At 65.0% G+C, this 113,078-nt stretch carries 106 protein-coding genes and 1 pseudogene (2 of these 107 cut by a window edge); 53 read left to right on the plus strand and 54 right to left on the minus strand.

The genetic code is table 11. The features are described from left to right. The 6 genes from hemW to ACWCIA_RS03020 form a co-directional block, all read right to left on the minus strand. On the minus strand, positions 1 to 454 hold the start of the coding sequence (gene hemW, locus ACWCIA_RS02995; RefSeq protein ID WP_454160837.1) for a radical SAM family heme chaperone HemW. 782 nt of this gene lie to the left of the window's left edge; 454 of the gene's 1,236 nt are visible here — the first part of the coding sequence; the start codon lies at positions 452 to 454; its stop codon lies beyond the left edge, outside the window. Next, on the minus strand, positions 451 to 1,035 hold the full coding sequence (gene rdgB, locus ACWCIA_RS03000; RefSeq protein WP_454160838.1) for an RdgB/HAM1 family non-canonical purine NTP pyrophosphatase: 585 nt from the start codon (positions 1,033 to 1,035) through the stop codon (positions 451 to 453). The genes hemW and rdgB overlap by 4 nt, the downstream gene beginning before the upstream one ends. Positions 1,036 to 1,221: 186 nt before the next feature. Continuing rightward, a complete protein-coding gene (locus tag ACWCIA_RS03005) occupies positions 1,222 to 2,082 on the minus strand; it encodes a hypothetical protein (RefSeq protein ID WP_454160840.1) in 861 nt (286 codons plus the stop codon). 123 nt (positions 2,083 to 2,205) lie between these two features. Then, complete coding sequence (gene rph, locus ACWCIA_RS03010) at positions 2,206 to 2,940, minus strand: ribonuclease PH (protein ID WP_454160841.1); 735 nt, start codon at positions 2,938 to 2,940, stop codon at positions 2,206 to 2,208. 18 nt (positions 2,941 to 2,958) lie between these two features. Next, the gene (locus tag ACWCIA_RS03015; protein ID WP_454160843.1) at positions 2,959 to 3,882 is read right to left on the minus strand and encodes a PP2C family protein-serine/threonine phosphatase; all 924 of its coding nucleotides are present in this window, start codon (positions 3,880 to 3,882) and stop codon (positions 2,959 to 2,961) included. A gap of 9 nt (positions 3,883 to 3,891) precedes the next feature. Continuing rightward, positions 3,892 to 4,923 (minus strand): serine/threonine-protein kinase, encoded by a 1,032-nt coding sequence (locus tag ACWCIA_RS03020; protein WP_454160845.1) that lies wholly within the window; start codon positions 4,921 to 4,923, stop codon positions 3,892 to 3,894. 198 nt (positions 4,924 to 5,121) lie between these two features. On the opposite strand from ACWCIA_RS03020, the gene ACWCIA_RS03025 reads away from it, so the two are divergent. The 4 genes from ACWCIA_RS03025 to ACWCIA_RS03040 all read left to right on the plus strand — a co-directional run bounded on the left by ACWCIA_RS03025 (position 5,122) and on the right by ACWCIA_RS03040 (position 9,449). After that, the gene (locus tag ACWCIA_RS03025; protein ID WP_454160847.1) at positions 5,122 to 6,009 is read left to right on the plus strand and encodes a YicC/YloC family endoribonuclease; all 888 of its coding nucleotides are present in this window, start codon (positions 5,122 to 5,124) and stop codon (positions 6,007 to 6,009) included. 220 nt (positions 6,010 to 6,229) lie between these two features. Then, the gene (gene gmk / locus ACWCIA_RS03030; protein ID WP_454160849.1) at positions 6,230 to 6,874 is read left to right on the plus strand and encodes a guanylate kinase; all 645 of its coding nucleotides are present in this window, start codon (positions 6,230 to 6,232) and stop codon (positions 6,872 to 6,874) included. 53 nt (positions 6,875 to 6,927) lie between these two features. Then, positions 6,928 to 7,131, plus strand: a complete 204-nt coding sequence (gene rpoZ / locus ACWCIA_RS03035) for a DNA-directed RNA polymerase subunit omega (protein ID WP_005665923.1) — start codon at positions 6,928 to 6,930, stop codon at positions 7,129 to 7,131. 77 nt (positions 7,132 to 7,208) lie between these two features. Then, the gene (locus ACWCIA_RS03040) at positions 7,209 to 9,449 is read left to right on the plus strand and encodes a RelA/SpoT family protein (protein WP_454160852.1); all 2,241 of its coding nucleotides are present in this window, start codon (positions 7,209 to 7,211) and stop codon (positions 9,447 to 9,449) included. A gap of 156 nt (positions 9,450 to 9,605) precedes the next feature. Here the strand turns inward: ACWCIA_RS03040 and ACWCIA_RS03045 are convergent, their stop codons facing one another. The 3 genes from ACWCIA_RS03045 to greB all read right to left on the minus strand — a co-directional run bounded on the left by ACWCIA_RS03045 (position 9,606) and on the right by greB (position 11,498). After that, the gene (locus ACWCIA_RS03045) at positions 9,606 to 10,049 is read right to left on the minus strand and encodes a hypothetical protein (protein WP_454160854.1); all 444 of its coding nucleotides are present in this window, start codon (positions 10,047 to 10,049) and stop codon (positions 9,606 to 9,608) included. 235 nt (positions 10,050 to 10,284) lie between these two features. Next, entirely contained in the window at positions 10,285 to 10,884 is a 600-nt protein-coding gene (locus ACWCIA_RS03050) for a biliverdin-producing heme oxygenase (RefSeq protein ID WP_454160856.1), read from the minus strand. Between the two features lie 47 nt (positions 10,885 to 10,931). After that, positions 10,932 to 11,498, minus strand: coding sequence for a transcription elongation factor GreB (greB, locus tag ACWCIA_RS03055; protein WP_454160858.1), 567 nt, complete (start codon positions 11,496 to 11,498; stop codon positions 10,932 to 10,934). Between the two features lie 71 nt (positions 11,499 to 11,569). Between greB and ACWCIA_RS03060 the strand changes: the two genes are divergently transcribed. The 5 genes from ACWCIA_RS03060 (at position 11,570) to ACWCIA_RS03080 (ending at position 17,581) form a co-directional block, all read left to right on the plus strand. Further along, positions 11,570 to 12,187, plus strand: coding sequence for a hypothetical protein (locus tag ACWCIA_RS03060; RefSeq protein WP_454160860.1), 618 nt, complete (start codon positions 11,570 to 11,572; stop codon positions 12,185 to 12,187). Then, complete coding sequence (locus ACWCIA_RS03065; protein WP_454160862.1) at positions 12,184 to 13,665, plus strand: ATP-binding protein; 1,482 nt, start codon at positions 12,184 to 12,186, stop codon at positions 13,663 to 13,665. Before ACWCIA_RS03060 ends, ACWCIA_RS03065 begins: the two co-directional genes overlap by 4 nt. 2 nt (positions 13,666 to 13,667) lie before the next feature. Continuing rightward, positions 13,668 to 14,315 carry a response regulator gene (locus ACWCIA_RS03070; RefSeq protein ID WP_454160864.1) on the plus strand — a complete coding sequence of 216 codons (648 nt, stop codon included), beginning with the start codon at positions 13,668 to 13,670 and terminating at the stop codon, positions 14,313 to 14,315. A gap of 114 nt (positions 14,316 to 14,429) precedes the next feature. Next, positions 14,430 to 15,992, plus strand: coding sequence for a GGDEF domain-containing protein (locus ACWCIA_RS03075; RefSeq protein WP_454160866.1), 1,563 nt, complete (start codon positions 14,430 to 14,432; stop codon positions 15,990 to 15,992). An 83-nt stretch (positions 15,993 to 16,075) separates the two neighbouring features. After that, on the plus strand, positions 16,076 to 17,581 hold the full coding sequence (locus ACWCIA_RS03080; protein WP_454160868.1) for a methyltransferase domain-containing protein: 1,506 nt from the start codon (positions 16,076 to 16,078) through the stop codon (positions 17,579 to 17,581). Between the two features lie 29 nt (positions 17,582 to 17,610). Here ACWCIA_RS03080 and ACWCIA_RS03085 read toward each other — a convergent pair whose 3' ends face one another. Next, positions 17,611 to 18,660, minus strand: coding sequence for a glycosyltransferase (locus ACWCIA_RS03085; RefSeq protein WP_454160870.1), 1,050 nt, complete (start codon positions 18,658 to 18,660; stop codon positions 17,611 to 17,613). Positions 18,661 to 19,067: 407 nt separating this feature from the next. On the opposite strand from ACWCIA_RS03085, the gene ACWCIA_RS03090 reads away from it, so the two are divergent. The 10 genes from ACWCIA_RS03090 to ACWCIA_RS03135 all read left to right on the plus strand — a co-directional run bounded on the left by ACWCIA_RS03090 (position 19,068) and on the right by ACWCIA_RS03135 (position 28,156). Then, positions 19,068 to 19,889: a flagellin N-terminal helical domain-containing protein gene (locus ACWCIA_RS03090; RefSeq protein ID WP_454160872.1), complete on the plus strand. Its 822-nt coding sequence runs from the start codon at positions 19,068 to 19,070 to the stop codon at positions 19,887 to 19,889. 77 nt (positions 19,890 to 19,966) lie between these two features. After that, a complete protein-coding gene (locus ACWCIA_RS03095) occupies positions 19,967 to 20,332 on the plus strand; it encodes a flagellar protein FlaG (protein ID WP_454160874.1) in 366 nt (121 codons plus the stop codon). A gap of 92 nt (positions 20,333 to 20,424) precedes the next feature. Next, on the plus strand, positions 20,425 to 22,428 hold the full coding sequence (fliD, locus tag ACWCIA_RS03100; protein WP_454160875.1) for a flagellar filament capping protein FliD: 2,004 nt from the start codon (positions 20,425 to 20,427) through the stop codon (positions 22,426 to 22,428). 218 nt (positions 22,429 to 22,646) lie between these two features. After that, a complete protein-coding gene (locus ACWCIA_RS03105; RefSeq protein ID WP_454160877.1) occupies positions 22,647 to 24,563 on the plus strand; it encodes a putative bifunctional diguanylate cyclase/phosphodiesterase in 1,917 nt (638 codons plus the stop codon). Positions 24,564 to 24,714: 151 nt separating this feature from the next. Beyond that, positions 24,715 to 24,912 (plus strand): hypothetical protein, encoded by a 198-nt coding sequence (locus tag ACWCIA_RS03110; RefSeq protein ID WP_454160879.1) that lies wholly within the window; start codon positions 24,715 to 24,717, stop codon positions 24,910 to 24,912. Between the two features lie 294 nt (positions 24,913 to 25,206). Further along, the gene (fliS, locus tag ACWCIA_RS03115; RefSeq protein ID WP_454160881.1) at positions 25,207 to 25,644 is read left to right on the plus strand and encodes a flagellar export chaperone FliS; all 438 of its coding nucleotides are present in this window, start codon (positions 25,207 to 25,209) and stop codon (positions 25,642 to 25,644) included. Further along, positions 25,644 to 25,973 (plus strand): flagellar protein FliT, encoded by a 330-nt coding sequence (locus ACWCIA_RS03120; protein ID WP_454160883.1) that lies wholly within the window; start codon positions 25,644 to 25,646, stop codon positions 25,971 to 25,973. Before fliS ends, ACWCIA_RS03120 begins: the two co-directional genes overlap by 1 nt. A gap of 32 nt (positions 25,974 to 26,005) precedes the next feature. After that, entirely contained in the window at positions 26,006 to 27,046 is a 1,041-nt protein-coding gene (gene fliK / locus ACWCIA_RS03125; protein WP_454160885.1) for a flagellar hook-length control protein FliK, read from the plus strand. Beyond that, positions 27,043 to 27,414, plus strand: coding sequence for an EscU/YscU/HrcU family type III secretion system export apparatus switch protein (locus tag ACWCIA_RS03130; RefSeq protein WP_454160886.1), 372 nt, complete (start codon positions 27,043 to 27,045; stop codon positions 27,412 to 27,414). Before fliK ends, ACWCIA_RS03130 begins: the two co-directional genes overlap by 4 nt. After that, entirely contained in the window at positions 27,407 to 28,156 is a 750-nt protein-coding gene (locus ACWCIA_RS03135) for a flagellar brake protein (RefSeq protein WP_454160888.1), read from the plus strand. Before ACWCIA_RS03130 ends, ACWCIA_RS03135 begins: the two co-directional genes overlap by 8 nt. 72 nt (positions 28,157 to 28,228) lie before the next feature. Here the strand turns inward: ACWCIA_RS03135 and fliE are convergent, their stop codons facing one another. Beyond that, the gene (gene fliE / locus ACWCIA_RS03140; protein WP_454160890.1) at positions 28,229 to 28,591 is read right to left on the minus strand and encodes a flagellar hook-basal body complex protein FliE; all 363 of its coding nucleotides are present in this window, start codon (positions 28,589 to 28,591) and stop codon (positions 28,229 to 28,231) included. A 190-nt stretch (positions 28,592 to 28,781) separates the two neighbouring features. Between fliE and fliF the strand changes: the two genes are divergently transcribed. The 19 genes from fliF (at position 28,782) to ACWCIA_RS03235 (ending at position 51,973) form a co-directional block, all read left to right on the plus strand. Then, positions 28,782 to 30,464: a flagellar basal-body MS-ring/collar protein FliF gene (gene fliF / locus ACWCIA_RS03145; protein WP_454160892.1), complete on the plus strand. Its 1,683-nt coding sequence runs from the start codon at positions 28,782 to 28,784 to the stop codon at positions 30,462 to 30,464. Beyond that, positions 30,461 to 31,465 carry a flagellar motor switch protein FliG gene (gene fliG / locus ACWCIA_RS03150; RefSeq protein WP_454160894.1) on the plus strand — a complete coding sequence of 335 codons (1,005 nt, stop codon included), beginning with the start codon at positions 30,461 to 30,463 and terminating at the stop codon, positions 31,463 to 31,465. The genes fliF and fliG overlap by 4 nt, the downstream gene beginning before the upstream one ends. Positions 31,466 to 31,484: 19 nt before the next feature. Beyond that, positions 31,485 to 32,210 carry a flagellar assembly protein FliH gene (gene fliH, locus ACWCIA_RS03155; RefSeq protein ID WP_454160896.1) on the plus strand — a complete coding sequence of 242 codons (726 nt, stop codon included), beginning with the start codon at positions 31,485 to 31,487 and terminating at the stop codon, positions 32,208 to 32,210. Continuing rightward, a complete protein-coding gene (gene fliI / locus ACWCIA_RS03160; RefSeq protein WP_454160898.1) occupies positions 32,210 to 33,622 on the plus strand; it encodes a flagellar protein export ATPase FliI in 1,413 nt (470 codons plus the stop codon). The genes fliH and fliI overlap by 1 nt, the downstream gene beginning before the upstream one ends. 50 nt (positions 33,623 to 33,672) lie before the next feature. Continuing rightward, the gene (gene fliJ / locus ACWCIA_RS03165; protein ID WP_454160900.1) at positions 33,673 to 34,110 is read left to right on the plus strand and encodes a flagellar export protein FliJ; all 438 of its coding nucleotides are present in this window, start codon (positions 33,673 to 33,675) and stop codon (positions 34,108 to 34,110) included. Positions 34,111 to 34,138: 28 nt separating this feature from the next. Continuing rightward, positions 34,139 to 35,428, plus strand: a complete 1,290-nt coding sequence (locus tag ACWCIA_RS03170; protein WP_454160902.1) for a flagellar hook-length control protein FliK — start codon at positions 34,139 to 34,141, stop codon at positions 35,426 to 35,428. Positions 35,429 to 35,726: 298 nt separating this feature from the next. Then, positions 35,727 to 36,239, plus strand: a complete 513-nt coding sequence (gene fliL / locus ACWCIA_RS03175; RefSeq protein WP_454161249.1) for a flagellar basal body-associated protein FliL — start codon at positions 35,727 to 35,729, stop codon at positions 36,237 to 36,239. 9 nt (positions 36,240 to 36,248) lie between these two features. Further along, on the plus strand, positions 36,249 to 37,229 hold the full coding sequence (fliM, locus tag ACWCIA_RS03180) for a flagellar motor switch protein FliM (protein ID WP_454160904.1): 981 nt from the start codon (positions 36,249 to 36,251) through the stop codon (positions 37,227 to 37,229). A 15-nt stretch (positions 37,230 to 37,244) separates the two neighbouring features. Next, positions 37,245 to 37,664 (plus strand): flagellar motor switch protein FliN, encoded by a 420-nt coding sequence (gene fliN, locus ACWCIA_RS03185; RefSeq protein WP_379741604.1) that lies wholly within the window; start codon positions 37,245 to 37,247, stop codon positions 37,662 to 37,664. Beyond that, on the plus strand, positions 37,661 to 38,479 hold the full coding sequence (fliO, locus tag ACWCIA_RS03190; RefSeq protein ID WP_454160906.1) for a flagellar biosynthetic protein FliO: 819 nt from the start codon (positions 37,661 to 37,663) through the stop codon (positions 38,477 to 38,479). Before fliN ends, fliO begins: the two co-directional genes overlap by 4 nt. A gap of 25 nt (positions 38,480 to 38,504) precedes the next feature. Further along, entirely contained in the window at positions 38,505 to 39,257 is a 753-nt protein-coding gene (gene fliP / locus ACWCIA_RS03195) for a flagellar type III secretion system pore protein FliP (protein ID WP_454160907.1), read from the plus strand. A 10-nt stretch (positions 39,258 to 39,267) separates the two neighbouring features. After that, the gene (fliQ, locus tag ACWCIA_RS03200; protein WP_454160908.1) at positions 39,268 to 39,537 is read left to right on the plus strand and encodes a flagellar biosynthesis protein FliQ; all 270 of its coding nucleotides are present in this window, start codon (positions 39,268 to 39,270) and stop codon (positions 39,535 to 39,537) included. Between the two features lie 27 nt (positions 39,538 to 39,564). Then, positions 39,565 to 40,407, plus strand: a complete 843-nt coding sequence (gene fliR, locus ACWCIA_RS03205) for a flagellar biosynthetic protein FliR (protein WP_454160910.1) — start codon at positions 39,565 to 39,567, stop codon at positions 40,405 to 40,407. Between the two features lie 121 nt (positions 40,408 to 40,528). Next, on the plus strand, positions 40,529 to 42,928 hold the full coding sequence (locus ACWCIA_RS03210) for a sensor domain-containing protein (protein WP_454161251.1): 2,400 nt from the start codon (positions 40,529 to 40,531) through the stop codon (positions 42,926 to 42,928). Positions 42,929 to 43,166: 238 nt separating this feature from the next. Beyond that, entirely contained in the window at positions 43,167 to 45,698 is a 2,532-nt protein-coding gene (locus tag ACWCIA_RS03215; protein ID WP_454160912.1) for a diguanylate cyclase domain-containing protein, read from the plus strand. 16 nt (positions 45,699 to 45,714) lie between these two features. Beyond that, the gene (locus tag ACWCIA_RS03220; RefSeq protein WP_454160913.1) at positions 45,715 to 47,124 is read left to right on the plus strand and encodes an aminotransferase class I/II-fold pyridoxal phosphate-dependent enzyme; all 1,410 of its coding nucleotides are present in this window, start codon (positions 45,715 to 45,717) and stop codon (positions 47,122 to 47,124) included. Positions 47,125 to 47,172: 48 nt separating this feature from the next. Next, entirely contained in the window at positions 47,173 to 51,030 is a 3,858-nt protein-coding gene (locus ACWCIA_RS03225) for an AMP-binding protein (RefSeq protein WP_454160915.1), read from the plus strand. Between the two features lie 94 nt (positions 51,031 to 51,124). Continuing rightward, positions 51,125 to 51,694, plus strand: coding sequence for a hypothetical protein (locus tag ACWCIA_RS03230; protein ID WP_454160917.1), 570 nt, complete (start codon positions 51,125 to 51,127; stop codon positions 51,692 to 51,694). An 18-nt stretch (positions 51,695 to 51,712) separates the two neighbouring features. Beyond that, a complete protein-coding gene (locus ACWCIA_RS03235; protein WP_454160919.1) occupies positions 51,713 to 51,973 on the plus strand; it encodes a DUF504 domain-containing protein in 261 nt (86 codons plus the stop codon). Between the two features lie 2 nt (positions 51,974 to 51,975). On the opposite strand, the gene ACWCIA_RS03240 is transcribed toward ACWCIA_RS03235, so the two are convergent. Next, positions 51,976 to 52,401: a hypothetical protein gene (locus ACWCIA_RS03240; RefSeq protein WP_454160921.1), complete on the minus strand. Its 426-nt coding sequence runs from the start codon at positions 52,399 to 52,401 to the stop codon at positions 51,976 to 51,978. Between the two features lie 78 nt (positions 52,402 to 52,479). Here ACWCIA_RS03240 and ACWCIA_RS03245 point away from each other — a divergent pair, with 78 nt between their 5' ends. Next, positions 52,480 to 52,869, plus strand: a complete 390-nt coding sequence (locus ACWCIA_RS03245) for a MerR family transcriptional regulator (protein WP_454160923.1) — start codon at positions 52,480 to 52,482, stop codon at positions 52,867 to 52,869. Here ACWCIA_RS03245 and ACWCIA_RS03250 read toward each other — a convergent pair. The 15 genes from ACWCIA_RS03250 to flgB form a co-directional block, all read right to left on the minus strand. Further along, positions 52,841 to 53,551, minus strand: coding sequence for a hypothetical protein (locus tag ACWCIA_RS03250; protein WP_454160925.1), 711 nt, complete (start codon positions 53,549 to 53,551; stop codon positions 52,841 to 52,843). The two genes, ACWCIA_RS03245 and ACWCIA_RS03250, sit on opposite strands and share 29 nt — an antisense overlap. Before the next feature lie 110 nt (positions 53,552 to 53,661). Next, positions 53,662 to 54,942: a sensor histidine kinase gene (locus tag ACWCIA_RS03255; RefSeq protein ID WP_454160926.1), complete on the minus strand. Its 1,281-nt coding sequence runs from the start codon at positions 54,940 to 54,942 to the stop codon at positions 53,662 to 53,664. After that, positions 54,939 to 55,619 (minus strand): response regulator transcription factor, encoded by a 681-nt coding sequence (locus ACWCIA_RS03260; protein ID WP_454160927.1) that lies wholly within the window; start codon positions 55,617 to 55,619, stop codon positions 54,939 to 54,941. Before ACWCIA_RS03260 ends, ACWCIA_RS03255 begins: the two co-directional genes overlap by 4 nt. Before the next feature lie 8 nt (positions 55,620 to 55,627). Further along, positions 55,628 to 56,680, minus strand: a complete 1,053-nt coding sequence (locus tag ACWCIA_RS03265; RefSeq protein ID WP_454160929.1) for a type 1 glutamine amidotransferase domain-containing protein — start codon at positions 56,678 to 56,680, stop codon at positions 55,628 to 55,630. A 129-nt stretch (positions 56,681 to 56,809) separates the two neighbouring features. Continuing rightward, on the minus strand, positions 56,810 to 58,027 hold the full coding sequence (flgL, locus tag ACWCIA_RS03270; RefSeq protein ID WP_454160931.1) for a flagellar hook-associated protein FlgL: 1,218 nt from the start codon (positions 58,025 to 58,027) through the stop codon (positions 56,810 to 56,812). 18 nt (positions 58,028 to 58,045) lie between these two features. Next, the gene (gene flgK / locus ACWCIA_RS03275; RefSeq protein ID WP_454160933.1) at positions 58,046 to 60,001 is read right to left on the minus strand and encodes a flagellar hook-associated protein FlgK; all 1,956 of its coding nucleotides are present in this window, start codon (positions 59,999 to 60,001) and stop codon (positions 58,046 to 58,048) included. A gap of 79 nt (positions 60,002 to 60,080) precedes the next feature. Further along, a complete protein-coding gene (gene flgJ, locus ACWCIA_RS03280; RefSeq protein WP_454160935.1) occupies positions 60,081 to 61,010 on the minus strand; it encodes a flagellar assembly peptidoglycan hydrolase FlgJ in 930 nt (309 codons plus the stop codon). Positions 61,011 to 61,020: 10 nt separating this feature from the next. Then, entirely contained in the window at positions 61,021 to 62,142 is a 1,122-nt protein-coding gene (locus tag ACWCIA_RS03285; RefSeq protein WP_454160937.1) for a flagellar basal body P-ring protein FlgI, read from the minus strand. Positions 62,143 to 62,151: 9 nt separating this feature from the next. Then, a complete protein-coding gene (locus ACWCIA_RS03290) occupies positions 62,152 to 62,796 on the minus strand; it encodes a flagellar basal body L-ring protein FlgH (RefSeq protein ID WP_454160939.1) in 645 nt (214 codons plus the stop codon). Positions 62,797 to 62,804: 8 nt separating this feature from the next. Beyond that, a complete protein-coding gene (flgG, locus tag ACWCIA_RS03295; RefSeq protein ID WP_379741667.1) occupies positions 62,805 to 63,587 on the minus strand; it encodes a flagellar basal-body rod protein FlgG in 783 nt (260 codons plus the stop codon). 67 nt (positions 63,588 to 63,654) lie between these two features. After that, positions 63,655 to 64,395 carry a flagellar basal-body rod protein FlgF gene (gene flgF / locus ACWCIA_RS03300; protein ID WP_454160941.1) on the minus strand — a complete coding sequence of 247 codons (741 nt, stop codon included), beginning with the start codon at positions 64,393 to 64,395 and terminating at the stop codon, positions 63,655 to 63,657. Between the two features lie 150 nt (positions 64,396 to 64,545). Next, positions 64,546 to 66,081 carry a flagellar hook protein FlgE gene (locus ACWCIA_RS03305; protein ID WP_454160943.1) on the minus strand — a complete coding sequence of 512 codons (1,536 nt, stop codon included), beginning with the start codon at positions 66,079 to 66,081 and terminating at the stop codon, positions 64,546 to 64,548. A 41-nt stretch (positions 66,082 to 66,122) separates the two neighbouring features. Then, positions 66,123 to 66,812 carry a flagellar hook assembly protein FlgD gene (locus ACWCIA_RS03310; protein ID WP_454160945.1) on the minus strand — a complete coding sequence of 230 codons (690 nt, stop codon included), beginning with the start codon at positions 66,810 to 66,812 and terminating at the stop codon, positions 66,123 to 66,125. A 10-nt stretch (positions 66,813 to 66,822) separates the two neighbouring features. Continuing rightward, on the minus strand, positions 66,823 to 67,224 hold the full coding sequence (gene flgC / locus ACWCIA_RS03315; RefSeq protein ID WP_454160947.1) for a flagellar basal body rod protein FlgC: 402 nt from the start codon (positions 67,222 to 67,224) through the stop codon (positions 66,823 to 66,825). Between the two features lie 14 nt (positions 67,225 to 67,238). Beyond that, positions 67,239 to 67,655: a flagellar basal body rod protein FlgB gene (gene flgB, locus ACWCIA_RS03320; protein ID WP_454160949.1), complete on the minus strand. Its 417-nt coding sequence runs from the start codon at positions 67,653 to 67,655 to the stop codon at positions 67,239 to 67,241. A gap of 159 nt (positions 67,656 to 67,814) precedes the next feature. On the opposite strand from flgB, the gene flgA reads away from it, so the two are divergent. The 4 genes from flgA (at position 67,815) to ACWCIA_RS03340 (ending at position 70,756) form a co-directional block, all read left to right on the plus strand. Next, entirely contained in the window at positions 67,815 to 68,519 is a 705-nt protein-coding gene (gene flgA, locus ACWCIA_RS03325) for a flagellar basal body P-ring formation chaperone FlgA (RefSeq protein ID WP_454160951.1), read from the plus strand. 127 nt (positions 68,520 to 68,646) lie between these two features. Then, positions 68,647 to 68,946, plus strand: a complete 300-nt coding sequence (flgM, locus tag ACWCIA_RS03330) for a flagellar biosynthesis anti-sigma factor FlgM (RefSeq protein ID WP_454161253.1) — start codon at positions 68,647 to 68,649, stop codon at positions 68,944 to 68,946. Between the two features lie 6 nt (positions 68,947 to 68,952). Further along, positions 68,953 to 69,420 carry a flagella synthesis protein FlgN gene (locus ACWCIA_RS03335; RefSeq protein ID WP_454160953.1) on the plus strand — a complete coding sequence of 156 codons (468 nt, stop codon included), beginning with the start codon at positions 68,953 to 68,955 and terminating at the stop codon, positions 69,418 to 69,420. Between the two features lie 292 nt (positions 69,421 to 69,712). Continuing rightward, positions 69,713 to 70,756, plus strand: coding sequence for a M35 family metallo-endopeptidase (locus ACWCIA_RS03340; protein WP_454160954.1), 1,044 nt, complete (start codon positions 69,713 to 69,715; stop codon positions 70,754 to 70,756). A gap of 108 nt (positions 70,757 to 70,864) precedes the next feature. Here the strand turns inward: ACWCIA_RS03340 and ACWCIA_RS03345 are convergent, their stop codons facing one another. Beyond that, positions 70,865 to 71,101: a hypothetical protein gene (locus tag ACWCIA_RS03345; protein ID WP_454160956.1), complete on the minus strand. Its 237-nt coding sequence runs from the start codon at positions 71,099 to 71,101 to the stop codon at positions 70,865 to 70,867. 386 nt (positions 71,102 to 71,487) lie between these two features. Between ACWCIA_RS03345 and ACWCIA_RS03350 the strand changes: the two genes are divergently transcribed. Continuing rightward, positions 71,488 to 72,600 (plus strand): M35 family metallo-endopeptidase, encoded by a 1,113-nt coding sequence (locus ACWCIA_RS03350; RefSeq protein ID WP_454160958.1) that lies wholly within the window; start codon positions 71,488 to 71,490, stop codon positions 72,598 to 72,600. 71 nt (positions 72,601 to 72,671) lie between these two features. Here the strand turns inward: ACWCIA_RS03350 and ACWCIA_RS03355 are convergent, their stop codons facing one another. The 12 genes from ACWCIA_RS03355 to flhB all read right to left on the minus strand — a co-directional run bounded on the left by ACWCIA_RS03355 (position 72,672) and on the right by flhB (position 85,026). Beyond that, entirely contained in the window at positions 72,672 to 73,163 is a 492-nt protein-coding gene (locus ACWCIA_RS03355) for a hypothetical protein (protein WP_454160960.1), read from the minus strand. A 167-nt stretch (positions 73,164 to 73,330) separates the two neighbouring features. Continuing rightward, entirely contained in the window at positions 73,331 to 74,071 is a 741-nt protein-coding gene (motD, locus tag ACWCIA_RS03360) for a flagellar motor protein MotD (protein ID WP_454160961.1), read from the minus strand. 1 nt (position 74,072) lies between these two features. Then, the gene (locus ACWCIA_RS03365; protein ID WP_454160962.1) at positions 74,073 to 74,816 is read right to left on the minus strand and encodes a flagellar motor protein; all 744 of its coding nucleotides are present in this window, start codon (positions 74,814 to 74,816) and stop codon (positions 74,073 to 74,075) included. Next, positions 74,798 to 75,526, minus strand: coding sequence for an RNA polymerase sigma factor FliA (locus ACWCIA_RS03370; protein WP_454160963.1), 729 nt, complete (start codon positions 75,524 to 75,526; stop codon positions 74,798 to 74,800). Before ACWCIA_RS03370 ends, ACWCIA_RS03365 begins: the two co-directional genes overlap by 19 nt. Positions 75,527 to 75,542: 16 nt before the next feature. Continuing rightward, entirely contained in the window at positions 75,543 to 76,382 is an 840-nt protein-coding gene (locus tag ACWCIA_RS03375; protein ID WP_454160964.1) for a MinD/ParA family ATP-binding protein, read from the minus strand. Beyond that, positions 76,375 to 77,781: a flagellar biosynthesis protein FlhF gene (gene flhF / locus ACWCIA_RS03380; RefSeq protein WP_454160965.1), complete on the minus strand. Its 1,407-nt coding sequence runs from the start codon at positions 77,779 to 77,781 to the stop codon at positions 76,375 to 76,377. The genes ACWCIA_RS03375 and flhF overlap by 8 nt, the downstream gene beginning before the upstream one ends. Positions 77,782 to 77,997: 216 nt before the next feature. Next, on the minus strand, positions 77,998 to 78,582 hold the full coding sequence (locus tag ACWCIA_RS03385) for a hypothetical protein (RefSeq protein WP_454160967.1): 585 nt from the start codon (positions 78,580 to 78,582) through the stop codon (positions 77,998 to 78,000). A gap of 307 nt (positions 78,583 to 78,889) precedes the next feature. Further along, entirely contained in the window at positions 78,890 to 79,660 is a 771-nt protein-coding gene (locus ACWCIA_RS03390; RefSeq protein WP_454160969.1) for a hypothetical protein, read from the minus strand. Continuing rightward, complete coding sequence (locus tag ACWCIA_RS03395; protein ID WP_454160971.1) at positions 79,644 to 80,657, minus strand: acyltransferase family protein; 1,014 nt, start codon at positions 80,655 to 80,657, stop codon at positions 79,644 to 79,646. The genes ACWCIA_RS03390 and ACWCIA_RS03395 overlap by 17 nt, the downstream gene beginning before the upstream one ends. A gap of 13 nt (positions 80,658 to 80,670) precedes the next feature. Next, on the minus strand, positions 80,671 to 81,489 hold the full coding sequence (locus ACWCIA_RS03400; protein ID WP_454160973.1) for a sialate O-acetylesterase: 819 nt from the start codon (positions 81,487 to 81,489) through the stop codon (positions 80,671 to 80,673). Between the two features lie 253 nt (positions 81,490 to 81,742). Beyond that, on the minus strand, positions 81,743 to 83,851 hold the full coding sequence (flhA, locus tag ACWCIA_RS03405; protein ID WP_454160975.1) for a flagellar biosynthesis protein FlhA: 2,109 nt from the start codon (positions 83,849 to 83,851) through the stop codon (positions 81,743 to 81,745). Beyond that, positions 83,851 to 85,026, minus strand: coding sequence for a flagellar biosynthesis protein FlhB (gene flhB / locus ACWCIA_RS03410; protein WP_454160977.1), 1,176 nt, complete (start codon positions 85,024 to 85,026; stop codon positions 83,851 to 83,853). Before flhB ends, flhA begins: the two co-directional genes overlap by 1 nt. A gap of 343 nt (positions 85,027 to 85,369) precedes the next feature. Between flhB and ACWCIA_RS03415 the strand changes: the two genes are divergently transcribed. Then, positions 85,370 to 85,645: a hypothetical protein gene (locus tag ACWCIA_RS03415; RefSeq protein ID WP_454160979.1), complete on the plus strand. Its 276-nt coding sequence runs from the start codon at positions 85,370 to 85,372 to the stop codon at positions 85,643 to 85,645. A 130-nt stretch (positions 85,646 to 85,775) separates the two neighbouring features. Here ACWCIA_RS03415 and ACWCIA_RS03420 read toward each other — a convergent pair whose 3' ends face one another. Then, positions 85,776 to 88,622: a YjbH domain-containing protein gene (locus tag ACWCIA_RS03420; protein WP_454160981.1), complete on the minus strand. Its 2,847-nt coding sequence runs from the start codon at positions 88,620 to 88,622 to the stop codon at positions 85,776 to 85,778. A 509-nt stretch (positions 88,623 to 89,131) separates the two neighbouring features. Between ACWCIA_RS03420 and wbaP the strand changes: the two genes are divergently transcribed. From wbaP to ACWCIA_RS03455, 7 genes are all read left to right on the plus strand, one after another. Further along, entirely contained in the window at positions 89,132 to 90,610 is a 1,479-nt protein-coding gene (gene wbaP / locus ACWCIA_RS03425) for an undecaprenyl-phosphate galactose phosphotransferase WbaP (RefSeq protein WP_454160982.1), read from the plus strand. Positions 90,611 to 90,692: 82 nt separating this feature from the next. Then, a complete protein-coding gene (rfbB, locus tag ACWCIA_RS03430) occupies positions 90,693 to 91,778 on the plus strand; it encodes a dTDP-glucose 4,6-dehydratase (RefSeq protein ID WP_454160984.1) in 1,086 nt (361 codons plus the stop codon). Then, positions 91,775 to 92,662, plus strand: coding sequence for a glucose-1-phosphate thymidylyltransferase RfbA (rfbA, locus tag ACWCIA_RS03435; RefSeq protein WP_454160986.1), 888 nt, complete (start codon positions 91,775 to 91,777; stop codon positions 92,660 to 92,662). Before rfbB ends, rfbA begins: the two co-directional genes overlap by 4 nt. Before the next feature lie 17 nt (positions 92,663 to 92,679). Beyond that, positions 92,680 to 93,225, plus strand: a complete 546-nt coding sequence (rfbC, locus tag ACWCIA_RS03440; RefSeq protein WP_454160988.1) for a dTDP-4-dehydrorhamnose 3,5-epimerase — start codon at positions 92,680 to 92,682, stop codon at positions 93,223 to 93,225. Between the two features lie 35 nt (positions 93,226 to 93,260). Then, entirely contained in the window at positions 93,261 to 94,127 is an 867-nt protein-coding gene (gene rfbD / locus ACWCIA_RS03445) for a dTDP-4-dehydrorhamnose reductase (RefSeq protein ID WP_454160990.1), read from the plus strand. A gap of 103 nt (positions 94,128 to 94,230) precedes the next feature. Beyond that, entirely contained in the window at positions 94,231 to 94,392 is a 162-nt protein-coding gene (locus tag ACWCIA_RS03450; RefSeq protein ID WP_454160992.1) for a hypothetical protein, read from the plus strand. 9 nt (positions 94,393 to 94,401) lie between these two features. Next, positions 94,402 to 95,346, plus strand: a complete 945-nt coding sequence (locus ACWCIA_RS03455) for an acyltransferase family protein (protein ID WP_454161254.1) — start codon at positions 94,402 to 94,404, stop codon at positions 95,344 to 95,346. 147 nt (positions 95,347 to 95,493) lie between these two features. Here the strand turns inward: ACWCIA_RS03455 and ACWCIA_RS03460 are convergent. The 12 genes and pseudogenes from ACWCIA_RS03460 to ACWCIA_RS03515 form a co-directional block, all read right to left on the minus strand. After that, a pseudogene (locus ACWCIA_RS03460) lies at positions 95,494 to 96,570 on the minus strand (glycosyltransferase family 4 protein); the annotation flags it as partial. Between the two features lie 61 nt (positions 96,571 to 96,631). Further along, positions 96,632 to 98,077, minus strand: coding sequence for a mannose-1-phosphate guanylyltransferase/mannose-6-phosphate isomerase (locus ACWCIA_RS03465; protein ID WP_454160994.1), 1,446 nt, complete (start codon positions 98,075 to 98,077; stop codon positions 96,632 to 96,634). Positions 98,078 to 98,126: 49 nt separating this feature from the next. Continuing rightward, entirely contained in the window at positions 98,127 to 99,242 is a 1,116-nt protein-coding gene (locus ACWCIA_RS03470; RefSeq protein WP_454160995.1) for a glycosyltransferase family 4 protein, read from the minus strand. After that, positions 99,239 to 100,468, minus strand: coding sequence for an O-antigen ligase family protein (locus ACWCIA_RS03475; protein ID WP_454160997.1), 1,230 nt, complete (start codon positions 100,466 to 100,468; stop codon positions 99,239 to 99,241). The genes ACWCIA_RS03470 and ACWCIA_RS03475 overlap by 4 nt, the downstream gene beginning before the upstream one ends. 40 nt (positions 100,469 to 100,508) lie before the next feature. Then, positions 100,509 to 101,450 (minus strand): glycosyltransferase family 2 protein, encoded by a 942-nt coding sequence (locus ACWCIA_RS03480; RefSeq protein ID WP_454160999.1) that lies wholly within the window; start codon positions 101,448 to 101,450, stop codon positions 100,509 to 100,511. Between the two features lie 55 nt (positions 101,451 to 101,505). Then, the gene (locus ACWCIA_RS03485) at positions 101,506 to 102,639 is read right to left on the minus strand and encodes an NAD-dependent epimerase/dehydratase family protein (protein WP_454161001.1); all 1,134 of its coding nucleotides are present in this window, start codon (positions 102,637 to 102,639) and stop codon (positions 101,506 to 101,508) included. Continuing rightward, positions 102,636 to 103,202, minus strand: coding sequence for an acyltransferase (locus ACWCIA_RS03490; protein ID WP_454161003.1), 567 nt, complete (start codon positions 103,200 to 103,202; stop codon positions 102,636 to 102,638). The genes ACWCIA_RS03485 and ACWCIA_RS03490 overlap by 4 nt, the downstream gene beginning before the upstream one ends. A gap of 11 nt (positions 103,203 to 103,213) precedes the next feature. After that, positions 103,214 to 104,515 carry a hypothetical protein gene (locus ACWCIA_RS03495; RefSeq protein WP_454161005.1) on the minus strand — a complete coding sequence of 434 codons (1,302 nt, stop codon included), beginning with the start codon at positions 104,513 to 104,515 and terminating at the stop codon, positions 103,214 to 103,216. A gap of 235 nt (positions 104,516 to 104,750) precedes the next feature. After that, entirely contained in the window at positions 104,751 to 105,938 is a 1,188-nt protein-coding gene (locus ACWCIA_RS03500; RefSeq protein WP_454161007.1) for a GumC family protein, read from the minus strand. A 35-nt stretch (positions 105,939 to 105,973) separates the two neighbouring features. After that, positions 105,974 to 108,319, minus strand: a complete 2,346-nt coding sequence (locus ACWCIA_RS03505; RefSeq protein ID WP_454161008.1) for an SLBB domain-containing protein — start codon at positions 108,317 to 108,319, stop codon at positions 105,974 to 105,976. A 235-nt stretch (positions 108,320 to 108,554) separates the two neighbouring features. Then, a complete protein-coding gene (galU, locus tag ACWCIA_RS03510) occupies positions 108,555 to 109,460 on the minus strand; it encodes a UTP--glucose-1-phosphate uridylyltransferase GalU (RefSeq protein ID WP_454161010.1) in 906 nt (301 codons plus the stop codon). 465 nt (positions 109,461 to 109,925) lie between these two features. Beyond that, positions 109,926 to 111,050, minus strand: a complete 1,125-nt coding sequence (locus ACWCIA_RS03515; protein WP_454161012.1) for an MraY family glycosyltransferase — start codon at positions 111,048 to 111,050, stop codon at positions 109,926 to 109,928. Between the two features lie 373 nt (positions 111,051 to 111,423). Between ACWCIA_RS03515 and ACWCIA_RS03520 the strand changes: the two genes are divergently transcribed. Beyond that, positions 111,424 to 112,611 (plus strand): hypothetical protein, encoded by a 1,188-nt coding sequence (locus ACWCIA_RS03520; RefSeq protein WP_454161014.1) that lies wholly within the window; start codon positions 111,424 to 111,426, stop codon positions 112,609 to 112,611. Positions 112,612 to 112,613: 2 nt separating this feature from the next. Here ACWCIA_RS03520 and ACWCIA_RS03525 read toward each other — a convergent pair whose 3' ends face one another. Next, positions 112,614 to 113,078 carry the 3' end of a fumarylacetoacetate hydrolase family protein gene (locus tag ACWCIA_RS03525; RefSeq protein WP_454161016.1) on the minus strand. Its footprint extends 516 nt past the window's final position, so 465 of the gene's 981 nt are visible here — the last part of the coding sequence; the start codon falls outside the window, past its right edge; the stop codon is at positions 112,614 to 112,616.

Genomic DNA, 113,078 nt, shown 5'->3' on the forward strand with positions numbered 1-113,078 from the left:
GGCGGTTCACGCCGCTGTCGCGGTACTGGCGGAACTTCTCGACCTCGAAGGTGCCGGGATTGGCCTCCATCGTGATCTCGGCGTCGATTTCCAGCGGCAGCAGCGTGCGCACGTCCGACAGCAGGCGGTCGAGGCCGGCGGCCGACATCAGGCTGGGCGTGCCGCCGCCGATGAAGACCGTGTGGATCTTGCGGCCCCAGATCAGCGGCAGCGACTGCTCGAGGTCGAGGCGCACCGCATCCAGGTACTCCTTTTCCGGCAGCTCGCCCTTGGCCTCGTGCGAATTGAAGTCGCAGTAGGGGCACTTGCGCACGCACCAGGGGAAGTGGATGTACAGGGACAGCGGCGGCAAGGCGGTAAGGTTGAGCGCGCCGGGCTGCAGGTATTGCAGGGCCGCTTGTGCCGGGGAACGGGCTTCGCCGAGGTTCACGCCGGCGACTTTGATCGGGATCATTTCAGTTTCTCTACCAGTGCGCGCAGGGCCTGGCCGCGGTGCGAGCGTGCGTTTTTCTCGGCGGGCGTGAGTTCGGCCGTGGTCTTGCCGAGCGAAGGAATCAGGAAATACGGGTCGTAGCCGAAGCCGTTTTCGCCGCGCGGCGTGTCGATGATTTCGCCGTCCCAGCGGCCGTCGGCGATGACCGGCTGCGGGTCGTCGGCGTGGCGCACGTAGACCAGCACGCAGTAGTAATACGCCGATTTATCGGCTTTATCGGCCAGGTCGGCCACCAGTTTCTGGTTGTTGCGGGCGTCCGATTTCGGCTCGCCGGCAAAGCGCGCCGAGTACACGCCGGGCGCGCCGCCGAGCGCGTTGACGCACACGCCCGAGTCGTCCGCCAGCGCCGGCAGGCCGGTCAGGCGCGACGCGTGGCGCGCCTTTTCCAATGCGTTCTCGACAAAGGTCGCGTGCGGCTCCTCGGCTTCGGGCACGTCGAATTCGCCCTGCGGGTGCAGGGTGAACCCGATCGGGCCGAGGATTTGCTGGAATTCCTTGAGCTTGCCGGCGTTGTTCGAGGCGAGGATGAGGCGTTGGGTCATGGGTAAGAAACAGACGGGGAACAAAAGCAGGTATTTTACATGCTGTTGTTCGCACGCGCCCGATTCACCCTAATGAGGGACATTGAGGTGAGCACGATTCGTTGACATTTAATACTTGCCGCCATCGCTTAAGGCGATAGCTTTACCGACAACATTCGTTACGATGTATGAACCGAGCTCATCCAATTAAGTGTCGGCCTTAAGCTTAACCTTACTTAAGAGTTGTTTTACCTCTGTTATCTCCGCCCCAAGACTATCCACAAATCTATCAATATTATCCTTTATTAATTCAACTGAGGTACGATTAAGTTCCCGCTCCGTGTCAACAAACCATTTATTCAACGTTCTTTTCATCCGCGATAAGGTAACTCGGGCGGAAGCCATATCGTTTCCAGCGCGATCAGCAAGCAATCCCTGAATTTGCGTCATAAGGATCGCCTCCGGTATTTCTTTAATTTCCCAAATATTTTCTTCGACAGCGCGCAGTTCAGATCGAGCCAAATAGCTTTGCCGCTTGCTTTCGTTAACCTGTTCCTGAAGTGCATCGCATTTTTTCTTGATATCGGAAAATTCTGATCGTAACGTTGCCAGGTCACTATGGGCACGTGACAGATTGGCCTCGACTTTCGCATCAATAGAACGTTCTAAGTTAAGGGCCGTTGACTGCAGACGAACCTCTAACTGGGCAATTTGCTGTGCCAAATTGGAGTCGACTTCCTCTTGCAGCCGTTTTTTGTCATTCTCGTAAATTTTAAAATTTGACCACCATCCAAAACCGGCAACCAGAACCGCAATCGTTGATATACCGGTTAACGACCAAAGGACAATGTCTATCATTGTCCCTTGATAATCCTGCATTAACTGATTCTGAGCTCTCAGGACAATAATTTCTTCGCTCTTTTTTTCCAATTGAGATGTTACAAGTCTCTGATTTTCTGCGGCAATCGGTGGCGCTATTACTTTAGCATTTTCGAAGGAATTCGCCCTCCCGATCGACAATAAAATAACAAACAAAGCAAAGCCAAGCACCATCAGAGTACTACGCATTAGCAAATCCTATTCATTTATAAATTAGTTATTCAAGCCCAACAAGACACAAAAAATTTCATGCCATAGCCAAATAAAGGTTTTCGAGCAGGATCAATTTATGTGCAGCACCGCTACCATAAATTAATTGACGATGCCCAATGCCTGCTTCTGCATGCCGATCAGTTCCGCGATCCCGCCCTGCGCCAGGTCGAGCAGGCGGTTCATGCCGGCGCGATCGAAGGCCGCGCCTTCGGCTGTACCCTGCACTTCGATGAAGTGCCCTGCTTCGGTCATGACCACGTTCATGTCAGTGTCGCAGCCCGAGTCCTCGACGTAATCGAGGTCGAGCACCGGCGTTCCCTGGTACACGCCGACCGAGATCGCGGCGACGAAGTGCCTGACCGGCACGGCGGCCAGCACGCCCTGGGCGACCAGTGCGTCGAAGGCGTCGTAGGCGGCGACCATGGCGCCGGTGATGGACGCGGTGCGGGTGCCGCCGTCGGCCTGGATCACGTCGCAGTCGAGGTGCAGGGTGCGTTCGCCGAAGGCTTCCAGGTCGAAGGCGGCGCGCAGCGAGCGGCCGATCAGGCGCTGGATTTCCTGGGTGCGGCCGGACTGCTTGCCGCGTGCGGCTTCGCGGTCCATGCGCGTGTGGGTCGAGCGCGGCAGCATGCCGTATTCGGCCGTCAGCCAGCCCTGCCCTTTGCCCTTCAGGAAGCCGGGCACCTTGTCTTCGATGCTGGCGGTGCAGATCACCTTGGTGTCGCCGCATTCGATGAGCACCGAGCCTTCGGCGTGCTTGGTGTACTGGCGCGTGATGCGGATGGTGCGCAGCTGGTCGACTGCGCGGCCGCTCGGGCGGGTTGCTAACGTCATGGTGAACCTTTTATTGGATTATTTAAGTAATTGGGAAGACTTCTCGATCGCCTGGTTGATCTCGGCAATCGCCTTTTCGATTTCGTCTTCGTCGAAGGGGTCGGCGTCCAGTGCGGCAGGGGCGTGGCCGATCGTGCTGCTGACTTGGTTTTCCGGCAGCAGTTCGGTCGAGATCACGTTCGGGGCGTGGGCGGCGGGATTGTCCGCGCCCTGCCAGCTGATCGCCAGCGCCGTCGTGTTGTCGGCGCGCGGGCCGCCGATGGCAGTCGCCTGGGCGACCAGGGCGGGCACCGCCTGCACCACGGTTTGGGTGGCGAGTTTTTGCACGATCTCGGCGTCCGGCACCATCGACCACAGGCCGTCCGAGCACAGCAGCAGCACGTCGCCCGCTTCCAGGCTGGCCTGGCGCGACAGCTCGATGCGCGGCGGCGTGGACGCGCCCAGGCAGTTGTAGAGCTTGTTGCGGTCGGGGTGGGTCGCTCGTTCGGCCGGGCTGGCCAGGCCCTTGGCGATCAGGTATTCGAGGTGCGAATGGTCGCGCGTCTGCGCCAGCACCTGGTTGCCGCGCACCCAGTACAGGCGCGAGTCGCCGCAGTGGGCCCATACGGCGCAGTTGTGCTGCACCAGGCAGGCGACCACCGTGGTGCGCGGACTCTCGGGCAGCTTGTGGCGCGCGGTGTAGGCGAGGATGTCGCGGTGCGCCTGGACCAGCGCTTCCTCGAGGAAGCGCTCGGGTTTTTTAATATACGGCCTCGCCTGCATCTGGAACATCATCGACAGCGTCTGCATGGCGATGGTGGCGGCGATCTCGCCATGCTGGTGGCCGCCCATGCCGTCGGCCAGCACCAGCAGCAGCGCGTCGCGCGTGAAGCAGTAGCCCATGCGGTCCTGGTTGACGCGGCGCCCGCCGATGTGGCTTTGCTGGTAGACGGAAAACTGCATGGTGCCTCCTTAATCGCGTGTGCCGCCGCTGCGGCCGAATGCACCGAGCTTGCCCAGCAGGCCGCGCAGGCCTCCGGGCGGCGGTGCCGGTTCTGTCTGTGCTTCCTGCGCATCGCTGGGCTGCGGCTCGGCGGCGATCGGCCTGGCGGGCGCCGCCTGCAGCACCTTCTGCACGGCGAACACGCTTTGCGGCCGCGCCATCGGATCGAGCGACAGGCAGGCGCGCACCACGGCCAGCAGTTCCGGCGAATAGCCGGCGGCCAGCTGCTCGAACTGCGCCGGCAGCCTGTCCTCGAGCTTGCGGGCGTCGGCGGCCTGCGGCGGCGAGCCGGTCAGGCAGGCGAACATCGACGCGCCCAGGCTGTAGATGTCGGACCAGGGGCCGAGCGGCAGCCCCTTGGCATACAGCTCGGGCGGCGCGAAGCCCGGCGTGTACATCGGCGCGAGCATCGGCGCGTCGTCCTTGATCGCCTGGCGCGCGGCGCCGAAGTCGAGCAGGATCGGCGAGCCGTCGGTGCGCAGGTAGATGTTGGCCGGTTTCAGGTCCAGGTGCAGCAGCTTGTTGGCGTGGGTTTCGCGCAGGCCGCGGCAGACGCCGTCGAACACGCGGCGAACGAACGCTTCGCCCGGACGGCTGGCCTTGCCGGCGGCCCTGGTATGGCTGCGGGCGATGTGTTCCTGCAGCGAGTGGCCCGATTCGTAGGCCATCACCATGTACACGGTATCGTTGGCGCGGAAGAAGTTCAGGATGCGCACCACGTTCGGGTGGATGATGCGCGCCAGCGCCCGCCCCTCTTCGAAAAAGCACTTCAGGCCGATGCGGAACAGCGGGACGTTGGGCTTGGCGATCACGGGCGACAGCTCGCCCGGCTGGCGCAGCGCGAGCGCGCTCGGCAGGTATTCCTTGATGGCCACCGCGTTGCCTTCGGCGTCATATGCAAGATAGACAATACTGAACCCGCCGGATGCGATTTTCTTTACAATGCGATATCCGGCAATCTCCAGCCCTTCCGGCAAGGGTGCGTTATTTTGTGCGGCCATACTGATGAGTCCCTTGCATAACACGGCGATTGTGTGGATAAATGTGGGCTTTGTAAAGAATAAAGAGCGTCGATCAAAGCGCCTATGGCCAGGCGCGTCGTCGAAGACAGTACGCTAGTACGGCGAGACGATGCAACGCCGCCATAGGTGTTTTGTTCGGCGCTCTAAAAACCGGGGACACAATTGGGCATTTCAAGCATGACAGGCTATGCGGTGGCCACCAGCGAAGGCGCTGCGGGCACCCTCACGATCGAGATCAAGAGCGTCAATTCGCGCTTCCTCGATCTTCAATTCCGCATTAACGACGAATTGCGCGCGCTGGAACCGGACCTGCGCGCCGCCATCATGGCCGCCATCACCCGCGGCAAGGTCGAAGCCCGCCTGTCGTTCGGGCGCAAGGTCGCCGGCGGCGCCCAGGCCCTGAATCATGCCCTGCTGGCCGACCTGGCGCGCCTGCAGGCCGAAGTCACCCGCCACTTCGTCTCGGCGCCCCTGATGTCGGTGGCCGAGCTGCTGCGCTGGCCCGGCGTGGTCGAGGAGTCGCAGATCGGCCAGGAGTCGCTGCAGGCCGATGTGGCCGCCCTCACCGCGAAGACCATCGCCGCCTTCGTCGACAGCCGCAAGCGCGAAGGCGCGGCGCTGGAGGCGATGCTGCAATCGCGTATCGATGCAATGGAAGCGATCGTCAAGCGCATTACGCCGCTGATCCCGCAGGTGATCGCGCAATTCCAGCAAAAGGCGGTCGAGCGCATGCAGGACGCCCTGGGACTGGCCGGCCACGGCAACCCGTCGACGCTGACGCGCCAGGAAGTCTTCGAGCGGATTCGCCAGGAAGTCACCCTGTACGGCATCCGGATCGACGTTTCCGAGGAATTGTCGCGCCTGTCGGCCCACCTGAACGAAACCCGCCACATCCTGAAAAAAGGCGGCCAGGTCGGCAAGCGCCTCGATTTCATGATGCAGGAACTCAACCGCGAAGCGAATACGCTGGGCGCCAAGGCGTCGGTGAAGGAGCTGGCGGATGCGTCGATGGAATTGAAACTCCTGATCGAGCAGATGCGGGAGCAGGTGCAGAACCTGGAGTAACACCAATTTGAATACGCGGTGCGGGTACGCCCGGGCCGCTTGAACGCGTGGACGGGGGACCCGTCCACCCTACGGGTATATCGGTGAGGTTACTGGCATACACGCAGGGTGGAGCGGGGCTTTTTAGTTTGGGGAACTAAAAAGCCGTCCACGCGTTCAGCTATATGATGAACAATCGCGGGGTAAAACCCGCCGCATTACGAATAAAAGGAATACAACCATGCTCACCACCGCTTTCTCCGGCAGCCTGTTCGTCGTCGCCGCCCCGTCGGGCGCCGGCAAATCGACCCTGGTCAACGCGCTGCTGGCCCGGGAGCCGGGCATCCAGCTGTCGATCTCGACGACCACGCGCCAGCCGCGTCCGGGCGAGCAGGACGGCCGCGAATACCACTTCACCACCGCCGAAGATTTCGTCGCGCGCGCCGAGGCCGGCGAGTTCCTGGAATGGGCCGAGGTGCACGGCAACTACTACGGCACCAGCCGCCTGACTGTCGAAGAAAAGATGAAGACCGGTACCGATATCCTGCTGGAGATCGACTGGCAGGGTGCGCGCCAGGTGAAGAAGCAGTTCCCGGACGCGGCCGGCATCTTCATCCTGCCGCCGTCGATCGAGGCGCTGGAAGAGCGCCTGCACAAGCGCGGCACGGACGAACCGCACATCATCACGCGCCGTTTGCTGGCGGCCGGGGGCGAGATCGCTCACGCTCCCGAGTTCGAATATGCTATCATCAACGAAGAGTTCAACGTCGCCTTGGCCCAGCTGCAGGCGATTGTCCAGGCGACACGTTGCCGCTTCGCCCAACAGGCTGCCCGCAACGCCTCCCTGTTTGCCCAACTGGGAATCCACGCGCAACAACCAACGTAAAATCGGCGGCATGCCTCATGCCGCCGCACTTATTGTCCAATTAGGAGTCCGTTATGGCCCGTATCACGATCGAAGATTGCCTGAAAAACGTCCCGAACCGCTTCCAGCTGACCCTGGCCGCGACCTATCGCGCACGCCAGCTGCTGCAGGGCCATACCCCGAAGGTCGAAGCAAAAGACAAGCCGACCGTCGTTGCCCTGCGCGAAATCGCTGCCGGCAAGGTTGGCCTGGAGATGCTGAAAAAAGTGCCGATGTAAGCACGCCGTTTGCCTGACCTGTGCCAGCCCTCACTTCTGTTATTCTGTCACCACACTGCGGCTGATCGACATAACGTATGAACCTGTTCCCCCCGGACTCGACACATTCAGGCAACACCCCCACCCGGGCCAAGCGCCCGGGCAAGCCGCAAGAAATCACGGAAATGCCGGCTCCCGGCGTTGCCTCGGTCACCCAGCTGATCAACCAGCTGTCGGAATACCTCACCCCTGCCGAACTGAAAAAGGTCAAGGAAGCCTACCGCTTCTCCGACGAGATGCACCTCGGCCAGGTGCGCAAGTCCGGCGAACCCTATATTTCGCACCCGATCGCCGTCGCCGAGATCTGCGCCGAGTGGAAGCTCGACGCCCAGGCCATCATGGCCGCCCTGCTGCACGACGTGATCGAAGACCAGGACGTCAAGAAGGAAGAACTGCTCGAGCGCTTCGGCCCGCAGGTGGCGAACCTCGTCGACGGCCTGTCCAAGCTCGAGAAGATCGAGTTCCAGAGCCTGGTCGAGGCGCAGGCGGAGAATTTCCGCAAGATGCTGCTGGCCATGGCGTCCGACGTGCGCGTCATCCTGATCAAGCTGGCCGACCGCCTGCACAACATGCGCACGCTCGGCGTGATGGTGCCAGCCAAGAAGCGGCGCATCGCCGGCGAGACGATGGAAGTCTACGTCCCGATCGCGCACCGCCTCGGCCTGAACAACATCTACCGCGAGCTGCAGGACCTGGCCTTCTCGCACCTGTACCCGCTGCGCTACCGCACCCTGGCCAAGGCCGTGAAGGCGGCGCGCGGCAACCGCCGCGAGGTCGTCAAGAAGATCCTCGAGTCGGTCAAGCACACGCTGAAAATGGCCGGCATCCATGCCGAGGTCTACGGCCGCGAGAAAACCCTGTACGGCATCTATAAAAAGATGCGCAACAAGCACCTGTCGTTCTCGCAGGTGCTCGACGTCTACGGCTTCCGCGTCGTCGTCGACAACATCCCGAACTGTTACGTCGCGCTCGGCTCGCTGCACGGCCTGTACAAGCCGATGCCCGGCAAGTTCAAGGATTACATCGCGATCCGCAAGATCAACGGCTACCAGTCGCTGCACACGACCCTGATCGGCCCCTACGGCACCCCGGTCGAGTTCCAGATCCGCACCCAGGACATGCACCGCACCGCGGAGAGCGGCGTGGCGGCGCACTGGCTGTACAAGACGGGCGACCAGAACATGTCGGACCTGCAGCAGCGCACCCATGCCTGGCTGCAGTCGCTGCTCGACATCCAGCAGCAGACCGGCGACTCGGCCGAATTCCTCGAGCACGTGAAGGTCGACCTGTTCCCCGATTCAGTCTATGTCTTCACGCCGAAATCGAAGATCATCGCCCTGCCCCGTGGCGCCACCGCGCTCGACTTCGCGTATTCGATCCACACCGGCATCGGCGACCATACGGTGGCGGTCAAGATCAACAACGAAACCCAGCCGCTGCGCACCGAACTGCACAACGGCGACATCGTCGAAATCGTCACCGACCCGGATTCGCGCCCGAGCCCGACCTGGCTCAGCTATGTCCGCACGGGCAAGGCGCGCTCGGCGATCCGCCACTACCTGCGCACCGTCAACGTCAACGAATCGGTCGAACTCGGCCAGGAACTGCTGGCCGGGGCCCTGGCTGCGCGCAACATCGACCCCGAGCTGCCGCCGGCCGCCATCGACCGCCTGCTGGCCGAATCCTCGGCCAAGTCGATGGACGAGCTGTACGCCGACATCGGCATCGGCAAGCGCATGCCGGCGCTCGTCGCCCGCCATATCTTCGGCCTGATGGATGGCGAGGCGGACAGCGCCCTGCCGTCGAACCAGCCGCTGGGCGGCGACATCGACCCGGTCACGATCTACGGCAGCGAAGGCGTGTCGGTCCAGCTGGCGCCATGCTGCCTGCCGATCCCGGGCGACCAGATCAGCGGCCAGCTGCGGCGCGACCAGGGCCTGGTGGTCCACACCTGCGACTGCCTGCCGGCCAAGCGCCTGCGCGCCAAGGAACCGGACCGCTGGATCGCCGTGCAATGGGGCGAGGAACTGAACCGCCGCTTCGACTGCCGCATCCGCCTCCTGATCAACAACGAAAAAGGCATCCTCGCGCGCGTGGCGGCCGAGATCGGCGAGTCCGACGGCAACATCACCTATGTCGGCATGGACGAGGACGACGAGAACATGATGACGCAGCTGCGCTTCACCATCCAGGTGAAGGACCGCGTGCACCTGGCGCACCTGATCCGCAATTTGCGGCGGGTGGCGGGGGTCAATCGCGTGGAGCGCGAGCGGGCCTGATTTCTGCCCTTGGAAAAGAACAGCCCACTTCGGTGGGCTTTTTTACGTGCACGCAACGTGGCCTCCGTGTCGCATCTGGATACCTACGCGCTGCACCGCGCGGGCTCAAGAGCCCATCCTGCTAACTTGCGAGGTCCCGTCGTGTCGAGTGCGGCATCACACCGCTTCCTGCAGCCGATGAACGAAAGTATCGAGGTCGATACGCAGCGTCCCCTCGGGCCAGAAATTGATGACATCCACCAGGATGGCAATGCGCTCAGGATAAAGAATCTCGACATCGAAAATATTGAATGCGAAGGTATCCCTGACCCGGACCGGGTTAGTCTTCTGCGCGCGGACGGCCTCCAATATTTTCTGGCACGCCCACGTGCCTTCGTTGGCGATGAACTCCTCCAGCAGGGATATCACGTCGGCTCTCCCGCTCGAAAGCGCCAGCAGCGCATGCTCAGCATCGGCGACTGTTCGAGAAAGCGCCGGCCGCTGTCCAGCTCCAGCAGCGTCAGGTGCGGCGAGGTGGCGCAGGTCCGGAGCGCTGCGGGAGACGCCGCGAGCTGGGATTCGAACGTCAATCGGCGTGTCGGCATCAGAGGCGTGGTCCATGGGAATCGGGCAACCGCGAGTATCGTTCTCGCGGGGCGCAGCGTCAATGTGCGGCGCATCACCAAGCCCTCGGCCGGCATCGTAGGGTGGACGGGTCTCCCGTCCACGCGTTCAACTGGCGTGTGAGATGTCGCGACGTATCGCATGGTGCTTGAACACGTGGACGGCATAGGCGCCGCGTTCGGGTGGAGCCGTCCGGTGAATCCGTGGGCGTGGCCAGGGGCCACGCCCACCCCTACGGGGCGTCGAACGCCAGCGCCAGGATCCGGTCGAACGCGTCGCAGGCGCCGGCGCAGGCGTCGGCCACCTGCTCCTCGCCTTGCACCTGGGCGCGCAGCGCCTCCATGAAGGCGCGCCAGCGCGGGCCGGGGCCGGCTTCTCCCGCGCCGCGCAGGTAGCGCAGCGGGTGCGGCGCGAGCTGGCCGGCGAGGCGCTTGTAGAGGACGGCGCCGCCCAGTTGCGAGCCTTCGACGACGTAGGCCACGCCCCAGCGGTAGGCGGGGCTGGAGCCGGCCGGCCAGGATGCGGTCGTGCGTCGGGTGCATGCCGGGGCCGGCAGCGAGGGTTCGGCGAGGTCGGCCTCGATCAGGGACAGGTGCGGGGCGGCGGCGATGCCGGCTGCTCCCTGCGGGCCGTCTTCATAGGCATCCTGCCAGGCCTCGAGCGGCGCGAGCCAGTCGCGCAGCAGGCACAGGTGGTGGGCGTAGTCGGCGAGCGTGGCGTCGGGACGGGAGAGCGGCAAGCCGCTGTCGAGCCGCTCGTGGCGCGAGCCCGTCGCCTGCCGCAGCGCGGCCAGGACATCGGACTCGCGTGCGGTATCAAGGGGACGATTCATGGGACAGTGAAAGCGGCGAATGGGGCATCTTACCAGCCCGGCTGCGATCAGTCTGTAACAGGCTCCGGATACTCGACCGATACGATCTCGAGCTCGTCGCTGCCTTGCGGCGTCTGCAGGGTGGCGACGTCGCCCTCGCGGCACTTGGTCAGCGCACGCGCCACCGGCGACACCCAGCTGATGCGTCCGCGCAGCGGGTCGAGCTCGTCGATGCCGACGATGGTGACCGTGTGCTCCTCGCCCGCCTTGTTCACATAGGTGACGGTGGCGCCGAAGAAGACCTGGTCGTTACCGTAATGCACGCTCGGATCGACCACGAAGGCCGAGTCCATGCGCTTGGTGAGGAAGCGGATGCGGCGGTCGATCTCGCGCAGGCGCCGCTTGCCGTAGATGTAGTCGCCGTTTTCCGAGCGGTCGCCGTTCGAGGCGGCCCAGTGCACCACGCGCACCACTTCCGGCCGGTCGACGTCGATCAGCTGCAGCAGCTCATCCTTGATGGCTTTATAGCCGGCAGGGGTGATGTAGTTCTTGGCGCCGGCGGGAATCGCCTGCGCCAGCGCGACGGCTTCGTCATCGTCGTCGTTGTCGGACTCTTTTACAAATGCCTTATTCATAATTCCTATTGTAGCCCCAGCCGATGGAAAGGCCGCGCAATTGCGGCATCGATTCCCTTATCATATGGACGATGACCCCGCCCACTCCTTCGCGCCATCCCCTGCTCGCGCCGCTCCTGTACACGGTGGCGCTGCTCCTGCTGCTCGAAGAATGGCTGTGGCGCCTCGGCAGCCGCTTCGCGGCCGGGCTGGCGACCTGGCCGCCGCTGCGCGCGCTGGAAGCCGGCGTGCGGCGCCTGCCGCCGTACTGGGCGCTGCTGGTCTTCGCACTGCCCGGGCTGATGCTGCTGCCCGTCAAGCTGCTGGCGCTGCTGGCGATCGCCCACGGCCATCCGTTGTGGGGCGTGGGCGTCTTCGTCCTGGCCAAGCTGGGCGGCGCGGTAGTCGTGGCCCGTATTTATGTGTTGACCCTGCCGTCCTTGCTGGCGCTCGCCTGGTTCGCGCGGTGGCACAATCGCTTCATCATGTTCAAGGACAATCTCATCGCCCGCCTGCGTACCAGCGCCGCGTTCAGCCGCGTGCGGCGCTCGATCGCGTCCGCCAGGCGCATGCTGCGCCGCCTGCGCTACCAGCTGCAGCCGTCGGTTCCCTTCGGCAGCCGCCATGCCACGCGCAGCGCGCGTGCCCTGCGCCGCTTCGTGTCGCTCTGGCGACGGCGCCGCAAGCCGGCCGGGAGCGAACGGCCATGACCCACATGGAACCGACCCTGGCCGCGACCATGCAGCCCGCGCCCGCCGAAATCTACCTGATCGACGCCGACACCCTGGCCCTGGTCGAGGTCAACGGCAGCGCGCGCACCAACCTCGGCTACGACGGCACCCCGCTCAAGGGCATGCCGGCAAGCACGATCTTCCCGGGCCTGGCCGACGGCGCGCTGGAGCAACTGCTGGCCGGGCTGGGCGAGGACATCGGCGCCCAGCACTGCCTGCGCACTCACCTGCGCCGTGCCGACGGCAGCACCTATCCGGCCCGCCTGACCTTCCTGCGCACCCAGCGCGACGGCCGTGCACTGCTGCTGGCGATCGGCGACGACCTGTCGCCGGAACAGGCGGCCGCGGCCGCCCTTGCGCACGCACTTGCCCAATCCGAGGCGCGCTTCAACGCCATCGTCAACCACACGCCGGGCCTGGTGTACCAGTTTTTACTGAAAGCCGACGGCACCCACGCCTTCCCCTACCTGAGCGAAGGCTGCGCACCCCTGCTCGGAGTGCAGCCGGCCGCGCTGCAGGCCGACCCCGACCTGTTCCTGCGCCTGATCCTGCCCGAGGACCGCAAGAGCTACCTGGAGGCGATGGCCGTGTCGAAGGTCGGCCTGTCGAGCTGGAACTGGGAAGGCCGCATCTGGATCGACGCCTGGAAGGACGTCAAATGGATCAACCTGCGCGCCACGCCCCATGCCGCCTTCGATGCCGCCGTGCAGTGGGACGGCATCATGACCAACATTACCGACAGCAAGAACGAGCAGCAGGACGCGCTGCGTTCGCGCGCGCGCCTGGCCGAGCTGACCGACCACATCGAGCAGGTGAAGGAGCAGGAACGGGCCCGCATCGCGCGCGAAATCCATGACGACCTGGGCGGCAACCTGACCGCCATCAAGATGGCCCTGTCGATGCTGGCCAGCCGCCTGCCGCCGGAGCAGCCGCAATTGCTGGAAAAGGCCGCCTACCTCGACGACCTGGTCGACCGCACGATCGAGGCGGTGCACCGCATCTCGCTCGACCTGCGGCCCTCGACGCTCGATCTCGGCATCGTCGCCGCGCTCGAGTGGCAGGCGCGCGAATTCGAAAAGCAGGCAGGCATCGCCTGCGTCTTCCGCAGCGCCGAGCGCGAGCTCGACCTCGATCCGGAGCTCGACCCCGACCATGCGGCGGCGCTGTTCCGCATCTTCCAGGAAGCGCTGACGAACGTCGCCAAGCATGCCGGCGCCACCCGCGTCACGGTCACCCTGCGCCGCGTGCGCCAGCACCTCCATCTGACGATCTGCGACAACGGCCGCGGCATCGCCCCGGCCGACCGCCTGAAACCCCACTCCTTCGGCCTGCGCGGCATGAGCGAGCGGGCGCGGGCGCTGGGCGGCACGTTGACCTTGTCGGCGGCGCCCGGAGGTGGCACGATGGTAACAATCAAGATCCGGCTTGCGCCACCCGCAGCCAGCACCCCCAGGTAACAATGTCAGACAAAGTCACCATCCGCGTTTTCATTGCCGACGACCATGCCATCGTACGCGAGGGCCTGAAACAGATCCTGGCCGAGCAGGGCGACATCGTCGTCGCCGGCGAAGCCGAAAACGGCCTCGATGCCGTCAAGCTGTTCCGCAAGTCGCGCTGCCACGTCGTCCTGCTCGACATCTCCATGCCCGACCGCAACGGCATCGAGGTGCTCAAGCAGATCAAGCAGGAAAAACCCGACCTGGCCGTGCTGATGCTGTCGATGCACCGCGAAGACCAGTACGCGATCCGCGCCCTGAAGGCCGGCGCCGCCGGCTACCTCACCAAGCAGAGCGCGCCGCGCGAGCTGGTCACTGCGATCCGCCAGGTGGCGGGCGGCCAGAAATACGTCAGCGCCACGCTGGCCCAGGCCCTGGCCAGCCAGGTCGGCCTCGACCATGAAGCGCCTGCCCACGACAGCCTCTCGGACCGCGAATTCCAGACGCTGACCATGATCGCTTCCGGCAAGACGGTGAGCGAAATCGCGCGCGAACTGTCGCTCTCGGTCAAGACGGTCAGCGAGTACCGTGCCCGCCTGCTGGCGAAGATGCAGCTCAAGACCAGCGCCGAGCTGACGCACTACGCCATCCGCAACGGCCTGGTCGAATAAGCAAGCCTTTATGCATTGCCGGTAAGTAAGATACTTTCCGGCCTCTTTTCGGGCAATGACGAATCGAAAAACTGCTTATCATCCCGATAATCAGTCAATACGTTGTGCTTCATCATGTCGAATCCGAACCCGCCGCCTCCCCAGAATCCCGTCGACATTGCCCGGGAAGCCTTCAGGCGCCTGGCGACGCGCCGGGTGGCCCCGACACCCGAGGCCTACCGCGACATCTACAACGAGATCGCCGGCATCGCGCCGCCGCTCGCGGCCCCGGCCGGCCCCGCCCCCGAGGAAGTGCTGGGCGGCTTCGCCACCCAGCTGACCGACACGCCTGGCGAGCTGGCCGACTATGGCCGCCGTCTGAACCGCGCCGTCCAGCAGCGCGACTGGAATGCCTATGCGCGCGCGCTGTCGCAACTGGTCGAAAAACACCTCAGCCGCGGCATTCCGCCGGGTGTGACCTATGGCATGGAGGGCAAGGACACCCGCCTGCTGCGCGACCTGCTCAGCCGCACGCTGGCGTTCGCGCTGGCCTCGCTGCTGCCGGCCAGTCCCCTGCTCGCCAAGGAAGCCGAATCGCTGGGCGCCGCCGTCAAGATCGCACACAGCGACGCGGCGCTGCAGGAAATCGCCGGCCGCCTGAAGGAATTGTGTTTCCAGATCGAGCTGCACAGCGGCGACGGCGCCGAGCAGCAGGAACTGCTGCTGCGCCTGTTTAAACTGCTGCTGGAAAACGTCAGCGAACTGCTCGACGAGGACAGCTGGATGCGCGGCCAGATCGCCGCCGTCCAGGAGCTGATCGCCGGCCCGATCGACCACCGCGCCCTGGAAGACGCGACGCGCAGCCTGAAGGACGTGATCTACAAGCAGGGCCAGCTCAAGCACGACCTGTCGGATATGAAGTCCACCGTCAAGAACATGATGATGACCTTCATCGAGCGCCTCGGCTCGGTGGCGGCCGCGACCGGCGACTTCCACGACAAGATCGGCGGCTTTTCCGAGCGCATCCGCCATGCCGGCGACATCGGCGAGCTCAACGAAGTGCTGGACGAAGTGCTGCGCGAGACGCGCCATGCCCAGGCCGAAGCGCTCGCCTCGCGCGACCGCATGCTCGAAGCCCACCGCGAAGTGCAGGAGGCGGAAAGCCGGATCAAGGCGCTGGAAGCCCAGCTCCAGCACATGAGCGAACTGGTGCGCGAGGACCAGCTCACCGGCACCCTCAACCGGCGCGGCCTGGACGACGTCTACGAGCGCGAAAGCGCCCGCTCGGACCGCCGCAACACGCCGCTGTGCGTGGCCCTGCTCGACCTCGACAACTTCAAGCGCCTGAACGATACCTACGGCCACCTGGCCGGCGACAACGCCCTGCGCCACCTGGCCAAGGTGGTCAAGGCGACGCTGCGCTCGATGGACGTGATTGCCCGCTTCGGCGGCGAGGAATTCATGATCGTGCTGCCCGAGACGCCGATCGAGGCGGCGGTGCAGACCATGGTGCGGCTGCAGCGCGAGCTGACCAGGCACTTCTTCCTGCACGATAACGAGAAGCTGTTGATTACCTTCTCGGCCGGCGTCGCCCTGCGCCTGCCGAACGAAGAACAGGCGGCGCTGCTGGCGCGGGTCGACCGGGCGATGTACCAGGCCAAGCAGAGCGGCAAGAACCGTGTTGTCGTCGCCGAGTGAGCACCGGCCCGTACGGCGGCAAGCAATCGATCCCCGCACCGGTGTCCGATCCGGTGTTCCCACATACAGCGAAAGAGCGAGCGATGCCTACCCTTCCCGAGATTCACATCTGTATCCAGCAACCTGCGGGCTATGTCCACTCACTGGGCTTTCTCGACCAGGCGCGCTACTTCCGCTACCAGTTCCGGCGCCTGGGCGCGCAGGTGACGATGTCAAAGAACCGGCTGCGCCACGGCGCGGTCAACTTCGTGTTCGGCGCCCATCTCGGCTTCGATCCGGCCCAGCGCGAGCGCTATGCCTGCATCTTTGTCAATCTCGAGCAGCTCGGCGATGGCGGAGCGAAGGTGTCGGCGGACTACCTGAAGCTGCTCTCTACCTCCTCGGTCACCGACTACGACGACCAGAACGTGGCGGCGTATGCGGCGGCCGAGGACGTTCCGGTGGTGCCGCTGCTGTTTGCGCCTTACCTGGCGCCTGCACATGGCATCCCCCTGCACGAGCGTCCGATCGACCTGCTGTTCATCGGCACCGTCAACGAACGCCGCAAGGCGTGGATCGCGCGCATCGAAGCCTGCGGCATCACGGTGTCGCTGTTCGACGGCCCCCTGTACGGCGCCGAACGCGACCACTTCATCGCCCAGGCCAAGGCCGTGCTGAATACCCCGTATTACGAAACCAGCCGATTCGAGCAGGCGCGCGCCTCGCACTGCCTGTCGCTCGGCACGCCGGTGATTTCCGAGCGCACGCCGGCGGTCCGGCCACACCCGGCCTTCGAAGACAGCGTGCAATGGATCACAGACGACAGCCTGGAGCGCTTCTTCACCGAAGAGTTCAGCAGCCCGGCCTTCTACCAGGCCGCGCAAGCAGGCGTCGAGCGCTTCCGGCAAACCGATCCGGTCGAGGCCTATGCCGAACTGCTGGCCTTTGCTGCCGGCTTTCGCAACGGCCATGAGTCGGTGCGCCCGCGGCAGCCCTGGCGGCCGACCCGGATCAACCTCGGCTCGGGCAAGGACTACAAGCAAGGCTGGCTCAACATCGACGTGCTGGCGCGGACCGAGCCCGACCTGGTACTCGACCTGTCCGCGCCGCTCGCCCTGCCCCTGCACGTGGCCACCCCCGGCGCCGGCCCGCTCGTCCTGGCCGAGGGCAGCATCGACCTCATCCACGCCAACAACGTCCTCGAACACGTGCCCGACCTGGCCAGCCTGATGGGCAACTGCCTGCGCCTGCTCAAGGAAGGCGGCATCTTCGAGATCGAAGTCCCCTATGAACGCGCCAAGTCCGCATGGCAGGACCCCACCCACGTGCGGGCGATGAACGAAAACTCGTGGATCTATTACACGGACTGGTTCTGGTATCTCGGCTGGTTCGAGCATCGCTTCGAGATGGCCCATTCTGCCTGGCTCGACAGCGGCTTGAAGGAATGCAGCGCCGAACAGGCCGCCTTCATGCGCGTCTTCCTGCGCAAGATTGCCACCTCGCCGCGCGAGCGCACCACGGCGCGCGTCATGCAGCCGGATCTGCGCCTGCCGGACGATCCGGTGGCGCCTGGCGCGTTTCGAACCCTGAACATGGGTGCTAACTCGTAACAGGCTTCGTCACGCCCGGCCAGGCGCTGCTAGCGTTTGGCCGCCAGCTCCCAGTACTGCGCGGCCTTTTCCTTGTCGCCCAGCGTCTCGTAAACCACCGCCAGGTTATGCGCGGCCAGGAAACTGCCGCGCCCCTTTACCGTGCCCGACAGCGATGGCTGGTCGCCGATCTCGAGGCACCGCAGCCATGCCGCCTCGATCATGGGCACCAAGCCATTGAAGTGCTCCGGGCCGTTCTGCTTGCCCCAGTTGTATAGCACGTCACCCAAGGCGAAAAAGAAATCGGGCGAGTGTTCCCAGTTTTTCATTTCCGATTCCGCAAACTGGATCGCGGCTTCGAATTGCCCTGTCTTGTTCAAGGCAAAAATGGTGCGCACGACCAAGTCATGGCGGAATGCATACTCCGGCTTCACGTATAGCATTGCCTGGGTGTAACGCAGCACTGCCGTGACGTAATCCTTGTCGACCGCATGGCTCACTCCTAATTGGAAGAGCAGATACGGGTCGGTGGGCGACTCTTCCAGCGCGTGCAGGAGCAGGCTGATGTTGCGTCCCTTTTTGCGTTGCAGCTCCTCCGGCCGGTAACCGTCATGCAGAATTGGCAACTCGATGCGGCGGCCTCTCAGGTCGGACACCGGCTGTTCGTGGATCCGGCCGGCGTAACGTACGCCACGCGGCAAAATCCTCGGTATCCACGAAACCGATTCTTCGATCCGGCCATCCAGGTTGAACTGGCTGGCGATCGGTAGATGACCGATAAAGGGCTTTTTCTGGGCGGCAAGGCCGGACGACAACTGCATCTTGTCAGGAACCTCGCCGATCCACTCGTCGGCATCCAGGATCAGGTTCCACTTCGCCGACGAATGGTCCAGCGCAGCATTGCGGGCGGCAGCAAAATCGTCGCACCAGCCGAAATGGTGGACGCGCGCACCGAAGCTTTTTGCAATCTGCACCGTGTTGTCGGTCGATCCGGTGTCGAGCACGATGATCTCGTCAACGACACCCCTGGCGGACTTCAGGCAGCGTGCAATGCAGCGCTCTTCATCCCGCACAATCATTACCAACGCCAGTGTTGTCATTTCCGAAGTCCTTTTGCCAGTGGGCGAATGTGTTGCTCCCCGAACCCAATTATACGGCCCGTCCGCAGCCCTCCCACAGGAAGCCTGCGGAATTTTTCGGCATGGCAAACAGATCATTGTTGATGGAAGAGCCTCTCTTTCGGCCCCATCCGGGCTGCCGATGCAGGTCTGCACGCCTGGAAAAATAAATTTTTTGCCCCTAAAGAATCAAAAAAACAGGTCGTATAGCAGGCCGCGCCAGCGCGCTCCCTGCAAAAAAATCGAAAATTTTCTGGTTCCCACCATCAACTTTTTTTGAAAGCCTCCGTTACCTGATTCAACTGCGGTGTGATTGTCTCGGAACGAAAAGAGAAGCAGGTCACACGCGGCACTTAGCCCAACCGAAATTACTAGTCAGGAGAAACATCATGGCCGCATACATCAACACCAATACCGCCTCCCTCAACTCGCAGCGCAACCTGAGCACCTCGCAAACCTCGCTGACCAACTCGCTGCAGCGCCTGTCGTCGGGCCTGCGCGTCAACAGCGCCAAGGATGACGCGGCCGGCCTGTCGATCGCAACCAAGATGGACACCCAGGTGCGCGGCATGTCGCAGGCCATCCGCAACGCCAACGACGGTATCTCGCTGGCCCAGACTGCAGACGGCGCACTGGCGACTGCAACCGAAGCAATGCAGCGCATGCGTGAGCTGGCTGTGCAGGGCGCCAACGGCACCAACGCGACCGAAGACTCGGCCAACCTGAAAAAGGAATTCGACGCACTGGCAGAGGAAGTGCTGCGCCTGGCGCAAGACACCAAGTTCAACGGCAAAAACATTCTGGCGGACGACGCGGTCGACATCGACATCCAGGTTGGCGCGGACAACGGCGACACGATCTCGATCAAGGCAACCGACTTGGAAACGATCGCCAGCGCCATCGGCGCCGCCGACCTGAGCGATGCAACCGGCTCGATCGCCGCGCTGGACACCCTCGACGAGGCACTGGCCAGCGTGACGGAACTGCGCGCCGACCTGGGCGCCACCCAGAACCGCCTGTCGTACTCGATCAGCAACCTGCAGTCGTCGGTCGAGAACCAGTCCGCTGCAAAGAGCCGCATCATGGACACCGACTTCGCCGCAGAAACCGCCAGCATGACCCGCGGCCAGATCCTGCAGCAGGCAGGTACCGCGATGCTGGCCCAGGCCAACTCGCTGCCGAACGGCGTGCTGGCCCTGCTGCGCGGCTAATCGCCCCTCTCGCCCAGCGTGGGAAGATAACCCGGTCCGATTCGTCGGCCGGGTTTTTCTGATTTCAAGGAGCTATCGTGGACATCCGTTCGACCAGCAACATGCATGCCGCCTTCCCACCGCCGCCGGCCGCCGAGCGCGGCGCCGCAAGCGCCCAGCCGGCCCCAGCCTCGACCCCGATCTGGATCGATGCGCCCAAGCCGGCCGGCGCCGCGCCCGACAAGGACGAGCTCAAGCAGGCGCTCGAGAGCATCAACACTGCGCTGCAGGACCGCTCGCCGGGACTGGAGTTTTCGATCGACCGTGACAGCGACCGCTCGGTGGTGAAGGTGGTCGACAAGGACACCCAGGAAGTCATCCGCCAGATGCCGTCGCGCGAAGCAATCGAGATTGCCAAGGCGCTGGACAAGCTGCACAGCCTGATGGTCAGGGCGACGGCGTAAGCGAAGCGGGAACAGACGGGTCTTTCCCCCTCTAAAGTACGGCTTCGCCGCGCCGTTATTAACGTATATTCCAGTTTTCCCCCGGAGGCAACATGGCTCTCACCTCAGCCGGCATCGGTTCCGGCCTGCCAATCGAAAACATCATCACCCAGCTGATGAGCTTCGAGAAAAGGCCGCTGACGCTGCTCGACCAGAAGGTTGCGGGGTTCCAGGCAAAGCTGTCGGCCATCGGCACGCTCAAGAGCGCGTTCTCCACTTTCCAGAACGCGGCCCAGGGCCTGGCGGACATCGGCAAGTTCCAGGCGCTGACCACGAGCGTCGGCGATGCCGCGGTCGCCACCGCCACTGCCGGCTCGTCCGCAGCCCCCGGCAACTATTCGCTCGAAGTGAGCTCGCTGGCGCAGGCCCAGAAGCTGGCATCGAAAGGCCAGGCCAGCGCCACGACCCAGCTCGGGGGCGGCACCATCAGTTTCGACCTGGGCACGATTAGCCTTGGTGAGACAGGCACGTTCGACAGCGCGACCGGCAAGTACACCGGCGCCACCTTCGCTTCCAGCGGCACCGGCGTCAAGACCGTCACTATCGACCCGACCAACAGTTCGCTGGCCGGCATCCGCGACGCCATCAACAAGGCCGGCATCGGCGTCACCGCATCGCTCGTCAACGACGGCAGCGCCACGCCCCACCGCCTGGTCCTGACCGAAACGGCCACCGGCAAGGCCAGCAGCATGAAGATCAGCGTGGATGGCGCGGCCGGGCTGCAAAATCTGCTGAGCCACGACCCGGCAGGCGCCCAGGCAATGACGGAAACGGTCAAGGCGCAAAACGCCGAGTTCAAGCTCGACGGCCTGGCGATCAGCAGCGCCACCAACAAGGTCACCAGCGCCATCGAGGGCGTGACCCTGACCCTGGCCAAGACCAACGCCGGCACGCCCACCACGGTCGGCGTGACGCGCGACACCAAGACGGTCACCGAGTCGGTCGGCAAGTTCGTCAGCGCCTTCAATGAAATCAACAAGAAGATGAACGACCTGACGGCCTACAACCCGGCCACCAAGAAGGCCGCCGTACTGAACGGCGACGCGACGGTCCGCAGCATGCAGACCCAGCTGCGCTCCCTGCTGGGCAGCCCGGTGGCCAACGGCGGCACCGGCTTTACCATGTTGTCCGACATCGGGGTGACGGTCAAGGCGGGCGTGATGGCGGTCGACGACGCCAAGCTGCAAAAAGCCATCGAGAACAATTTCAACGACATCGCCGGCCTGTTCGCTGCGACCGGCAAGCCGAGCGACAGCCTGGTGTCGTTCACAGGGGCGAGCGCCAAGACGGTGGCGGGCACCTATGCGGTGCAGGTCACGCAGCAGGCGACCCAGGGCAGCCTCGCCGGCGACGGCGCCGCCAACCTCGATCTCAGCACCGGCAACAATGTGCTCGACGTCACGCTCAACGGAGTAAAAGCAACCGTCACGCTCGAATCGCGTATCTATGGCACGCACGCCGAATTGGCTGCCGAGCTACAATCGAAGATCAACGGCGTGGCGGCGTTCTCGTCGGCCGGATCGAGCGTCACCGTCACCGAGAGCGGGGGCGTGCTCGGCATGACCTCGAGCCGCTACGGTTCCGCCTCGAACATCGTCATCGCCGGCAGCGGCGCCGCCGACCTGTTCGGTTCGGCCACCTCGACCGCCGGGCAAAATGTCGCCGGCACCATCGGCGGCAAGCCGGCCACCGGCTCCGGGCGCACCCTGACGGCCGATGCCGGCAGCCCGGCCGAAGGCCTGGCGCTGCGCATCGACGGCGACACCGGCGACCGCGGCACCGTCAGCTATGCCCGCGGCTATGCGGCCCAGTTCGACCAGCTGATGACCACCCTGCTCGACAGCTCGAAAGGGCCGCTGGCCTCGCGTACCGACGGGCTCAATTCCTCCATCAAGAGCCTGGCGGACAACCGGGTACGCATGGAAGACCGCCTCGCGGCCACCGAACAGCGCCTGCGCGCCCAGTACAGCGCGCTCGACGCCACGGTTGCCCGCATGAACTCGACCAGTTCCTACCTGTCCCAGCAGCTCACGGCGCTGAGCAACATGATCAGCTAAGCATCGGGCTTTTCGACACAGCAGGCCGGCCCCGTAGCCGGCCTTTTTTTATTTCCGAATGACCGTCTTGGTCACCCGCACCGGACGACCTGATATCACGTTTCCGCACATTAAAGCATGACACAATTCCTGTCGGGCCCGCATTCCTAAAAATAGCGGATTCCGGCATCGCGCCCCTATGTACAGGTACCGGATGGCACGCCGGTAAATTGTGAACTATGCAGAAACCAGAGATTCCGGTTGACGAGGCAAAACGCCTGGCCGCACTGTACGCGACCAACCTGTTCGGTACCGGCCCCGAGGAAGCCTTCGACCGCATCACGCGCATGGCCGCCAAGCTGCTGGATGTGCCGACCGCGCTGATTTCCCTGGTCGGCAGCGATGTCCAGTGGTTCAAGTCGCGCTGCGGCTTTGCCTCGCACTACACCTCGCGCGACGTGTCCTTCTGCGGCCACGCGATCCTCTCCGACGCCCCGCTGGTCGTCCCGGACGCCGCCGGCGACCCGCGCTTCGCAGACAACCCGATCGTGACCGGCGCGCCCTTCATCCGCTTTTATGCGGGCGTGCAGCTGTACTCGGTCGAGCGCGCCAAGCTCGGCACCCTGTGCATCATCGACACCCGGCCGCGCGAGATCGGCGAAGCCGAACTGGCCGAGCTGCACGAACTGGCGCGCATGGTCGAGGAGCTGATCTATCACCGCCAGCTGGCCTACGCGGCCCAGGAACTGCATGCGCAGTTGCACAACAACCTGCAGCACGACGCACCGAGCGCCCAGCTGGCCAGCGCCGCCGGCCAGGTCGAATTCCTGCTGACCCACGACACCCTCACCGGCCTGGCCAACCGCCAGGCGCTGCTGCGCGCGATCCGCGCCGGCATCGACGAGTGGCGCGGCCGCGGCGCCTCGGCCGTGGTGGCCTGCCTCAACATCGACCGCTTCAAGCGCATCAACAAGGCGCTGGGCCACGCCGCCGGCGACGAGGTGCTGGTGGCGGTGACCCGCAGCCTGAAGGCTCACCTGGCGCCGGGCGAAACGCTGGCGCGCACCGGCAACGACGAGTTCGTGCTGGTGCTCGACCAGGCCGGCGCGAACGTGGAACCGGCGGGGCTGACGGCGCGCCTGCGCCGGCTGATGGACACGGTCAACCACAGCGTGTTCTGGTCGGGCCACGAAATCGCCCTCACCTGCAGCATCGGCTTCACCTGCTTCCCGCATGACGGCGAGGATGCCGATGTGCTGCTCAACAACGCGGCCGCGGCCATGCGCCATGCCAAGGCCCTGGGCGGCGCCCGCATCGAACACTTCGCCCTGCACCAGCGCCACGAGCTCGGGCGCCGGATGGCGCTCGAAAGCCACCTGCGGCGCGCCCTCGAGCGTGCGGAGCTTTACCTGCAATACCAGCCCAAGATCGACCTGCGCGGCGGCACCCTGGCCGGCTTCGAAGCGCTGCTGCGCTGGCAGCATCCGGAATACGGCATCGTCTCGCCCGACGAATTCATCCCGATCGCCGAGGAAACCGGCCTGATCGTCCCGATCGGGGAATGGATCGTCGCCACCGCGATTCGGCAGATGGCCGCCTGGCGCGAGGAGGGCCTGCCGCAGGTGCCGGTCGCGGTCAACCTGTCGGCGCGCCAGTTCCTGCAGGGCGATGTGGTAGCGACCATCGAACACCTGCTGCAGGGCGCCGGGCTGGGCGCGGACGCCCTCGAGCTGGAACTGACGGAAAGCGTGTCGATGGCCGATCCGGAACGCAGCCTGGCGATCATGCACAGGCTCAAGAAGCTCGGCGTCACCCTCAGCATCGACGACTTCGGCACCGGCTACTCGAGCTTCAGCTACCTGAAACGCCTGCCGATCGACAAGCTCAAGATCGACAAGTCCTTCATCCACGACATGGTGCACAGCGCCGACTCGCGCGCGATCGTGGGGGCGATCGTGGCGATGGCGCACCGGCTCAACCTGCGCGTGGTGGCCGAGGGGGTGGAACTGGCGGCCCAGGCCGGCGCCCTGCGCGACAGCGGCTGCGACCAGGCGCAGGGTTTCCTGTATGCCCGCCCGCTCGATGCGCTCGACGCCGGGCGCTATCTGGCCGTGCGGCCAGAACAGGGACGGCCGCCGCGCAAAGCGTCGGCATGATGTGTATTTGCAACGGAAACAATTTCTCACAATTGGCTCCGGTGTGCGCCTCCGGCATGGATATCATTGTGTTAATGCGCAATGTGCGTGGAGTGCGGGCAGGCCTGGTGCGGTATCATGCCGCTCGCCCCTGATGAACGGTGAATGCATGATGACCCAACGAAGAACCGACGAGCAGACGGCGCTGACCGCCGAATATGCTCTCTACCTGGTCGATATCCGGGGCGTCGATTTCGCCCTGAATTATCTCGACACCTGTAACGTCCCGCGCACCATCCTCACCCGCGCGCTGCAATCGCCCGAGTCGCGGCGCCATCACGAACGCCGCAAGCAACCACGCAACGACTGATCTGCCGCACACCGCGCAGCTGGCTTTTTTGTTGCTGCGCAAGCCATTGATCCTTCCGTCTTCCCCTGCTTTTCGCGCCATCGCTCCCTTATCTGGATGACAAAGCCGTAAAAAGCCGGGTATTCCCTGCTCTCAAGTCCCGTTAGAAGCTGCCGTTAAGCCAGTAAACTACCCTCGCTGAACAATGGCAGGCCGGCGTCGATACCGTGGCCTTGCAGATGCGGCACACAATTTATCAGGGGCAGAGCGCGCAGGCATGCTCTCCCCCAGCCATGGAAGTATTGGAGGTTCACGATGTTTGGATCGATGCAGCGCGGCGTCAACGCTTACGCCAAAGTGGGACTGGAAACCTCGGTGATTTCCGCCTCGCCCCATAAACTGATCGTCCTGCTGTACGACGGCGCACTGGCCGCCATCAAGACCGCGGCCCGCCACATGGCGGCCGGCCAGATCGCCGAAAAAGGCGTGGCGATCGGCAAGGCCCTCGACATCATCAACAACGGCCTGCGCGCCAGCCTCGACAAGAAAGGCGGCGGCGACATCGCCGCCAACCTCGATTCGCTGTACGTCTACATGGCCCAGCGCCTGCTGACCGCCAGCCTGGAGAACAAGCCGGCCATGCTCGAGGAAGTGCAGGTGCTGCTGGCCGACCTGCGCGACGCCTGGACGCAAATCGGCGACAAGCCGGCCCAGGCAGACATGGCGCCATCCACCGTCCTCGCGAGCGCCTGATGATGACCAACCAGGAAGTGCTGTCCGAATACGCCGCGGTGGCCGAACTGACCGGGCAGATGCTGGCCGCCGCCGAAGCGGGCGACTGGGACCAGCTGGTGGTCCTCGAGCAGCGCTGCACCGAGCACGTCGACATCCTCAAGCGCTGCGAGGCGGCGGTCGAACTCAACCCGAGCGGGCGCCAGGCCAAGCTCGACTGCATTCGCCGCATCCTCGCCGACGACCGCCGCATCCGCGACCTGACCATGCCGTGGATGGCCCAGCTGTCGGCCCTGATCAGCAATTCCGGCACCCAGCGCCGCCTCGCCAACGCCTACGGCAGCGTCTGACCCACGGCAGACGCATCTCCCCTTCCTGACCCATGGTCGAGCGCATTCCCAGTCCCGGCGTCAGCGCCCCGCTGCCGGTCCGGCCGGGGGCGCCGCTCGAACGCAGCGCCGACCCGCGCCTCGAAGCCTTCCAGCGCACGCTGGCGGCCATGATCGGCAACAAGGTGCCGGTATCGGTGCTGGCGCGCATGCACGACGGCAGCTTCATGGTGCGCGTGGCGGAGACGCCGGTCCGCATGATGCTGCCGCCCGGCACGGCGCCAGGTAGCCAGCTCACGATGACCGTCCTCGCCGCCTCGCCGCAGCTGACCTTCGGCCTGGGCGATGCCACCCTGCAAGGCAAGCTGGTGCCGCTGACGGCGAACGCCGCCTCGTTCGCGGCCAGCGTCGCCGCCGCCACCGCTCCCCTGCTCCAGCCGGGCAGCCAGCACGAGGCCGCCGACCTGAGCCCGGCCGCGCGCCTGCTGTCCCAGGTGCTGCAGGGCGGCGCGCCGGGGCCGGCCGCGCCGCTTGCGGGCACGGCGCCGCTGGCGCCGCAGGGCGCACCCGACCCGGCCCAACTGGCCGGCCAGCTGCAGCAGGCGATCGCAAAAAGCGGCCTGTTCTACGAATCGCACCTGGCCCAATGGGCCGAAGGCAAGCGGCCGCTGGCCGAGCTGATGGCCGAGCCGCAAGCGCACAAGCCGCCCGGCACGCCGCCGACCGAGCCCGCCACCGCCCAGCTCATCAACCAGCAACTGGCCACGCACGAAAGCGGGCAGCTCGCCTGGCAGGGTCAGCTGGGGCCGGGCCAGCCCTTCCAGTGGGACATCACGCGCGAGGATGGCGGCGAGGCGCGCCCCGAACAGGGCGAGGCGCCCGGCTGGGAAAGCCGGCTGCGCCTGCGTTTTGCCTTGCTGGGCGAGGTCGAGGCGCGCGTCAGCCTGCGCGGCAACCGCTTGCATGTGGACCTGCAGGCAGCGGACGGCGCCACGGGACTCTTGCGCGAGGGCGCGCCGCGCCTGCAGGCTGCCCTGGAAGCGGCCGGCGCCGAACTGGCGGCGCTGCGCATCCAGGAACGGCAGGCGCCATGAACCCGGTGGTCCCGAAGCGCCAGCACGCCGTCGCCCTCGCCTACGCCGCCGGCTCGCAGGCGCCGACGGTGGTCGCCAAGGGCCATGGGCTGGTGGCGGAACAGATCATCGAGCGCGCCCGCGAGGCCGGCGTCTTCGTCCACGAATCGAAGGAACTGGTGTCGCTGCTGATGGACATCGACCTCGACGGCCAGATTCCACCCGCCCTTTACCGCGCAATTGCGGAACTGTTGGCATGGCTATATCATATTGAGTCAGCGCAACAATCTGGCCAGCCCCTCCCGGCCGCTCCCGACAGCGCGCTCCTCCTCGACTCATCTGTACTTTTACCTGGAACAGCGGCGGAACAAGATGCAAGCAATGTATGACGCAGAACTGGAAAACTGGCACGACTACGAAGTCACTTCGCGCCGGGAAATCGTCGCGCTGCTGCGCCAGATCGAAGAAAAGAAACAACTGATCCGCATGAAGATCAAAGGCGAGGCCGACGTCTGCGTGACCTCGATCCTCGACGTCGATCCCGATTCCGGCGAATTCGTCCTCGACCGCTCGATCAACCGCGAGCAGAACGAGCGCATCGTAAACGCCCGCAGCGTCACCTGCGAAACCTACCTCGACAAGATCCGCATCCTGTTCAGCCTGGACGGCGTGCGCGACACCGATTTCGAAGGCTCGGCCGCCCTCGCCACCGACATTCCCGCCTCGCTGATCCGCCTGCAGCGCCGCGAGTTCTACCGCATGCCGACCCCGGTCACCAACCCGGTGCCGGCGCTGGTGCCGATGCCCTTCGAGCTGGGCGGCGGCAACGCCACCTTCCCGCTGGCCGACATCAGCTGCGGCGGCGTCGCCCTGCTCGACAACAAGATGATGCTGAACTCGACGATCGGGCAGACGTTCACGAATTGCCGCATCGACCTGCCGGAGATCGGCACGGTGACGACCTCGCTGCAAGTGCGCAACGCGCTCGACGTGACCATGTTGAACAACAAGACGAGCCGCCGCATCGGCTGCATGTTCGTCGATATTTCGCGCGGCAACATGGCGGCGGTGCAGCGCTATATCACCCGGCTTGAGCGCGAGCGGAATGCGAAGCTGGCCGGGCTGGGGTAATACCCCGCGCAAATAAAAACGGGCCGCCTTCCGAATGGAACGCAGCCCGTTTTCACGTCATGCTGGAAGACTTCACACCTGCATGTTCATGATCTCGTGGTAGGCCGACACCAACTTGTTGCGCACCTGCACCGTCGCCTGGAAGGAGATGCTCGACTTCTGCATCGCGATCATCGCGTCCGACAGGCTGACGCTTTCGTCGCCCATCGTGAAACGCTGGCTCAGTTCCTGGGAATGCTTCTGGGTGTCGCTGACCTGCTGCAGCGAGTTCTTCAGCGCGTCCGAGAAGCTGACCTTGGAGGCGCCTTCGTTGACGCCCGTCACGCCGCTCAGGCCGCCTGGCGCCAATGCGGGCGCAGCGGGCTTGGTGGCCGCGGCCTTGAGCTGGGCCATCATGGCTTCGATCCGGCTGCTGTCGATTCCGCCTACGTTCATGGGTTCTCCTGTTCTATCGCTTGCGTGCTCCCGGAAGCTGGATGGGAGCGATGTCAGGCTTGCAGGTTACCAGCGTCCATGCAAGCGCCTGCCCCGAGCAGGAGGGGAAACCGGCCCCTATTCTCCCCTTTAAATGTTGCCGTATGGCTCCATAATGCGGCCTGATCTCCTTTTTCCCTTGGACAACAACATGGCCGCGACCGCCGACGACCTGCTCGACACCCCTGCCCAGCCGCAACCGTTCCTGAAGACCCCCATGGGTCGAAACGTGCTCATCGGTGGTGGCGTGGCGGCCGTGCTGGCGGTCGTGGTCGCGCTGTGGATGTGGAACTCGGCGCCGGACTACCGCGTGCTGTACGCCAATTACAGCGACAAGGACGGCGGCGCGATCACCGCCTCGCTCGACCAGATGGGCGTGCCCTACAAATTTTCCGAAGGCGGCAGCGCGATCCTGGTGCCAGCCGAGCAGGTGCCCGACCTGCGCCTGAAACTGGCCGCGCAAGGCCTGCCGAAAGGCGGCAACGTCGGCTTCGAGCTGATGGAAAACCAGAAGCTGGGCGTCTCGCAATTCCTCGAACAGGTGAACTACCAGCGCTCGCTGGAAGGCGAACTGGCGCGTTCGATCCAGTCGCTCGGCTCGGTCGCCGGTGCGCGCGTGCACCTGGCGCTGCCCAAGCCCTCGGTGTTCGTGCGCGACCAGCAAAAGCCGACCGCCTCGGTGCTGCTCAACCTGCAGGCCGGCCGCGCGCTCGACCCGGGCCAGGTCAGCGCCATCGTCCACCTGGTGGCCTCGAGCATCCCGGAACTCACGACCGGCAACGTCACCGTGGTCGACCAGAACGGCAACCTGCTGTCCGAGCAGCCGAAAAACACGGGCCTCGGCAAGCAGCTCGACGCGACCCAGCTGAAGTATGTCGAGCAGGTCCAGCAGAACATCATCAAGCAGGTCGAGTCCCTGATCACGCCGATCGTCGGCAAGGGCAACATCCGCGCCGAAGCGACCGCAGACATCGATTTCGCCCAGGTCGACACTGCCGCCGAAATGTACAAGCCGAATTCTCCGCCGGAGCCGCAGGCGATCCGCAGCCAGCAGACCTCGGAGCAGCTCGGACCGACCACGGGCCCGGCCAACGGCATCCCGGGCGCGCTGTCGAACCAGCCCCCGGGCGTGGCCACCGCGCCCCTGGACGGCACCGCTCCCGCCGGCGCAGCCCAGACGACCACGGGCCCGAGCCGGAAGGACGCCACGACGAATTACGAAGTGGACAAGACCATCCGCTACGAGCAGCGCCCGATGGGCGGCATCAAGCGCCTGACCGTGGGCGTGGTGGTGAACTACCGCCGCTCGGTCGACCCGAATACGGGCAAGGTCACCGTGAAGCCGCTGGCGGCCGCCGAAGTCGCCCAGATCAACGAACTGGTGAAGCAGGCGATGGGCTACTCGCAGGCGCGCGGCGACACGCTCAACGTTGCGAACGCCCCGTTCGACGGCGTCGACCGCCCCGACGAGAACGCGCCCGACTGGTACAAGGACCCGGCCAACCTGCCGCTGGCGAAGGAAATCGGCAAGTACCTGCTGATCGCTGCGGTCATCGCCTTCCTCTGGTTCCGCATCCTGCGCCCGCTGCTGCGCCCTGTGGTGCGCAAGTTCGACGAGGCGACCGCGGAGCCGGAAGAGGAAAAGATGATTGAGGAAGACGACGAGGATGCCGTCGTCACGCTGGGCGCCGACGGGCAGCCGATCGAGCCGGAGGGCGAAGAAGCGCCGCGCGAGCGCAGCTACCGCGCCAACCTGGCGCTGGCAAAGGAAATGGCACAGAACGATCCGCGGATCGTGGCTAACGTAATCAAGGCATGGGTGGGTTCGGAATGAGCGACAAGGACAAAGACGGTATCACCAAGGCAGCCATCCTGATGCTGGCCCTGGGCGAGTCGGAAGCGGCGGAAGTGATGAAATTCCTCGGCCCGCGCGAGGTGCTGAAACTGGGCGCGGCGATGGCGGCCATGAAGTCGGTGCAGCACGAGCAGGTGGTCAACGTGCTGGAAGCCTTCCGCGACGAAGCCGACGCCCACTCGACCGTCGGCCTCGATTCGGACGAGTACATCCGCGAAGTGCTGACCAAGGCGCTGGGCGACGACAAGGCCGCCGTGCTGCTGAATCGCATCCTGGGCGGCAAGGACGCCTCGGGCATCGAAAGCCTGAAGTGGATGGACGCGCAATCGGTGTCGGAACTGATCCGCAACGAGCACCCGCAGATCATCGCCACCATCCTCGTGCACCTCGAGCGCGACCAGGCCTGCGAGATCCTCTCCCACTTCACGGACCGCCTGCGCAACGACGTCGTGCTGCGCATCGCGACGCTCGACGGCGTGCAGCCTGCCGCCTTGCGCGAGCTGAACGACGTGCTGACCAAGCTCCTGTCGGGCAACGAACATATCAAGAAGTCGTCGCTGGGCGGCGTGCGCACCGCGGCCGAGATCCTGAACTTCATGGCGGGCGAGCAGGAAAGCGCGGTCATGGAAAACATCAAGAACTACGACAACGACATGGCGCAGAAGATCATGGACGAGATGTTCGTGTTCGACAACATCATCGACATCGACGACCGCGGCATCCAGCTGCTGCTGCGCGAAGTGCAGTCCGACATGCTGATCATCGCCCTGAAAGGCGCCTCGCAGGACCTGCGCGAGAAGATCTTCAAGAACATGAGCCAGCGCGCCAGCGAGATGATGCGCGAAGACCTCGAATCGAAGGGGCCTGTGCGCCTGTCCGAAGTCGAGGCGCAGCAAAAGCAGATCCTGCAGATCGTGCGCCGCCTGGCCGACGAAGGCCAGATCGTCCTCGGCGGCAAGGGCGAAGATTCCTTCGTGTGATCGGTAGAGTCGGATAAACATGAGCAAAGACACGCAAGGCGTCTTCAAGCGCTGGGAAATGACCTCCTTCGGCGACGAGCGCCCAAGCTCGCTCGCGGCGCGCATCCAGGCCGAGGAACGTGCTGCTGCGGCTGCGCGCCCTGCGTCCCCTGCTGCTTCGATTCCGGCTGCGCCAGCTATCCAGTTGCCGACCGCCGCCGAGCTGGAAGCGATCCGCGAGGCCGCCCGCGCGGAAGGCCATGCCGAGGGTTACGCGGAAGGCCTGGCCGAGGGCCGCACCGCCGGCCACAGCGAAGCCTTCGCCGCCGGCCAGCAGGAAACCGCCGACGAAATGGCCGCCCTGCGCGCGATCGCCACCACCTTCGGCGATGCCGTGGCCGCGGCCGACGAGACCATCGCCTCCGACGTGCTCGACCTCGCCCTGCACCTGGCGCGTTCGATGGTGCGCACGGCCTTTGAGGTGCGTCCCGAGCTGATCATCCCGGTCGTGCGCGAAGCGATCGACTACCTGCCGGTGCTGCAGGCCCCGGCCGTGCTGGCGCTGAACCCGGACGACATCGAGATCGTGCGCGCCGCCCTCTCCGATGAACTCGACAAGGGCGGCTGGCGCGTGGTGGCCGATCCGCAGATCGGCCGCGGCGGCTGCAAGGTCGACACCGCCAGCAACCAGATCGACGCCCAGGCGGCGGCGCGCTGGGCACGGCTGACCCATGCGCTCGGCAAGAACGTGGAGTGGCTGGCCTGATGTCCACCCTCGACCGCCCCGCTGTCGATCGCCATACGGCGCGCTGGAAATCCTACCTGGCCGACTGCGATTCGCTGCTCGGTTTCGTGGAACCGATGCAGGTGTCGGGGCGCGTCACGCGCGTGGCCGGCCTGGTGATGGAATGCGTCGGCCTGCGCCTGGCGGTGGGTAGCGCCTGCACCATCCCGCTGCCGAATGGCGCGAAGATCGAAGCGGAGGTCGTCGGTTTCGAGGGCGAGCGCCTGTTCCTGATGCCGCAAAGCGATGTCGAAGGCGTGGTGCCCGGCTCGCGCGTGTTCCCGGTCGAGATGCCGGTGCCGCGCCCGGGCTCCGTGAGCCATCCGCGACGCCGCCCGAGCGACCGCGCGCGCCACCTCCCGGTCGGCATGGGACTGCTGGGCCGCGTGGTCGACGGCGCCGGCCGCCCGCTCGACGGCAAGGGCCCGCTCGACACCAGCGAAGTCGCGCCGATCAACGCCCGTCCCGTGAACCCGCTCGACCGCGCGCCGATCAAGGAAACGCTGGACGTCGGCGTGCGCGCGATCAACGCCATGCTCACCGTCGGCCGCGGCCAGCGCCTCGGCCTGTTCGCCGGCACCGGCGTCGGTAAATCGGTCCTGCTGGGCATGATCGCGCGCTACACGACGGCCGACGTGATCGTCGTCGGTTTGATCGGCGAACGCGGACGCGAAGTAAAAGAATTCATCGAACAGATCCTCGGCGAGGAAGGCATGGCGCGTTCCGCCGTGGTCGCGGCGCCGGCCGACAGCCCGCCGCTGATGCGCCTGCAGGGCGCGGCTTATGCCACCGCCATCGCCGAGCATTTCCGCGACCAGGGCAAGAACGTCCTGCTCATCATGGATTCGCTGACCCGCTACGCAATGGCCCAGCGCGAGATTGCGCTCGCGATCGGCGAACCTCCCGCCACCAAGGGCTATCCGCCTTCGGTGTTCGCCAAGCTGCCGGTGCTGGTCGAACGCGCCGGCAACGGACTCGAGGGCGGCGGCTCGATCACGGCCTTTTATACGGTGCTGTCCGAGGGCGACGACCAGCAGGACCCGATTGCCGATGCCGCGCGCGGTATCCTGGACGGCCACATCGTGCTGAACCGCCACCTGGCCGAAGCGGGCCACTATCCGGCGATCGACATCGAACAGTCGATCAGCCGCGCCATGCACGGCATCACCTCGCACCAGCACCAGCTGGCCGCGCGCAAACTGAAGCAGCTGTACTCGCGCTACCAGCGCTCGCGCGACCTGATCAGCGTCGGCGCCTACGCCTCCGGCAGCGATCCGGTGCTCGACCAGGCGATCGCCCTGAACGGGCAAATCGAGGAATTCCTGTGCCAGGAGATCCACGACAACACGAATATGGGCCAGAGCTTGGGGCAATTGACCTCTCTATTCAGCTGATCGGGCGGGCGGCGCGGTCGCTATACTTGGATTTTACTAAGTAATTCCTTATGGCAAATACTTCCGCCCTGGAAACATTGATCGACCTGGCCCAGCGCGATTCCGACGCTGCCGCCAAGCGCCTGGGCGCGGCCCTGAAGGGAGTCGAAGAGGCGGAACAGAAACTGCAGATGCTGCTGGGCTACCGCGACGACTACGCCGCCCGCCTCGACCAGGCGCAGATGGCGGGCATTACGCCCTTTGCCTATGCGAATTTCGTGGCCTTCGTGGGCAAGCTCGACAATGCGATCAATGGCCAGCAGGAAGTACTGAAACACGCCAAATACAAGAGCGAGCTGGAAAAGAAGACCTGGCAGGAAAGCGAGCGCAAGCGCCTCTCCTACCGCACCCTGACCGAACGGGCGGCGGCCGAGGCGCTCCGCATCGAAAACAAGCGCGACCAGAAAATGATGGACGACCACGCGGCGCGCACCGTGCGTCGCAGTTAAGAAAATCACCGCTGAACGACAGACGACCATGCAAACGACTTCCCTTCCGATCCAGGTCTCCCCGGGCACGCCGACGCAGAACCTGCGCGCCAACGTGTCCGCCCCGAACGACGGCGTGAATTTCGGCGCCACGCTGCAGCAGCAGATCGACCAGCGCCAGGTCGAGCAGCGCCAGCAGGAACAGCGCCAGGCGCTGGCCCAGCCGCAGCCGGCGATGGCGCAGCCCCAGCCCGCGGCGGCGCCAAAGCCGCAGCCCCCTGCCAAACCAGCTGCCAACGAGGCGAAGGCGCCGGCACGCGAGACCGCCAGGGAGCCCGCGAAGGAAAACGCACGCGCCGCCGAGGGCAGCGACAAGGCCGAGGCTGCGAAAGCGCCGGCCGAGGAAAAGACCGCCGCTACCGAAGGCAAGACCGGCGACGAGGCCGCCGCCACGCCGGGCGCCAAGGTCGCCGATTCCGTGGTCGACATGCTGGCCATGGTGGCCAGCTTCAACCAGATGCAGCAGGCTGCAGCGACCGTCGCGCCGGTCGTCGAAACTGCGGCGGCGCAGACCGGCCTGCTGGCCGATGCGCTCAAGGGCAAACTGGTCGATGGCGCCGAGCCGGTCGTGAAACTCGAAGGCGAAGTCCTGGCCGTGACCGAGCAGCCGCAAGGCAAGGCCGAGCCGGGCATAGCCTTGCGCGCCCTCGACATGGGCAAGGCTGATCAATCGGCCAAGCTGCCCGCCGACACGGGCGACTTCGCTGCCACCTTGCGCGACACCAATGCGCAAGCGGCATTGAAAGAGCCGGCCCCGGCCGTCCAGGCCCTGAGCAGCCTGGCAACCCAGGCTACCGCCCTGCAGACCGCCCAGGCAGCGGGCAGCGTTCCGACCGACCGCCTGAGCGCACGCGTCGGCACCCCGGCCTGGGACAACCAGGTCGGCCAGAAAGTGATCTGGATGGTGGGCGGCGAAGACCAGAGCGCCACGCTCGAACTGAACCCGCCCGACCTCGGTCCGGTGCAGGTGGTGCTGAACGTATCGAACGACCTGGCCAGCGTGACCTTCTCCGCCCAGCAGCTCGAAGTCCGCCAGGCCCTGGAAAACGCCCTGCCGCGCCTGCGCGAGATGATGGGTGAAAGCGGCATCGCGCTCGGCAACGCGACGGTGAACGCCGGCGCCGAGGGGCGCCAGGGGCAGGATGGGAACGGTTCCGGCCGTCCGGGCAGTGGGCATGGCGGCAATGGCCAGGGTGGCGACAGCGCCGTGGCCGAGGTGACGCCGCGCCAGCGCACGAACATCCTCGGTGGAGCCGGGGCGGTCGACACCTTCGCCTGACAACGCACATTATTCCGTTTTACGGCCGCGCTGATGCGGCCGTTTTTTGTAGGGTGGACGGCTCTGCCGTCCACGCGTTCAACCTAGGCAAGATTAGCCGAGCAGGCATTTCACAGGTGGTTTGGACGCGTGGACGGGGAACCCGTCCACCCTACGGAAATGGTGCGGCATTTCCACAAACCCCAAGCTAATGTGCCTTCCCCCCTCTTTTCAAAGCTTGCCTCGGTGCACTTTTTCCCCATAATGGCATCATTACGCAAACCCTAGCAGCAGAGGCATCTTGAAAGCGAATCCGAAAATGAAGGCTGACCCGAAGGCAGACGCGGCGGCACCGGCAGCAGGCTCGAAGAAGAAGCTGGTGATCATGCTGGTCGCCGCCGTGCTCGTGCTCGGCGGCGGCGCCGGCGGCTGGCTGTTCATGCAGGGCGGCGCCGACGGCGAGGCGCATGCCGAAGAAGCGGCGCCGAAGAAAAAGAAGAAGAAAGAAGCCGGCGTGAAAGCCGAGTACGTGCCGGTCGATTCCTTCACCGTCAACCTCCAGCCCGAAGCCGGCGACCAATACCTGCAAGTCCAGTTTACACTGCAGGTCGGCGGCCCGGAACAGGTCACCCTGGTCAAGGACAACATGGCCAAGGTGCGCAGCCGCGTCTTGCTGCTGCTGTCGGGCAAGAAAGCATCGGAAATCAATACCGTCGCGGGCAAGCAGCAGCTCGCGGCCGAGATCAAGGCCGTCGTCCAGCAGCCCTTCGACGAGGGCGGCGATGAACAAGACGTCTCGGACGTCCTCTTTACCTCGTTTATCATCCAGTAAAGAAACATCATGGCCGATAATTTCCTCTCACAGGAAGAAGTCGATGCCCTCCTCCGCGGGGTCAACGGCGACCAGGACGAGTCGATCGCGCCTGAAGACACCTCGGGAGTGCGCACCTACAACCTGGCGACCCAGGAGCGGATCGTGCGCGGCCGCATGCCGACGCTCGAGATCATCAACGAGCGCTTCGCGCGCTTGCTGCGCATCGGCCTGTTCAACTTCCTGCGCCGCAGCGCCGAGGTCTCGGTCGGTTCGGTGCGGGTCTCCAAGTACAGCGAATTCATCCGCAACCTGGTGGTCCCGACCAACCTCAACCTGATCCACATGAAGCCCCTGCGCGGCACCGCGCTGATGGTGTTCGACCCGGGCCTGGTGTTCCTGCTGGTGGACAACCTGTTCGGCGGCGACGGCCGCTTCCACACCCGCGTCGAGGGCCGCGACTTCACCCAGACCGAGCAGCGCATCATCATGCGCATCCTCGACGTCGTGTTCGAGGCCTATACCAAGTCGTGGGAGCCGGTCTACCCGATCGAGTTCGAGTACGTGCGCTCGGAGATGAACACCCAGTTCGCCAACATCGCGACGCCCAACGAAGTCGTGGTATCGTCCACCTTCACGATCGAGCTCGGCCCGGTGTCGGGCCAGATCCACTTCTGCATGCCGTATTCGATGATCGAGCCGATCCGCGACGCGCTGACCTCGAGCATCCAGGGCGAGGCCCTGGAAGTGGACAAACGCTGGATCCGCCTGATGACGCAGCAGATCCAGGTGGCCGAAGTCGAGCTGGTGGCCGAACTCGGCCACGGCCGCGCGAACTTCGACGAAATCCTCAACATGAAAGTGGGCGACGTGATTCCGATTACCGTCCCCGAAGCCATCCAGGCCACCGTCGACGGTGTGCCCGTCATGGAATGCTCTTACGGCGTCTTCAACGGCCAGTACGCGCTGAAGGTCGAAAAACTGCTGGCCAACAGCGACAGCTTCAAGTAATTCAGGAGAAACACCATGTCTGATAACCAGGACGACCAGATCCTCGACGACGATTGGGGCGCCGCGATCGCCGAGCAAGCCGCCGCCGAAGCCGCCGCGCTGCAGAAGCAGCAGCAGGCCAGCGCCGCCGTGTTCCAGGACTTCGGCACCAAGAACGTGCGTCCGGACACCCCGAACGACATCGACTTCATCCTCGACATCCCGGTCCAGCTGACCGTGGAACTGGGCCGCACCAAGATCGCGATCAAGAACCTGCTGCAGCTGGCCCAGGGCTCGGTCGTGGAACTCGACGGCCTGGCCGGCGAGCCGATGGACGTGCTCGTGAACGGCTGCCTGATCGCCCAGGGCGAGGTCGTGGTCGTGAACGACAAGTTCGGTATCCGTCTCACTGATATCATCACGCCTTCGGAACGGATCAGAAAACTGAATAAATGATGTCGCCCTTCGCCCTCGCCTGCGCCTTTGCCAGCCCTCCCGCCCGCACCACCGGGAAGCTCGCCTGCAGGGCGAAGACACTGCTCGTCCTCTCTCTCCTGATGCCGCTGGCGGCCTGCGCGGCCCAGCCGGCGGTGCAGGAAGTCCCCGCAGCGGCGCCCGTGGCCCAGCCGGCCGCGCCGGCGCCGCGCCAGCAGGCGGCCGTTGCACAGGAGAGCGCGACCCCGGCCCCGGCTGCCCCGTCGACGCGGCCTGCCCCTGCGCCATCGCGCCCGGCTGCAAGCAGCACCGGTACACCTGCCGGCATCCCCGCCGCCGAACGCGCGACCACCGTCGGCGAAGTCCCCACGAGCACAACGACGCCGAACCCGGCGCCCGACGTCGCAAGCATGCCGGCGGCGCCCGCCGCCGTCCCCGGCACGCCGGCCAACCCGGCGCCGATCCAGGTCGGGCAGGCGGCCGCCGCGCCGTCCGCCGGCACCCTGGTGCAAACCATCCTGGCCCTGATGCTGGTGCTGGGCCTGCTCGTTGCGCTGGCCTGGGCCATGAAACGCTACGGTCCGCGCGTTGCGGGCAACCAGGCCAACCTGCGCATGGTCGGCGCGCTCAACATCGGCGGGCGCGAACGCATCATGGTGGTGGAAGTGGGCGACCAGTGGATCGTGGTCGGCGCCTCCCCCGGCCGCGTGAACGCGCTGGCGACCATGCCCAGGGGGGAAGCGCAAGCCTCGGCCACCCTCGCACCCCATGCGCCATCGGCGGCGACCTTCGCCGACTGGCTGAAACAGACGATCGACAAGCGCAACGCGAAATAAGCGGCGCGATAAGGTAACCAAGGTAATGCGAACCAAGACCAAACTCCTGCTGGGAGCGGCCCTGCTGCTCCCGCTTTTCGTACCGCTCCTTGCGCTGGCCCAGCCCGGCATCCCCGCCCTGACCACCAGCGCCGCGCCCGGCGGCGGCACCCAGTATTCGCTGCCGGTGCAGACGCTGCTGCTGATGACGGCGTTTTCCTTCCTGCCGGCCGCGCTGCTGATGATGACCAGTTTTACCCGCATCATCATCGTGCTGTCCCTGCTGCGCCAGGCGATCGGCACCCAGACCGCGCCGCCGAACCAGGTGATGGTGGGCCTGGCCCTGTTCCTGACCCTGTTCGTGATGGGCCCGACCTTCGACAAGATCTATACCGACGCCTACGTGCCGCTCCAGGAAAACCGCATCCAGATGACGGAAGCGATGCAGCGCGGCGCCCAGCCGCTGAAGGAGTTCATGGTCAAGCAGACACGCCAGGCGGATCTGGCCATGTTCGCCAAGATCTCGCGCACGCCCGCCCTGCAGGGCCCGGAAGACATCCCGCTGCGCGTCCTGATCCCGGCCTTCGTCACGAGCGAACTCAAAACCGCGTTCCAGATCGGCTTCGCGATCTTCATCCCCTTCCTGATCATCGACATGGTGGTCGCCTCGGTGCTGATGGCGATGGGTATGATGATGATGTCGCCGGCCGTGATCTCGCTGCCGTTCAAGATGATGCTGTTCGTGCTGGTCGACGGCTGGCAACTGCTGCTGGGCTCGCTGTCCCAGAGCTTCAATTAGGGACAATCCGATGACTCCGGAAACCGTCATGACGATGGGCCGCACGGCCATGGAAATCACGCTCATGGTGTCGGCGCCGCTGCTGCTGATCGCCCTGATCATCGGCCTGGTCGTCAGCATCTTCCAGGCCGCGACCCAGATCAACGAAGCGACCCTCTCCTTTATCCCGAAACTGATCGGCGTCTTCCTGGCCCTGGCGATTGCCGGGCCGTGGATGCTGTCGGTCATGCTCGACTACATGCGCCAGGTCTTCACGGGAATTCCCGGCATGGTCGGCTGATGGTCGGCTAAGACGCGCTCGCAAGCGGTGCTGACCCTCACCTCCGTCGAGATCAACGCCTGGATCGCCGGGCTGCTGTGGCCGCTCACGCGCATCCTCGGCATGATCGCGGCCGCCCCGCTGTTCGGCCACGCCAGCGTGCCGACCCGGGCCAAGGTCATCCTCGGCGTGCTGGTGGCGATGATCGTCGCGCCGAATCTGCCGCCGATGCCGGCCGTCGAGCCGACCTCGTACGCGGGCCTGCTGATCCTGGTGCAGGAACTGCTGGTCGGCCTGGCGATGGGCTTTTCGATGCGCCTGGTGTTCGCCGCCATCGAATATGCCGGCGAATTGGCCAGCTCGACGATGGGCTTTTCCTTCGCCTCCTTTTTCGACCCGGCCACGCAGGGCCGCTCGGCCGCGATCAGCCAGTTCATGTCGATGGTGGCGACCATGGCCTTCCTGGCCGTGAACGCCCATTTGGTGCTGCTGGCCTCGCTCACCGAAAGCTTCACCACCCTGCCGATCTCGAGCACGCCACTGTCGCTCGCCGCGCCGCTGGAACTGGCGCGCCTGGGCGGGCGCATCTTTTCGGCCGGCCTGCAGATCGCGCTGCCCATCCTCGCCGCCCTGCTGATCGTGAACGTCGCGCTCGGCATCCTGACGCGCGCCGCGCCCCAGCTGAACATCTTCGGCATCGGCTTCCCGATCACGCTCGGCGTCGGCATGCTGACCATCAGCGTCGCCCTGCCCTACCTGAACATTCCCTTCCAGAACCTCTTCAACGAAGGCATCGAAGCCGGGCGCCGCATCCCGCGCGCGGCAAGCGAGCGCGTGCCGGCGGCGCTGGCGCCTGCTCCTGCTCCGCCGCCTGTTTCTCCGCAACAGTAAGCAACAGTAAGCGCCAGCGGCCTCGGCCGGCAGTGTTCCAGATCTGCAAGCGAAAGTCCTCGCTCATGTCCGCTTACGGGACTATGATGCATCATGCATGCCGGAATTTGGCCGGCATGCGATGCAGGAGAACGCATTGAATCTGCTGCCCTTGCCCCTCGCAGTCTTCGTGGTCGATGCCAGCGGCGCTATTGCAAGCTGGAACAAGGCATGCGAAAAGCTCGCCGGCTACACGGCGGCGGAGATCCGCTGCCAGTCGCTCGAGCACCTGATCGAATTCGACGACATCAGGGATCCGCCGCTGACCATTGCTGCGCGCGCCGAGCTCGACTCGAGCGGCTGCCTGCGCTGCGCCGACGGGCGCCGCTTGCCGGTGCGGGTGACGATCGCGCCGCAGTCGCTCGACCCCGACCAGCCCGGCACCTACAGCGTCATCGTCATTCCCCGCGCCGGCCTGGCGCCCCCGCGCTACGCGCTGATCCAGGACCTGCCGACGGCCGACCTCATCGAGGGCCTGCCCTGCGTGTTCTACGTCATCGACCAGAGCGGCCACCTGCTGCTGTGGAACCACCAGCTCGAGGAAGCGCTGGAGATGACGAGCGAAGAGCTGCCGACGACCAACGTCCAGTTTTTCTTCGACGAAAAGGTCCGTCCGGAGATCGTGCAAAAGATCCTCGATGCCTTCGACAAGGGCAGCTCCTCGCATGAAGCGGAACTGATCGGCAAGCTGGGCAAGCGCACCACCCTGCTGTTCCACTGCGCGCGCACCAACCTGGGCGACCTGCCCTGCATCTTCGGCACCGGGCTCGACATCACGGCGCGCAAGCAGACCGAGCAGGGCCTGCGGATACGCGAGCGCGCCATCTATTCGAGCGTCAACGCGATCATCATCACCTGCTGCGAGGACGGCAAGAACCCGATCGAATACGTCAACCCGGCCTTCGAGCAGATGACCGGCTACACGCTGGCCGAAATCAAGGGCCGCGATCCGCGCTTCATGCGCGTCGAAGGCTGCGACATGGCCGAGCACCAGCGCATCAACGCGGCATTGAAGAACAAGGAAAGCGTGCACGTGGTGCTGCGCAACGCGCGCAAGAACGGCGAGATATTCTGGAACGACCTGCGCATCGACCCGGTGATCAACGCCGACGGCGAGGTCACCCATTTCGTCGGCGTCAGCAGCGACATCACCGAAGCGCGCCACTACGAGCGGCGCCTGCACCACCTGGCCCACCACGACCCGCTGACCGGCCTGGCCAACCGCACCCTGCTCCAGGACGAACTGCGCTACGCCATCGACTTTGCCGTGCGCAACGACGTGCTGGGGGCGCTCGCCTTCCTCGATCTCGACAATTTCAAGCACATCAACGACAACTTCGGCCACGACGCCGGCGACGTCGTACTGCGCGAGATCGCCAACCGCCTGCGCGCGAGCGTGCGCGAGAACGACACGGTGGCGCGCGTCGGCGGCGACGAATTCGTGTTGGTGATCAATAACCAGGCCGGCAACGAGCAGCTGGCCGACCTGATCGAGCGCATCCGCGTGCGCGTGGGTGCGCCGATCCAGGTGGCCGGGCGCGAGATCCTGGCCAGCACCAGCATCGGCGTGAGCCGCTTTCCCGAAGACGGCGACACCGTCGACCGCGTGATGCGCGCCGCCGACGCGGCCATGTACCACGCCAAGTCCCTGGGCAAGAACAATTGCCAGTTCTACTCGAGCGAACTGAACCAGATCGTGCACCAGCACCTGATGCTCGAGGCCAGCCTGAGCCGCGCGATACGGAACCACGAAATGGTGGTCGGCTACCAGCCCAAGGTGGACCTGCGCAGCGGCAAGGTGGTCGGCGCCGAAGCCCTGGTGCGCTGGAACCATCCCGAAAACGGCGTGGTCTCGCCGGACGAGTTCATCCCGGTCGCCGAGGAAACCGGCCTCATCGTGCCGCTCGGCGAATGGGTGATTCTCGAAGCCTGCCGCACGCTGAAGGCGCTCGAGGCGGCCGACATCCGCGACTTCGTCATCTCGGTCAACCTCTCGGCCCGGCAATTGCGCCAACGCCAGTTCGCCGGCCAGCTGGCGCGCACGCTGGCGCAGGCCGGCGTGAACCCGCGCAACCTCGAACTCGAGGTCACCGAAAGCCAGCTGATGGACCACCCGGACGAGGCGATGGAGGCGCTGGCCGAGCTCAAGAAGCTCGGCGTGCGCCTGTCGATCGACGACTTCGGCACCGGTTATTCGAGCCTCTCCTACCTGCAGAAATTCCCGGTCGACTTCATCAAGATCGACCGTTCCTTCCTCGGCGACGTCGTCCACGACGGGCATTCCGTCATCGCCCGCGCGATCATCGCGCTCGGCCACAACCTGCACATGAAAGTGATCGCCGAAGGCGTGGAAACGCGCGAGCAGATGGTGTTCCTGCGCGACCACGACTGCGACCAGATGCAGGGTTACTACTTCAGCCCCGCCCTCTCCCAGGCCTCGCTGCAGCACATGGTCTGCAGCGACGCCCGCTTGGCTTCCTAGGCCCTGCTTTCCCGATCGCCGGCCTAGCGGCGCCCACGCTTTATTGTGAGATTTTCATTGCCTTTATTGCAGTGAAATGTCACATGTCTGCAACTTTTCGGCCGCTTGGCTGCAGTTTGCCTTGTAACTATGTAAAACGGGCAGCCCGCATGCTACGATCATAGGTTAGTTCCACGTGGCAATGTTTATGCGAGGCAATCGTACAAGCGGGGGACACCACCACATCTGAAGACTCATCATGAATATTGGCTCCCGATTGATCAGCCGCTACATTGCTGCGATCCAGTGGTTCATTCCGCTGGAGGCCCAGCCGGACGCCGCGACCCTCACGCGCGCGCAGAACGTGATCAACGCCGTCGTCATGGCTGCCCTGTCGGGTCCCCTGTACGCCTTCACCTACCACGCGCTCGGGTTCACCGCGGCCGCCAAGGTCATCCTGACCTGCTGCGCCTTCATGTTCGTGTCGCCCTTCCTGCTGCGTTTCACCAAAAGCATCGTCGTGGCGCGCGAAGTCTTCCTGTGCGCGGTGTTCTTCAATTTCACCTGGCTGACCTATTCGCTGGGCGGCGTGTCGGCGCCGACGGCCGGCTGGCTGATCACGGCGCCGGTGGTCGCGATGTTCCTGGGCGGCGTCGCCACTGCCGTGTTCTGGCTGTGCATGAGCTGCGCGGCGGTGTCCGTCATCTATGCCCTGCCCCTGTTCGGCATGCCGCTGCCGCCGCATCCGGTCGAGGACATGACCCTCCTGTACCTGCTGTGCGACTTCGGCCTGTACATCGTCATCGTGGTGTTCGTGCTGCTGTTTGAGCTGACCAAGACGCAGGGCTTCATCAAGCTCCAGCAGGCGCTCGACTTCATCAACGAACTGGCGATCCGCGACGAGCTGACCGGCAGCCACAACCGCCGCCACCTGATCAAGCTGATCGAGGACGAGCGCGAGCACGCCAGCCACAGCAACACCACCTTCAGCCTGTGCCTGCTCGACATCGACTATTTCAAGCGCATCAACGACACCTACGGCCACTCGGCGGGCGACCTGGTGCTGCGCGAGTTCGCGCTGTGCGTCCAGAAGCGCATCCGCGACACCGACTCCTTCGGCCGCTACGGCGGCGAGGAATTCCTGCTGATGCTGCCCCGTACCACGCAGGAAGAAGCGCATGTGTTCGCCGAGCGGGTGCGCCTGCGCGTGCAGCAGCTGGGCTTCTCCAGCGTCTCGCCGGACCTGAACGTGACCGTCTCGATCGGCGTGGCCGAGTTCCGCCGCGGCGAATCGATCGGCCAGACCGTGGCGCGCGCCGACGAAGCCCTGTATCAGGCCAAGTCCAGCGGCCGCAACCGCGTGGTCAGCTACGGCCAGGCCCTGGAGCCGGCTCTGCTCGACGCCGACGGCGCGCCGGCCGAAGGAAGCGTGTCCCCCGACCTGTTCGACGCCACCCGCGTCGACGAACTCACCGGCCTGCTCAGCCGCCGCGTGCTGCGCGACCGCCTCGGCCACGCCATGGCGCGCGCCCTGCGCAACGAGCGCCTGGTCGGCGTGATGCTGCTGAACGTGAACAAGTTCAAGGAAGTCAACGAGGCGCTGGGCTACGAGGCGGGCGACGCCATCCTGGTCCAGACCGCCGACCACGTGCGCACCTGCCTGCGCGAATCGGACACCATCGTGCGCTGGAGCGGCGACGAATTCATCGTCATCCTGGAAGACCTGTGGAACGTGGCCGACACCCAGCAGGTAGCCGAAAAGATCCTCGACCGCTTCGCCCTGCCGCTCATCGTGGGCGAGCGCGAATGTTTCGTCAGCCTGTCGATCGGCATCGCCATCTTCCCGGCGCCGTCCTGCGACATGGACGCCCTGCTCAAGCGCGCCGACGTGGCCATGACGCGCGCCAAGAACTGGGGCGAGAACAACGTCCAGATCTATGCGACCGACGCCGCCCTGCCGCCGAGCGAGCGCCTGACCCTGAAGAACCACCTGCGCGAAGCGCTGGCGGAGAACCAGCTGCTGCTCGAATACCAGCCGCAGGTGGATCTCGCCACCGGCAAGATCGCCGGCGTCGAGGCGCTGATCCGCTGGGCCCACCCGCAATACGGCCGCATCGAACCGGGCCGTTTCATCTCGCTGGCCGAAGAGACCGGCCTGATCGTGCCGATCGGCGAATGGGTGCTGCGCACCGCCTGCGAGCAGAACGTGGCCTGGCGCGAAGCGGGCCTGCCGCCGATCAAGACGGCGGTGAATTTGTCGGTCCGCCAGCTCAAGCATCCGGGCCTGGTCGAACGTATCCTCGCGATCATCGACGAGACCGGAATCGACCCCCGTTGCCTGGATCTGGAAATTACTGAGGGGATATTGATCGATAACATGTCGCTGAACCAGGCAGGCTTGAGTATACTTCGCCGGGCCGGTGTACAGGTTTCGATTGACGATTTCGGAACCGGGTATTCGAGCCTGAGTTACCTGACAGAGCTTCCGGCCGACATCCTCAAAATGGATCGCAGTTTCGTCGTGCGCCTCGGCCAACCCGAACGCAACGAACGCGCCTACGCCCTGGCCGAATCGATCATCGACATGGCACACCGCCTGCAACTGACCGTCATCGCCGAAGCGGTCGAAACCGAAGCCCAGCTTGCCGACCTGCAGGCGATGGGTTGCGACGCCGCGCAGGGCTATTACTTCAACCGTCCGGTCGGTCCCGACCAGATTGCGGAACTGCTCGGGCAGCAAATGACCACGCCGCCGTGCGGCACGGCTTCTACCGTGGCCTGCCCGGTGTAAACGGAAGGGATAAGAAATGAATCAAGCAAACCTGGATCACGCTATGTCGAACGGCACGGGCGGGGCGGACGAATCTGCCCTGAGCCCGGAACAGGTGCTCGAGCGCGAAGTCGACGCCATGCTGGCCGCCGGCGCCCTCTCCGGCACCGCCGCCCAGTTCGCGCAGCCGCGCGGCGCCGACATGCTGGCGCGTACCGCCGCCGTCGAAGGCTGGCACGACCAGCGCGCGGCGCACCAGCTGTGGCAGTACAGCCGCTCGCTCGAAGGCGCGCCGTATCCGATCGCCAGCATCCGCGACGAGGCCGGCCAGGGCGCGCGCGGCATCAATTTCGCCTCCCAGGACTACCTGTCGCTCGCGTCCCACCCGGCGGTGGCCGAAGCGGCCGCACGCGCCCTGCGCGACGCCGGCCCGCACAGCGCCGGCTCGGCCGTCCTGCTGGGCAACACCAAGCTCTCGCTGGCCCTCGAAGAAGCCATCGCCGGCCTGGTCCAGGCCGAGCACGTGGCCCTGTTCCCGACCGGCTGGGGCGCGGCCTTCGGCGCCATCACGGCGCTGGTGCAAACCACCGACCATATCGTCATCGACCAGTTCGCCCACGCTTCTCTGCGCCAGGGCGCCGCCAGCGCCACGCCGAACGTCGCGATCAACCGCCACCTCGACGTCGCCCACGTGCGGCAGCTGCTGGCCGGCATCCGCGCGCGCGACACCGAGCACGGCATCCTGGTCGTCACCGAAGGCCTGTTCAGCATGGATTCGGACACGCCCGACCTGGCCGCGCTGCAGGCCAGCTGCCACGAGTTCGGCGCCACCCTGCTGGTCGACGTGGCCCACGACCTCGGCGCCCTGGGCGCCAACGGCGGCGGCTGCATCGAAGCGCAAGGCATGCTCGGCAAGATCGACCTCGTGATGGGCGCCTTCTCGAAGACCTTCTCCTCGAACGGCGGCTTCGTCGCGACAAGCTCGCGTTCGGTCAAGCGCCACATCCAGCTCTACGCCGGCCCGCACATGTTCTCGAACGCGCTCTCGCCGGTGCAGTCCGCCGTGATCCACGAGTGCGTCAACATCGTGGGATCAAGCGAGGGCAAGTCGCTGCGCGCCGACCTGCTGCGCAATGCGGAAAACCTGCGCGGCCTGCTGGCCGCCGAAGGCCTGACCTGCATGGGCATGCCCTCGGCCATCGTGCCGGTGCTGATCGGCAGCGAGAAGGTCTCGCGCCTGACCGGCAAGCTGCTCTTCGACCAGTCGGTATTCGTCAACCAGGTCGAATTCCCCGGCGTGCCGATCGGCGCCTCGCGCCTGCGCCTGCAGCTGATGGCGAACCACAACATGCAGCAGCTCAAGCGCGCCGCGCCGGTCATCGGCAGCGCCGTCGCACGCGCGCGCCAGGCGCTGGCCGCCGGCGAAGCACGTCTCCATACTCAATAAGCCAAACAAGCAGACCAACCAGGGGCCCATGTGAAACTGAACGAGGATATGACCCAGCCGTCCGGCGCCATCGCACTCCTGACCGAGCGGCTGCGCCAGCATGCGCAGGCCACGCCGGAACGCCTGGTCTATACCTTCCTGCGCGACGACGGCAAGGTCGACGAGATCACCTTCGGCCAGCTCGAGCGCCGCGCATCGAACCTGGCGCGGGCGCTGGCCGAGCGTGCGCCGAAAGGATCGCGCGCCCTGCTGCTGTATCCCGCCGGACTCGAGTTCATCGTGGTGTATCTCGCCTGCCTGCTGGCGGGGATCATCGCGGTACCGGCCACCATCCCGCATAAAAGCCGCGCCTCGCGCCGCCTGAAGGCCCTGCTCGACGACGCCGACCCGGTCCTGATCCTGACCCGCCACGACTGCGAAACCGCGATCAAGGCCAGCCTGTCGCTGGTCGACGCCGACCACCGCGCGGTCCTCTCCACCGACCACCTCGAGCCGCTCGACCCCGGCGCGGCGCTGCCCCAGGTCGCGCCCGAGGACCTCGCCTTCCTGCAGTACACCTCGGGGTCGACCGCGCTGCCGAAAGGCGTCGAGATCACCCACCGCAACATCGCCGCCAACGTCGACTCGATCCGCACCGGCTTCGGCTTCACGCCGGACACCGTGATGGTCAGCTGGCTGCCGCTGTTCCACGACATGGGCCTGATCGGCAGCGTGGTGTCGCCGCTGCACGTCGGTTTCCACTGCGTGCTGATGGCGCCGGCCAACTTCCTGAAAACGCCGCGCATGTGGCTGGAGGCCATCTCGCGCTACCGCGGCACCTGCGCCGGCGCGCCCAACTTCGGCTGGGACTACTGCGCCAAGCGGATCAACGAGGACGCGAAAAAAGGCCTCGACCTCTCGAGCCTGACGGTCGCCTACAACGGCTCCGAACCGGTGCGCGCCGCCACCCTGCGCAGCTTCGTGGCCGCCTTTGCCGGCTGCGGGATGAAGGAGTCGGCCCTGTTCCCCTGCTACGGCATGGCCGAGACGACGCTGTTCGTCAGCGGTGGGCCGATCGCGACCGCGCCGGTGGTGCGCACCGTCAGCAAGTCGCTGCTGGAAGGGAACCAGATCCGCGACGTCTCCGGCGGCGACGAGGATGCGCGCGAGATCGTCAGCTCGGGCCGCATCGGCACCGGGACCACGGTCGCCATCGTCGATCCGGAAACCCGCCTGCAGGTATCGAACTGGCGGGTCGGCGAAGTCTGGGTCAGCAGCCCCAGCGTGGCGCGCGGCTACTGGATGCGCCCTGACGAAACCGCAGCGACCTTCGGCGCGACGCTGGCCGGCGGCGAAGGCCCCTTCTTGCGCACCGGCGACCTCGGCTTCATGCGCGACGGCGAGCTGTTCATCACGGGCCGCCTGAAGGACCTGATCATCATCAACGGGCGCAACGTCTACCCCCAGGACATCGAGGAAGTCATCGAGCGCGCCATCGATTTCATCGAACCGAACATGTGCGCCGCGTTCTCGGTCGAGGTCGAAGGCCAGGAGCGCCTCGCGATCGTCGCCGAGGCCAACCGCAGCCTGGTGCGCGCCGCGCAGCAGGCCAAGGAAGCCAACCGCACCGAGGAACACGACGCCTATCTTGCGCAGATCGACGCCAGCGCGCGCGAGATCACCCGCGTGATCGCCCAGCAGTTCGACGTGGCCGTGTCCTCGATCGTGTTCGTCCGCCCCGGCAGCTTCCCGCGCACGACCAGCGGCAAGGTCCAGCGCTCGCGCTGCAAGGAACTGGCGCTGCAGGGCCAGCTCGAACTCGTGTACGTGATGCCGGGCAGTATCTTCGACCGCCGCAGCATGTCGGCCGCGGCCAAGGAAAACGTGGTCGTTGCCGCCTATGCGCGCGCAACCACGCCTGCGCCCGCGCAGGCACCTGCCCCGGCAGCGGAAACACCGGCGCTGGCCGACGCCGCGCTTGATGCCGACGCCAGCCGCGCCCGCGCCGACGCCATGATCGCCTGGTTCCGCCAGTACGCCGAGCGGCGCATCAATTCGCGCCTGATCGACGAGCGCCGCACCATCCCGCCCTACATCGTGCTCGACCTGGGCAACCAGGGCTTCTTCGGCCTGCAGGTGCCGCGCGAGTTCGGCGGCATGGCCCTCACCACGCGCGACCTGCTGCGCGTGATGGAGCAGGTCGCGGCAGTCGACCTGACCATCGCCACCCTGATCGGCGTGCACAACGGGCTGGGCGTGCGTCCCCTGCTCGGCTACGCCCCGGCCGCCATGCGCCAGCGCCTGCTGCCCGGCCTGGCCGCCGGCCGCCAGCTGGCCTCGTTTGCGCTGACCGAACCGGCGGCCGGGTCGAACCCGGTCGGGCTGCGCGCCACCGCCACGCGCAGCGCGGGCGGCTGGCGCCTGAACGGCGAAAAGCAGTGGATTGGCCTGGCTTCCTGGGCCGGCCTGACCACGGTCTTCGCCAAGGCCGTCGACGAAGCCGGCACCCCGCTCGGCATCGGCGCCTTCACGGTCGAAGCCGACAATGCCGGCCTGGTGCAGGGCCCGGAATCGCTGACCATGGGTATGCGCGGCATGGTCCAGAACACGATGGTTTTCGAGAACGCCTTCGTGCCGAACGAGGCGATGCTGCTGGCTCCGGGCGAAGGAATGGAAGTTGCGCGCGACGCCATGCTGTTCAGCCGCCTGGGCATCGGCGGCATCTGCGTCGGCGCCATGAAGCGCTGCGCCCAGCTGATGGCGCGCTACGCGTCGCGCCGCGAGATCGCCAGCGGCCTGCTGGCCGCCAACGCGGTCAGCATCGCGCGCCTGCAGGACCTGGCCTCGAACATCTTTGCCGTCGAGGCCCTCGTGCAGGCGATCGCCGGCCGCCTCGACGCCGGCGCCGCAGTGCCGGCCGAGGCCTACCTCGCCTGCAAGACCAGCGCCACCGAGTCGCTGGGATCGGCCGCCGACGCCCTGGTGCAGATGCTGGGCGGGCGCGGCTACATCGAATCGAACGGCGCCCCGCAGATCCTGCGCGACGCCCGCGTCCTGCGCATCCTCGAAGGCCCGACCGAAACCCTGTACGCCCACCTGGGCGCCTCGATGGCCCAGCCGGAAGGCGCCGTGCATATCTTCCTGGCCGAGACGCTGGGCCGCCCCGCGCTGGCCGCCGAACTGGCGGCCCTGGTGGCGCGCCTGCGCGCCGGCATGGGCGGCAGCCGCCTGTTCGAATCGCAGGCGTCCCTGAACCAGTGGCTGGACTACCGCATCGGCGAACTGGCGGCCCGCGCCTGCCTGGTCGCGGCGGCGGAGGGGCGCCAGCAGCATGGGCAATGCGACCCGCAACTGGCCAGCGACGCCGTCGTCTGGGCGCGCCGGCGCTTCAGCGCGCTGGGGCACGAGATCGTCGCCGAGATGGCCGCGAACCGTCCGCACAGCAGCAGCGCCGCGCTGGCCGCGCTGGTCGATGCCTACGCCGCCGAGATCGGCGACGTCGACCAGCAGCTGCCGGGCGAAAGCCAGCAGGCGGACGCCCTGCTGCGGCGCGATGCGCTGCCCGCAAGCCCTTCCGGCACGGCCTCCGATCCGGCGCCGTCGACGGGACCTCGGCAGGCCCCGGCCGCGGCGCTGCCTGCCGCGGTCCCGGCGACGGCGTCGGCCGCTACCCAGGCCATCGTCCACGCGTGCATCGCGAACTGGCTGCGCTCCGAGCCGCTGCGCCAGGGCGTCGACTTCCAGGCCGACACGCCCTTCACCGACCTCGGCATGGATTCGCTGGCCACGGCATCGATCGCCGCCGAACTCGAGGAACGGGTCGGCATGACGATCCTGCCCGAACTGCTGTTCGACTACGGCAGCGTCGCCAAACTGGCCGCCTTCATCGACAGCCGGGCCGGTCTGCGCACGGGCACGGCGGGATGAGCAGGCCGTTCACCTCGCAGTTCACCTCGCAGTTCACCTTTTGTACTGAGAAACAGCTACCATGATTGCTACCGATCGTCCTGTACCGGGACCCATGAACCAAATCGACCGCATCATACCCGCCGCGCTGCGCGCCATTCCGCACCAGCGGCAGGCCGCGCGCCACCTGGCGGTGCTGGCCGCGCTGACGGCGGCCAGCGCGCCCCTGCTGGCGATGCTCTACCACGTGCTCGGCTTCGACACCGCGGGCATGGTCGTCTTCACCGGCGCCACCGTGATGATGGTCGCGCCCTTCACCCTCAACGCCGGCTTCAGCCTGGCCGCGGCGCGCACACTGTTCATCGGGGCACTGTTCGCCCTGAAGATCTGGCTCGCGCTGAACCTGGGCGGCATCGGCGCGCCCACCGTCTCCTGGTTCATCCTGTGCCCGATGATCGCCCTGCTGCTGGGCGGCCTGCGCGCCGGGCTGCTGTGGGCCGGGATCGTCATCGCCACCCTGTTCGCGCTCTTCATCGCCGAGCACAGCGGCGTGGCGATGGTGGCCTATCCGGTATCCGACCCGCACCTGCTCGACCTGGCCAGCAACGTCGGCCTGGCCATCCTCGCGTCGGTCATCGTGGTGCTGGCCGTGAACAGCGCAGGCGTCGAGCGCCGCGCAAAATAATCGCAGCGGCCAGCCGCCATGACGCCCATCCACGAGCTGCTCAACCGGATCGTCTGGGACCTCGAGTTCGGCAACGCCCACTTCGTCATCGGCTATTACGACCGCGTATTCGACCGCATCGTGCGCGTCACCTTCGAGCGCATCAACCTCGAACGCGGCCAGCATTTTTCCTTCGAAGTCATCGGCAACGACGGCGCGGCCCGGATGGTGCCCTTCCACCGGGTGCGCGAAGTGGTGCGCAACGGGGAAGTAATCTGGCGCCGTGACGCTCCCGCCTGAGTTCAAGCCGCGACGGCGCCGCGCACGCCCCCAGGCTGCGCCCGGCCGACCGGCCACCACTGCACCACGCCCCAACTCGTCTCCGGCACCAGCAACAGCCACAGCACGGGAGCCCCGCCCTGCGCCAGCGTCCAGGCCATCCAGGCCGAAAACAGCAAGCGCGCCATGCCGTCGTAACGTCCCAGCACCAGGCTCGGGCGCCGGATGCGCAGGACCGACCACACGACCACTACGCTGCCGAGCAGGCCTGCGATGAACACGTGGAAGGTGCCGAACGGCGGCAGGGGCGACCCGCCGAGCTGCTGGTTCAGGCCGGACATCAGGCCGTGCGCCAGCGCCTGGCTCCAGGGCGTGGCCAGTGCGGCGGTGAACAGGACGTCGTAGAGCGCGCTGGCGCGCACGACATGGCGGTAGGTCGATAACTGCATGGCTGCCTCCGATAGGTAGAAGCCGCCATCGTCAACCCTGGAGTACACTCGAGGGTCAAGCATTTTTTGGGGGAGATCATGCGCATCGGGGAGTTGGCGGCTGCAACCGGATTGAGCCGGGACGCCTTGCGCTTCTATGAGGAGCGTGGCCTGCTGGCGGCGCGGCGGCGCGCGAACGGCTACCGCGACTATCCACCCGAGGCGGTGGAATGGCTGTGCTACCTGCGTACGGCGCAATCGCTGGGCTTCACGCTGGCCGAGATCGAAGCGGGCATGCCGCAGCTGGCCGACCCGGGCCAGGCGGGTCCCGAGCTGCGCGCCGCCCTGGCGCGCAAACTGGAGGACATCGACGCCCGGATCGCCGGCCTGGGCGCATTACGCGGTTCGCTGGCCGCCAAGCTGGACGACCTCGGCGCCGATTGCCCGCTACGTCCGGGAATTACAGGCGGAAGCCCAGCTTCACGCTGACGGTCTGGTTGCCGGCGATGCGGTCGGCTTCGACCGCCATGTTGGCGATCCCCAGGTTCAGGTTGACGCCGGCGAACACCTTGTTGGCGCTCGGCGTTTCCTTGCGCAGGTTGCCCACGTTCGGGGTCAGCGAACCCCAGACCTTGCCGATGCCGGCATACGGGGTCAGCAGCAGGAAGCCCTTCGACACGGTCAGCTCAACGCTGCGGGTGTCGAGGTCGAACTGGTCGACGCCCGACAGCTTGGTGGCCGCGGCGCGGATCGCCACCGCCGGCAGCGCGACGCCGCCCGGCACCAGCGCGTACTTGATCTCGGCGCCGACCAGCTTGATGTCGGAATCCGGCACCGCCGTCAGGCTGGCGCCGATGTCGATGTTGAACGGCAGGCCCTTCTGGGCGCGCAGGGTCGGCATGTAGACCGTGGCGTGCTCGAAGCCGGCCTTTTCCCAGACCGCGGCATTGTCCAGGCGGGTGGCGCTGACGGCGGCGCCGATGTCGAAGCCGATGATGCCGAGCGGCTCGGCCGGGGCGATGCTCTTGTAGCTGGCGACGGCGGTGAAGTCCTTGGCAAAGCCGGCCAGTTCGGCCTGGGTGAGCGATTGCAGGCGGTCGAAATCGTCGGCGGCGGCGGGGAGGCTGAGCGCGCAGGCGGCGGCCAGCGCGAGGGTACGGAGGTGTTTCATGGTGATCCTGTAGAGAAGCGGGGTAAGGCAGATTCGCGGGCGCGTCCAGAGCGGACTATCCACGAAATATTGCTGCCCGGCATTTTAACCGCTAGGCCGCCTGGGCGGGATTATTCGATGGCGGCGACCGGCCAGGACAGGCGGGCGCGGGTGCCGCCGCCGGGGCTGGTGTCGATGCCGATTGCGATGCCGACGCGCTCGCCGAGCCGGCGCGCGATCGACAGGCCCAGGCCGAAACCGCGACTGTCTTCGCCCCTGGCGCCCGGTTCGAACAGGCGCGCGCCCAGCTCTGGCGCGATCCCCGGCCCGCTGTCGGCCACGACCAGGCTGGCGCCCTCCATGTAGATGCGGATCTCGCCCTGCCGGGTATGGCCGAACGCGTTGCCGACCAGGTTGCCGAGCAGGATCGCCAGCGCCGCGCGATGGGTAGCGACGACCGCTTCCGGCGCCACCTCGACGCTGACCTCGACCGCCTTCCCGTCCAGCAGGTGGGCGAACTGCACGACCGCGTCTTCGACCAGGGGCAGCAAGGCCACCGGCTCGACCACCGAGGCATCGAGCTCCTCGCGCGCCAGCGACAGCAGGGTCGCCACCGTCTGCGCCATGTGGGCCGCGGCGCTGCGCAGGCGCTGCAACTGACCGGCCGCCTGCGCCGTCATCGGCTGCTGCGCCAGCAGCTGGGCCGCGCCTTCGATCACCGCCAGCGGCGTGCGCAGCTCGTGGCTCGCGTCGCGCGTGAAATGCTGTTCGCGTTCGATGAAGGCCGCGATGCGCGCCATCGTCTCGTCCAGCTTGCGCGCCAGGGCGCCGATCTCGTTATCCGGGAAGTCCTGGGCGAAGCCCCGCGGCAGCTGCCCCGGCGCCGCCCTTGACACCAGCAGCGCCAGCCGCGTCAGCGGGGCCGTGGCCCGCCGCGCCAGCCACCAGCCGATGCCCAGGGTGATGGCGAGGATGGCGAGGGTCGCGACGCCGAGGAAGCCGAGGAGGAAGGGCATGCGCGGCCGCACCACGAGGTCGCGGCTGACCTCCGCCACCAGCCAGGCCGGTGCGCCGCCCAAGTCCAGCGTGCGCATGTGATAGTGGCGACCCTCTTCGCCGAAGAACTCGCCGTTGCGCGGGCCGCCCGCGAGCTGGCGCGCCAGGTCCGCCGGGAAGGTGTCCAGGCCCCGGTGCAGGCCGACCGTGTCGCGCAGCGGCGCGGCCGGCCGGTTCGACACCTGCCAGCTGCGCTGCTGGTGCGCGGCTTCCTGGCGCAGCATGTTGTCGAAAAAGTCGTCCTCGACCGAATAGACGAAGAGCACGCTGAACAGGCTGAAGCACAGCGCCGTGGCGAGCGCGAAGACGGCGAAGGCCGCGATCATCCTGCGCCGCAGGGAATGCCCGGTGTTCATGCGCCGGCGTCGAGCTTGAACCCGACCCCATGCACGGTCAGCAGTATCGGGCGGCCGAAGGGTTTGTCTAGGCTCTGCCGCAACTGGTAGAGATGGGTGCGCAGCGCGTCCGAATCGGGCGGCGCGTCGTGCCACAGTGTTTGGGTCAGCTCGGAGCGGGTGAGCACGCGCGGATGCGCTTCCGCCAGCGCCAGCAGGATCTGGTAGCCGGCCGGATGGACCTTGACCGGCCTCCCCTCGCGCGTGACCGCCTGCGCCTGGCGGTCGATGCGCAGGCTGCCGATGGCGAGCACATGTTCCTGATGCAGCGTATGCCTGCGCGCCAGCACGTTGCAGCGCGCCAGCAGTTCCTCCAGCGCGAAGGGCTTGATGAGGTAATCGTCGGCGCCGCTGTCGAAGCCCGCGAGCTTGTCCTGCAGGGCGTCGCGCGCGGTCAGCATCAGCACCGGCATGCGCCGCGTCAGTCGGGCGCGCAGGCGCCTGCAGACTTCCAGCCCGTCGATGCCGGGCAGCCCCAGGTCGAGGATCATCAGGTCGTAGTGGTTTTCCATGGCCAGCCGCAGCCCCAGCTCGCCGTCGCCCGCGAAATCGGCCGTGTGGCCGTGCAGCTCCAGCCCGTCGGCGAGATTGTGCGCGAGCAGCGCATGGTCTTCGACAACGAGTATGTGCAGGGGCATGCCGGTCCTTAAGTGTTGGCGAGGCGCTGGAGGTTGACGGCATCGGCCGCGCGCCACTGCATGGCGGCCACCACCGAATGCATCAGCACCAGCATCTTATCAAAGCGCGGCAGCACGGACCGCCGGGCGCGGGCCGCGTCCAGCCCCTCGCGGTAATAGGTGGCCAGCAGCTCGACGCTGGCCTCCTCGGCGGTGCGTTCGCGCGCCACCGGGCGCTGTCCCAGCGCGGCGATCATCGCTTCCGCCACCGACCAGGTGGACCAGGGGTTCTGCCCCGTGACCAGGCGGCCGTCGACGACGGTGTTGTCGATGTACTTCGGCCCCGCGACAAAGCGCGCGCCCTCGGCGACCGCGCGTTCTTCGAGCAGGAAGCCCAGGCGCATGCGCGCATCCTGCATCAGGAACAGCTCTTCTTCGTTGGTGAAGCCGGTCATGCGGCGGCCGGCCACCAGCAGCTCCCCGTCTGCCAGCTGTACGCCAAGCAGGGCCGCCGGACCGTGACAGACCGCGCCGACCACGCCGCGCGCGGCAATGTCGCGGACGATACGGGCCACGTCCGGATTGTCGGGAAAGTCGTACATGGCGCCCTTGCCGCCGACAAAATACACGGCGGCGTAGCGGCTGGCGTCGACATGCGCCAGCGGGATCGACGCGGCAACCCGGGCCTGCGCGGCCGCGTCGTTCAGGAAAGCGTAGTCGGCGTCGCCCATGTCTTCGGGGTCGATCCGCTCCGGCGGCTTGCCGCCCTTGGGCGAGGCGATGTCGACCTCGTAGCCATTGGCCCGGAACACATAGTAGGCACGCGCCAGTTCGGTCAGTTCGTAGCCCGCCCGCTTCATGCCGGGCCCGCCGCGTTCGGTGCTGCTGACGACGGCCAGGATGCGTCCCCGCTGCTGCGCCACCGGATGCTTCAGCCAGGCCAGGTCGGCCACGGTGGCCTGCGGATTCGCCCTCGGCGCGCTGTCGAGATCGAGGCTGAGATACCAGGCATAGCTGCTCACGGCCAGCAGGATCAGGATCCCGGCCAGCCAGGCCGCCGTTCGTAATAAGGTCTTGCGCATTGCCGCCTCCGTTGTGGTCGATGGCGCACAGGATGGCGCGTGCGGCGTGAAGCGGATGTGAAAAAGGAAAAGGCCGCGCGAGGCGGCCCTGGCGAGGTTCCCGCGGCCGCCGCCGCGGTCAGCCGGACGTCAGCCGATGTAATTGAACAGCGACAGCCCCGACATCGTCTTGAACGACTTCTGCGCCGCTTCCAGCGTGCCCTGCTGGCTCGCGTAGTCCGAGATCGCCTTCACCAGGTCCAGGTCCTGCAGCTTGGACAGCGTGGTCGCGTACTGGATATCGAGGTCCGAGCCCGAGCTTTCCAGGTAGTCGAGTTCCTTCATGCGCGACCCGACCGAGGCGCGTACCGTCAGGATGTTGTCGAGCGAGGCCTTGACGCCCTCGTCGGCGGTTTTCAGGTGGTTCGCCAGCGCGGCGGCGCCGGCCGGGCTGTCGGCCGAGCTGCGCAAGGCCGTCACCAGGTTGGTCATGGTGGTGAAGACCGATTCCTTCTGGCTCGGCTTGACTTCGAACTTGTCGCCGTCGAGCGGCGCGCCCTTGATCGCGAACGAGGTGCCGTCGAAGCTGATCTGCTTGCCGCTCTCGTAGGGCTGGTTCGACAGCACCGCCGTGTTGGTGGTGTTGTCGGTAACGGTGTAGGTGGTCACGGCCGGGGTGCCGCTCACGCTGAACGCGAGCGTGTAGTCGTGGCCGGTCAGCTTGGTGGCGTCGGCCACGGAACCGGTCGTGATGACCGCCCCGCCCTGGTTGCCCGCTGCCATCCGCGTCTGGAAGCTGCCGTTCCCGGTGCGGTTGTTTTCGAAGATCGCGCTGCCCGAATCGCTGATCGCGATCGAGCGCGAGGGCCCGACCTGCAGCTTGCGCTGGCCCTGGTCGCCCTGGTAAGTGGCGCCGGTATCGGTCTGGGCGAAGGGGATGGTGGTGCCGCGGTAGCCCGAGAACAGGTAGCCGCCGGTGCCGTCGGCCGTGTTTGCCACGCCCAGCAGGTCGTGCATGCGTCCTTCGATCTCGGTGGCGATCATCAGCCGGTCGGCTTTCGAGAGCGTGCCGTTCCCGGCCTGCACGACCAGCGTCTGCACGTCCGCCAGCAGGTCGCCGCTGTCGCGCAGCGCGCTTTCGACCAGCGACAGCGAGCTGTTCGCGTTCGAGCGGTTGGCCGCGAACTGGGTGTTGAGCGATTGCGACTGCGTCACTTCCAGCGCGCGCGCCGAGGCGATCGGGTCGTCGGCCGCGGTCAGCATGCGCTTGTTGGTCGCCAGCTGGTTCTGGGTGCGCGCCATGTTCGACTGCAGCGTGTTGAGCTGGGTCGTCGCGTTCTCGTAGATGCTTTTCGTGCTGATGCGCATGGTTTACTCCGACTCCGTTTAGCGGCCAATCGACAGCAGCGTGTCGAAGATGGTGTTCGCAATCTGCATGACCTTGCCGGCCGCCTGGTAGGCCTGCTGGTACTTCAGCAGGTTGGTCGCTTCCTCGTCCAGGTTCACGCCCGACGTGTTCTGCGCGGCGCTCTGCACCTGCTTGAGCAGGGCGTCGCCGGCGCTGGCATTGACCTGCACTTCGCGCGTCTTGTTGCCGACCGCGCTGACGGTCTGCGCAAAGGCCGACTGGAAGGTCGCGCTGGCGCCGTTGAAGATGTTCTTCGTCTGCAGGGCGCCCAGGGCCTGGATGTTGCGCGTGTCGGCCGTGCCGGAGACGTTGGCGGCGATGCCGAAGCTGTCGCCTTCCTTCGGGATGCCCGACATGGTCACGTTCACGCCGTTGAAGCTGTAGCTGGCGCCGGCCTTGAACGGGGCCGAGCCGGTATGGGTCGTGGTGGTGCCGTCGACGGTCATCGTCACCGTGGCGCCGGCCGGGAAGCCCGTCAGCTGACCGCCGCCGGCATCCGTGTAGCCGAGCGTGACCGGCAGGCTGGGCGGCGCTGTGAAGTAGTCGGCGCTGACGGTGCCGGCGCTGACCTGGCCGGTGCCCTTGTTGGCGATCGGCGCGCTGGTCGCGATCGGCGTGCCGGCGGCGATGTCGCGCACGCTTGATAAGGCCAGCCGGAAGTTGGCCGCGCCGTCGACGGTCGGGCGCACCAGGTAGTTGTCGCCCGAGGCGGCATTGCCGGTGATGGTGAAGGCGACGCCGTCGATGGTGCGGGTCGTGCCGGCCGGGTCATAGGGGTCGATCTTGGTGCGCGTCTTGTCGGACAGGCGCGTGATGTAGAAGTTGCTGCCGTCCGACTCGACCTTGTAGTCGCTGTCGGTGAGCTGGGTCGGATCGGTAATGACGGCGGCGACTTCGGCGTCGCTGGTGATGGCGTTGTCGGCGGCTGCCTTGACCGAGACCGGGGCCTGCACGAAGAAGTCCTTGCCCTGCTGGCCGGCGCCGTCGATGCCGAGCTTGTGCTGGGCGTTGAAGGTGAAGGCCAGGCCGGTCGCGAGGCGCCCGATGGCGTTCTGCACGCGGTCGAGCGAGCCGCTGCGGAACTCGAGGATGCCGCCCAGTTCGCCGCCCGTGAGCGCGCTTTCCGGCAAGGCGGTCACCTTGTCGCCGGTCTGGTAGCCGACGCTCAGGCGCGTCAGGTCCGTCGGCGACTTCATCGTCGCCAGCTGGAAGGCCTGCTGGCCCACGACCAGCGGCTGGCCGTTGCCGATCGAGACGTTCAGGGCATTGTTGCTGCCATGCGTGACGTTCGCCTTGACGTGCTTGTTCAGGTCCATCACGAGCTGGTCGCGCTGGTCGAGCAGGTCGTTCGGCTTGCGGCCTTCGATCGAGCCGTAGGAGGCGATCTTGTTGTTGAGCTCGGCGATCTGCCTGGCGTAGGTGTTGATCAGGTTGACGCTGGTTTCGATCTGGGTGTTGACGCCGGCCCCGATTTCTTCGAGGCGCGCGTCGATCTGCTGGAAGCTGCTGGCCAGGGTTTCCGAGGCCGACAGCAGGGCCTGGCGCGAAGGCGTCGAGGCGCCGTTGCCGGTCACGTCCTGCACGGCGGCGAAGAATCCCTGCAAGGCCGGCGACAGGCCGGAGGTGGTGTCGGCCAGCAGGTTGTCGATCTGGCTGACCTGGGCGTAATAGGCGTCCAGCGAGGCCGTCGACGCGGTTGCCGAGCGCACCTGGTTGTTCAGGAATTCGTCGCTGTAGCGCTTGATCTCGGCGATCTTGGTGCCGCTGCCGACGAAGCCGTAGCCGCGCTCCATCATCGTCGCCGTGCCCTGCACCACGCCCTGGCGGCTGTAGCCTTCCACGTTGGCGTTGGTGATGTTATGGCCGGTCGTGGTCAGCGCGGTTTGTGCCGCGTACAGCCCGCTTTTACCGATACTGAGGAGGTTTCCCGACATGTGCGCTCTCTATTGATTGTCTTCTTCTACGGCAGCGCGGGCAGGAACTTGAATCGCCCGCTCTCCTGTTGTCACTTCGTTACGCCAGCGAGTGTTTGATGATCTTCGACAGCTTGGCCGCATACTGCGGGTCGGTCGCATAGCCGGCGCGCTGCAGGCCGTGTGCGAACGCCGAGGCGTCGTGGGCGTTGTCGATGACCTTTTCGTAGCGCGGGTTATTCGCCAGCATGCGCGCGTAATCCTTGAACGAGTCGGCCGGGGTGTCGTAGGCGCGGAAGCGCTCGACCTTCTGGCGCGGCTGGCCGTTCACGTATTCGGTGGTGACGGCGGTGGCGACCTTGCCCTTCCAGCCCGGGCCGGCCTTGATGCCGAACAGGTTGTTGGCGTTGGAACCGTCGGCATTGCGGATCATGCGCTTGCCCCAGCCGGTTTCCAGCGCCGCCTGGCCGAGCATGAACTTGGCCGGCACGCCGGTGACCTTTTCCGCTTCGGCGGCATGGGCGCCCAGCTTTTCCTGGAAGGCGCGCACGTGCGGCGCCTGGGAACGGCCGCTGGCGCTGATGCCATTGGTCTGCGCGCCCTCGAGGCCCTTCAACGGACCCAGCTTGCCGGGCAAAGCGGGGATGTCGAGCATGCTGGCCGCACCGTTGGTGCCGTTGGCGCCATCCGCACCCGCTGTTCCAATTGCCAGCGCCTTGGCATCGGTCTGGGCCGACAACTGGCGCACCAGCACGTCGGCCAGGCCCATGCCGCGCTTGGCCATGTTCTGGCTCAGCTGCTGGTCGAGCATCGAGGTGAACATCTTGGTCTGCTGGTTGTCCATCAGGCCGTCCTGCGGGGTCGCTTCGCGCATGCTCTTCATCATCTGGTTGATGAACAGCGCCTCGAACTGCTGGGCCGCACCGCGGGTGGCATCCGGCGCGCCGGCCTTTGCCGAGCGCTTCAGGTCGCCGAGGCCCTGGGTGTCGAGCGCGAAGCCGGTCTTGACGTCGTTTCTGGAAGGGATCATCGCCGTGTCCTTAGATGATTTCCAGCTCGGCGCGCAGGGAACCCGCCGCCTTCAGCGCCTGCAGGATCGCCAGCAGGTCTTGCGGGCTGGCGCCGATCGAGTTCATGGCCTTGACGACTTCGGCCAGCGAGGCGCCGCCCTTCACCAGCAGCACCTTGCCCGGGTCTTTCTTGACTTCCACGGTCGGGGTCGTGACGGCGACCGTCTGGCCGCGCGAACCCGGCGCCGGCTGGCTGACCTGGGTGTCGGCGCCGATCGTCACCGACAGGTTGCCGTGCGAGATGGCGCAGGTGTCGAGGGTGACGGCCTGGTTCATCACGACCGAGCCGGTGCGTGCGTTGAGGATGACCTTGGCGGCGGCCGCGGCCGGCTTGACGTCGATGTTTTCCAGCATGCCGATGAAGCTCACGCGCGCATCCGACGAGGCCGGGGTACGCACGCGGATCACGCGGCCGTCCAGCGCGGTGGCGGTACCGGCGCCGAACTGGTCGTTCACGGCGCTGACCACGCGGCTGGCGGTGGCGAAATCGGTCTGGTTCAGCTCGAGGCGGATCTGGTTGTTTTCGCCGAGGGTCGACGGCACGGCGCGTTCCACCGTGGCCCCTGCCGAGATCTTGCCGACCGCCAGGTGATTTACCTGCACCTGCGCCCCGCCACCGGCCGAGGCGCCGACGCCGCCGACCAGCACGTTACCTTGCGCCATCGCATACACCTGGCCGTCGGCGCCGTGCAGCGGCGTCATCAGGAGCGTGCCGCCGCGCAGGCTTTTCGCGTTGCCGATCGAGGAGACCGTGATGTCGATGTTCTGGCCAGGCTGGGCAAAGGCCGGCAGCGAGGTCGTGACCATCACGGCGGCCACGTTTTTCAGCTGCAGCTGGCCCGTCGGTGGCAGGTTCACGCCCTTTTGCTGGAGCATGGCGATGATCGACTGCACCGTGAACGGGGTCTGGCTGGTCTGGTCGCCGGTGCCGTCCAGGCCCACGACAAGGCCGTAGCCCGACAATTGGTTCTGGCGCACGCCGGCGATGCTGGTCATGTCCTTCAGGCGCTCGGCATGGACTGCCGTCGTGGTGGCGAGCACGAGGGCGGCGAGGATGGTGCCGCGAACCAGCATCAGGGTAGCAAAACGCATTTTTATTCCTTAGAACGGCAGCAGCGATTGGAAGAAGCGCGACATCATCGAGTTGACTTCTGCGCGGTCGATCCGGCTGTTGGTACGGTATTCGACACGGGCGTCGGCGACGACCGTGGAGGACACGACATTGCCGTTCTGGATGGTGTCCGGGCTGACCAGCCCCGAGAAGCGAATGAACTCGATGCCCTTGTTCATCGCAACCTGCTTTTCGCCGGCCACGACCAGGTTGCCATTCGAGAGCACTTCGGTGACGGTCACGCCGATGGTGCCGGTGAAGGCATTGCTGGCGCTCTGGTTGTCGCCGTCGGCGAACTTGATCGCGCCTTCGGTTTCGACATTCGCGCCCAGGCGCGATTGGAGCGGGCCCGGCAGGCCGAAACTGGCGCTGCCCGACTTGTTGCCCGAGCTGGCGCCGGCCTTGTTGGCCGAGGTCTTCTCGACGATATTGATCGTCAGCAGGTCGCCGATCTGGCGCGCGCGGCGGTCTTCGAACATCGGGCGGTAGCGCGCGGCGTTGTAGATGGCGCCGTCGGTCGGCGGGGCCACTTCGGCCAGGGCCGGGCGCGCGCTGCGGGTTTCCTGCACGATCGTGCTCGGGGTAGTGCCGCAGCCAACCAGCAGCAACAATGCGATCAGGGAGAGCTTGTTCATATCGGGGCTTACAGCTGGGCCAGCTTTGCCAGCATCTGGTCGGAGGTGGTGATCGCCTTGCTGTTGATCTCGTAGGCGCGCTGGGTCTGGATCATGTTGACCATTTCCTCGACCACGTTGACGTTCGAGGTTTCCACGAAACCCTGCATCAGGACGCCGGCGCCGTTGGTGCCCGGGGTGTTCGCGTTCGGGTTGCCCGAGGCGGTCGTTTCCAGGTACAGGTTCTCGCCGCGCGATTCCAGGCCGGCCGGGTTCACGAAGGTCATCAATTGCAGGTTGCCGACCTGGGTCGTGGCCGTGGTGCCGGCGACCTTGATCGAGACGGTGCCGTCGCGGCCGACCGTGATCGACTCGGCATTCGCGGGAATGGTGATCGGCGGCTGCACGACATAGCCGCTGGAGGTGACCAGCTGGCCGTTGGCGTCGGTCTGGAAGGAACCGTCGCGGGTATAGGCCTGGGTGCCGTCGGGCAGGAGGACGGGGAAGAAACCCGAACCGTTGACCATCACGTCCTTCGAGTTGCCCGTCTGCTGGGGATTACCCTGGGTGAAGATGCGTTCGGTCGAGACGGCGCGCACACCGGTGCCGAGCTGCAGGCCCGACGGCAGGTTGGTTTGCTGCGAGGACTGGGCGCCCGGCTGGCGCACGGTCTGGTACAGCAGGTCCTCGAAGACGGCCCGCGAACGCTTGAAGCCGTTGGTGCTGACGTTGGCGAGGTTGTTGGTGATGACGTCGAGGTTGGTCTGCTGCGCCTCGAGGCCGGTCTTGGCGATATACAGCGAACGAATCATGATGGGTTTCTCCTATTGGCGGCCATGAAGGGCCACCACGCATAATAGAATTATGCTGGGGAAACACTTAATTCAAAGCAAGGATCTGACCGGCTTTCGCGGCGTTATTCTCGGCGTTCTTCATCAGGCTCATTTGGGTTTCGAAGGAGCGCGCGAGCCCGATCATTGCCACCATGGCATCGACCGCGTTCACGTTGCTGCCCTCCAGCGCGCCACCGGCGACGCGCACCGCCGGGTCGGCCGGGGCGGCCGCGCCATCTTTCAGGCGGAACAGGCCGTCGTCGCCGCGCACCAGGTCCTTCGTGTCCGGATTGACCAGCTTGATGCGGCCGAGGATCACCGGCGCGGCGGGGCGCTCGGCGTTCGACACGGTGGAGATGGTGCCGTCGCCGCCGACCGTGACCGTCACGTCCGGCGGGATCGTGATCGGGCCGCCCTCGCCCGCGATGGTCGCGCCGCTAGTGGTGGTCAGCACGCCGTTCGGGCTCATCTGCAGGGCGCCGTTGCGGGTATAGGCTTCGCTGCCGTCGGGGTTCTGCACGGCGATCCAGCCCGGGCCCTTGACGGCGACGTCGAGGTCGCGGCCCGTCAGCTGCAGCGGGCCGGAGGCGAAGTTGGCGCCGACGGTGTTGTTGACGACGAAGGTGCGCGTCGGCAGGCCTTCGCCCTGCACGGGCACGGCGCGGAAGGTGTCGAGCTGGGCGCGGAAACCGGTCGTGTTCAGGTTCGCCAGGTTGTTCGAGGTCGTGGCCTGCTGCTCGAGGATGTGCTTGGCGCCGGAGGCGGCGGTGTAGATCAGGCGGTCCATTTTCTTTCCTTCTTTTTAGTGCCGGGTGTGCTGCTGTGCCATACCGCGTGGGCACAAGTGCCCACCCTACAAAGCGGTTTTCTGTAGGGTGGGCGTTCATGCCCACGCCGTCTCACCGGTTGAATCCCGGCGAAATCAATCGCTCAACGATTAACGCAGGTTGACGAGCGTCTGCAACACCGAATCCTGCGTCTTGATCGTCTGCGCATTCGCCTGATACACGCGCTGCGCCGTGATCATGTTCACCAGCTCGGCCGTCAGGTCGATGTTCGAGGTCTCGACCGCCGACGACTGCAGCACGCCGAAGCTGCCCGAGTCCGGCACGCCGATCAGCGGGGTGCCCGAATCGGCCGACTCGGCCCAGGCGTTGTTGCCGAGCGGCTCCAGGCCGTTCGCGTTGGCGAAGTTCGCCAGCACGATCTGGCCCAGCGGCTTGCTCTGGCCGTTGCTGTACTGGCCGAGGATGATGCCCTCTTCGCCGATCGAGAAGCGCTGCAGGTTGCCGGCGGTGTAGCCGTCCTGGATCAGCTTCTTGTCGCTGGTCGAGGTACCGTACTGGGTGGTGCCGGTGTAGGCGATTTCCATCTGCTGGATCGGGTCGGAACCGGTCGACGGGAAGATCGGCAGCTCGATGTTGAACTTGCCGCCGTTGGCGGTGTCCACGGCGTTCAGCGCGCCGTTGGCGTCGAAACGCAGCGTGCCGATCGGGACCGCCGTGACCTTGACGGCTGCAGCAATCGCCTTGTCCACCTGGTCGGCCGAGTAGCCGGCGATGCGCGCCGCGTCGGCGCCGGCATCGACGATCGCCGCCTGGGCGGCCGCATCGGCGCCGGCGTCGCCCGCCGCGGCCGCGACCATGGCGGAGGCTGCATCGGCGTAGCGCGCCAGCGCCGCCGAGATCGTGGCCGCCACCGGCGGGACCGCCTTGGTTGCCGCGTCCCAGTCGGCGCGCGCCGCGTTCACCGCTGCAAACTCCGCCGTGGTGCCCTGGGCCGCCTGCGCCACTTTCAGGTTGGTGATTTCGGTGCCGTCGTTGGCGGCGTAGACGTCCCAGGTGCCCGAGCCGTTCTTCACGTAGAAGGTCGACAGCACGTGCGGGTTGCCCAGCGTGTCGTACACGTCCACCGGCGACTGCTTGTTATAGGTGTTCGGATCGCCCGCGTCGAAAGGATTCACGGCCGGGGCCGCCACGCGCGAGTCGAGGTTCATCTCGATGCCGACCTTGGTGGTCGAGACCGGTTTCAGGTCGGTGGTGCTGATCTGCACCGGGACCGGCGCGCCGGCCAGCACCTGGCCGGTGACGCCGACGCCGTAGCCGGTCAGCTTGGCGCCCTGGGCGTTGACCATGAAGCCGTCCTTGTCGAGGGCAAACTGGCCGTTGCGGGTGTATTGCGTCATGCCCGAGGACACGGTGCGAAAGAAGCCCTGGCCGTTGATGGCGACGTCGAGCGAGTTGTTCGAGGATTCGATATTGCCTTGGGTGAATTGCTGGGCGATGGCGGCGACCTTGGTGCCGATACCGGCCGTCATGCCGCCGGCGCCGTTGAGCGAGCTGGCGTACACGTCGGCGAACTGCGCCTGCGAACCCTTGAAGCCGACCGTGCTGGCGTTGGCGATGTTGTTACCGATGACGTCCAGCGATTTCGCCGAGGCGTTCAAGCCACTGAGGCCTTGTTGGAAGGACATGTGATTCTCCTGATTATTCGTTAGTGAGCGCGCTCAGCGGCTTACAGGACTTGTTTGATGTCGGCCAGGGTAATCGCGCCCTTGCCTGCGAGGTTCAGCTTCACGCCGTCCTTCGAATTCGTGCTGACGCTGGCGACCGTGTCGAGCGTCAAGGCCTTCACGTCGGTCAGCGGCTGGCCGCCGCGGGTGGCGACCACGCGGAAGCTGTAGTTGCCGTCGGCGAGCTGGGCGGCGTCGACGCTGTCGCTGCTGCCGTCCCAGGCCAGCGGCATCGCGCCCGCCTCGGTGGCGCCGAGGTCGATCGTGGCCACGTCCTTGCCGGTGCGCGGATCGGTGACGATGACCTGCACGTTGTCGGCGGCCGTGGCCAGTTCGACGCCGAAGACCGACTTGCCGCCGGTCAGGTTCAGGTGGTTGCCGTCGACCAGCACGCCATGCCCGATCAGGTTGGTCGCCTGCATCGCCTCGGTCGACTGGTAGCTCGACTTCAGGGTTTCCAGCGTCTCGTTCAGCTTGTTGACGCCGGTAACGGTCTGCAGCTGGGCCAGCTGGCTCGTCACCTGGGCGTTGTCGAGCGGGTTCAGGGGGTCCTGGTTCTTGAGCTGGGTGACGAGCAGGGTCATGAACTTGTCGGTGTCGGCCTGGACGCTGTCGGTCGGCTCCTTCTTCTTGGTGTTCATGGTCGACATCAGGTCGTTGATCGACGTGCCGGCGGAATTTACGGTGGACATGGATTACCTTTTATTGGCCGAGCGTTAAGGTCTTGAGCAGCATGCTCTTCGCCGCGTTCATCGTTTCGACGTTGTTCTGGTAGGAGCGCGAGGCCGACAGCATGTTGACCATTTCGTCGACCGGGTTCACGTTGGGCATCGTCACATAGCCCTTTTCGTCGGCCATCGGGTGCTTGGGGTCATAGACCTGCTTCATCGGGGAAGCGTCCTCGACCACTTCTTTCACCTTGACGCCGGTGCCGCCGGTGTTCATCGGGACCGCCTCGAACACGACCTGCTTGGCGCGGTAGGCTTCGCCGGTGCTCGATGTCGCGCTGTCGACGTTGGCGAGGTTGCTGGCAACGGTGTTCAGGCGCTGGGCCTGGGCGCTCATGGCCGAGCCGGAGACATTGAAGATATTAAATAGGGACATGAGAGCGACCTTTCTTATTGTCCGCTCTGGATCGCCGCCATCAGGCCGCGGATCTGGCTGTTGATCATCGTGATGCCCGCCTCGTAGCGCAGTGCGTTGTCGGCGAACTGGTTGCGCTCGACATCCATGTCGACCGTGTTGCCGTCGACCGCGCCCTGCACCACGCCGCGATACAGCACCGGGGTGCCGTCGGGCAGCGCCTTGCCGTCGGCGGCGGGCTGAACGTGGGCCTTGTTGGTGGCGGCAAGCTGGCCGGGGTTCGCTGCTTTCGCGAGTGCACCCTGCATGGCGCTGGCGAAGTCGATGTCGCGCGCCTTGAAGTTCGGGGTGTCGGCGTTGGCGATGTTGGACGCAATCAGTTCCTGGCGCTGGGCGCGCAGGGACAGGGCCGTTTCGTTGAACCGTAAATAGTTGTCGAGTTTGCCGATCATGCCGCCTCCGGGCTGATTTCTGGTTGGGACAGCGTGAATCATACGTTTGAGCAACACTTGCCCATCGATTGATTAAGCCCCCCAAACCCCGGCTATTCAAAGTTTCACTACGGCATCAACAGGCCTAAGATGGCAGCCATCACAGAAGGGCTTCCGTTCATGTCCAGGCATTTCACGTCATTTTTCTTACTCCTGCTGGCCGCGCCCTTGGTGCAGGCCGCCCAGCAACTGGTACCTGCCGGGCGCCAGGACGGCGCCGCGCTGCGCAAGATCGCCGAACAATACCTGCAGACCCAGAGCGCCGGGCTGCCGGGCAAGGTCACGGTAAAAATCGGCGCGGTCGACCCGCGCCTGTCGCTGGCCGCCTGCCCTGCCCCCGAAGCCTTCCAGCAGCCGGGCGCCCGTCCCTGGGGCAAGACCACGGTGGGCGTGCGCTGCACGGCCCCCAGCTGGACGGTATTCCTGCAGGCGCAGGTGAGCGTGCTGGCCGATTACGTCACGGCCAGCGTGCCGCTGGCCCAGGGCCAGGCCATCGAGGCCGGCCAGCTGGCGACCATGCAGGGCGACATCGCCGCCATGCCGAACGGGATCATCACCGACATGGCCCAGGCCATCGGCCGCACGCCGACCGTGTCGCTGCCGGCCGGCACCCCGCTGCGGCTCGATTCGCTCAAAAGCAAACCGGTGGTGCAGCAGAACCAGGCCGTGCGCATCGTCTCGCGCGGCGAGAATTTCTCGGTTTCGGGCGAAGGCAAGGCGATCGGCAACGCTGGCGAGGGGCAAGTGGTACAGGTGCGCACGCCGCGCGGCGCCATCGTCAGCGGCACGGCACGGGCCGGCGGCATCGTCGAAGTAAGCCTGTAAAAACCTGGCAAAAATAGAATTTAAATAAACTTCCCGATTTGGCGATCTGCGCTAAAGTTTGGCGGTGTACAGCCGTTACACACTGCAGATCCCGGAGTTCCTGCTCCGAACAGAGAAGGATAGTGCTGTGAAAATTAACGATACCCTCAAAGGCGCGCAAGCCCTCCAGCAACCGAACACCACGGCAGCCAATGCCAAGCAGGCCGAAAAGGCCGCGGCAACGGCCGCCCCGACCCAGACGCAGACCGACAGCGTGCGCCTGTCGTCGGCCAGCGCCACCGCCGGCAGCAGCCAGGTGTTCGATGCCAAGAAAGTGGAACGTATCAAACTGGCGATTGCCGATGGGCAGTTCCAGGTCAATTCCGAAAGGATCGCGGACGGCTTGCTCGATACCGTGCGCGACCTGCTCCATTCACGCAACAGATAAACGCCCATGACCAGTCCGAGCACGACCCTCAGCCTTGAATACCAGCACATCGACGCGCTGGTGGAACTGATGAAACAGGAGCAGCAGTTCCTGGTAGCGGCCGACGCGGACGGACTGGCACAACTGACCTCACGCAAGGCGACGCTGGTGCAGGAACTGGCGCAACTGTCGCGTGAACGCCATGCCGCGCTCGGCAAGGCCGGCTTCGCCGCCTCGGAAGCGGGCATGGAACCGTGGCTGGTCACGCAAGGCGACGACGCGGCGCGCTCCGCCTGGACCCAATTGCTGGCGCAAACCGCCGAAGCCAAGGAACTCAACCGCGTCAACGGCCTGCTGATCAACCGGCAAATGGCGCACAACCAGACCGTGCTCAACGCCCTGCGCACCCCGACCGCCGGCGCCGAGTCGACCTTGTACGGCGCCAAGGGGCAGACCTTCGGCACCGGGCCGTCGCGACGCTTCGTGACCGGCTGAGTTTTACCGGATTTCCTCGATAACGGCCGCCGATGCGGCCGTTGTTGTTTCGTAGGGTGGTCGGCTCCACCCGGGCGTTTGCTGGAACGCGGCTGTTGCGCCGCCCACGCGTTCAACCTCCATATGAAACCTCGCGTCGCCTCACCTGCCGGTTGAACGCGTGGGCGGCACACACGCCGCGTGCCGGCATATTTTTGGGTGGAGCCGACCACCCTACTCTTGCCGTAGCGCAAGCTCAACGGGCACTAACAAGCCCACAGTATTCCTCAGTCATCACCCGACGGAGGAATCCATGCACACCCCCAAACACCTCGCCGCCTGCGCCCTGCTGGCCGCCGCCATCCCCGGCCACGCCCTGGCCGACATCGCCGTTACCATCACCCCCGACCGCGCCGCCCTCGGCAAGCGCGACGAGGTGATGGTGACGGTCACGTTCTCCAACGTCGGCGGCACGCCCGAGCGCCTGCTGAAGTGGCGCACGCCTTTCGTGGCGCCGGAAGCGGCGCTGTTCGAGATCACCCGCGACGGCCAGCCCGTGCGCTACCTGGGCCGCAAGGTCAAGCGCGCCGCGCCGACGGACGCGGACCCGCTTGAGTCCAATTATTTCGTGCTGGCGCCGGGCGAAAGCCGCAGCGCCCGCGTCGAACTGTCGAGCACCTACGACATGGCCGTCACCGGCGCCTATTCGGTGCGCTACCGCGTCCCCACCCTGGCCGGCAGCGCCAAGGCCGTCGGGGCGGTCCGCACGAACTCCGCCGCCATCTTCATCGAGGGCCGCATGCCGCGCGGGATCGCGTCCCCCGCCCTGGCGGCGCCGTCCGGCAGCGGCCTGAGCTATGCCCAGTGCTCGAACGCCCAGCAGGACACGATCGCCAGCGCCATGGCGGCCGGTACCGAGATGGCCGGCGGCGGCCTGGCCTACCTGAGCAGCGGCAAGGAGCAGGCCCAGCGCTACACCAACTGGTTCGGCGCCCTCGACGCCGGGCGCCAGGGCACGGTCACGAAGAACTTCACGGCCATCAAGGACGCGTTCGAGAACAAGCCGGTGAAAGTCGACTGCGGCTGCGACGAGGATTATTTCGCCTACGTCTACCCGGCACAGCCCTACACCATCTATGTCTGCAAGGCGTTCTGGACGGCGGCGCTGACCGGCACCGACTCGATGGGCGGCACCCTGCTGCACGAACTGAGCCACTTCGACATCGTCGCCGGCACCGACGACCACGTGTACGGGCAATCCGGCGCGGCCGAGATGGCGCGCACGTCGCCCGAGCGGGCCGTCAACAATGCCGACTCGCACGAGTATTTCGGGGAGAACTCGCCGCCTTTGAACTGAGCGGCTAGGGTGTCCGGCCATGCCGGGTTCCAGTGATCGAACAGTCACCGGGCGTGGCGGCACGCCCGGGCGATCCGTGAGATATTGGCCATGACTTGGCCAGCGGTATCAGAAGTGGTGCGTTGCCTGCCTGGCTGCGGCGCGCGCTGCAAGCCAGTTCAGGGCATCCTGCTTGTGGCAGCTGGGGATATTGTCGTCTTCGAGGGCTTCACGGACTTTCGACTCCGACTGCCGATCTAGCAGCGCATTGAAGGCGCTGCGCGTGTAGATCCTCGGCGTGGCTCGCTGTTCTTCATATGCTCCGAACGGGCCACCAGCTGCAGAAGGGGTGAATGCAAAGCTCATGCTTATCTCCAGATGTACGTGGAATTAGTTATTACTTGAAAAACTGTAGCATATATGAAGTGCGTATTTTGGGTGAGTTTGTTGCTGTGCGTCAACATTTCTACTGCATAGGCCAAGATTGAAGCGTTGCTCGCGAGAATGTGCTAGTTTTCATTCTGTCTAATTAGCACGACTCGGGTTCAGACGCCAGTACCTGATTGAGCAAAATGCATGATTGTTACGTTTTCGCAAATCGTGCAAGACACTATCCGAAATGCATTGCTACCAGCTCATGTTTTAATCAGTATGTGGGTGGGTTTTCGTTAGATTGAAGTCAAGTTTTGGGCGAAAACTCATCAAAAATAGGCTGCGATGCAGCCAAAACATACTACATACGGAGAAGACACATGAGCTGGAACAGCATCTTGAAGTCGGCATTCGGTATTGCAGCCCTGAGCGTCGCCGTCGGCGCGCAGGCAGGGTCGAACGGCGTGACGGTGACGGTCGTGCCCGAAAAGGCGGCGCTCGGCGCGAGCGACGACGTGCACGTCAACGTCACCCTGACCAACACCTCCTCTTCTCCGCAGTATGTCCTGAAGTGGCGCACGCCCTTCGAGGGCATGTCGGCTCCCCTGTTCGACATCACCCGCGACGGCGCGAAAGTGGCCTACACCGGCGCCCTGATCAAGCGCGCCAAGCCGACCCAGGCCGACTACTACCTGCTGAAACCAGGCGCTTCGCACACGGTCAAGGTCGAACTGTCGGCCCTGTACGACCTGAGCGTGACGGGCGACTATGCGATCCGCTATCGCGCCAGCTCGCCGGACCTGTTCATGGGCAACAAGGGCCGCGCCGGCGGCGACGTCAGCGCAGCGGCTGCGGACAACGGCGTCGACCGGCTCGAGTCGAACGCGGCGTCGGTCTACATCGAAGCCCGCCTGCCGCGCGGATCGGAATCGGAAATCATGCAGGCGCTCAAACGCGGCGACGCCGGCGGCACCCCTGCGCCGATGGGCCTGAGCTACTCGAACTGCACCGCTTCGCAGCAGACCACGGTGGCCTCGGCGATCTCGGCGGCCAAGACGATGAGCAACAGCTCGGTGACCTACATGGGCAAGACCACGATGGGCCCGCGCTACACCAAGTGGTTCGGCACTGTCACCTCGACCCGCCAGGCCCGCGTCAAGGCGAACTTCACGGCGATCAAGGACGGCTTCGACAACAAGAACGTCGTCGTCGACTGCAAGTGCAACCAGAACTACTACGCCTACGTCTATCCGACCCAGCCGTACAAGATCTACGTCTGCAAGGCCTTCTGGAATGCGCCAATGACCGGTACCGACTCGAAGGGCGGCACCCTGGTGCACGAGATGAGCCACTTCGACGTGGTCGCCGGCACCGACGACAACGTCTACGGCCAGAGCGGCGCCGCCAGCCTGGCGATCAGCAATCCGGACGCCGCCGTGGCGAATGCCGACAACCACGAGTATTTCGCCGAGAACACCCCGGCGCTGAACTAAATACCTGGAAATAAAAAGAAAAACCCCTCTGGCCAGTTGGCGGCCAGAGGGGTTTTTTATCGCTTTCGGTTTTATTTTCCGCTGTAGACGAAGGACGCCGGCCGCGCCGGGAATTCCACAAGGGCGTCGGGGCGCTTGGGGTCGGCCAGCACCGGGCCGGCGTAGCCGATGTTGTAGGTGTGCCGGCCGGGCTTGAAGGCGTAGCTGTTGGTGATGTCGATCGTGTTCGTCAACATCTTGCCCGGTTCGAGCGGCTGGTAATCCTCGGCCGTCAGCGCTGCGCGCTTGACCATTTTTCCCGTGTAGGAAATCGGCCGGTTATCGAAACCGCGCACGTCGAAACGGCGTCCGGTCAATTCGTGTTCCGCCGCCACTTCGCGCGGGATCCAGACCGTGGTCTTGCCCTGGTTGATCACCGTGAGTTCCACGACGACCTTGCCTGGCGAGGTTGCGACATCGATGCTGTGCTTCACGCTCACAGTCGGTTCTCCGGCGCCCGCAATCAGGGGCATGAGGCTCGCCGCACCGGTCAGGGCGGCGAGAAGGAAGGGTCTGCGCTGCATGTTCAACTCCATATGGTCGTGTCACGCATTGTGGGGCCAGATGAAGCGAAAGCCAAGGGTAGGGTGGACGGGTCCCCCGTCCACGCGTTCAACCGGCGCAAGATTATCCGAGCAGGCCTTTCAAACGTGATTTGAACGCGTGGACGGGAAACCCGTCCACCCTACGCTTATCCCTGATCAGGCACCGTAGCCAGGATCGTCACCGCCACCCTCCGATTGCGCGACCTGCCCGCCTCATCCGTATTCGGCGCCAGCGGCTGGTTCGCGCCATGCCCTACCGCCGTCAGGCGTTCCGGAGCGATCCCGCCCTCGATGAACAGGCGCACCACACTGCTCGCGCGCACGCTCGACAATTCCCAGTTCGACGGATAAGCCGAATTCGCAATCGGCAGGTTGTCGGTATGCCCCTCGACCTCGATCGCATGCGCTTCGCCCTTCAGCAGCCCGGCCACCGTGCCGAGGGTCGTGCGCGCGTCGCCGCCGAGCGCGGCCTCGCCTTCCTCGAACAGCACGCTGGCGTTGATGTCGACCTTGACGCCCTGCCCGGTTTGCGTGACGCGCACCTTGCCGTCTTTCACCAAGGGCGCAAGCGAGGCGTTCAGCTGGCGCGCGAGCGTATTCAGGCGCTCGCGCTCGCGCCGTGCGGCCTCGGCACGCTTGCGCGCAATCAGGTTAGCGAGGGGAAGCGGGTCGATGGGGGAGCTGGCCTGCGGCACCTGCGGCTTGCCGCCGAAGGCATCGCCCAGGGCGTCCGACAGCGCCCGGTACTTGCCGGTGTTGACGACGGAGATCGCATACATCACGACGAAGAAGGCGAACAGCAGCGTAATGAAATCCGCGTAGGAGATCAGCCAGCGGTCCTGCTGCTCGCCGCCGCCCTCGAGCTCGTCGTATCGTTTGCGCGCCATATCAGCGCTGCGCCAGCAGGCTGGCCACGCGCTCCTCGACCACGCGCGTGTGGTTGCCGCTGGCCAGGTCGTGGAAGACTTCGAGCAGGATTTCGTACTGCACCACCTGGTCCGACACGATGGCCTTCAGCTTGTTCCCCACTGGCAGGAAGAACAAATTCGCAAGCCCGACGCCGTACACGGTCGACACAAAGGCGACCGCAATCCCGGAGCCCAGGCGCGACGGGTCGGACAGGTTTTCCATCACGTGGATCAGGCCCAGTACGGCGCCCAGGATGCCGATGGTGGGCGCGTAGCCGGCGGCCGCTTCCCAGATGCGGGCGGCCTGGCGCTCGGCGAATTCGTAGGCGCTCACTTCCGCCTCCAGCAGGCCGCGGATCTTGTCGGGATGGACGCCGTCGACCACCAGCCGTAAACCCTTCTCGACGATCGGATCCTTGGTCTTCATGAACTGCTCGAGCGAGAGCAGGCCGTCGCGCCGCACCGAGTGGCTCCACAGGGCAATCTCGCGCGAACGCGGCTGGCGCGTGTCCTTGGGCGGGAAGAACACCCAGCGCAGCATGCGCATGCCGCGCTTGAAGGTGCTCGCCTTCGATTGCAGCAGCACGGCGCCAAAGGTGCCGACCACCACGATCGCAAAGGCCGCCGGCTGGAACAGCGAGGCGAACCGGCCGCCGTCGAGCGTATGCCCGACGAACAGGCCGGCGAGGGCCAGCGCCAGGCCAATCAGGCTGGCGAAGTCCACAGCTTTTCCTTGAGCGAAGCGCGCAACCTGGCCACGGCCTGCGTGTGCAGCTGCGACACGCGCGACTCGGACACGCCCAGCACGGCGCCGATCTCCTTCAGATTCAGTTCTTCCTCGTAGTACAGGCCCATCAGGATCTTCTCGCGTGGCGGCAGGCCGTCGATGGCGGCAATCACGGCCTGGCGGAAGTCGGTGTCGAGCAGCGCGCGCAGCGGGTCGTCGTCGTCCACCGCATAGCGGTCGAGGAAGGAGTCGTTGCCGTCGTCGTCGTGGAAATCCTCGTAGTACACGAGCTGGTGGCCGCCGCCTTCGAACAGCATTTCCTGATAGTCGGCGAGCGAGACGTCGAGCGACTTGGCGACCTCGGTCTCGGTCGGCGGACGGCCCAGCTTCTGCTGCAGCGACGTCATCGCGGTCTCGACCTTCTTCATGGTCTGGCGGGTGCTGCGCGGCATCCAGTCGTTGCTGCGCAGCTCGTCGACCATGGCGCCGCGGATGCGCAGCACGGCATAGGTCTCGAACTGGGCGCCGTGGTTGTCCTCGTAGCGGTTGATGGCATCGAGCAGGCCCATCATCCCGGCCTGGATCAGGTCATCAACCTCGACCGACGGCGGCAGCTTGGCCTTCATCTGGTGCGCAAGGCGCTTCACGAGCGGGGCATGCTCGGTGAGCAGGTGGTTCTTGTCCGCTTTCCCTTTGACGGTATACATGCTTGTGCTTTTTTTCTCAGGAACCAAAATGCGCGCCGCCGCTCTGACGCTCCAATCTCGCCATGCCCGGCAGGGCGAAGCGTCCGGCGAGCCGGCGGAAGGCCACCGACGCCCCGGCCAGCGGGAAGGCATCCACCACGGCACGCCCGAGGCGCGCGGCGCGGTGCAGGTATTCGTCGGCCGGTACCGAGCCCATCGAACTTAACGTTACCGCTAGGTAACGACTTGCTGCTGCCGACATATTATCGTAAACCACCTTCGCCTCTGCCTCGGAGGCCCCGGTGACCAGGATGCCGAAGGGACGGCGGCCGAATTCCTGGGCCAGGCGCTTGATCAATGCATAGGCATTCGTGATCGAGGTGGCGCTGGTCGAGACCTGCACCACGATTTCCGATTCGGCCAGGGCCGGCAGCGCAAAGCTGCCGTCGCGGTTCAGTTCGCCATCGACGATGACGATGCCGCCCTGCCCTTTCACCAGCACATCAAAGGTTTTCGCGAGGCGCCGCGCCTCGTCGGTGCCGGCACGCGGCGTGTCGCCGTCGCGCGACAGCAGCGCCACCGAAAAGCCCTGGGGTGCGCCCTGCACCACCTGGTTCAGCCCGCATTCCTGGCGTGCCACCTGCAACAGGCCCGCATGGCGTTCCATCTCGAGGCGGCGCGCAACGCCGTAGTCGCGCACGGTGGTGTCGACGATCAGCACTTCGTTGCCGGCCTGCGCCAGCGAGGCGCCGAGGTTGACCAGCATGGCGCCCTTGTCGTCGCTGGGCGTGCTCGATAAAAAGGTGACGACGCGTGGCTTGGGGCCGGCCAGCATCCGGCGCAGGCCTTCGGCCTGGTCGAAATCGAAACTAGCCACAGTGCACCCCGCGCAGGCTCTCGTCGCGGTGGCTGGTGCCGACCATCATCAGCGGCAGGTCGGCATCGTCGAAGGCGGCGGCGGCCTCGCGGCGGCTGCGGAAGGCGCGGTCGACCAGCATCGCGCGGTCGGCCAGGTGCAGGTCTTCCGGCACGCGCTGGCCGTTGGAGATGTAGTGCAAATTCAGTTTTTGGCGGATCACCACGTCGAGCACGTTGCCGATCGAGGCGGCTTCGTCCAGCTTGGTCATGATGCAGCCGTGCAGGCCGCTGCCCTGGTAGGCGCGCACGACTTCGGCCAGGGTTTCGTTGGTCGAGGTGGCGTTCAGGCACAGCAGGCGCTTCACATCGGCGCCGGCGCCGGCCAGCATGGCGACCTGTTCCGTCACCATCTGGTCGCGCTGCGACATGCCGATGGTGTCGATCAGCACCGTGTGCTTGTTGCGCAGCTCTTTCAGGGCGATGCGCAGGTCGGCCTCGTCCTTCACCGAGTGCACCATCACGCCCAGGATCTTGCCGTAGATGCGCAGCTGCTCGTGGCCGCCGATACGATAGGCGTCGGTGGTGATCAGGGCCAGCTTTTCCGGACCGTGGCGCATCACGCAGCGTGCGGCCAGCTTGGCGGTGGTGGTGGTCTTGCCGACGCCGGTCGGGCCGACCAGGGCGAACACGCCGCCCTTGTCGAGCAGGTTGTCTTCGTCGGCCATCGTCGTCAGGTTACGCGCCAGCACGGTCTTGATCCAGCGCATCGCCTCGGCGGCGTCCTTATTCGCCGGCATCTTCTCGACCAGGTAGCGCGCCAGCGAAGCCGAGAAGCCGGCGGCCAGCATTTCGCGCAGCACGGCCGCCTTTTGCGGCTCGCGCTGCTGGGCGCCGCCGAACGACAGCTCGGCCAGCTGGGTTTCCATCAGGCCGCGCATGGCGCGCAGTTCGTTCATCATGCCGCTCATTTCGGCGGCGGCCGATTCCTTGGCCTGGGCGATGGCGGCCGACATCATCGAGGTCATCGCGGCCATGTCGAAGGCGGGTTCGGCCTGCGGGGCGCGACGGTTGGCGTAGCTGTGTTCGGGGATGAATTCCGGTTCCGGCTGCGGCTGTGGCGCACGGCGCGCATAAACCTGCTCCGGCGCTGCCGCTGCGGGCGCGCTGCGGCGGTTCACGAAAGCGGGCGCTTCCGGTTCGAAGGCGTGCAGGTGGTCGAGGCGCGGCTGCGGCTGGGCCATCTCGGAATCCGGGGCCGGGGCGGCCAGCGAAGCGACGTCGTCGTTGTCCAGCGCAAGGATCTCGACCACGCCGTCGACCGCACGGTTGGAAAGGATGACGGCGTCCGGCCCGAGCGCATCGCGCACCTTGCGCAAGGCTTCCCGGGATGTTGCCGCTGTAAATTTCTTCACATTCATCTTATTCTCCGTACCGCTTCAGTCATGTCGGGACGATATTGCCCGTTTACAGGAGAGATTATTGACGATGCCGTGAAGCAACCATCGGGGGAAAAGGATGGGGAAAGTGGGTTAATTCGATTTGGAGCATGGCACTAGCGGGCGCAGCCTGGCCGGCAGCGAGCTCCACCGACCAGGACCGGACATTTGTCAGGACGTGCGCGCATCGACGAAGCCTCAAGGCGCCGACGCTGCCGCCACCATCGGCTGATCCGTTCCCAGCTTGAGTTTTTCCTCGCGCGCCGCGATTTCGCGGTCTGCTTCTTCATAGACACGGGTGCTGTGGAGCCACCATAAGACGCCTGCGATCACGCCGGTGCCGATCGCGACTGTCGGGGCTGCGGACGCCAATACCATCAGGTTGTTGACGGCGGCGCCGCCCCATATCGCACTGCTCGTCTTGATGACCAGCCGTTTTTCATTTTTCGGCAGACGGCCGGCAAGTTTGACCAGGCCGATCTTGGCGCCAGTCAGCGCGACTAGGCCGAGCGGCGATGTCGACACCAGCGGATTCATCTCGATCGCCCCAGCCGACAAGGCGAGGCCAGTACTCACGCCATCGACCATGGCGGACTGCATTGCGTTCTTCTCGAGCCGGCTGATCCGCTTTTCCGGAGATACCTGCTCGCTTGCCAAATCCTCCGATGCCAGCGATGCCGACGTATTGTTGGTCGCGCATCCCACGAGTGTGGACGCAGCCAGCAGGATGGCGGCACCCGTCCTGGCAAGGCGGTGTTGAAGTACGGCGCACAGATTAGACATGATCCAACTCCTCACTAAGGTGGTTCGGTTAAAGACCACTAGTTTTGGCAGTTGTCAGCAAAGAAAAACTTGCGACTTTTTATATTTATTTTGTTAACAAAATCTACGGTACCACAGCGTTGGAATTGATGAGCGTACGGGAGCCAAGCTCAAGCGTCTTGCCGGTGCAGGGACGAGCAAACACAAGATTTCGGCCGATTTCCTTGTCCTGTGAGCAAGGATCGGCGGCGATCGGCAAGAGGTGTGTTCGCGATCGAAGCTGTGTTGCTTCGGATGACGCCGGCCATGGGGAATGGCCGGCCTGGTGTTACCGGAAATAGTGCAGCAGGGATTCCTTCTGATAGCGGTCGCTGCCGGCGTCCGCCTTCTTGATCGACTCGAACCACAGGGCCGCCATCTTGCGCTGTCCCTGTTCAGTGAAGGTACACGCTCCCGTACGGTACTCGCTTCCGAGCGTGCTCGTATGCGGCCCCTGGAAACGGTTGAAAATCGGGTTGGCTGCCCGGCGCAGCTGGGTGTCCACGTCCGGTCCGCCGATTGTTTTGTCACAGCGCGCGCCGCGTCCGATGACCCATTTTTTGATCTTGATGTTCAGGCTGACCATCCTGATGAAGCTGCGTACCGCACCGATGTACTGCTCGCCGCTCAGGTTCTTGTCGGAACCACCTTGCCAGAGCAGGTAGTCGAAATCGACGCCCATTGCGGTGGCCGCCTTGATCGCCAGACTCAGCCTGTCGGCTGCCCGGCCGCCCTGCAGCCAATCATGCACGTTGACATTGCTAACGCCAATCGGGACAAACACCACTTTCCGTGCGAAACCCGTCCGGATCATCTCTTCGCCCAAGGGCAGCCAGATGCTGCCCCCTTTGCAGTCCGCCAGCAGCAGCGGATCGGCCGCCGCCTGCTCGCGGCCGTCCGGCCCGAACTGGTACACGCCAGGCACCTGCCCGAACGGATGCGCATGGCAGTTTGCGGCGGTACCGTCGCCCAGGACGAGAATATAGATGTCCCTGGCTTCGGCTTTCGACCCGAGAAATAGCAGGCAAAAGGCTAACGCCAGCTTAGCAACCAATGACATAACGGCTGCCCTTTCCTAAAATGCGTTTCAGAATAACGACCGTGGCAAAAGTACAGCCAATCACCATCGTGAATTCGGCGAAGAAAGTCGCCATGCCGTCCGTGATTCCAAGGTATTGCTGCACCTTCTGGAATACCGCCAAATAAAACCCATGGATGAAAAACAGGCCGAAACTGATTTTCGCGGTGTACGCGAGGGCCTTGTTCTGGCGATCCAGGTAGCGCTCGAACAGGAAGAAGATCGCGACGAGCAGGGCCAGTTTCCCGAATTGCAGCGCATTGAACCAGCCTAACCCATCGAAAAAGCCGAGCGGTGCGGCTTTCTGTCCTTCGTACAGCATGCAGGAAGCAGCGAACAATCCCACGCCCGCATATATGAGGGCGGACTTGACCGAATAGCGCAGCGCGTCGAGGTGATGCTGGCCCGCTGCGAACGCCAGGCCGCACAGATAAAATCCCAGGAAATGCAGGAAGGCGAGGAAGGGATTGATGCTGCCGATCGGCCGGGACGAAAAAATACTGAACAGGATGCCGACGACCGCAAGCGGATAGATCATCCAGGTCTTCGCGACCCGGTTGAACAGGGGCGAAAACAGGAAGAACACCGTAATCATCGGGATGAACCAGAGCGGGCCGATGACGGATCCGCCGACCGCCAGCGACCACCCGACATAGCCGGCCGGGCTCAGGTCGAGCAGGTCGGGGCGCGCCAGGTAGAACCCGGCTGCGATTGCGGGCACCGACAGGACTAGGTAGGGCAGGACGACGAACCTGGCCTTCTTCTCCAGGTAAGCCGGATAACTGAACTGTTTTCTCTCGATGTAATAGAAGAGATAACCGGACAGGAATACGAACCACGCGGTCGCGTTACCGACCAGGAAATAGGCGAATTTTCCGTCCCATCCCAGCGCCTCCAGGGTGCCGAGATGGGAGATCATCACGAATATGATTGCCAGCCCTCGAAAATTCTCGAGCGAATACCTAAATTTCGAACTCACTACAGATCTTTCCTTAATCTAACGAATTTCGCACTGCATCCAGCCACAACGACGCCATTTCTTCCTGACCGCGCTCGTTCAGGTGGCAGGCGTCCGGCAAGCGATATTCGTTGCCGAGCAAATTCGTGTTGGGACCGGGATAACGGCGGGAAGCGGGCGCATTTCCGAACGCGCGCTGCACCATTTCGATGTTCGGGTCATAGCGCCCGGCACAGCGGGAATGCAGTGCAATTAACCACCTATCGATTTTTGCATTTGCATTAACATATTCTATCACGGAAGAAAGTTGCCCGAGATATTCGTCCTTGTCCAGGCCGATATCCGCCGAGCCCTGATGCCAGAACGCATAATCAAAACTGAGCCCCTGCCTTTTGATGAGCGCCAGGGCGCTATTGAGCTTGTCGAAAGCGCTGCCGCCTTTTTGCCAATCGCGGGTGCGCGATCCCGCCACCCCGATCGGCATGAAGGTCACCTTGAGCGCGACGCCGCTGTCGATCAGCTTTTTTCCAAGCGGCATCCACATCGACCCTTGCGCGCAATCGGCCCACTCGAATGGATCACGCGCAGGCTTAATGCTGCCGTCGAAACCGACCTGGAGCACATTGTCGACCGGTCCGTATAGCCGCTGATTGCAATTCGAGGAAATGGACTGGCCGAGCACCAGGATTTTCAGGTCCGCCACCACGGGGCGCGCCACTACCGGAGGAGGTAGGGGCGTGACGGCAGTCGCCGCGTCGCTTCCACCGCCGCCTCCCCCGCACGCTGCAAGAAGCGCACAGATCGACAACACCAGCGCGTATGCTTTAAAACCCGTGCGTTTCATGAATTTCATCGGTTTGATGGGGTAGTGTCGATATCGATAATGGCTGCCCGGCGAGCCGGAAGCGAGGCGCGCCAAATGCGCGCCAATGGATGCGCCGGATCCGGTTGCAGGCTAGGCGCTGGAAACGGCGTGAAACGCTTGCCCTCGGGAGCCCGCGGTCCGCTTCCTTCAGGATGTTAGCCCGTCAGTATCCGGGTTATTCTTGGTTATTGGCAAGGCCAGCGGATCGGTCGGCGAACCCTTGACGTTTTTCCGCAACTCATCACCCTGCCCCTACCAGGCTCGTTACCCGAATCGTCTTCGACTCCGGAATCTCCGAATGCGACAGCACCTTCAGCTGAGGCAGCGCGCGGCGCAGGAAGCGCGACAGCAGCACGCGCAGCGGGCCCGGCACCAGCAGCACCGGGGTGTGGCCCATGGCTTCCTGCTGCTGGGCCGCGTTGTGCGCCTGCTGGGCGATGGTGTCGGCCAGGCCGGGCTCGATGCCGGTGCCGTCGCCGCCGGCGCCCAGCGCCTGCATCAGGAGACGCTCGAGCCGGTTGTCGAGGGTCATCACGCTCAGTTCGTTGGTGCCCGGGAACAGCTGCTGCACGATCGCCCGGCCCAGCGCGATGCGCACCAGCGCGGTCAACTCGCCCGGATCCTGGGTGCCGTTCGAATGCTCGGACAGGGTCTCGATGATGGTGCGCATGTCGCGGATGTGCACGCCTTCGAGCAGCAGGTTCTGCAACACCTTCTGCAGCGTCGCCAGCGACACCACCTTCGGCACCAGGTCTTCCACCAGCTTCGGCGTTTCCTTGCCCAGGTGGTCGAGCAGAGCCTGGACTTCCAGGCGGCCCAGCAGTTCCGAGGCGTGGGTGGTGATCAGGTGGTTCAAATGGGTCGCCACCACGGTGCCAGCGTCGACCACCGTGTAGCCCAGGTTTTGCGCCTCGTCGCGCAGGCCTGCGTCGATCCACACGGCCGGCAGGCCGAAGGCCGGGTCGGTCGTCGGCTGGCCCGGCAGCGTGCCGCTGGCCATGCCCGGGTCGATCGCCAGGAACTGGCCGCTGATCGCCTCGCCGCTGCCCACTTCCACGCCCTTCAGGGTAATGCGGTAGGCCGAGGGTTTCAGTTCCAGGTTGTCGCGGATGTGCACCGGCGGCGCCAGGAAGCCGACTTCCTGCGCGAACTTCTTGCGGATGCCCTTGATGCGCTTGAGCAGCTCGCCGCCCTGCGCCTTGTCGACCAGCGGGATCAGGCGGTAGCCCACTTCCAGGCCGAGGGTATCGACCGGCATGATGTCCTGCCAGGTCGCCTCTTCCGTCTCGGCCGCGGCGGTGCGGCTGGCGTTGTTCGCCGCTTCCTGCTGCGCCGTCTCGGCTTCGCGCTCGGGGGCGGAATTGGCGCGCTTGGCCAGCAGGTAGCCGCTGCCGCCCAGCACCGCGCCCAGCAGCAGGAAGACCATGTTCGGCATGCCCGGAATCAGGCCCATGCCGGCGATGATACCGCCGGTGATGTACAGCACTTCGGGTTTTGCGAACAGCTGGCCCATCATCTGGCCGCCGATGTCCTGTTCGTTGGCCACGCGCGAGACCACCATACCGGCCGCGATCGAGATGATCAGCGAAGGAATCTGGGCGACCAGGCCGTCACCGATGGCCAGCAGCGTATAGGTCTTGGCGGCATCGCCGACCGCCATGTCGTGCTGCACCACGCCGACGATCAGGCCGCCGATGACGTTGATCAGGGTGACCATAATGCCGGCCACGGCGTCGCCCTTGACGTACTTCGAGGCACCGTCCATCGCGCCGTAGAACTCGGCTTCCTGGGCCACTTCGGTACGGCGCTTGCGCGCTTCCGGCTCGGTGATCATGCCGGCGTTGAGGTCGGCGTCGATCGCCATCTGCTTGCCCGGCATCGCGTCCAGCGCAAAGCGCGCGCCGACTTCGGCGATACGGCCCGCGCCCTTGGTGACGACGGTGAAGTTGATGATGGTGAGGATGACGAACACGACGATACCGACCGTGTAGTTGCCGCCGATCAGGAAGTGACCGAAGGCTTCGATGACCTTGCCGGCCGCCGCGCCGCCGGTATGGCCTTCGGTCAGGACAATACGCGTAGAGGCGACGTTCAGCGACAGGCGCAGCATGGTCGACACCAGCAGGATCGCCGGGAAGGCCATGAAGTCGAGCGGCTTGACCGTGTAGAGCGCGGTCAGCAGCACGATGACCGACAGCGCGATGTTAAAGCTGAAGAACAGGTCGAGGACGAAGGCCGGCAGCGGCAGGATCATCATCGCCAGCAGCAGGATGATCAGGATCGGCGCGGCCAGGGCATTGCCCTTCGCGCCGATGCCGTTCAGCCAGGCCGGCATTCTGAGGCTGTTCATCAATGTGCTCCGTTATTCGTATCAGGTTGAATCTGCGATGCCGGGTTCAGCGGGTCCATCTCCGGCGGCACCGGCAACTTCGTCGGGCGATCCGGGTACTGGCCGCCAACCTTGCTGTAATTGCGCAGCTGGAAGACGTAGGCCAGCACTTCGGCCACGGCCGAGTACAGTTTTTCCGGGATTTCGTCGTCGATCTCGGTGTGCTTGTAGAGCGCACGGGCCAGTGCCGGCGCTTCGAGCAGCGCGACCTTGTGTTCCTTGGCCAGTTCGCGGATCTTGGCTGCGACTTCGTCGGCGCCCTTGGCCACCACGCGCGGCGCGCCCTTCTGGCCGTCGCTGTACTTCAGGGCGACGGCATAGTGGGTCGGGTTCGTGACCACGACGTCGGCAGTGGGCACATTCTGCATCATGCGGTTGCGCGCCATTTGCATCTGCATCTGGCGAATCTTGCCCTTGATCTGGGGATTGCCGTCGGACTCCTTCGACTCCTGGATCATTTCTTGGCGCGTCATCTTGAGCTTGTTGTTGTAGTGCCAGATTTGATAAGGCGCGTCGATCAGGGCGATCAGGCCGAGCGAACCGACGATGAAGAGGAAGGCGCGCGCGATCAGGTCGGCCACGTGGCCGGTGCCGGCGCCCAGCGGCTCGACGGCCAGGCCCAGCACCGCTTCCTTCTGGCTCATGATGACGACCCAGGCGACCGCCCCCACCAGCACGGTCTTGGCGATCGCCTTCAGGAATTCGACCATGGCGTTGCTCGAGAACATGTTGCCGATGCCCGTGATGGGATTGAGCTTCATGAAGTTCGGCATGAAGGCTTTCGAGCTGAAATTGAAGCCGCCGATCATCAGGGGCGCGGCCAGCGCGACGAGCATGATGGCGAAAGCCAGCGGCAGGCAGGCGAAGATGACGCCGCCGACGTCGCTGGCGATGCGTTCGAGCAGGACGTTCGGGTTGTAGATCTGCTCGCGGTCGAGGGACAGGCCGGATTCGAGCGCGTTCGACAAGCGGCCGACCAGGCTGCCGCCCGTGATCCAGAGGCCGCCTCCGGCGACCATCAGGACGGCGAAGGTGGCGAGCTCGCGCGAGCGCGGAATGTCGCCTTCCTCGCGTGCCTTCTCCAGTCTTCTGGGTGACGCGTCTTCTGTCTTTTCCGCGCCGCTCTCTTCCGCCATGTACCGCTCCTGTTATCGCCGTCTACGCCCGTGCTTCTGCACGATGGGCAAGACCGCATTATCCAGTATGTTGCCGCGAGGCTATACCCTGAACAGGAGCCGAAACTTGCGCCATTTCCTGCGCAAGCCGGCGCTCGAACGATTAACAATCCAGTAAAACAAGCGAAAACAGTATCTGCCAAACAACAGTATTAATTGCTTGTTCGCAATGTCCATGATTTTTCATTGTTATAATAAGGAGTGCAGTTAATGCATCGGGTGCCTTGTCAATTTGAATTGAAAGTTAGATATGAAAAAGATTATTGCTATCGCTGCTATCGCTAGCCTGCTGTCGGCTCCAGCCATGGCACAAACTGCTGCTCCAGCTGCCGCCACCGCTCCGGCCCCTGCTGCCGCTGCGCCTGCCGCCGCTGCTCCTGCCGCCGCTGCCGCTCCTGCCGCCGCTGCCGCTCCTGCCGCAGCCGCTGCCGGCACCGGTGGTTTCCTGGGCGGCACCGCCCTGGCCGGCCTGTCGACCACCGCGCTGGTCGGTATCGGTGCAGCCGTCGCTGCCGTCGCCGTCGTGGCAACGGACGACGACGCGACCACCACGCACCACGCAACGACCACCCACCACTGATCCAGCGGGCTTCGCGCCCCTGGCCCGCATGGCGGCAAGGGCTGGACTCCGTAACCGGGTCCAGCCCTTTTTGCTGGGCGCACGGGCAAACCGCCGGCAAAAAAAGGGCTGCAATGCAGCCCTTTCGTTTTCAGTAGGATCGGCTCCAGCTGACGCTGACCTCTTTCGCCCTAGGCACCACGCTCAGCTGCGAACGCGGGTTGTCCCGCTGCGCCTGCCATAGCCAGCTCCCCACCGCATAGCCGACGATCCCGCCGGCGGCCACGTCCGACACCCAGTGCTTGCGGTCGGCCACGCGTCCGGCCGCCCCGAGCGCCGCCACACCATACAGCCAGGGAGCGTCGTATTCCTTGGCGAAGGGCGTGACTGCGGCGAACGCGGCTGCACTGTGGTTCGACGGGAAGGACGCGTCCGAGCGGCGTCCGGTACGGCTCCACGGCCCCAGTTCTTCATCCGGGCGGGCGCGCGCCACCAGCCGCTTCGTGACGGCCGAAACGCCGAGCGAGCCTGCCACCGACTGCAGCGAAATCAGGCCGATGTTCTGCATGCGCGCATCGCCGAAGGCGACCGCCGCACCGGCCGCGCCCGTCAGCAGCACCGGCGCCAGCTTGCCCGCATTGCCCCATCCGCGCGCGACACTGGCCCCCGCGTGCCGGCTGACGAAGCGGTCGACCGGCTCGTCGGCCAGCGCGCCGGCCGCTACCGCGCCGCCCGCGAACAGCGCGCCCCGCGCCCACTGCGGCAATGTCGGCGTCGTCGAGACCGACTGCTCGAGGCGCCAGCGGAATGCCGGCCAGGGGCTCGGCATCGCCCGCACCGGCGGGTTCACCGCGGCCAGCGTTTGCTCGTCGGGCCGCTCGGCAAAATTGCCGAGCCCGTCGTGGCTGGTGAGGTTGCGGCGGGGCTGCTCCATCAATCCATATAGGTCGCCCGGGCTGGCCACCATCTGGCCGACGTCGCGCGTCCACGGGCCGAGGGCCATGCCGGCGCTGGCCTGGGTATCCACGGGAAGCATGAGGCTCAGCGGCAGCGACAGGAAGACGCCCTTGTCGTTGTACGGGTTGGCCGGCGTACCCGGCGAGGTGATGTCCCTGCCGTTGGTCTTGGTGTACCAGAAGCCCAGCTCCATGCCCGACGCGAAGCGGCGCTTGAATTCCAGGCGCGCACCGTCGTCCCGGGCCAGGAAGCGTCCCGCGCGGACGGTGGCGGTCACGTCGTAGGGAAGCCTGTAATGCAGCGAGCCGAGGGCCGTTACCGTACTGTAGTCGCGCCGGTCGAACCAGCCCCCGAAGCCGCGCTGCTGCACGGCATCGGCTGCAAAGTCGACGGCCCAGCGTGCATCCTTGGGCAAGTACAGCACTTGCCCCCCGATTCCCCGGAACATTTCTTCGTACAAGCCGACCGATGCGCGGGCGTACAGGCGCTCGTCGAGCATCATGTATTTATTCAGCATCAAGCGGTTCAGCTTGACCCGGTTGCCCCGCTTGTACTCTGCGATGTCGGTGCGTACGTGCGGCAACAGGCTGTTCGATTTCTGGGTGACGTCGGAAATGTTTTCCAGCACGCTGGCCCTGAGCGCGGCATTCAGGTAAGTGCCCGGCGCCAGGCGCTTGTCGTAGGTGACCGCCGCCGACAAGTCGTAGCGCAAGGCGCCGCTCGGATCGTTGAAGAAGAAGGCCACTTTCGGCGCCAGCCTGAAACGGTTCGCTTCCCGGTCTTCCGCGCTCAGGCGCACCATGTCGCCATCCTGCCCGACCTGGATCTGCACGCCGCCATCGTCCCGGATCGCGTTGAGCAGGCCCTTTTCGTTCACGGCAATCCGGTCCGCCGGCGTCGCATACCGTACCACGACCGTTTGCATGAAGGCCTCGCGATCCACCAGGCCGGTCAGGTAGTCGCTCAGGCGCGGCAGGTCGAAAAACTCGTAGGTCGCGACGGGCTGTTCGAACCTGCTGTAGGTAACGTGGATGGCCCGGGTGCCCTCGGGGGCAAAGGCAAGCGCCGTCCGGGTGGCGCGGCCGACGGCGCGTCCCATGTTGGAAATGCGGTTGTTGGTCAGTACCAGTTTCAGGACGCCGGCGTCAAATTCGACGCGCACGTTCCTGTAGTTCTGGCGCGCCAGTTCCTGCACCAGGGCCGCGCCGTGGCGGGAATCGTCGTGCCATTCCCGCGCCGATACGCGCACCGGTGCGCTCGTCGGCCGGAAGTAAGCCGGCTCGTACAGTTTGGGAATGAATTCGCGTTCGTTGAAAGGAATGCTGACGAACGCGTTGGCGCTGAAATGGTCGCGGTGGCGCGCGATTTGCGCTCCCAGCCACCCCCAACGGTACTCCAGCCCGACCACGGGTCCTTTGCTGCGCTCGGCCGCGCCCGAGCGTTCGGCCTGGTGGTCGCTGCGGTAATCATTGGCGTCGTACTCGGCGACGAACGCCCAGTTCGGCGAGCGCAAGGGCACCCAGCGCACGCCGGCGTACAGCCCGTCGGGACGGCCACGGCCGACACCGATGCTGGCTTCGATATTGCGCGCGGCGCCAAACACTTTCGACGCCACCAGGTAATGGCCGCGAAACAGCTCCGTGCCGAACAAGTCGGTGGCGCCGACCGCCACTTCCGGCGTCCAGGCCGACTCCTGCAGCAGGCGCAGCTTGACGTCGGCGACCTTGTCCTTGTAACGCCCGTAGTTCTTGCCGTATTCGGGCGTCCTGTTCCCAAAAGCCGGCAGGCCGGTGATCGAGACATAGCGGCCGGTTACCTGCAGGAAGGGCAGCAGGGTCGCGGATACCCATGCGCTGCCATATGGACTGTCGTAGCCATAGCCGGCGCTGATCGTGCTATCGGCTTCGGTCCACGCGCTCGGCATGTTGACGTAGCCGGATTGCCCCTGCAGCGAAGGTGTCGCGGCGCCGGCATCGAGCGCCGTGAAAACCAGACAACCGTACCAGCTATATTTTGCGTAATGTTTTAATGCGGTTAACACGAAAAGCCCAGCGTGATTAAAAGCTCAGCGGGAATCGTGAGCCAAAGAACCCGCGAGTTTAGCACTCGCAACAATGCTGAACCAATCGGTTTTGCCTGATAACAACACCAATTCGCCTCTGGCCTGGACAGGCAACCGGCTCCGCTCCGTGCCGGCATGGGAGGCGTCGCCGGGAAGCGCGGATGCACAGACATTCCCGCAATGCCAGGGCTAATCCCTTGTTCCTGCCCGTTAATCGGCTGCGGAAACCTGTGGTTTTTAAGTTTCCTGTTCGCAAAATTAATTGCGCAAGTTGACTACGATTAATACAATACCCGGTATTCGCTGTCGGGACCGTCAAATGCTGTAAATGTAAAAGATTAGTGATAATTAGAGAGAATTTCACTTCTTTTGATTCGTTTTCAACGCCGGCACCACGTTTCCCCGACATCAACTTACCCTCTATCGCAAAACGTTTCCTGAGCCATTCAAATTGGCTTGGGTATGCTTCCTTTGGAAAAAGCTGGTCCATGAAACCCATCGAATCGATCTTTCTGCCGAAAACGCAATGGTATTGCACCCGTGACTTTGAAAGATGGGCGCTGCTGTGCACCGACGTGGTGGCGATGACGCTGGCCCTGCTGCTGGCCCCGGTACTGGCGACCCCTTTGCACCAGTTCGGCTCGAGCCCGGACCTGGTCGCCAGCATCAACTGGGGGCGCCTGCAGAACTACGCGGCCCTGGGCGCGGTCATGGTGGCCGCATTCTGGGCCAAGGGACACTATGGCAAGCGCAAGCCCTTCGCCAACGAGGTCAAGGATGTCCTGACCGTCATCTCGGTCGTGGCCACGGTCGACGCCGCGCTGCTGTTCCTGGCCAAGGCTGATTTCTCGCGTGGGCTGATGCTGTCGAGCTGGATGCTGTCCCTGTTGCTCGTGATCGCCCTGCGTTACGCCGTCAAGCGCGGCCTGATCGCCGCCGGCGGCTGGCTCCGGCCCATGGTCATCGTCGGATGGGGCGAGAATGCCGTGGAAACCGCGCTGGCCTTCAAGGACGAACAATTGATGGGCATGCGGCTGGTGGCGTTCCTGGTGCCGGTGGGCCAGTCCAAGCTGCAGCACAACATCCGCGACAAGCACGGCAACCTTATCCCCTCGATTTCCCTGGGCGCCGACCCGGACCGCACGCTCAAGCAGCTGGGCAGCCCGCACGTCGTGCTCGCCTTCGAACAGGGCGGCGTGGAAGAGCACGAGCAGATCATCCAGCAGATCAGCCGCCGCAACCGCGACGTGCAGCTGGTCCCGCCCCTGCGCGGCCTGCCATTGTATGGCATGGAAGCCAATCACTTTTTCGCGCACGAGGTGCTGCTGCTCACGATGCGCAATAACCTGGCGCGCCGCTTCCACCAGCTCGTCAAGCGTTGCTTCGACCTGACCGCAGCCAGCCTGATCCTGCTGCTGGGTTCGCCGCTCTTCCTGTTCATTGCCATCAAGGTGGCCAGTTCCGGCCGGCCGATCTTCTTCGGGCACAAGCGCGTTGGCCAGCACAACAAACTGTTCAGCTGCTACAAGTTCCGGACGATGGCGCCGAACGCCGACCAGCTGCTGGCCGACCTGCTGGCGAAGGATCCTGAAGCGCGCGCCGAATGGGAACGCGACTTCAAGTTGAAGAACGATCCGCGCATCACGCCGATCGGCCACTTCCTGCGCAAGACCAGCCTCGACGAGATTCCCCAGCTGTGGAACGTGCTCAAGGGCGACATGAGCCTGGTCGGGCCGCGCCCGATCGTCACGGCCGAACTGGACCGCTACGGCAACCAGGTCGAATACTATCTCGAGGCAAAACCAGGGGTCACGGGACTGTGGCAGATCAGCGGCCGCAACGACGTCACCTATGAAACCCGCGTTTACCTGGACGCCTGGTACGTGAAAAACTGGTCGCTGTTTAACGATATCGTTATCTTGTTACGCACTGTCAAAGTGATTTTCCGCCGCGAAGGCGCGTATTGACGGCTCCGGGACTGCGCATCGGTCCCGCCGTCGAGCGGCGTACTGCAATGCACGCCGCCGATTTTATTTTTTAGGTGTTTGAATGATCCTTGTTACTGGAGGCGCCGGGTTCATCGGTTCCAATTTCGTACTCGAATGGCTGGCGCACACGGGCGAGCCGGTGGTGAACTACGACAAGCTGACCTATGCCGGCAACCTGAGCAACCTCGATTCCGTGCGCGGCGACGAGCGCCATATCTTCGTGCAGGGCGACATCTGCGACCAGGAACAGGTCGCCGCCCTCCTCGCCCGCCACCGCCCGCGCGCGATCGTGCATTTTGCCGCCGAAAGCCACGTCGACCGCTCGATCCACAATCCCGGCGAATTCGTCCGCACCAACGTCAACGGCACCTTCTCGCTGCTCGAGGCGGCGCGCGGCTACTGGAGCGGCCTGGAAGGCGGCGAGAAGGCCGCGTTCCGCTTCCTGCACGTCTCGACCGACGAAGTGTATGGCACCCTCGGGCCGGACGACGCGCCCTTCACCGAGAACACGCCGTACGCGCCCAACAGCCCGTATTCGGCATCGAAGGCCGCATCCGACCACCTGGTCCGCTCCTATCATCACACCTACGGGATGCCGACGCTGACCACCAACTGCTCGAACAACTACGGCCCGTACCACTTCCCGGAAAAACTGATCCCCCTGATGATCACCAACGCGCGCGCCGGCAAGCCGCTGCCCGTGTACGGGGACGGCCAGCAGATCCGCGACTGGCTCTACGTCACCGACCACTGCGCGGCCATCCGCCGCGTGCTGGCCGACGGGCGCCTGGGTGAAACCTACAACGTCGGCGGCTGGAACGAGATGGCCAACCTCGACGTCGTCCACACGATCTGCGACATCCTCGACGAGCTCGCGCCGCGCCAGGACGGTGCGCCGTCCTACCGCAGCCAGATCGTGTACGTGGCCGACCGCCCGGGGCACGATCGCCGCTACGCCATCGATGCACGCAAGATCGAGCGCGAACTGGGCTGGCGCCCGCTGGAAAATTTCGAGAGCGGCATCCGCAAGACCGTCGCCTGGTACCTGGACAACGACGCCTGGGTCGACGGCGTGCTCTCCGGCGAATACCGGAAGTGGATCGACACGCACTACGCGGTACGCGGCACCGGGACAGGAGCGGCATGATGAACCAGCGCAAGGGCATCATCCTGGCCGGCGGTTCCGGTACCCGGCTGTACCCGGTCACGACTTCCGTCTCCAAGCAGCTGCTGCCTGTGTACGACAAGCCGATGATCTACTACCCGTTGAGCACGCTGATGCTCTCCGGCATACGCGAGATCCTCATCATCTCGACGCCGAGCGACACGCCGCGCTTCGAGGAACTGCTCGGCGACGGCTCGGCCTGGGGCTTGCGCCTCAGCTATGCGGTACAGCCCAGCCCGGACGGCCTGGCGCAGGCCTTCATCATCGCCCGCGACTTCCTCGGCGATTCCCCGGCAGCCCTGATCCTTGGCGATAACATCTTCTTCGGCCACGACTTCGAGCCCCTGCTGCGCGACGCGGCCGGGCGCACCGACGGCGCGACGGTCTTCGCCTACCACGTGCACGATCCCGAGCGCTACGGCGTCGTCGAATTCGACGACGCGCGGCGCGCGGTCAGCATCGAGGAAAAACCTGCCGTGCCGAAGTCGAACTACGCCGTCACCGGCCTGTATTTCTACGACAACGGCGTGACCGACATCGCCGCGGCGATCAAGCCCTCGGCGCGCGGCGAACTCGAGATCACCGACGTCAACCGCACCTACCTCGAGCAGGACCGGCTGAACGTCCAGGTGATGGGCCGCGGCATGGCCTGGCTCGACACTGGCACCCACGACTCGCTGCTCGAAGCGGGCCAGTTCATCGCCACGATCGAAAAACGCCAGGGCCTGAAGATCGCCTGCCCTGAGGAAATCGCTTTCCGCAAGGGCTATATCAGCCGGGACGACCTCGAACGCCTGGCGCAGCCGCTGAAAAAGAACGGCTACGGCGCCTACCTGCTGCGCCTGCTGAACGAAACCGTTTACTGAATTTACCGAAAGACCCCATGCAAGTCCTCGCAACATCCTTGCCCGACGTCCTGATCATCGAGCCGAAATCCTTCGGCGACGAGCGCGGGTTTTTCTTTGAAAGCTACAACGAGAAGAAGTTTGCCGAACTGACCGGCGTCTCCAAGCGTTTCGTCCAGGACAACCACTCGAAATCGGCGCGCAACGTGCTGCGCGGTCTGCATTACCAGATCCAGCAGCCGCAGGGCAAGCTGGTCAGGGTCGTCAGCGGCGAGGTGTTCGACGTCGCCGTCGACCTGCGCCGCCAGTCGCCCACCTTCGGCAAGTGGGTCGGGGTGGTGCTGTCGGCCGAAAACAAGCGCCAGCTGTGGATACCCGAAGGCTTCGCGCACGGCTTCGTCGTCACCAGCGAGAGCGCGGAATTCCTCTACAAGACCACCGATTACTGGGCGCCGGAACACGAGCGCTGCGTCGCCTGGAACGATCCGCAAATCGGCATCGAATGGCCTGCCGGCATCGCACCGATCCTCTCCGCCAAGGACCAGCTCGGCAAGCCGCTGGCCGGCGCCGACACCTTCGCCTGAGCCTGCGCTCACCGGCACATCACGCAAGCAGACATATGGAACGCATTTTAGTAACGGGCAAGTCGGGACAGGTCGGCTATGAACTCGAACGCAGCCTGCAGACCCTGGGCGAGGTCGTCGCCGTCGACCGCGGCCAGATGGACCTGGCCGACCTCGACGCCGTGCGCGAGACCATCCGCCGCGTGCAGCCCACGCTGATCGTCAATCCGGCCGCCTACACGGCGGTCGACCTGGCCGAGAGCCAGCCCGGACTGGCCATGCGCATCAACGCCGAAGCGCCCGGCCTCATGGCCGAGGAGGCGAAGCGCCTGGGCGCGGCCCTGATCCACTACAGCACCGACTACGTGTTCGACGGGACCAAGCCCGGCGCCTACACCGAGGACGACCTGCCCTGCCCGGTCAACGTGTACGGCAAGACCAAGCTCGCCGGCGAGCAGGCGATCGCCGCCAGCGGCGCCACGCACCTGATCCTGCGCACGAGCTGGGTGTATGGCATGCGCGGAAAGAACTTCCTGCTCACGATGCGGCGCCTGGCCGCCGAGCGCGACGAACTGCGCGTCGTCGCCGACCAGCACGGCGCCCCGACCTGGTGCCGCACCATCGCCGACGTGACCGCGAACATCCTCGCCCAGTCGCAGGCAGGCGGCGCCGGCTGGCTGCGCGAGCGCGCGGGCCTGTACCACCTGACCGCCCAGGGCCGCACCAGCTGGCACGGTTTTGCCGAAGAACTGCTGGCCCATCCATCGGTTCCGAGGAAGCCCGTCGTCGTGCCGATCCCGGCGTCCGCCTACCCGGTGCCGGCGCCCCGCCCCGCCAATTCCTCGCTCTCCTGCGAACGCCTGATGCGCACCTTCTGCACGCTGCCCGACTGGCGCGAGGCGCTGCGCCTTTGCCAGGGCTGAGGCCGCCAATACCCCTGTCACAGCACCGCACGCCTCCAACTTGACGTTTTACGAAGAGCAGTTCATGCATACATGTCGTACAGACAGACCAACGGTCACACACATGCCGAAGCGAATCGCCGGCTTTGATGGCGTGCGCGGCCTTGCCGTGTTGCTCGTTTTTCTACAGCACAAAGTAACACCGCAGCTGGAGTCGGGAAAGCTCGGAGTCTGGGCGTTTTTCATGTTGAGCGGTTTCCTGATCACGGGCATTCTCACCGGGTAGCGCATACGGATTGAGCAAGGCGATACCGCATTCCTTCCCGAGCTCAAACGCTTCCTGTTCCGTCGCACGGTCCGGATTTTCCCGGTTTACTATTTGCTGCTGAGCGCGCTCGCCCTGGTGTCGGCCGCCGGCATTGTCCATCTCAAACGCGGCGACGACCTCATCTACCATTTCACGTATCTGTCGAACATCCTGTTCGGCCTGGTTGCCAAAGACTGGGGCGGTGTCTTCTCGCACCTCTGGAGTCTTGCGACAGAAGAGCAGTTCTACCTGTTTTTCGCTCCCCTCCTGCTATTGGTGCCGGCGCGCCGCCATTGGCAGGTCTGCCTGGGTATCGTACTGTCCGGACTGGGGACGCTGCTCTATCTGAAAATCACGCATGCCCACCCGATCACGGTCTACACCCACCCGCTGACAAACTTCTGGCTGCTTGCGCTCGGCGGAATCATGCATAGCGTGCTGGCGGGACGTGCCGGTGCATGGCAGGCAAACCGGGGACATGCCTGGCTTGCCGTCGGCTGCCTCGTCTGCACGGCTTACTTCTGCGCCTTCCTTGACTGGTCCGCATTGTCGGCCGGGACTTACCTGCTCGCCTCCATCGCCTATGCGCTGTCGATCGCGATGCCGCTAGCCTGGGTCGTGTGCAATCAGTCGCATCGGGTGGTGCAGTGGCTCGAACACAGCCGCCTTGCAGCGCTGGGCAAGATCAGCTACGGGTTCTATTTGTTTCACAATTTCGTCCCGCTGCTGTCGGACAGCGGGAAGGTCAAGGCCTATGCGGCGACCGCAGGCGTGCCCGACCTTGTCCTTGCAACGGGAAGCGCCATCCTGGCTTTTGTAATCAGCCTGGTCGTCGCCCAACTTTCCTGGCACTTTGTCGAGCAGCGGATCTTGGTATTGAAGGACCGTTTCGCGCCCGGCCAGTCCCAGCACGGGGCGTCCGCTCCTGCCTGAGGAGCTTCACGATCGCCTTAGCGGGGGATACGACAACGGCGGCCAGTGGCCGCCGTTGTCATTTATATGCGCATGCCGCCCTAGCGGCAGCCGGCATCAACCGCGCGCCGCGTCGAACTCGGCCCACTTCTCGGCCGTGTACTGCGCGAACTCGGCGCGAAAGCGCGCCACCGAGAACCGTTCGGCATTCTCGCGGCAGGCCTGCGGCGTGAATTCCCCGCGGCGGCGTTCGAACTCGCCGACCGCGGCGCACAGCGCCGGCACGGTTTGCTGGTCGAAGAACAGGCCGGTCGGGGCTAGGCCCGTCGAGCGCACCGTCTCGCGCGCGCCGCCCTTGCCGAAGGCGATCACCGGCGTGCCGCAGGCCTGGGCCTCGACCGGGATGATGCCGAAATCCTCTTCCGCGGCGAACACGAAGGCGCGCGCGCGCTGCATCATGTCCTTGAGCGTGGAAAACGGCTGGTAACCCATGATGTCGACGTTCGGTCCGGCTTTTTCCTTCAGCTTCGGCATGTCCGGGCCGTCGCCGATCACCACCAGGCGCTTGTCCGGCATCGCGGCGAAGGCCTCGACGATCATGTCCATCTTCTTGTAGGGCACCAGGCGCGAGGCGGTGAGGTAGAAGTCTTCCTTTTGCGTCACCAGCTGGAAGGCCTCGACATCGACCGGCGGATAGATGACGTCGGCCTTGCGGCCATAGGCTTTGCGGATCCTGCGCGCGATGAACTGCGAATTGGCGACGAAATGGTCGACGCCGTTCGCGGTCCGCACGTCCCAGATGCGCATCTTGTGCAGCAGGAGCTTGGCCAGCCAGCCCTTGGCGCCGCTGCTCATGCCCGACTCGCGCAGGTACTGGTGCTGCAGGTCCCAGGCGTAGCGGATCGGCGAATGCACATAGCTGATGTGCAGCTGGTCGGGGCCGGTTAGGACACCCTTGGCCACCGCGTGGCTGCTCGAGATCACCACGTCGTAGGGCGACATGTCGAGCTGCTCGACCGCGAGCGGCATCAGCGGCAGGTAGGAGCGGTAGGACTTGGCGGCGCGCGGCAGGTTCTGGATGAACGTGGTCTGCAGGCGGCGTTCGCGCAGGTAAGCGGTCTTCTGCACGACCGACGGATCGGCGTAGACGGCGAAGAGGTCGGCGTCCGGATAGATGTCGCAGAACTGTTCGACCACTTTTTCGGAACCCGCCAGCGCGGTGAACCACTCGTGCATGAGTGCAATATTCTTCATTGTTTGTTTCTACATGATGGGCCAGGCGGGCCGCCATGGCCGGGTAAAACGTTCAGCCGGCGCGCCCGTAGGTGTCTTCGTAACGGACGATGTCGTCTTCGCCGAGGTAGCTGCCGGACTGGACTTCGATGATTTCGAGCGGGATCGTGCCGGGATTGCGCAGGCGGTGGACCGCGCCGAGCGGGATGTAGGTCGATTCGTTTTCGGACAGCAGCGTCACCTTGTCGCCGCAGGTGACCTCGGCGGTCCCGCGCACGACGATCCAGTGCTCCGCGCGGTGGTGGTGCATCTGCAGGCTGAGGCTGGCGTTCGGCTTGACCTGGATGCGTTTCACCTTGAAGCGCTCGTCCTCGTCGATGCTGTCGTACCAGCCCCAGGGACGGTTCACCTTCCGGTGCAGCAAATGCTCGTCGCGGCGGGCCAGGTTCAGGCGGGCCACCAGTTCCTTCACCTCCTGGCTGCGGCTGCGCTCGGCGACGAGGACCGCATCGGGCGTCTCGACCACGATCAGGTTGTCCACGCCGACGGTCGCCACGAGGCGGCTCGAGGCGTGCACCAGGCAGTCGCGCGACTGCTCGGCCAGCACGTCGCCGAAGGTGGCGTTGCCGTCCCCGTCGCGCGCGCTGACGCCCCAGACCGCATCCCAGGCGCCGAGGTCGCTCCAGCCGGCGGCGATCGGGACCATGCTGATCGGGATGCCGGCCGCCGGGCATTGTTCGATGACGGCGTAGTCGATCGATTCGCCCGGCGCGGCGAGGAAGGCGTCCTTGCCGGGGCGGATGAACTGGCCGTCGTCGCCATGCGTTTCCCAGGCGCCCTGCAGCGCGCCGGCGATGTCCGGACGGAAGCGGCCGATGGCCTCGAGCCAGACGCTGGCGCGCAGAACGAACATGCCGCTGTTCCAGAGGTAGTTGCCGGCTTCCAGGTAGCCGCGGGCGGTAGCGAGGTCCGGCTTTTCGACGAATGCGCCGACCCGGTATTCGCCGTGGGCGCCCGGCGCGCCGTCGGAACGGATGTAGCCGTAGCCGGTTTCCGGACGGTCCGGCTGCACGCCGAGGACGACGATCCCGCCCTGGTCCGCCACCCGGATGGCCTGCTGCAGGGCCTGCGTGAAGGCGGCCTGGTCGGCGACTGCGTGATCGGCCGGCACCACCACCAGCACCGGATCGGCACCCTCTTCGCGCGCCTGCAGGGCGGCCATGGTCAGTGCCGGCGCAGTGTTGCGGCCGGCCGGTTCGAGCAGCAGGCGGGCCTGCACGTCGCGCAGCTCGCGCAGTTGCTCCAGCGCCAGGAAACGGTGCTCCTCGTTCGTGACCGCCAGCGTCTGCGCCAGCGCGATACCGGCGCCGCCCAGCGCATTGATGCGCCGGACCGCTTCCTGGAAGAGGCTGAAGTTGCCCGACAAGACCAGGAACTGCTTGGGCATGCCGGCGCGCGACAGCGGCCAGAGCCGGGAGCCGGTTCCGCCGCAAAGAACTACTGGAGTAATATTAATCATCGTAAAAAGAGAACAGTTTAAGAATGCCCTGGGCAGGGAGAATGGGAGATCAAAGCAGGCTCGCGACCCGTTCCGCCGACGCATAATTGCGGGCGAGGAAGTCGCGCGCCTGGCCGAACATCCGGCGCGCCTGGTCGCGGTCGCGCAGCAGCAAGTCGACCGCCTCACCGAAGCCGGCGGCATCGTCGGCGATGAGGACGGTCTCGCCATGGCGCAGGCCGATCCCTTCGGCCCCGACCGAGGTCGACACGACCGGCAAGCCGTTGACGACCGCGTCCACGGTCTTGATCTTCACGCCGGCGCCGGAGAGCATCGGGTTGACGAAGACGGCGCCCTGGCGATACACATCGGCCAGGTCCTCGGGCGAATCGATGAAGCGCATGCGCTGCATACCCGCGTCGCGCAGGAAGTCGGGCACCACGCCGCGGGTGTTCCCGGCCACCACGAAGTGGTAGGCCGGGTTGGCGAGCAGGCGCGGATGGACCTCGTCGAGATACCATTTCAGGCCGGCGAGATTGTTCTGTGCGAACAGGTTGCCGACAAAAACCACGCTCGCTCCCGCCTGCATGTCGACGAAGCGCTGGGGCGCGACATAGGTCGGCAGGAAGTGCTTGTTAGGACTGTCGACCGAGGCAAATTCGTCGTGCGAAATGAACAGCAGCGCATCGACGCGGCGGAACAGCCGCTCGCGCATGCGGGCGAAGAAGGCGGCTTCCGACAGGAAATACGCCCGCTTCAAAGGGTTGGTCGCCGACTCGGCCAGCGCGCGGTAATAGTCCGCCTCGTTGTTGTGGACGCGCAGGCCGATGCGGCGCGCGCGCAGCGTCCGGTTGTCGAGGATGGATGCGACGTATTCCGATTCGAGCAGCAGGCTGTCGTAGTCGCCGGCGAGCGCGACCGAGGCGAGCGCGCGCCGGCTGCGCAGCTGGAAGGACTGCAGCAGCGGCACCAGCCAGGGCAATTTACTGCGTTTCACCCAGACCACCTTGCTGCACAGCGTTTCGAGGTGGGCCATGGCCGCCGCATCGGGCGCCGCGTAGGTGGTGAAGACCAGCTCGACCTGGTGCCCTAGGCCATGCAACAGCTCAAGGCGCGTGTACACGTCCTTGCGCCCGCCGTGGTTGGGCGGATACGGGCAGTCCGGGGCGACGACAAGAATCTTCACTTTACTTCCTCGACTAATTGGGAGTCTGCCCGCATGCGGCCGAGCACGACGCCGATCACCATCGGCGTCAGGTAGGCGGCCACCGGCGAGACGAAAAACAGGTTGGACAGCAGCATGAAAAACACCAGCGTCAGTCCAATGATGTCGCGCTGGCCGCTGAAATAGCGCACCGCCGCGCGCGCGTTCTTCTGGATCAGGTAGATGCCGAAAATGCCGTAGATGGTCGCCATCTCGAGGAACAGCGACTTCAGGCCGAGGTTTTTCGTCTCGGTCGGGTCGAAGATGTCCTTCACTTCGGCAAAGCTGAGCCCGGAAAGACCATAGGATTCCAGGAAGGCGATGGCGTTCGGCCCGTTGGTGGCAAACATGGTCGCGAAACCGGTCATGCCGTAGCCGAAAGGATTGTCGGCAAACGATTGCACCGCCAGCACGGTCAGCGTCAGGCGGCTCGAGATCGAGGTGTAGTCCTCGAGGTCGACCCGGAAGCGATCGAGCAGGAAGACGTTGAAGACCAGGATCACGACAGGTACGGCGAGCACTCCCACCGCGGCCTTGGTCAGTTTCCCCTTGCTGGTCCAGACCGTCGCCAGGAACATCGACATCGCGAGGCAGGCGAGCGTCCCCTTGGATCCGGACAAGAACGAGGCGGCGACGGCGACGAGCAGGAAGCCGAGCTTCTTGCGCAGCAGCCAGCCGCAAAACAGGAAGCCGGTGATGACCTGGTAACCGAACTGCGAACTTTCGCCGCTGAATCCGCGCGGGCGCATGTTGCCGGAAACGTTGGCGTGGAACAGGCTCGTGCCGAGCAGGTAGTCGTGGGCGACCAGCTCCATCAGCATCGACAGCGTGAGGATCGCCATGAGCAGGTAGGCATGCAGCGGCACGAACGCGTCGTGCCAGCGGCGGAACCAGAACAGGCAGGCGAAGAACGTCATCCAGATGACGAAAAAGCGCATCCCGCGCCCGATGGCGGCGCCCACCATGCCGGGATTGAGCAGGAGGCCGACCACGGAACAGAAGACGGTGAGCACCACGATGCCGAGGAAGCGCCGGTTCCTGGCCCAGCCGGGATAGACCAGCAGCATCAGGCACAGCGGCAACAGCGCCAGGTTGCTGCCGAAATAACCGATGCCCGTAAGCTGCAGTATCGAATCTTCGAACGGCAGGCACAGGACAAACAGCGTGACCAGGATGAAACCGGGGCTGCCCGTAGCGAAGCTTGACATGGTGGCGGTATGAGTTCCGGAAAGGACGCGCGGTCGGGCCTTAGTAATTGGTCGGCGTCAGGCGCGGGATCGCGTCCTCGATGCCCTGCGAGGCACGCGAGAACATCGACAGGCCGATCCGGAACGAGCGCAGCTTCTTGCGGTAGGTCGCCAGGTTGTCGCGCCCGGCGGCCAGGCGGCCCAGGAACTGCAGCTGGTACACGGCGAGCCAGAACAGCGCGGCCGGCTTGCTGTAATGCTTGAGGATGAAGTACACCTTGTTGCGGGTGCAGATCCGGATCGCGAAGTCGCTCGTCTCGCCGCCGGTCAGGCTGCTGACCTTGTGGTACAGCGTGCCGCTCGGGTCGTACCAGAGCGAGACGCCCTGCTCGCGCGCGCGCATGCAGAAGTCGGTATCGTCGTAATAGACGAAATAATTCTTGTCCATCGTGCCGACCCGTTCGAACACCGCTTTCCGGATCAGCATGCAGCAGGTCGGCGCATAGTCGATCCGGCGCGCCGTGTCGAACTGGCCGCGGTCGCGTTCGCGGTCACCGAAATGCACGGTCTTGCAGGCGCGCACGGCGTCGAAGGTCCCGCCGGCGCACCAGACCATGTCTTCCGGGTCGTGGTACATCATTTTCGGCACCAGCATGTCGGCGCCGTGGCGCTCGGCCGCCGCCAGCATCTTGGCGAACAGGGCCGCTTCGAAACGGGTGTCGTTGTTGAGCAGCAGGACATCGTCGCAACCGTCGGCCAGGGCGCGCTCGATGCCCTGGTTGTTGCCCTCGGCGACGCCGCGGTTCTCGGCGTTCGCGATCGTGACCACGCGCGCATCCGGGTAGTTCGCGAGCACGTCCAGCGTGGCGTCGGTGGACGCATTGTCGACGACGTACAGCACGAAGTTCGCGTGCGTCTGCGCCAGCATCGATTGCATGAAGTCGTCGAGTACCGTCGCGCTGTTGAACGTGACCGTGACCACGCCGATTTTCTTACTGCTCATCATTCCTCCAGCAGGCGTGGCGGCCCTGTGCGGGTCCGCCGGCGCCAGAACACATTTATTTGTACAGGCCGCGGCTCTTCATTTCCGCAATGCTCTGCTCGTAACGGTCGGCTTTCACTTCCTGGGTGTTGACCCAGGCCGTGAAGCGGCGGATGCCTTCGTCGAAATCGACTTTCGGCTGGAAGCCGAGCAGGCGCTGCGCCTTGCCGAGGTCGGCGTAGTTGTGGCGGATATCGCCGAGCCGGTACGCGCCGGTGACCTGGATCGGCACCTCGACGCCGTAATGCTTGACGAGCATCCCGGCCACCGTCAGGACGTCGGTCGGCACGCCCGAGCCGATGCCGAACACCTCGCCGTTCGCCGCATCGCTGGTCAGGGCCAGCGTGGTCGCCTCGACGACGTCGTCGATGAACACGAAATCGCGGCTTTCCTTGCCGTCTTCGAAAATGCTCAGGCCATTGCCGTTCTTGATCCTGGTCGAGAAAATCGACAGGATGCCGGTGTAAGGGTTGCTCAGCGACTGGCCGGGGCCGTACACGTTCTGGTAGCGCAGGGCCGTGGCGCCGATGCCGATCGAGGCGCACACCGTCATCACCATCTGTTCCTGGTTCTGCTTGGTGATGCCGTACACCGACGACGGATGGATCTTCGAGTCCTCGTCGGTCGGCAGCAGTTCGAGCGCGGCGCCGGTCTCTGCGCACAGCGGGTCGAAACGCCCGGCGCGCATGTCGTCGTCCTTGCGCGCGCCCGGATAGACGATCGCGCCGCCCGGCGTACGGTACTTGCCTTCGCCGTAGATCGAACGCGACGAGGCGACCACCACCTTCCTGACCTGGTGCTTCGTGTTGGCGAGCAGGTCGAGCATCAGGGCGGTGCCGCCGACGTTGACGTCGACATAGCGCTTGATTTCGTACATCGACTGGCCGGTGCCGGTCTCGGCGGCCAGGTGGACGATCGCGTCCTGGCCGGGCAGCGCCGCTTCCCAGGCCGCGGCGTCGCACACCGAGCCAAGCACGACACGCACCTTGTCCTTGATGCCCTGGTACAGCGGCGACGTCTGTTCCGGTTCGGCGCCGTGGATCTGCGGCGACAGGTTGTCGAGGATGGTGACCTCGTGTCCGGCAGCGACGAGTTTTGCCGCCAGGTTCGATCCGATGAAGCCGGCGCCGCCGGTGATGAGAATGTTCATTGTGCGTTAATCCAAGATTTCGTTTCTAAACAGTAGCGTTTCACTAATTTGGCGGGGCTTCCGGCGATCATGGAATAGTCCGGGAAGGAACGGGTGACGACCGAGCGGGTGCCGACGATGCAGCGTTTGCCGAGCGTGACGCCGGGCATGACGGACACGCCGAAACCGATGAAGGTATGCTCGCCGACGTGCACCGGTCCCTTGCTTTCAAGTTCCTGGTCCAGGATCAGGCCCTTGTCGGGATCGAAGCCGTGGGCGATGTCGGAGATATAGACATGCTCGCTGAGCACGCAGCCCTGCTCCAGCGTCAGGCTGTTCATGCAATGCAGTTGCGCATGGCCGCCGATGTAGACGTCGTCGCCGATCACGATCGCCGGCTCGTAGCGCTTGCCGGCATAATCGGTGACTGCGTTGATGACCGCGAAACGGCCGATCATGCAGTTGGCGCCGACCTGGACGTTCTTTTTGTTGTACAGCCAGCGCGGCAGCAGGATCACCGAGCCGGTCCCCATTTTCCGGAACCGGGGGCGGTACAACAGTTCTTTTGCCAGGCTCTTGAGCAACTTAACAGGCTTCATTGTGTTCCGTAGAGCGAATAGAGAAGGATGAAGGTAATGCCGCACATCGGCAGCGCGATGGCTTTCTGTACGAAGATGCGGGTGGACGACACGAGATTCCCGGTTTTCCCGACGACGAGCAGCAGGGTGCCCGCGACACCCGCGACGGCGCCGATCAGCGTTCCATAGGCAACGCCCATCGCGCCCATCTGCTGCGCCAGGACGATGCTCGTACCGAGATTGACGACACCCTCGACCATCGCAGGCAGCAGCGCCTTGCGCTGCATGCCGACCGAGATCAGCAGGACGGCGTAAGGCGCCATCAGGTTGCGCACTGCCTGTGCCAGCAACAACACCATGAGGAAGGGCGCGACTTCGCCGACATACGCCGGTCCCGTCCAGAGTTCCAGCACCGGGCCGCCGACCAGCACGAATCCGACCAGCACCAGGATCAGGAAGGCCGAACAGTACCTGCTGGCCCTGATCAGGAGCGCCTGCAGGCTGCCCGCCTGGTCCGGCTGCGCATGCAGGCTCGAGCCCAGCGCGACCAGCGGGTTGAGTAGCGCCTGGATGACGCCGACAAAGATGGTGATTGCCGTGGCGGCCAGGGAGAACGCGGCCACGCGCCCGAAATCGAAGTAGCCGACGAGCAGCACGTCCATCCCATTCACGAGCAACATCGTCACGTTCCAGACGGCGAGCCCGCTGCAGTGATGGAACAAATCCTTGACGGTGCTTCTGTCGCCGGCTGCAAGCGGACGGAACATCGTGCCTGCCCACTTGCACGCTGCCAGGAAATTTGCCGGCACCAGCAGCGCCCCGCACACGGCAAGGGTGATCGACAAGGTCAACAGGCCCGCCTCCAGCTGGATGGCGCACCAGAGCGACACCAGGCACAGCGCGCGCACCAGGACCTGCGAGGCGACGGGGATGATGTTCCGGTGCAGGCCGAAGAACACGCCGGCGGGCACGAGCGCCATCAGTTGGAAGGCGGCCGAGAAGCCCAGCACGGCAATCGCAATGCGAAACTCGGTGGTCAATTCAGCCGGCACGGTGGAGAACAGGTAGGGGTACAGCGCCACCAGGACCACGACGACGAAGCTGGCGGCGGCAGTAAAGCAGGCGGCCAGCGTCAGGGCCGCGCGCACGGTGGTGCGCTGGGCCTCTACACTCCCCTGGGCATTGAGGCGCGCGATGTAATAGGTGATGACGGTCTGCAGCCCGAAGCCGAACACGTGGACATAGACGATCACCTGCAGCACCAGCGTCCATACCGAGAACTCCAGCTTGCTCAGGTAGCGGACGGTCAATGCCGGCAACAACAGGTTGAACGCGGCCGCGCTCGCCCCTCCAACGATGTTGGCGAAAGCATTTTTGAAAAACAGTGCGCGAAGAGAACCAGAGGTCATCAATAGACGGTCGAGAAATGGTCGGAGTGTGCTGGCTGGAACCGCGTTTCTTCCCCCGCACGGGTACATGCCCTGGCGAACACCGTTTGACAGGCCGTTGCCGGCCTGCCCGCATTCACAGGGGGAAACGAACGGATGGGTTCCCTTATTTGCCCCTCAGGTGCGCCTTGAACCGGCCCCAGTGTTCAGCGTGCTGGGGCGAGGCGAGCATCTTCTCGCGCGCTTCGCGCAGGAAGGCCCAGCCGATTGCCGCGAAGAAGCCCAGGATGGCCGCGATGGCCACCAGCAGGGCGCGCTGCGGCTTGGCCTTGCGTTCCGGCTCGATGGCCGGGTCGAGCACCTGGATGATCGACGGCTCTTTTGCCTCGTCGAGCCGGGCCAGTTCGTACTGCTTGGCGAGCAGTTCGTAGAGCATCTGGTAATACTTCACGTCGCGCAGCAGCTTGATGTTCTCCAGGCCGGCCCTGGTCTGGCCTTCGCTGCCCTTCATGTCCGGGCGGCCGTTTTCCAGCCGCGACAGTTCGCCGCGCAGGCTGGACAGCTCTTCTTCGACACGGCGGAAGTTGGGGTTTGCCGGGGTCACGAATGCACGCATCGAGTTGAGCTGGATTTCCTTCGCCGAGATCTGCGCGCGCAGGCGGCTGACGGTCTCGACGGCGGCGCGGCTTTCGACATCGACACTGATCACGCCGCGCGTATCGAGCCCCGACTTGAGCGCGACTTCCACCGACGCCAGGTTGTTCTTGGCCTGCTCGAGCTGCTTCTCGTAGAACATCCGGCGCTGGGCGGCCTCGGTGATGGCCAGGGTGCTGGTCAGCTTCACCAGTTCGCTCACGTAGGAATTGGCGATCTGGGCGGCGCGCTTGCGGTCTTCGTCGAGCACGTCGATCGTGATCAGGCCATCCTTGCCCGACAGGATCGTGGTGTTCTCCTCGAGCTCCTTGCGCGCCTTGTCGAACAGTTCGACATCGTAGGCATTCTTCAGGTCGTATTTCGCGATCAGGCGGTCGGCCAGCGTGCGGCTGCGGAGCATGCCGACATACATTTCGCTCGGGTTCTTCAGGCCGGCCGCGCCTGCCGCGAGGCTGGCGACGCCGCCGAGCTGCGACAGCAGCGCCGCCGCACCGGACTGCGACTGCTGCGGCGGCAGCAGGCGCGTCGTTGCCCGGTACATGTTCGGCAAAAGGAGACTGGCTGCAGCCGCCAGCACCGCGACCACCAGGGGCACGGCCACGATCAGCCGTTTATGCTTGGCCAACACGATCAGGATATCGATCAGGTTGACATCTTCGCTCTCGGCTTTGCCGGGGAGCCTGGACTGGACTGGATTCATTCTCTACGTCGATTGGTGGGTTGGTCCGCTGGGCTTTAGTCGCTCAGCGTTTTCACGGCGGCTACGCCAAGGCCGAAATTGGCAAAGATTTGCGCCCATTCACGCGTGCCCTGGGTGAACTTGGTCCAGGCACTTTCCTTGTCAAACTTCTCCGGCACGACGATGGTGTCGCCAGGCATCAGGAGCAGGCTACCGATGCTGCCGAACCAGCCGCGTCCGCGCTCGCTGACGACCGTGCCGTCGACGCGCATGACGAAGACATTGTCGGTGTCGGCTTCGGTCGTCACGCCGACGGTGTCCAGGTAGTCCTTCAGGCGCGCGTTGGGGCGCCACAGGGGCGAGGCCTCGGCGTTGACCGCGCCCACGATGTTCACGAATTCCGACCTTGCCGGCACCACCAGGCGGTCGCCGTTCTCCAGCTTCAATGCAGGCAGGCGGGCGAAGGAACGCTCATCCGGCGACAGCGAGAATGCGATACGGCCGTTCGGCTTCAGGTGGCGCACGCGTTCGATGACTTCCTTGCCGGTCTGCACCGCCGCCTGGCGCTGGGCTTCGGCAATGGCCAGGGCTTCCGCGCTGCGGGAGTTGGCAACCACCCGCGCCTGCTCGTTGCGCAACTGCGCTTCGAGGCGCAGGGCCGCCTTCTCGAGGTTCTGCGCCTGCTGCTTGCGCACCGTCTCGCGGTAGAACTCGGTCGCGAACAGGTAAGCGTTGTTGGTCGGTCCGCCGGCCTTTGCCAGCAGGGACTGCAGGGTGTCGCCGGCGCTCATCTGGTACACGCCGGGCACGGCCACTTCGCCCTCGACGCGCACGAAGACCTTGCGGCGGTCGACCGGCACGGCAACGTCGTGCTGGGAGAAGATGGTCACGGTGTCGCCCGGCTGCAGCACGATATTGTCCGGTCCGGAAGGATTGGAGAACACCTTGGCCAGGTTGAAGGGAACCAGGCTCACGCTCAGGTCGGCGCGGTTGATCCGCTCCACGACCGCGTAGTCCCAGTTGACCTCGTCGATGAGGTTGCCGATGCGTGCCGCAATGCTCTCGGTCTTGTCCTCGCCCTCCCCGGCGCGCGGCTCGTCGCTGGCCGACGCGAGGCTGTTCTGGCGGCGGGTGGAAGCGCGCGTGAGGAGGTATTCACGGCTGGGAATCAGGTCGCTGACGCGCATGCCGCTGCGGAACGATGCACGGATCGGCTGATCGACATTGCCGCGCAAGATCACCGCGTTGGCGAAATCGGGCGTGATCGAGGTAATGTTGAGCACGTCGCCATTTTTCAGCGTGCGCTTCATGCCCTCGCCCGTCAGCGCGAACTCCTCGACTGTCCGCGGACGGCTGCTGCCCGGATCGATGCGCTCGAGGAAGGCACGGCGCGGGTCCGCGACCACCGGGACGCCACCGGCGAAATCGAGCAGGGTTTCGACGGTGTCGCTGCGCGACTTCAGTTCGTAGATCGCGGGCGAATTGACCTTGCCGGTCAGGGCGACATAGCCGCCGGCCGGCGGGATATAGATGGAGTCGCCATCCTGCAGCTTGATGTCGGCCGACTTGTCGCCCTTGGCGATGAAGGCATACAGGTCGAGTTCGGCAACGACTTTGCCGCCCCGTTTGACCTGGACATTACGCATGCTGCCGTTGGGGTTCGGACCGCCGCTGGCGAACAGGGCCGTCACCAGGGTCGACATGCTCGATACGGTATAGGTGCCCGGGCTGCTGGCGTGGCCGACGACGTACACGGTAATCGCGCGCAACTGGCCGAAATTGACGTTGACGGTGACGCCCTTGTACATGCGGCCGACCGCCGCGCGGATCAGCCCTTCGGCATCGCCGGCGCGCACGCCGGCCAGTACCACGGTGCCGACCGTCGGAATGGCGATCGTCCCGTTGCGATCGATCGTGGCGCGGTAGTCGATATCGATCGACCCCCAGCCGCGCACGAGCAACTCGTCGCCAGGGCCCAGCCGGTAATCCGCCGGCACCGGCGAATTCAGGATCGGCGCGAAGGTCGAGGGGGCGTTGGCGAAGAAGGCCGCGCCGAAGACCGGCAAGTCTTTCCCGGCATTTTCGAAGATGAATTTCTGGAATTCGCTTTTTGGCCTGGCTTTCGCGGCGGCCTGGGCGTCGGCACGGCGCAGTGCTTCGCCGGCCTGCTGGTTCGCCACCCCGTTCGCGCCGGCCTGGCCGGCAGGGAGTCCTTGCGGACCGTTGACGATGGAAACGCGGCGCGGGGCCGGCTGCACAGCCAGGTTGGCCGCAGGCGACGTCGATTCCAGCGCGCTTGGCTCTTGACCGAACATGTCCGACTGGTTCGGCAATTCCTGGGCATGGGTGAGTGAAGACAAGGCCAGGGCAACGGCCGCGATAACAGGGCTAATCTTGAGCATGAATGTAGGGAGATTGATGCAGGAGTGAAGCAATCCGAGATTTTAGCTTCTTTCCCTGTATAAAGAAAATATTGATTGCGGCAATAAACGCCAAAGCCCGCCCAGGTGAACCGATGCAGCATATTTGCCACAACAAAACCCCCGCTCTTTCAAAACAATCACCACCGCGCGGGCTTGGCGCGGCAATTTAACAGGTCGTAATCGCAGATTAATTATGGAAGAATTTCCACATTCCTTATTGCTCTTGCAAATCCGGAAAATCGCCCGCGGAAAACCCGTTCAGGTAGGCGGCAAATCCCTCCGCCGTTTCCGGATGGCGCAGGCCGACCGCAACCGACGCTTTCAGGTAACCGAGCTTGGAGCCGCAGTCGTAGCGCTGCCCAGCGTAACGGTAACCCAGCACGCGCTCGTCTTTCATCAACGCGGCAACCCCATCGGTTAGCTGGAGTTCGCCGCCCGCGCCCGCGCCAATCTGCTCCAGCTTGTCGAAGATCGCAGGCGACAGGATATAGCGCCCAACCACGGCCGACGTCGACGGGGCGACCGCCGGTTCCGGCTTCTCGACGACCCCTGAGACCAGCTCCAGCCGGTCGCGGTAGAGTGTGGCGCTGACGATGCCGTATTGCCCCGTGAGCGCCCGCGGCACGTCCTGGATCGCGAGGATGCTTGATTTCTCGTACTTGTACACCTCGGTCATCTGAGCCAGGACCGGCTTGCAGGGCGGCGTGACGTCCATGAAATCGTCCGCCAGCAGGACTGCGAAAGGCTCGTTGCCGACGACGGGCCGGGCGCAGAGGACGGCATGCCCCAGCCCGAGAGGCGAATGCTGGCGGATGTGGATGCAATTGATATGCGCGGGTATCACGCCGCGCACCGCCTCGAGCAGTTGATGCTTGTGCGCCGCCGCCAGTTCGGACTCGAGTTCATAGGCCCTGTCAAAATGATCCTCGATCGCGCGCTTATTGCGGCCGGTGATGAAAATCATTTCAGTCACTCCCGCCGCTACCGCCTCTTCGACCGCATATTGGATTAGAGGCTTATCGACAATCGGCAGCATTTCCTTGGGCTGGGCCTTGGTTGCAGGTAAAAAACGGCTACCAAATCCGGCTACCGGAAACACTGCCTTTCTAATCCTGGTCATTTCTCGCAATCTTAATCAACAACACATTCTGGATGGAGTTTATTGCCCGAATACCCCATCGCAAAACATTCGGATTTCCCTGACACCAAAAGACGGACCTGCCGCAAGGCGATGGCTACGTTCTAAACCAATACATTGACCGACAAGTCAGGAACTGGACATTGTAGCGTAGCGGCTGATGTTCTCCCAGACCCAGCCCGGCCGCCGGGAACCCATCCTTACGGGCGCAGCGCTTCCTTTTCGAGGACGCGCGTGACATTGTCACGGCAGGCGCGGCAGATATTCGGGAGATCTGCCTAGATGCCCTTTTGGTGGCTAGTTTTGGAGAGATTTGAGCCCAAATATGCCTACCTGGTAATCAATGCAAGCAATTTTGTGAAAAATCACAGGGGCAATAAAGGGACGCGGTCGTATGTTGTTTTTTCTCAACACGACTGGAAAAGCGCAGGCGTTGCCGCCTGCGGTTCACGCCTGCAGCGAGGCTTCCGAATCGACCGTGGGGAGTGCGACCGGCCGGCTTGCGGGCCGGGTAGCACGGCGCCGCCTTGCGCGGGCCGCGGAGGCGACATACCAGTAGAACGTCAGATAGAGGCCGAAGCTGGCTACGGTTCCCTGCAGCAGTGCTTGCGAATCGGAGGGGAAGCTAATGGCCAGCAGCGCCGGTACGGCTGCCAGCAACCACGAGAACGGCGACACCAGGGCATTGCGCATCGGGGCGCTGAACTTGCGGAAGTAACGGCCGGCAATCGCGATCTTGACCAGGCTGTGCAGGTGGCAGCTGTCGGGCCTGCCCGGATGGCGGCGACACCACAGGCGGCGCACGATTGTGAACACGGTTTCGAAGATAGGGTAGGCGCAGGTCAGCAGCGGCGCCCAGGGCGATACATCCGGATTGCGGTGCACAAGCGTAATCGATAGCCAGGCTAGCAGGAAGCCCAGCAGGTAAGCGCCGCCATCGCCAAGGAACAGTTTGCCGAAAGGAAAATTAACGAGGAAGAAACCCGCGGTCACGGCGCACACGGTGAAGCACAGTTGCGCCAGTTCGACATCGCCGCACTCGAGCGAAATGAAGCCGAGAGCCAGCAGGCCGATGATGACCGTGCCGCTCGCCAGGCCATTGAAGCCGTCGATGATATTGACGGCATTGGCCACACCACCCACGGCAAAGGCGGTGAACAGGACCGACAGTGGCAGCCAGGTCAGCGCCCCGTCGAGGAAAGGCACGCCGGTGGCGACGATGCTGGCGCCGGTCAGGACCCAGCAGGCCAGGCCGCTGGCCATGGTCGCGACCAGGCGCGCGCCGATCGAAACGCGGCGCGTCATGTCTTCCGCAATACCGAACAGGAATGCGGGTGCTGCTGCCGCTAACAGGGGCGCAAGCAGGTTCTGCTGGGACGGGCTGGAGACCGCACAGGCGAAGATCAATCCAAGCATGATCGCCAACCCACCGATACGTGGGGTTGGCACGCTATGGAATTTCTGGATGCCACGTGTCGCGTCCAGGGTGAACCTGCCGTGCCAGCGCGTCGTTGCGACCAGCAGCAGGGAACACACCAGCGATACCGTCAAGCCGATTTCAAGGGCAATCAATTGGGTTTCCACAGGATCCGTAATGACATCTTTAAGCGCCGAATTCTAACGCATTTCTCCCGAGAAAGCAGCAACATGACAAGTGTCGTGCGCCGTTGTCCCGATTCCATGTGTTCGACATATGCGTTTTCCAACTCACTGATTTCACAGCATATTTATTGAGACTTATCAGTAGATTGCAAAACAGCAATAACACTCGACGCGAACTTTAATAATATTTCCCGACAATTTGTTACAGTTTCTGACGTATTTCCGCGACGCTTAGATACTGGAGTTTTACACCCCGTTACACTTTAATTTGGAGCCAACCATGCGTTTCTTTCCGCGTGTTCAAATATGTTTCCACATATTATTGTTCGGTGCATTCCTCGGTATGACACAAGGCGTTCCGGCACTGGCCCAGCCGCTTACGCGGGACCGTTTCGACGCCGCCAACTCCGCGCTTGAAACACGCATCCTTCAGGCCACGACGCAGGCACAGGCCGCTCAGCGCGAGGCCGAAGCACGCCAGGCGACCTACGAAGCAGAGCGGGCCGCCCTGCTTGCGCAGCTGCCGCCGGCGCTGTCGCGGCCGCAGGCGGGCGCCATCGATACCCGGCAGTTCGGCGCGGCCGGCCTGGTGCGCGCTTTCGACCTGGCCAACGAGCTCGCTGGCGAGGTGTGCGCGGCTTTGCCGCCTGACGCGCTCGTGACCGTGTACGAGCCGCTTGCCAGCCAGGGCGTCGTCGCCGCCCGCAGCGTTAACGATGCACTCCTGCGTTTGGCTGACGAGCTGGCGCGCAGGAATAAACAATTACAATTGTATATCGACTCACATACGCCACCCGGCGCCGTACTCGGCACCCTGTCGGCTGCCCTGACGGTCGTGCCGGCGGTACTGCGCGCCTCGGCCGATACCGCATCGCTCTTCAAGAGCGACGTCAGCGCCGCCGGCCTTGCCTACGGCGAGGGCGCCCGCGCGCTGTTCGTCACCGCCCTCGCCCAGTCCTGCCCGCAACGCATGGCGGGGCTGGGCAGCGGCTACCTTGGCGAACTCCACCAGGCCGAGCATGAGCGCCTGCTCGGCAAGCTGCGCGCGCTGGCGAACCACCGCGCCGATTATGCCAACCGCATTGCCCAGCTCCTCAAACTGGCCGACGCCGCCAAGGGGGACCAGAAAAAGGACATGACGGCGGTGGCCAACGCCGCCGGTGCGACCCTGAAGGCGGTCGACGCCTTCATCGACTCGCTGCGGGCCGGCGAAACCGGCGACAAGAGCCCGCTCTCCAACGCCGCGCGCTACCTCGGCTACGCGGCACGCACCGAAGGCACGCAGCTGCTGGACTTCGACCTGCGCCTGGAAGGCATGAGCATCGTCAAGGACAGCCTGTTCGGTGGCCAGAAGCTGCGCCTGTCGGGCGTCGCCCTGCTCTGGTACCGGGTCCACGCGCCCGACGGCAGCCTGCGGCTGGCGCGCACCGCGCGGCGTATTTCCCGGCCGGTCGAAGTCGATTTGCGCGGCGCCGATGCGCAGGGCGACTTCTGGAGCGCGCAAGCCCACACGTCCAGCCAGGTCCGCTAAGCTTAGCTCTTCTTCACGACCTGGTCGATGGCGCCGAAGATCGACTTGCCCTTCTCGTCGAGCATCTCGATCCGGATCCGGTCGCCGAAGCGCATGAAGGGTGTGCTCGGCGAGCCGTCGGCGATGGTTTCCACGCAGCGCTGCTCGGCGATGCACGAGTAGCCGCGGCTGGCATCCTTGTTGGACACCGTCCCGGAGCCAATGATGCTGCCGGCGCGCACGTTGCGGCTCTTGCCTAAGTGGGCGACCAGCTGCGGGAAGTTGAAGACCATGTCGACACCGGCGTCGGGCTGGCCGACCAGGTGGCCGTTCCAGGTCGAACGCAGCGGCAGGTGCAGCTTGCCGCCCCGCCAGGCGTCGCCCAGCTCGTCGGGCGTCACCGCCACCGGGGAAAAACTTGTTGCCGGCTTCGACTGCAGGAAGCCGAAACCCTTGGCCAGCTCGTCCGGGATCAGGTTGCGCAGCGA

This window comes from Massilia sp. SYSU DXS3249, from assembly GCF_053668055.1.

Bases quoted from the DNA above. Each gene is read 5' to 3' on its own strand.
- rfbD (WP_454160990.1), top strand. From the start codon at position 93,261: ATGGAACGCATTTTAGTAACGGGCAAGTCGGGACAGGTCGGCTATGAA.
- ACWCIA_RS03135 (WP_454160888.1), top strand. From the start codon at position 27,407: ATGTATGACGCAGAACTGGAAAACTGGCACGACTACGAAGTCACTTCG.
- ACWCIA_RS03475 (WP_454160997.1), bottom strand. From the start codon at position 100,468: ATGTCAAGCTTCGCTACGGGCAGCCCCGGTTTCATCCTGGTCACGCTG.
- ACWCIA_RS03250 (WP_454160925.1), bottom strand. From the start codon at position 53,551: ATGAAACACCTCCGTACCCTCGCGCTGGCCGCCGCCTGCGCGCTCAGC.
- ACWCIA_RS03310 (WP_454160945.1), bottom strand. From the start codon at position 66,812: ATGTCCACCGTAAATTCCGCCGGCACGTCGATCAACGACCTGATGTCG.
- ACWCIA_RS03005 (WP_454160840.1), bottom strand. From the start codon at position 2,082: ATGCGTAGTACTCTGATGGTGCTTGGCTTTGCTTTGTTTGTTATTTTA.
- ACWCIA_RS03060 (WP_454160860.1), top strand. From the start codon at position 11,570: ATGACCCCGCCCACTCCTTCGCGCCATCCCCTGCTCGCGCCGCTCCTG.
- flhA (WP_454160975.1), bottom strand. From the start codon at position 83,851: ATGAACAGCCTCAGAATGCCGGCCTGGCTGAACGGCATCGGCGCGAAG.
- greB (WP_454160858.1), bottom strand. From the start codon at position 11,498: ATGAATAAGGCATTTGTAAAAGAGTCCGACAACGACGACGATGACGAA.
- ACWCIA_RS03080 (WP_454160868.1), top strand. From the start codon at position 16,076: ATGCCTACCCTTCCCGAGATTCACATCTGTATCCAGCAACCTGCGGGC.
- ACWCIA_RS03500 (WP_454161007.1), bottom strand. From the start codon at position 105,938: ATGAATCCAGTCCAGTCCAGGCTCCCCGGCAAAGCCGAGAGCGAAGAT.
- fliM (WP_454160904.1), top strand. From the start codon at position 36,249: ATGGCCGATAATTTCCTCTCACAGGAAGAAGTCGATGCCCTCCTCCGC.
- ACWCIA_RS03260 (WP_454160927.1), bottom strand. From the start codon at position 55,619: ATGCCCCTGCACATACTCGTTGTCGAAGACCATGCGCTGCTCGCGCAC.
- flgF (WP_454160941.1), bottom strand. From the start codon at position 64,395: ATGGACCGCCTGATCTACACCGCCGCCTCCGGCGCCAAGCACATCCTC.
- ACWCIA_RS03465 (WP_454160994.1), bottom strand. From the start codon at position 98,077: ATGATTAATATTACTCCAGTAGTTCTTTGCGGCGGAACCGGCTCCCGG.
- flgK (WP_454160933.1), bottom strand. From the start codon at position 60,001: ATGTCGGGAAACCTCCTCAGTATCGGTAAAAGCGGGCTGTACGCGGCA.
- ACWCIA_RS03065 (WP_454160862.1), top strand. From the start codon at position 12,184: ATGACCCACATGGAACCGACCCTGGCCGCGACCATGCAGCCCGCGCCC.
- fliE (WP_454160890.1), bottom strand. From the start codon at position 28,591: ATGAACGTAGGCGGAATCGACAGCAGCCGGATCGAAGCCATGATGGCC.
- ACWCIA_RS03215 (WP_454160912.1), top strand. From the start codon at position 43,167: ATGAATATTGGCTCCCGATTGATCAGCCGCTACATTGCTGCGATCCAG.
- ACWCIA_RS03025 (WP_454160847.1), top strand. From the start codon at position 5,122: ATGACAGGCTATGCGGTGGCCACCAGCGAAGGCGCTGCGGGCACCCTC.
- ACWCIA_RS03130 (WP_454160886.1), top strand. From the start codon at position 27,043: ATGAACCCGGTGGTCCCGAAGCGCCAGCACGCCGTCGCCCTCGCCTAC.
- ACWCIA_RS03105 (WP_454160877.1), top strand. From the start codon at position 22,647: ATGCAGAAACCAGAGATTCCGGTTGACGAGGCAAAACGCCTGGCCGCA.
- rfbB (WP_454160984.1), top strand. From the start codon at position 90,693: ATGATCCTTGTTACTGGAGGCGCCGGGTTCATCGGTTCCAATTTCGTA.
- fliO (WP_454160906.1), top strand. From the start codon at position 37,661: ATGATGTCGCCCTTCGCCCTCGCCTGCGCCTTTGCCAGCCCTCCCGCC.
- ACWCIA_RS03290 (WP_454160939.1), bottom strand. From the start codon at position 62,796: ATGAACAAGCTCTCCCTGATCGCATTGTTGCTGCTGGTTGGCTGCGGC.
- rph (WP_454160841.1), bottom strand. From the start codon at position 2,940: ATGACGTTAGCAACCCGCCCGAGCGGCCGCGCAGTCGACCAGCTGCGC.
- ACWCIA_RS03520 (WP_454161014.1), top strand. From the start codon at position 111,424: ATGACACAAGGCGTTCCGGCACTGGCCCAGCCGCTTACGCGGGACCGT.
- flgA (WP_454160951.1), top strand. From the start codon at position 67,815: ATGTCCAGGCATTTCACGTCATTTTTCTTACTCCTGCTGGCCGCGCCC.
- ACWCIA_RS03265 (WP_454160929.1), bottom strand. From the start codon at position 56,680: ATGCGCAAGACCTTATTACGAACGGCGGCCTGGCTGGCCGGGATCCTG.
- rfbC (WP_454160988.1), top strand. From the start codon at position 92,680: ATGCAAGTCCTCGCAACATCCTTGCCCGACGTCCTGATCATCGAGCCG.
- motD (WP_454160961.1), bottom strand. From the start codon at position 74,071: ATGGCGCGCAAACGATACGACGAGCTCGAGGGCGGCGGCGAGCAGCAG.
- ACWCIA_RS03485 (WP_454161001.1), bottom strand. From the start codon at position 102,639: ATGAACATTCTCATCACCGGCGGCGCCGGCTTCATCGGATCGAACCTG.
- ACWCIA_RS03230 (WP_454160917.1), top strand. From the start codon at position 51,125: ATGAACCAAATCGACCGCATCATACCCGCCGCGCTGCGCGCCATTCCG.
- ACWCIA_RS03120 (WP_454160883.1), top strand. From the start codon at position 25,644: ATGATGACCAACCAGGAAGTGCTGTCCGAATACGCCGCGGTGGCCGAA.
- ACWCIA_RS03040 (WP_454160852.1), top strand. From the start codon at position 7,209: ATGAACCTGTTCCCCCCGGACTCGACACATTCAGGCAACACCCCCACC.
- ACWCIA_RS03085 (WP_454160870.1), bottom strand. From the start codon at position 18,660: ATGACAACACTGGCGTTGGTAATGATTGTGCGGGATGAAGAGCGCTGC.
- ACWCIA_RS03210 (WP_454161251.1), top strand. From the start codon at position 40,529: ATGCAGGAGAACGCATTGAATCTGCTGCCCTTGCCCCTCGCAGTCTTC.
- flgC (WP_454160947.1), bottom strand. From the start codon at position 67,224: ATGTCCCTATTTAATATCTTCAATGTCTCCGGCTCGGCCATGAGCGCC.
- flgG (WP_379741667.1), bottom strand. From the start codon at position 63,587: ATGATTCGTTCGCTGTATATCGCCAAGACCGGCCTCGAGGCGCAGCAG.
- ACWCIA_RS03170 (WP_454160902.1), top strand. From the start codon at position 34,139: ATGCAAACGACTTCCCTTCCGATCCAGGTCTCCCCGGGCACGCCGACG.
- fliS (WP_454160881.1), top strand. From the start codon at position 25,207: ATGTTTGGATCGATGCAGCGCGGCGTCAACGCTTACGCCAAAGTGGGA.
- fliN (WP_379741604.1), top strand. From the start codon at position 37,245: ATGTCTGATAACCAGGACGACCAGATCCTCGACGACGATTGGGGCGCC.
- galU (WP_454161010.1), bottom strand. From the start codon at position 109,460: ATGACCAGGATTAGAAAGGCAGTGTTTCCGGTAGCCGGATTTGGTAGC.
- ACWCIA_RS03350 (WP_454160958.1), top strand. From the start codon at position 71,488: ATGAGCTGGAACAGCATCTTGAAGTCGGCATTCGGTATTGCAGCCCTG.
- flgJ (WP_454160935.1), bottom strand. From the start codon at position 61,010: ATGATCCCTTCCAGAAACGACGTCAAGACCGGCTTCGCGCTCGACACC.
- wbaP (WP_454160982.1), top strand. From the start codon at position 89,132: ATGAAACCCATCGAATCGATCTTTCTGCCGAAAACGCAATGGTATTGC.
- fliF (WP_454160892.1), top strand. From the start codon at position 28,782: ATGGCCGCGACCGCCGACGACCTGCTCGACACCCCTGCCCAGCCGCAA.
- ACWCIA_RS03220 (WP_454160913.1), top strand. From the start codon at position 45,715: ATGAATCAAGCAAACCTGGATCACGCTATGTCGAACGGCACGGGCGGG.
- flgB (WP_454160949.1), bottom strand. From the start codon at position 67,655: ATGATCGGCAAACTCGACAACTATTTACGGTTCAACGAAACGGCCCTG.
- ACWCIA_RS03400 (WP_454160973.1), bottom strand. From the start codon at position 81,489: ATGAAATTCATGAAACGCACGGGTTTTAAAGCATACGCGCTGGTGTTG.
- ACWCIA_RS03225 (WP_454160915.1), top strand. From the start codon at position 47,173: ATGACCCAGCCGTCCGGCGCCATCGCACTCCTGACCGAGCGGCTGCGC.
- flhF (WP_454160965.1), bottom strand. From the start codon at position 77,781: ATGAATGTGAAGAAATTTACAGCGGCAACATCCCGGGAAGCCTTGCGC.
- ACWCIA_RS03480 (WP_454160999.1), bottom strand. From the start codon at position 101,450: ATGAGCAGTAAGAAAATCGGCGTGGTCACGGTCACGTTCAACAGCGCG.
- gmk (WP_454160849.1), top strand. From the start codon at position 6,230: ATGCTCACCACCGCTTTCTCCGGCAGCCTGTTCGTCGTCGCCGCCCCG.
- ACWCIA_RS03415 (WP_454160979.1), top strand. From the start codon at position 85,370: ATGGCACAAACTGCTGCTCCAGCTGCCGCCACCGCTCCGGCCCCTGCT.
- ACWCIA_RS03075 (WP_454160866.1), top strand. From the start codon at position 14,430: ATGTCGAATCCGAACCCGCCGCCTCCCCAGAATCCCGTCGACATTGCC.
- fliK (WP_454160885.1), top strand. From the start codon at position 26,006: ATGGTCGAGCGCATTCCCAGTCCCGGCGTCAGCGCCCCGCTGCCGGTC.
- ACWCIA_RS03235 (WP_454160919.1), top strand. From the start codon at position 51,713: ATGACGCCCATCCACGAGCTGCTCAACCGGATCGTCTGGGACCTCGAG.
- ACWCIA_RS03355 (WP_454160960.1), bottom strand. From the start codon at position 73,163: ATGCAGCGCAGACCCTTCCTTCTCGCCGCCCTGACCGGTGCGGCGAGC.
- fliD (WP_454160875.1), top strand. From the start codon at position 20,425: ATGGCTCTCACCTCAGCCGGCATCGGTTCCGGCCTGCCAATCGAAAAC.
- ACWCIA_RS03345 (WP_454160956.1), bottom strand. From the start codon at position 71,101: ATGAGCTTTGCATTCACCCCTTCTGCAGCTGGTGGCCCGTTCGGAGCA.
- fliP (WP_454160907.1), top strand. From the start codon at position 38,505: ATGCGAACCAAGACCAAACTCCTGCTGGGAGCGGCCCTGCTGCTCCCG.
- ACWCIA_RS03255 (WP_454160926.1), bottom strand. From the start codon at position 54,942: ATGAACACCGGGCATTCCCTGCGGCGCAGGATGATCGCGGCCTTCGCC.
- fliL (WP_454161249.1), top strand. From the start codon at position 35,727: ATGAAGGCTGACCCGAAGGCAGACGCGGCGGCACCGGCAGCAGGCTCG.
- ACWCIA_RS03020 (WP_454160845.1), bottom strand. From the start codon at position 4,923: ATGGCCGCACAAAATAACGCACCCTTGCCGGAAGGGCTGGAGATTGCC.
- ACWCIA_RS03090 (WP_454160872.1), top strand. From the start codon at position 19,068: ATGGCCGCATACATCAACACCAATACCGCCTCCCTCAACTCGCAGCGC.
- rpoZ (WP_005665923.1), top strand. From the start codon at position 6,928: ATGGCCCGTATCACGATCGAAGATTGCCTGAAAAACGTCCCGAACCGC.
- flhB (WP_454160977.1), bottom strand. From the start codon at position 85,026: ATGGCGGAAGAGAGCGGCGCGGAAAAGACAGAAGACGCGTCACCCAGA.
- flgL (WP_454160931.1), bottom strand. From the start codon at position 58,027: ATGCGCATCAGCACGAAAAGCATCTACGAGAACGCGACGACCCAGCTC.
- ACWCIA_RS03450 (WP_454160992.1), top strand. From the start codon at position 94,231: ATGCCGAAGCGAATCGCCGGCTTTGATGGCGTGCGCGGCCTTGCCGTG.
- rdgB (WP_454160838.1), bottom strand. From the start codon at position 1,035: ATGACCCAACGCCTCATCCTCGCCTCGAACAACGCCGGCAAGCTCAAG.
- ACWCIA_RS03285 (WP_454160937.1), bottom strand. From the start codon at position 62,142: ATGCGTTTTGCTACCCTGATGCTGGTTCGCGGCACCATCCTCGCCGCC.
- ACWCIA_RS03305 (WP_454160943.1), bottom strand. From the start codon at position 66,081: ATGTCCTTCCAACAAGGCCTCAGTGGCTTGAACGCCTCGGCGAAATCG.
- ACWCIA_RS03070 (WP_454160864.1), top strand. From the start codon at position 13,668: ATGTCAGACAAAGTCACCATCCGCGTTTTCATTGCCGACGACCATGCC.
- ACWCIA_RS03110 (WP_454160879.1), top strand. From the start codon at position 24,715: ATGACCCAACGAAGAACCGACGAGCAGACGGCGCTGACCGCCGAATAT.
- fliI (WP_454160898.1), top strand. From the start codon at position 32,210: ATGTCCACCCTCGACCGCCCCGCTGTCGATCGCCATACGGCGCGCTGG.
- ACWCIA_RS03385 (WP_454160967.1), bottom strand. From the start codon at position 78,582: ATGTCTAATCTGTGCGCCGTACTTCAACACCGCCTTGCCAGGACGGGT.
- ACWCIA_RS03050 (WP_454160856.1), bottom strand. From the start codon at position 10,884: ATGAATCGTCCCCTTGATACCGCACGCGAGTCCGATGTCCTGGCCGCG.
- fliH (WP_454160896.1), top strand. From the start codon at position 31,485: ATGAGCAAAGACACGCAAGGCGTCTTCAAGCGCTGGGAAATGACCTCC.
- ACWCIA_RS03245 (WP_454160923.1), top strand. From the start codon at position 52,480: ATGCGCATCGGGGAGTTGGCGGCTGCAACCGGATTGAGCCGGGACGCC.
- fliG (WP_454160894.1), top strand. From the start codon at position 30,461: ATGAGCGACAAGGACAAAGACGGTATCACCAAGGCAGCCATCCTGATG.
- ACWCIA_RS03370 (WP_454160963.1), bottom strand. From the start codon at position 75,526: ATGTATACCGTCAAAGGGAAAGCGGACAAGAACCACCTGCTCACCGAG.
- rfbA (WP_454160986.1), top strand. From the start codon at position 91,775: ATGATGAACCAGCGCAAGGGCATCATCCTGGCCGGCGGTTCCGGTACC.
- ACWCIA_RS03335 (WP_454160953.1), top strand. From the start codon at position 68,953: ATGACCAGTCCGAGCACGACCCTCAGCCTTGAATACCAGCACATCGAC.
- ACWCIA_RS03045 (WP_454160854.1), bottom strand. From the start codon at position 10,049: ATGGACCACGCCTCTGATGCCGACACGCCGATTGACGTTCGAATCCCA.
- ACWCIA_RS03340 (WP_454160954.1), top strand. From the start codon at position 69,713: ATGCACACCCCCAAACACCTCGCCGCCTGCGCCCTGCTGGCCGCCGCC.
- ACWCIA_RS03015 (WP_454160843.1), bottom strand. From the start codon at position 3,882: ATGCAGTTTTCCGTCTACCAGCAAAGCCACATCGGCGGGCGCCGCGTC.
- ACWCIA_RS03240 (WP_454160921.1), bottom strand. From the start codon at position 52,401: ATGCAGTTATCGACCTACCGCCATGTCGTGCGCGCCAGCGCGCTCTAC.
- ACWCIA_RS03505 (WP_454161008.1), bottom strand. From the start codon at position 108,319: ATGCTCAAGATTAGCCCTGTTATCGCGGCCGTTGCCCTGGCCTTGTCT.
- fliJ (WP_454160900.1), top strand. From the start codon at position 33,673: ATGGCAAATACTTCCGCCCTGGAAACATTGATCGACCTGGCCCAGCGC.
- ACWCIA_RS03390 (WP_454160969.1), bottom strand. From the start codon at position 79,660: ATGTCATTGGTTGCTAAGCTGGCGTTAGCCTTTTGCCTGCTATTTCTC.
- fliQ (WP_454160908.1), top strand. From the start codon at position 39,268: ATGACTCCGGAAACCGTCATGACGATGGGCCGCACGGCCATGGAAATC.